The organism is Burkholderia semiarida (assembly GCF_029268935.1).
Classification (GTDB): domain Bacteria; phylum Pseudomonadota; class Gammaproteobacteria; order Burkholderiales; family Burkholderiaceae; genus Burkholderia; species Burkholderia semiarida.
Genome location: NZ_JAHLCL010000003.1, coordinates 484,884 through 599,288, shown reverse-complemented (window position 1 = coordinate 599,288; position 114,405 = coordinate 484,884). Strand labels below are relative to the sequence as shown.

At 67.5% G+C, this 114,405-nt stretch carries 98 protein-coding genes (2 of these 98 running past the window's edge); 50 read left to right on the top strand and 48 right to left on the bottom strand.

The genetic code is table 11. The features are described 5' to 3' along the window. The 3 genes from gatB to KPB06_RS06485 form a co-directional block, all read left to right on the top strand. On the top strand, positions 1-1,185 hold the 3' portion of the coding sequence (gene gatB / locus KPB06_RS06495; RefSeq protein WP_059573622.1) for an Asp-tRNA(Asn)/Glu-tRNA(Gln) amidotransferase subunit GatB. It extends 291 nt beyond the left edge of the window; 1,185 of the gene's 1,476 nt are visible here — the last part of the coding sequence; its start codon lies off the left edge, out of view; its stop codon occupies positions 1,183-1,185. 117 nt (positions 1,186-1,302) lie between these two features. Next, positions 1,303-2,142 carry a polyphosphate kinase 2 family protein gene (locus KPB06_RS06490; RefSeq protein ID WP_059573623.1) on the top strand — a complete coding sequence of 280 codons (840 nt, stop codon included), beginning with the start codon at positions 1,303-1,305 and terminating at the stop codon, positions 2,140-2,142. Positions 2,143-2,176: 34 nt separating this feature from the next. Continuing rightward, positions 2,177-2,950 (top strand): exodeoxyribonuclease III, encoded by a 774-nt coding sequence (locus KPB06_RS06485; RefSeq protein ID WP_059573624.1) that lies wholly within the window; start codon positions 2,177-2,179, stop codon positions 2,948-2,950. A 106-nt stretch (positions 2,951-3,056) separates the two neighbouring features. On the opposite strand, the gene KPB06_RS06480 is transcribed toward KPB06_RS06485, so the two are convergent. After that, positions 3,057-4,109 (bottom strand): NAD(P)-dependent alcohol dehydrogenase, encoded by a 1,053-nt coding sequence (locus KPB06_RS06480; protein WP_059573625.1) that lies wholly within the window; start codon positions 4,107-4,109, stop codon positions 3,057-3,059. Positions 4,110-4,336: 227 nt separating this feature from the next. Here KPB06_RS06480 and KPB06_RS06475 point away from each other — a divergent pair, with 227 nt between their 5' ends. Then, positions 4,337-5,281 carry an AraC family transcriptional regulator gene (locus tag KPB06_RS06475; RefSeq protein ID WP_059573626.1) on the top strand — a complete coding sequence of 315 codons (945 nt, stop codon included), beginning with the start codon at positions 4,337-4,339 and terminating at the stop codon, positions 5,279-5,281. A 21-nt stretch (positions 5,282-5,302) separates the two neighbouring features. Here KPB06_RS06475 and KPB06_RS06470 read toward each other — a convergent pair whose 3' ends face one another. From KPB06_RS06470 to KPB06_RS06450, 5 genes are all read right to left on the bottom strand, one after another. Then, positions 5,303-6,346, bottom strand: a complete 1,044-nt coding sequence (locus KPB06_RS06470) for a M48 family metallopeptidase (RefSeq protein WP_059573650.1) — start codon at positions 6,344-6,346, stop codon at positions 5,303-5,305. Continuing rightward, a complete protein-coding gene (locus tag KPB06_RS06465) occupies positions 6,336-7,757 on the bottom strand; it encodes an AmpG family muropeptide MFS transporter (RefSeq protein ID WP_275905536.1) in 1,422 nt (473 codons plus the stop codon). Before KPB06_RS06465 ends, KPB06_RS06470 begins: the two co-directional genes overlap by 11 nt. A 116-nt stretch (positions 7,758-7,873) precedes the next feature. Then, on the bottom strand, positions 7,874-8,482 hold the full coding sequence (gene metW, locus KPB06_RS06460) for a methionine biosynthesis protein MetW (protein WP_059573628.1): 609 nt from the start codon (positions 8,480-8,482) through the stop codon (positions 7,874-7,876). Next, on the bottom strand, positions 8,479-9,624 hold the full coding sequence (gene metX / locus KPB06_RS06455) for a homoserine O-succinyltransferase MetX (protein WP_059573629.1): 1,146 nt from the start codon (positions 9,622-9,624) through the stop codon (positions 8,479-8,481). Before metX ends, metW begins: the two co-directional genes overlap by 4 nt. 267 nt (positions 9,625-9,891) lie before the next feature. Next, positions 9,892-12,870 (bottom strand): autotransporter family protein, encoded by a 2,979-nt coding sequence (locus KPB06_RS06450; RefSeq protein ID WP_059573630.1) that lies wholly within the window; start codon positions 12,868-12,870, stop codon positions 9,892-9,894. Between the two features lie 502 nt (positions 12,871-13,372). Here KPB06_RS06450 and KPB06_RS06445 point away from each other — a divergent pair. From KPB06_RS06445 to KPB06_RS06355, 19 genes are all read left to right on the top strand, one after another. After that, a complete protein-coding gene (locus tag KPB06_RS06445) occupies positions 13,373-15,262 on the top strand; it encodes a hypothetical protein (protein WP_146075161.1) in 1,890 nt (629 codons plus the stop codon). Between the two features lie 444 nt (positions 15,263-15,706). Further along, on the top strand, positions 15,707-16,255 hold the full coding sequence (locus tag KPB06_RS06440) for a fimbrial protein (protein ID WP_059573633.1): 549 nt from the start codon (positions 15,707-15,709) through the stop codon (positions 16,253-16,255). 91 nt (positions 16,256-16,346) lie between these two features. Continuing rightward, positions 16,347-17,078 carry a fimbria/pilus periplasmic chaperone gene (locus KPB06_RS06435; protein ID WP_104011816.1) on the top strand — a complete coding sequence of 244 codons (732 nt, stop codon included), beginning with the start codon at positions 16,347-16,349 and terminating at the stop codon, positions 17,076-17,078. Positions 17,079-17,372: 294 nt separating this feature from the next. After that, positions 17,373-19,940 carry a fimbria/pilus outer membrane usher protein gene (locus KPB06_RS06430; protein WP_456151263.1) on the top strand — a complete coding sequence of 856 codons (2,568 nt, stop codon included), beginning with the start codon at positions 17,373-17,375 and terminating at the stop codon, positions 19,938-19,940. Positions 19,941-19,989: 49 nt separating this feature from the next. Then, the gene (locus tag KPB06_RS06425; protein WP_230951113.1) at positions 19,990-20,553 is read left to right on the top strand and encodes a fimbrial protein; all 564 of its coding nucleotides are present in this window, start codon (positions 19,990-19,992) and stop codon (positions 20,551-20,553) included. Positions 20,554-20,587: 34 nt separating this feature from the next. Beyond that, positions 20,588-21,289: a DotU family type IV/VI secretion system protein gene (locus tag KPB06_RS06420; RefSeq protein WP_059573635.1), complete on the top strand. Its 702-nt coding sequence runs from the start codon at positions 20,588-20,590 to the stop codon at positions 21,287-21,289. Further along, complete coding sequence (locus KPB06_RS06415; RefSeq protein ID WP_060010907.1) at positions 21,286-22,953, top strand: OmpA family protein; 1,668 nt, start codon at positions 21,286-21,288, stop codon at positions 22,951-22,953. Before KPB06_RS06420 ends, KPB06_RS06415 begins: the two co-directional genes overlap by 4 nt. 356 nt (positions 22,954-23,309) lie before the next feature. After that, the gene (gene tssB, locus KPB06_RS06410) at positions 23,310-23,846 is read left to right on the top strand and encodes a type VI secretion system contractile sheath small subunit (RefSeq protein ID WP_059573636.1); all 537 of its coding nucleotides are present in this window, start codon (positions 23,310-23,312) and stop codon (positions 23,844-23,846) included. A 48-nt stretch (positions 23,847-23,894) separates the two neighbouring features. Next, entirely contained in the window at positions 23,895-25,394 is a 1,500-nt protein-coding gene (tssC, locus tag KPB06_RS06405) for a type VI secretion system contractile sheath large subunit (protein ID WP_059573637.1), read from the top strand. Positions 25,395-25,599: 205 nt separating this feature from the next. Beyond that, complete coding sequence (locus KPB06_RS06400) at positions 25,600-26,082, top strand: Hcp family type VI secretion system effector (protein ID WP_059573638.1); 483 nt, start codon at positions 25,600-25,602, stop codon at positions 26,080-26,082. 134 nt (positions 26,083-26,216) lie between these two features. Then, the gene (gene tssJ / locus KPB06_RS06395) at positions 26,217-26,759 is read left to right on the top strand and encodes a type VI secretion system lipoprotein TssJ (RefSeq protein WP_081066617.1); all 543 of its coding nucleotides are present in this window, start codon (positions 26,217-26,219) and stop codon (positions 26,757-26,759) included. Between the two features lies 1 nt (position 26,760). After that, positions 26,761-28,110 (top strand): type VI secretion system baseplate subunit TssK, encoded by a 1,350-nt coding sequence (gene tssK, locus KPB06_RS06390; protein WP_059573640.1) that lies wholly within the window; start codon positions 26,761-26,763, stop codon positions 28,108-28,110. Further along, entirely contained in the window at positions 28,107-29,411 is a 1,305-nt protein-coding gene (tssL, locus tag KPB06_RS06385) for a type VI secretion system protein TssL, long form (RefSeq protein ID WP_059573641.1), read from the top strand. The genes tssK and tssL overlap by 4 nt, the downstream gene beginning before the upstream one ends. A 14-nt stretch (positions 29,412-29,425) precedes the next feature. Continuing rightward, positions 29,426-33,334, top strand: coding sequence for a type VI secretion system membrane subunit TssM (gene tssM, locus KPB06_RS06380; RefSeq protein WP_059573642.1), 3,909 nt, complete (start codon positions 29,426-29,428; stop codon positions 33,332-33,334). Continuing rightward, positions 33,313-34,116, top strand: a complete 804-nt coding sequence (locus tag KPB06_RS06375; RefSeq protein WP_226094364.1) for a TagF domain-containing protein — start codon at positions 33,313-33,315, stop codon at positions 34,114-34,116. The genes tssM and KPB06_RS06375 overlap by 22 nt, the downstream gene beginning before the upstream one ends. Continuing rightward, positions 34,097-34,660 (top strand): hypothetical protein, encoded by a 564-nt coding sequence (locus KPB06_RS06370; protein WP_059573644.1) that lies wholly within the window; start codon positions 34,097-34,099, stop codon positions 34,658-34,660. The genes KPB06_RS06375 and KPB06_RS06370 overlap by 20 nt, the downstream gene beginning before the upstream one ends. A gap of 103 nt (positions 34,661-34,763) precedes the next feature. Beyond that, on the top strand, positions 34,764-37,961 hold the full coding sequence (locus KPB06_RS06365; protein WP_338083645.1) for a type VI secretion system Vgr family protein: 3,198 nt from the start codon (positions 34,764-34,766) through the stop codon (positions 37,959-37,961). Positions 37,962-38,045: 84 nt separating this feature from the next. Then, positions 38,046-38,312 carry a PAAR domain-containing protein gene (locus tag KPB06_RS06360; protein ID WP_081066436.1) on the top strand — a complete coding sequence of 89 codons (267 nt, stop codon included), beginning with the start codon at positions 38,046-38,048 and terminating at the stop codon, positions 38,310-38,312. 20 nt (positions 38,313-38,332) lie between these two features. Next, a complete protein-coding gene (locus KPB06_RS06355; RefSeq protein WP_059584021.1) occupies positions 38,333-41,782 on the top strand; it encodes an RHS repeat-associated core domain-containing protein in 3,450 nt (1,149 codons plus the stop codon). A 114-nt stretch (positions 41,783-41,896) separates the two neighbouring features. On the opposite strand, the gene KPB06_RS06350 is transcribed toward KPB06_RS06355, so the two are convergent. The 8 genes from KPB06_RS06350 to KPB06_RS06315 are packed head-to-tail and all read right to left on the bottom strand — an operon-like array spanning position 41,897 to position 50,740. Beyond that, positions 41,897-43,252, bottom strand: coding sequence for a GlcNAc-transferase family protein (locus KPB06_RS06350; protein ID WP_059584020.1), 1,356 nt, complete (start codon positions 43,250-43,252; stop codon positions 41,897-41,899). 38 nt (positions 43,253-43,290) lie between these two features. Continuing rightward, positions 43,291-44,325: a fimbrial protein gene (locus KPB06_RS06345; protein ID WP_059584019.1), complete on the bottom strand. Its 1,035-nt coding sequence runs from the start codon at positions 44,323-44,325 to the stop codon at positions 43,291-43,293. A 35-nt stretch (positions 44,326-44,360) separates the two neighbouring features. Further along, positions 44,361-45,419: a type VI secretion system protein TssA gene (locus KPB06_RS06340; RefSeq protein ID WP_059584017.1), complete on the bottom strand. Its 1,059-nt coding sequence runs from the start codon at positions 45,417-45,419 to the stop codon at positions 44,361-44,363. Then, positions 45,416-46,477 (bottom strand): type VI secretion system baseplate subunit TssG, encoded by a 1,062-nt coding sequence (tssG, locus tag KPB06_RS06335; RefSeq protein WP_059584015.1) that lies wholly within the window; start codon positions 46,475-46,477, stop codon positions 45,416-45,418. The genes KPB06_RS06340 and tssG overlap by 4 nt, the downstream gene beginning before the upstream one ends. A 3-nt stretch (positions 46,478-46,480) precedes the next feature. Next, entirely contained in the window at positions 46,481-48,361 is a 1,881-nt protein-coding gene (gene tssF, locus KPB06_RS06330; protein WP_059584013.1) for a type VI secretion system baseplate subunit TssF, read from the bottom strand. Position 48,362: 1 nt separating this feature from the next. After that, complete coding sequence (gene tssE / locus KPB06_RS06325) at positions 48,363-48,884, bottom strand: type VI secretion system baseplate subunit TssE (RefSeq protein ID WP_059584011.1); 522 nt, start codon at positions 48,882-48,884, stop codon at positions 48,363-48,365. Then, positions 48,868-49,722, bottom strand: coding sequence for a type VI secretion system accessory protein TagJ (locus tag KPB06_RS06320; protein ID WP_373453011.1), 855 nt, complete (start codon positions 49,720-49,722; stop codon positions 48,868-48,870). Before KPB06_RS06320 ends, tssE begins: the two co-directional genes overlap by 17 nt. Further along, positions 49,709-50,740, bottom strand: coding sequence for a TagK domain-containing protein (locus tag KPB06_RS06315; protein WP_081066427.1), 1,032 nt, complete (start codon positions 50,738-50,740; stop codon positions 49,709-49,711). The genes KPB06_RS06320 and KPB06_RS06315 overlap by 14 nt, the downstream gene beginning before the upstream one ends. A 520-nt stretch (positions 50,741-51,260) precedes the next feature. On the opposite strand from KPB06_RS06315, the gene tssH reads away from it, so the two are divergent. After that, entirely contained in the window at positions 51,261-53,930 is a 2,670-nt protein-coding gene (gene tssH, locus KPB06_RS06310) for a type VI secretion system ATPase TssH (RefSeq protein WP_059584008.1), read from the top strand. 103 nt (positions 53,931-54,033) lie between these two features. Here tssH and slmA read toward each other — a convergent pair whose 3' ends face one another. Genes slmA through argB form a run of 3 tightly spaced genes read right to left on the bottom strand, consistent with a single transcriptional unit; the run spans position 54,034 to position 56,353 of the window. After that, complete coding sequence (gene slmA / locus KPB06_RS06305) at positions 54,034-54,699, bottom strand: nucleoid occlusion factor SlmA (RefSeq protein ID WP_059584006.1); 666 nt, start codon at positions 54,697-54,699, stop codon at positions 54,034-54,036. Then, positions 54,666-55,457 (bottom strand): pyrimidine 5'-nucleotidase, encoded by a 792-nt coding sequence (locus KPB06_RS06300; protein ID WP_059584005.1) that lies wholly within the window; start codon positions 55,455-55,457, stop codon positions 54,666-54,668. Before KPB06_RS06300 ends, slmA begins: the two co-directional genes overlap by 34 nt. After that, positions 55,454-56,353, bottom strand: a complete 900-nt coding sequence (gene argB / locus KPB06_RS06295) for an acetylglutamate kinase (RefSeq protein ID WP_006490510.1) — start codon at positions 56,351-56,353, stop codon at positions 55,454-55,456. Before argB ends, KPB06_RS06300 begins: the two co-directional genes overlap by 4 nt. Before the next feature lie 293 nt (positions 56,354-56,646). Between argB and KPB06_RS06290 the strand changes: the two genes are divergently transcribed. From KPB06_RS06290 to KPB06_RS06280, 3 genes are all read left to right on the top strand, one after another. Then, complete coding sequence (locus tag KPB06_RS06290) at positions 56,647-56,871, top strand: cysteine-rich CWC family protein (protein WP_059584003.1); 225 nt, start codon at positions 56,647-56,649, stop codon at positions 56,869-56,871. Between the two features lie 110 nt (positions 56,872-56,981). Then, positions 56,982-58,400 (top strand): ATP-binding protein, encoded by a 1,419-nt coding sequence (locus KPB06_RS06285; RefSeq protein ID WP_059584001.1) that lies wholly within the window; start codon positions 56,982-56,984, stop codon positions 58,398-58,400. 13 nt (positions 58,401-58,413) lie between these two features. Beyond that, the gene (locus tag KPB06_RS06280) at positions 58,414-58,956 is read left to right on the top strand and encodes a response regulator transcription factor (protein ID WP_021156278.1); all 543 of its coding nucleotides are present in this window, start codon (positions 58,414-58,416) and stop codon (positions 58,954-58,956) included. A gap of 68 nt (positions 58,957-59,024) precedes the next feature. On the opposite strand, the gene hslU is transcribed toward KPB06_RS06280, so the two are convergent. The 8 genes from hslU to dapF all read right to left on the bottom strand — a co-directional run bounded on the left by hslU (position 59,025) and on the right by dapF (position 67,219). Further along, complete coding sequence (hslU, locus tag KPB06_RS06275; protein ID WP_059584000.1) at positions 59,025-60,368, bottom strand: ATP-dependent protease ATPase subunit HslU; 1,344 nt, start codon at positions 60,366-60,368, stop codon at positions 59,025-59,027. Positions 60,369-60,378: 10 nt separating this feature from the next. Then, the gene (gene hslV, locus KPB06_RS06270; RefSeq protein WP_059583998.1) at positions 60,379-60,915 is read right to left on the bottom strand and encodes an ATP-dependent protease subunit HslV; all 537 of its coding nucleotides are present in this window, start codon (positions 60,913-60,915) and stop codon (positions 60,379-60,381) included. 261 nt (positions 60,916-61,176) lie between these two features. Then, a complete protein-coding gene (dksA, locus tag KPB06_RS06265; protein ID WP_006477498.1) occupies positions 61,177-61,593 on the bottom strand; it encodes an RNA polymerase-binding protein DksA in 417 nt (138 codons plus the stop codon). A 495-nt stretch (positions 61,594-62,088) separates the two neighbouring features. Next, positions 62,089-63,174 (bottom strand): CobW family GTP-binding protein, encoded by a 1,086-nt coding sequence (locus KPB06_RS06260; RefSeq protein ID WP_275906056.1) that lies wholly within the window; start codon positions 63,172-63,174, stop codon positions 62,089-62,091. A gap of 193 nt (positions 63,175-63,367) precedes the next feature. Continuing rightward, entirely contained in the window at positions 63,368-64,582 is a 1,215-nt protein-coding gene (locus KPB06_RS06255) for a class I SAM-dependent rRNA methyltransferase (protein ID WP_089465233.1), read from the bottom strand. A gap of 76 nt (positions 64,583-64,658) precedes the next feature. Then, the gene (gene xerC / locus KPB06_RS06250) at positions 64,659-65,579 is read right to left on the bottom strand and encodes a tyrosine recombinase XerC (protein ID WP_059642549.1); all 921 of its coding nucleotides are present in this window, start codon (positions 65,577-65,579) and stop codon (positions 64,659-64,661) included. Positions 65,580-65,592: 13 nt separating this feature from the next. Beyond that, positions 65,593-66,312, bottom strand: coding sequence for a DUF484 family protein (locus KPB06_RS06245; protein ID WP_059642547.1), 720 nt, complete (start codon positions 66,310-66,312; stop codon positions 65,593-65,595). 37 nt (positions 66,313-66,349) lie between these two features. Beyond that, on the bottom strand, positions 66,350-67,219 hold the full coding sequence (gene dapF / locus KPB06_RS06240; protein WP_060312248.1) for a diaminopimelate epimerase: 870 nt from the start codon (positions 67,217-67,219) through the stop codon (positions 66,350-66,352). A 387-nt stretch (positions 67,220-67,606) separates the two neighbouring features. On the opposite strand from dapF, the gene KPB06_RS06235 reads away from it, so the two are divergent. After that, the gene (locus KPB06_RS06235) at positions 67,607-67,909 is read left to right on the top strand and encodes a HigA family addiction module antitoxin (protein WP_059583991.1); all 303 of its coding nucleotides are present in this window, start codon (positions 67,607-67,609) and stop codon (positions 67,907-67,909) included. Positions 67,910-67,939: 30 nt separating this feature from the next. Here the strand turns inward: KPB06_RS06235 and lpxL are convergent, their stop codons facing one another. Then, on the bottom strand, positions 67,940-68,824 hold the full coding sequence (gene lpxL / locus KPB06_RS06230) for a lauroyl acyltransferase LpxL (RefSeq protein WP_059583990.1): 885 nt from the start codon (positions 68,822-68,824) through the stop codon (positions 67,940-67,942). 265 nt (positions 68,825-69,089) lie between these two features. On the opposite strand from lpxL, the gene metK reads away from it, so the two are divergent. Then, entirely contained in the window at positions 69,090-70,277 is a 1,188-nt protein-coding gene (gene metK, locus KPB06_RS06225) for a methionine adenosyltransferase (RefSeq protein WP_011546455.1), read from the top strand. 111 nt (positions 70,278-70,388) lie between these two features. Here the strand turns inward: metK and KPB06_RS06220 are convergent, their stop codons facing one another. Then, complete coding sequence (locus tag KPB06_RS06220) at positions 70,389-70,730, bottom strand: hypothetical protein (RefSeq protein WP_275906057.1); 342 nt, start codon at positions 70,728-70,730, stop codon at positions 70,389-70,391. A 352-nt stretch (positions 70,731-71,082) separates the two neighbouring features. Between KPB06_RS06220 and KPB06_RS06215 the strand changes: the two genes are divergently transcribed. Beyond that, on the top strand, positions 71,083-71,856 hold the full coding sequence (locus KPB06_RS06215) for a phytanoyl-CoA dioxygenase family protein (protein ID WP_060966530.1): 774 nt from the start codon (positions 71,083-71,085) through the stop codon (positions 71,854-71,856). Positions 71,857-71,995: 139 nt separating this feature from the next. On the opposite strand, the gene KPB06_RS06210 is transcribed toward KPB06_RS06215, so the two are convergent. Further along, positions 71,996-72,202, bottom strand: coding sequence for a DUF3185 family protein (locus tag KPB06_RS06210; RefSeq protein WP_059583985.1), 207 nt, complete (start codon positions 72,200-72,202; stop codon positions 71,996-71,998). Between the two features lie 193 nt (positions 72,203-72,395). On the opposite strand from KPB06_RS06210, the gene mgrA reads away from it, so the two are divergent. Beyond that, positions 72,396-73,439: an L-glyceraldehyde 3-phosphate reductase gene (mgrA, locus tag KPB06_RS06205; protein WP_060312242.1), complete on the top strand. Its 1,044-nt coding sequence runs from the start codon at positions 72,396-72,398 to the stop codon at positions 73,437-73,439. Positions 73,440-73,546: 107 nt separating this feature from the next. Here mgrA and KPB06_RS06200 read toward each other — a convergent pair whose 3' ends face one another. Both KPB06_RS06200 and KPB06_RS06195 read right to left on the bottom strand, forming a co-directional pair. Further along, a complete protein-coding gene (locus KPB06_RS06200; protein WP_006482800.1) occupies positions 73,547-73,732 on the bottom strand; it encodes a hypothetical protein in 186 nt (61 codons plus the stop codon). Between the two features lie 354 nt (positions 73,733-74,086). Beyond that, positions 74,087-74,974: a DMT family transporter gene (locus KPB06_RS06195; protein WP_060966957.1), complete on the bottom strand. Its 888-nt coding sequence runs from the start codon at positions 74,972-74,974 to the stop codon at positions 74,087-74,089. An 806-nt stretch (positions 74,975-75,780) separates the two neighbouring features. Between KPB06_RS06195 and KPB06_RS06190 the strand changes: the two genes are divergently transcribed. Then, positions 75,781-75,993, top strand: a complete 213-nt coding sequence (locus KPB06_RS06190) for a hypothetical protein (RefSeq protein WP_006477514.1) — start codon at positions 75,781-75,783, stop codon at positions 75,991-75,993. Between the two features lie 46 nt (positions 75,994-76,039). After that, the gene (locus KPB06_RS06185) at positions 76,040-77,071 is read left to right on the top strand and encodes a serine/threonine protein kinase (RefSeq protein WP_275906058.1); all 1,032 of its coding nucleotides are present in this window, start codon (positions 76,040-76,042) and stop codon (positions 77,069-77,071) included. Positions 77,072-77,146: 75 nt separating this feature from the next. Here the strand turns inward: KPB06_RS06185 and KPB06_RS06180 are convergent, their stop codons facing one another. Next, the gene (locus KPB06_RS06180) at positions 77,147-78,589 is read right to left on the bottom strand and encodes a coniferyl aldehyde dehydrogenase (protein ID WP_059642526.1); all 1,443 of its coding nucleotides are present in this window, start codon (positions 78,587-78,589) and stop codon (positions 77,147-77,149) included. Beyond that, entirely contained in the window at positions 78,586-79,086 is a 501-nt protein-coding gene (locus KPB06_RS06175) for a hypothetical protein (protein WP_275906059.1), read from the bottom strand. Before KPB06_RS06175 ends, KPB06_RS06180 begins: the two co-directional genes overlap by 4 nt. 502 nt (positions 79,087-79,588) lie before the next feature. Between KPB06_RS06175 and KPB06_RS06170 the strand changes: the two genes are divergently transcribed. Then, the gene (locus KPB06_RS06170; protein ID WP_124863635.1) at positions 79,589-81,229 is read left to right on the top strand and encodes a GMC family oxidoreductase; all 1,641 of its coding nucleotides are present in this window, start codon (positions 79,589-79,591) and stop codon (positions 81,227-81,229) included. Positions 81,230-81,256: 27 nt separating this feature from the next. On the opposite strand, the gene KPB06_RS06165 is transcribed toward KPB06_RS06170, so the two are convergent. The 6 genes from KPB06_RS06165 to fliF are packed head-to-tail and all read right to left on the bottom strand — an operon-like array spanning position 81,257 to position 88,100. Then, the gene (locus tag KPB06_RS06165) at positions 81,257-82,636 is read right to left on the bottom strand and encodes a flagellar hook-length control protein FliK (protein ID WP_124863637.1); all 1,380 of its coding nucleotides are present in this window, start codon (positions 82,634-82,636) and stop codon (positions 81,257-81,259) included. 31 nt (positions 82,637-82,667) lie between these two features. Continuing rightward, positions 82,668-83,126, bottom strand: coding sequence for a flagellar export protein FliJ (fliJ, locus tag KPB06_RS06160; protein WP_059583972.1), 459 nt, complete (start codon positions 83,124-83,126; stop codon positions 82,668-82,670). A 5-nt stretch (positions 83,127-83,131) separates the two neighbouring features. After that, positions 83,132-84,637 carry a flagellar protein export ATPase FliI gene (gene fliI / locus KPB06_RS06155; protein WP_264160265.1) on the bottom strand — a complete coding sequence of 502 codons (1,506 nt, stop codon included), beginning with the start codon at positions 84,635-84,637 and terminating at the stop codon, positions 83,132-83,134. A gap of 32 nt (positions 84,638-84,669) precedes the next feature. Next, positions 84,670-85,353: a flagellar assembly protein FliH gene (gene fliH / locus KPB06_RS06150; protein ID WP_059583968.1), complete on the bottom strand. Its 684-nt coding sequence runs from the start codon at positions 85,351-85,353 to the stop codon at positions 84,670-84,672. Next, on the bottom strand, positions 85,346-86,341 hold the full coding sequence (fliG, locus tag KPB06_RS06145) for a flagellar motor switch protein FliG (RefSeq protein WP_050014223.1): 996 nt from the start codon (positions 86,339-86,341) through the stop codon (positions 85,346-85,348). The genes fliH and fliG overlap by 8 nt, the downstream gene beginning before the upstream one ends. After that, positions 86,331-88,100, bottom strand: coding sequence for a flagellar basal-body MS-ring/collar protein FliF (gene fliF / locus KPB06_RS06140; protein WP_059583966.1), 1,770 nt, complete (start codon positions 88,098-88,100; stop codon positions 86,331-86,333). The genes fliG and fliF overlap by 11 nt, the downstream gene beginning before the upstream one ends. A 248-nt stretch (positions 88,101-88,348) precedes the next feature. Between fliF and fliE the strand changes: the two genes are divergently transcribed. The 6 genes from fliE to KPB06_RS06110 all read left to right on the top strand — a co-directional run bounded on the left by fliE (position 88,349) and on the right by KPB06_RS06110 (position 92,457). Next, on the top strand, positions 88,349-88,693 hold the full coding sequence (gene fliE, locus KPB06_RS06135; protein WP_059583964.1) for a flagellar hook-basal body complex protein FliE: 345 nt from the start codon (positions 88,349-88,351) through the stop codon (positions 88,691-88,693). Between the two features lie 197 nt (positions 88,694-88,890). Beyond that, on the top strand, positions 88,891-89,325 hold the full coding sequence (gene fliS / locus KPB06_RS06130) for a flagellar export chaperone FliS (RefSeq protein ID WP_059583963.1): 435 nt from the start codon (positions 88,891-88,893) through the stop codon (positions 89,323-89,325). Continuing rightward, a complete protein-coding gene (locus KPB06_RS06125; RefSeq protein ID WP_059583960.1) occupies positions 89,322-89,654 on the top strand; it encodes a flagellar protein FliT in 333 nt (110 codons plus the stop codon). Before fliS ends, KPB06_RS06125 begins: the two co-directional genes overlap by 4 nt. Before the next feature lie 132 nt (positions 89,655-89,786). After that, positions 89,787-91,136 carry a flagellar hook-length control protein FliK gene (fliK, locus tag KPB06_RS06120; protein ID WP_059583958.1) on the top strand — a complete coding sequence of 450 codons (1,350 nt, stop codon included), beginning with the start codon at positions 89,787-89,789 and terminating at the stop codon, positions 91,134-91,136. Further along, entirely contained in the window at positions 91,136-91,453 is a 318-nt protein-coding gene (locus KPB06_RS06115; protein WP_059583955.1) for an EscU/YscU/HrcU family type III secretion system export apparatus switch protein, read from the top strand. Before fliK ends, KPB06_RS06115 begins: the two co-directional genes overlap by 1 nt. 269 nt (positions 91,454-91,722) lie before the next feature. After that, entirely contained in the window at positions 91,723-92,457 is a 735-nt protein-coding gene (locus tag KPB06_RS06110; RefSeq protein WP_059583953.1) for a PepSY-associated TM helix domain-containing protein, read from the top strand. Positions 92,458-92,518: 61 nt separating this feature from the next. Here the strand turns inward: KPB06_RS06110 and KPB06_RS06105 are convergent, their stop codons facing one another. From KPB06_RS06105 to KPB06_RS06070, 8 genes are all read right to left on the bottom strand, one after another. Further along, positions 92,519-93,544, bottom strand: coding sequence for an XdhC family protein (locus KPB06_RS06105; protein WP_059583951.1), 1,026 nt, complete (start codon positions 93,542-93,544; stop codon positions 92,519-92,521). Positions 93,545-93,783: 239 nt separating this feature from the next. Beyond that, complete coding sequence (locus tag KPB06_RS06100) at positions 93,784-95,190, bottom strand: branched-chain amino acid transporter BcaP (protein WP_059583949.1); 1,407 nt, start codon at positions 95,188-95,190, stop codon at positions 93,784-93,786. Between the two features lie 214 nt (positions 95,191-95,404). Further along, a complete protein-coding gene (rqpR, locus tag KPB06_RS06095; protein WP_059583947.1) occupies positions 95,405-96,061 on the bottom strand; it encodes a response regulator transcription factor RqpR in 657 nt (218 codons plus the stop codon). Between the two features lie 7 nt (positions 96,062-96,068). Beyond that, entirely contained in the window at positions 96,069-96,884 is an 816-nt protein-coding gene (gene rqpS, locus KPB06_RS06090) for a quorum system sensor histidine kinase RqpS (RefSeq protein ID WP_059583946.1), read from the bottom strand. Positions 96,885-97,331: 447 nt separating this feature from the next. Then, the gene (locus KPB06_RS06085) at positions 97,332-98,102 is read right to left on the bottom strand and encodes a ferredoxin--NADP reductase (RefSeq protein ID WP_059583944.1); all 771 of its coding nucleotides are present in this window, start codon (positions 98,100-98,102) and stop codon (positions 97,332-97,334) included. Between the two features lie 317 nt (positions 98,103-98,419). Continuing rightward, positions 98,420-99,235 (bottom strand): endonuclease/exonuclease/phosphatase family protein, encoded by an 816-nt coding sequence (locus KPB06_RS06080; protein ID WP_059583943.1) that lies wholly within the window; start codon positions 99,233-99,235, stop codon positions 98,420-98,422. A gap of 5 nt (positions 99,236-99,240) precedes the next feature. Beyond that, positions 99,241-99,729: a hypothetical protein gene (locus KPB06_RS06075; RefSeq protein ID WP_059583941.1), complete on the bottom strand. Its 489-nt coding sequence runs from the start codon at positions 99,727-99,729 to the stop codon at positions 99,241-99,243. A gap of 146 nt (positions 99,730-99,875) precedes the next feature. Then, a complete protein-coding gene (locus tag KPB06_RS06070; protein ID WP_059584035.1) occupies positions 99,876-100,610 on the bottom strand; it encodes a nitroreductase in 735 nt (244 codons plus the stop codon). 242 nt (positions 100,611-100,852) lie between these two features. Between KPB06_RS06070 and KPB06_RS06065 the strand changes: the two genes are divergently transcribed. From KPB06_RS06065 to KPB06_RS06020, 10 genes are all read left to right on the top strand, one after another. Then, a complete protein-coding gene (locus KPB06_RS06065; RefSeq protein ID WP_059584034.1) occupies positions 100,853-101,833 on the top strand; it encodes an AAA family ATPase in 981 nt (326 codons plus the stop codon). Positions 101,834-101,993: 160 nt separating this feature from the next. Next, positions 101,994-103,103, top strand: coding sequence for an NAD(P)/FAD-dependent oxidoreductase (locus KPB06_RS06060; protein ID WP_275906060.1), 1,110 nt, complete (start codon positions 101,994-101,996; stop codon positions 103,101-103,103). 167 nt (positions 103,104-103,270) lie between these two features. Further along, positions 103,271-103,582, top strand: coding sequence for a high-potential iron-sulfur protein (locus KPB06_RS06055; RefSeq protein WP_275906061.1), 312 nt, complete (start codon positions 103,271-103,273; stop codon positions 103,580-103,582). A 190-nt stretch (positions 103,583-103,772) separates the two neighbouring features. Continuing rightward, positions 103,773-105,080: an MFS transporter gene (locus KPB06_RS06050; protein ID WP_059583938.1), complete on the top strand. Its 1,308-nt coding sequence runs from the start codon at positions 103,773-103,775 to the stop codon at positions 105,078-105,080. A 318-nt stretch (positions 105,081-105,398) separates the two neighbouring features. Then, positions 105,399-107,027, top strand: coding sequence for an ABC transporter substrate-binding protein (locus tag KPB06_RS06045; protein ID WP_059583936.1), 1,629 nt, complete (start codon positions 105,399-105,401; stop codon positions 107,025-107,027). 118 nt (positions 107,028-107,145) lie between these two features. Further along, the gene (locus tag KPB06_RS06040; protein ID WP_059583935.1) at positions 107,146-108,156 is read left to right on the top strand and encodes an ABC transporter permease subunit; all 1,011 of its coding nucleotides are present in this window, start codon (positions 107,146-107,148) and stop codon (positions 108,154-108,156) included. A gap of 4 nt (positions 108,157-108,160) precedes the next feature. After that, complete coding sequence (locus tag KPB06_RS06035) at positions 108,161-109,078, top strand: ABC transporter permease subunit (RefSeq protein ID WP_006489141.1); 918 nt, start codon at positions 108,161-108,163, stop codon at positions 109,076-109,078. Positions 109,079-109,080: 2 nt separating this feature from the next. Then, complete coding sequence (locus KPB06_RS06030; protein ID WP_059583933.1) at positions 109,081-110,082, top strand: ABC transporter ATP-binding protein; 1,002 nt, start codon at positions 109,081-109,083, stop codon at positions 110,080-110,082. Then, on the top strand, positions 110,079-111,095 hold the full coding sequence (locus KPB06_RS06025; protein WP_059583932.1) for a peptide ABC transporter ATP-binding protein: 1,017 nt from the start codon (positions 110,079-110,081) through the stop codon (positions 111,093-111,095). Before KPB06_RS06030 ends, KPB06_RS06025 begins: the two co-directional genes overlap by 4 nt. Further along, positions 111,088-112,233 (top strand): TraB/GumN family protein, encoded by a 1,146-nt coding sequence (locus tag KPB06_RS06020; RefSeq protein WP_059583930.1) that lies wholly within the window; start codon positions 111,088-111,090, stop codon positions 112,231-112,233. Before KPB06_RS06025 ends, KPB06_RS06020 begins: the two co-directional genes overlap by 8 nt. 564 nt (positions 112,234-112,797) lie before the next feature. On the opposite strand, the gene pxpA is transcribed toward KPB06_RS06020, so the two are convergent. Together pxpA and KPB06_RS06010 are read right to left on the bottom strand one after the other, a co-directional pair. Then, positions 112,798-113,562 (bottom strand): 5-oxoprolinase subunit PxpA, encoded by a 765-nt coding sequence (gene pxpA, locus KPB06_RS06015; RefSeq protein ID WP_059583929.1) that lies wholly within the window; start codon positions 113,560-113,562, stop codon positions 112,798-112,800. Positions 113,563-113,617: 55 nt separating this feature from the next. Beyond that, on the bottom strand, positions 113,618-114,405 hold the 3' portion of the coding sequence (locus KPB06_RS06010) for a 5-oxoprolinase subunit C family protein (protein WP_275906062.1). Its footprint extends 280 nt past the window's final position; 788 of the gene's 1,068 nt are visible here — the last part of the coding sequence; its start codon lies off the right edge, out of view; the stop codon is at positions 113,618-113,620.

Sequence of the window (114,405 nt, the reverse complement as noted above, 5' to 3'; positions counted from 1 at the left end):
GAGATTCCGGTCGTGCAGGGCGGCCGGATCACGATCCAGGTGCCCGCCAACGAAAAGGCCGGCAAGCCCGCGTACGAGAAGACGGTCAACCTGACCCGCGCGCACCTCGAGGAAGACGCGGGCAAGTCGCTGCATGAAGACTTCGCCGGGATGACCGGGATCGACCTGAACCGCGCGGGCACGCCGCTGCTCGAGATCGTCACCGAGCCGGAAATGCGCAGCGCGGCCGAGGCCGTCGCGTACGCGAAGGCGCTGCACGCGCTCGTCGTGTGGCTCGGCATCTGCGACGGCAACATGCAGGAAGGCTCGTTCCGCTGCGATGCGAACGTGTCGGTGCGCCCGGTCGGCCAGGAGAAGTTCGGCACGCGCGCGGAAATCAAGAACCTGAACTCGTTCCGTTTCCTCGAGGAAGCGATCAATTACGAAGTGCGCCGTCAGATCGAGCTGATCGAGGACGGCGGCGAAGTCGTGCAGGAAACGCGCCTGTACGATCCGGACAAGCGCGAGACGCGTTCGATGCGCAGCAAGGAAGACGCGCACGATTACCGCTACTTCCCCGATCCCGACCTGATGCCGCTCGTGATCGGCCAGGACTGGATCGAGCGCGTGCAGTCCGGCATGCCCGAGCTGCCGGCCGCGATGCAGCAGCGCTTCGTCGACGAATACGGCGTGTCCGCGTACGACGCGGGCGTGCTGACGTCGAGCAAGGCGATGGCCGCGTACTTCGAGGCGGTGGTCGCGAAGGCCGGCGCGGCGAACGCGAAGATCGCCGCGAACTGGCTGATGGGCGACGTGTCGTCGCAGCTGAATCGCGACGGCATCGAGATCGACGCGATTCCGGTGTCGGCCGCGCAGCTCGCGCTGTTGCTGCAGCGCATCGCCGACGGCACGATCTCGAACAAGATCGCGAAGGAAATCTTCGCGACGATCTGGGACGAGAAGGCGACCGACGAAGGCGCGGCCGATCGCATCATCGACGCGAAGGGGCTGAAGCAGATCTCCGACACCGGCGCGCTGGAAGCGATCATCGACGAAGTGCTCGCGGCGAACGCGAAGTCGGTCGAGGAATTCCGCGCGGGCAAGGAAAAGGCGTTCAACGCGCTGATCGGCCAGGCGATGAAGGCGACGAAGGGCAAGGCCAATCCGCAGCAGGTCAACGAACTGCTGAAGAAGAAGCTCGGCTGAGCATGCGCGCGCGCCTGACCCGCGCTTGACGACGGGCCGCACCGGACGCGTTCGGGCGGCCCGTCGCATTTGGTGGATGCGTTATCGTATGCATCGCACCGCCCAACGGAGGAACGAATGGCGAAACAACCGTCGCTCGACGATTTCCGCGTGCCGTACAGCACGCGCGAGAAGGAAGCCGCCGCATTCACGCTCGACGCGTTCGACCCGGCCGCGAAGCCGTTTTCGTCCGGCTCGAAGGAGGCCGACCGCGAACGGCTGTCGGCCGTGTCGACCGAGCTCGACGTGCAGCAGGAGCGCCTGCACACGCAGCAGAAGAAGCGCGTGCTGCTCGTGCTGCAGGGCATGGATACGAGCGGCAAGGACGGCACCGTGCGCGCGGTGTTTCGCGACGTCGATCCGCTTGGCCTGCGCATCGTGCCGTTCAAGGCGCCGACGCCGATCGAGGCCGCGCACGACTTCCTGTGGCGCGTGCATGCGCAGGTGCCGGCCGCGGGCGAGCTCACGATCTTCAACCGCAGCCACTACGAGGACGTCCTCGTGCCGCGCGTGCTCGGCGCGATCGGCGACAAGGAGTGCGAGCGCCGCTACCGGCAGATCCGCGATTTCGAGACGATGCTGTTCGAGAACGGCACGACCATCGTCAAGTGCTTCCTGCACATCTCGAAGGACGAGCAGCGCGAGCGGCTCCAGGCGCGCATCGACGATCCGACCAAGCACTGGAAATTCGACATCGCCGACCTCGACGCGCGCAAGCACTGGGACGCCTACCAGTCCGCGTACCGCGACGCGCTCGCCGCGACCTCGGCCGAGCATGCGCCGTGGTACGTGATCCCGGCGAACTCGAAGACGCACCGCAACGTGATGATCGCCGAGCTGCTGCTGCGCACGATGACCGACATGAAGCTGGAATTCCCGCCGCCGAAGCCCGAGCTCGAAGGCGTGAAGATCCGATAACCCTGTAAAAACATCGAACTGAACGGAACCCGACATGATGCGAGTGATTACCGCCAACCTGAACGGCATCCGCTCCGCCGCGAAGAAGGGCTTCTTCGACTGGCTCGGCGAACAGAACGCCGATTGCGTGTGCGTGCAGGAAATCAAGGTATCGGCCGACGACCTGCCGGCCGAGTTCGTCGAGCCGCACGGCTTCAAGAGCTATTTCCACCACGCGGAGAAGAAGGGCTACAGCGGCGCGGGCGTGTACAGCCGACGCGAGCCCGACGACGTGATCATCGGCTTCGGCAGCAGCGAATTCGATCCGGAAGGGCGCTACGTCGAGGCGCGCTACGGCAAGCTGTCGGTCGTGTCGGTGTACGTGCCGTCCGGCTCGAGCGGCGAGGAGCGCCAGCAGGCGAAGTACCGCTTCATGGCCGAATTCATGCCGCACCTCGCCGCGCTGAAGAAGAAGCGCGAGGTGATCCTGTGCGGCGACGTGAACATCGTCCACAAGGAAATCGACATCAAGAACTGGAAGAGCAACCAGAAGAACTCGGGCTGCCTGCCGGAAGAGCGCGCGTGGCTCACGAAGCTGTTCGACGACGTCGGCTACGTCGACGTGTTCCGCACGCTCGACCCGCGTCCCGAGCAGTACACGTGGTGGAGCAACCGCGGCCAGGCGTACGCGAAGAACGTCGGGTGGCGGATCGATTACCAGATCGCGACGCCGGGCGTGGCCGGCACCGCGAAACGCACGTCGATCTTCAAGGACATCAAGTTCAGCGACCATGCGCCGCTGACGATCGACTACGACTATACGAAGTGATGGCCGGCGCCGCGCCTGGCGCGCAGCCGCCGAGCCATTCGTCCGGTCGCCGGACGCAAGACGGGCCGCCTGTCCGACAGGCGGCCCGTTTCGTTTGCCGCGGCGCTTACTGCTTGAGCGACGCCATGTCGATCACGAACCGGTACTTCACGTCGCTCTTCAGCATCCGCTCGTAAGCGGCGTTGATCTGCTGCATCGGAATCGTCTCGATGTCGGACGTGATCCCGTGCTCCGCGCAGAAATCGAGCATTTCCTGCGTTTCCGCGATCCCGCCGATCAGCGAACCCGCGAGGCGGCGGCGCTTGAAGATCAGGTTGAACACCTGCGGCGACGGATGGTCGTGCTCCGGCGCGCCGACGAGCGTCATCGTGCCGTCGCGCTTCAGCAGGTTCAGGAACGGATTCAGGTCGTGCTGCGCGGCGACCGTGTTCAGGATGAAGTCGAAGCTGTTCAGGTGCGCGTTCATCTGCGCTTCGTCCTTCGAGATCACTACTTCGTGCGCGCCGAGCCGCTTGCCGTCGTCGATCTTCGACGGCGACGTCGTGAACAGCACGACGTGCGCGCCCATCGCGCGCGCCAGCTTCACGCCCATGTGGCCGAGGCCGCCGAGGCCGACGATGCCGACCTTCTTGCCGGGGCCGACGTTCCACTGCCGCAGCGGCGAGTAGGTCGTGATCCCCGCGCACAAGAGCGGCGCGGCGCCGGCCGGGTCGAGCGTGTCCGGCACGCGCAGCACGAACGCCTCGTCGACGACGAGCTGCGTCGAATAGCCGCCGTACGTGATGTCGCCCGTCACGCGGTCCTGACCGTTGTAGGTGCCGACGAAGCCGTTCTCGCAATACTGCTCGAGGCCTTCTTCGCAGCTCGCGCAGGTGCGGCACGAATCGACGAGGCAGCCGACGCCGACCAGCTCGCCGACCTTGAAGCGCGACACCTGCGGGCCGGTCGCGGTCACGCGTCCGACGATTTCATGGCCCGGTACGACCGGGTAGATCGTGTTGCGCCATTCGTTGCGCGCCTGGTGAAGATCCGAGTGGCAGACGCCGCAGTAGAGGACGTCGATCTGGACGTCGAGGTCGCGCAGCGCGCGACGCTGGAATTCGAACGGGGCGAGCGGCGATTGCGAATCGGTCGCCGCGTAGGCATAGGTCGTGCTCATGCAATGGGCTCCTTGTCCGGAAAACATCCGGCGAAACAGACTGCCGCCGCACCCTGTGGCGATGCGGCGAGACAGGCCCTCATCGTAAGGAGCGCGGCGCCGCGGCGAAATACACGAAGGTCTGGAAGATTTGCCTATTCCTCTCGAATTGGCCGCGAACGGCCGTCAAAATACGTTCCAGGTGCTACATTGCGAGCCAGATTCTCTTGCCGGACAGGACCACGCCGATGAGCTTCCAGCCCCTTTTGGCCGACGCGGGCGAACGCCTGCAGCGCCGCATGATCGAGCTGCACACGCGCCTCGCGCCGAACGAGGGCGACACGCTCGCGGCGCTCGACGGCGTGCGCTTCATCCGTGTGACGCATCCCGTGCCGCGCATGCCGGTGCTGTACGAGCCGAGCATCATCGTCGTGTGCCAGGGGCGCAAGCTCGGCTATCTCGGCGACCGTTCGTTCGTGTACGACGCGCAGCAATACCTGGTGCTGTCGGTGCCGCTGCCGTTCGAATGCGAGACGTTCGCGAGCACGGACGAGCCGTTTCTCGCGATCTCGATCCGCGTCGATCTCGCGGTGATCGCCGAGCTCGCGATCCTGCTCGACGAGACGCTCGGCGCGGCGGTCAGCGAGCCGCTCGGCGTGTACTCGACGCCGCTCGATGCGCCGCTGGCCGATGCCGTCGTGCGGCTGCTCGAAGCGCTCGCGTCGCCGCACGACACGCGCGTGCTCGGGCCGGCGATCATGCGCGAGATCGCGTATCGCGTGCTGACGGGCGAGCAGGGCGACGCGATGCGCGCGGCGCTCGTGCAGCAGCATCATTTCGGCCGCATCGCGAAGGCGCTGCGGCGCATTCACGCGGAGCTGAAGGCCGATCTCGACGTCGAGACGCTCGCACGCGAAGCCGGGATGAGCCTCGCGGTGTTCCACGCGCAGTTCAAGCACGTGACGGCGACGTCGCCGATGCAGTACGTGAAGACCGCGCGGTTGCACCAGGCGCGGCTGATGATGGTGCGCGACGGGCTCGGCGCCGGCGCGGCGGCCGCGCGGGTCGGCTACGCGAGCGCATCGCAGTTCAGCCGGGAGTTCAAGCGGCTGTTCGGCCGCAGCCCCGGCGACGAGGTGCGCTGGATGCGTGACAGCGGCGTGCGCCCGGCGATGGCCGACGCGCACGCGTAGCGCGCGGCGCCGTGCGGCCGCTCAGCGCCGCACGACCTTGCGCCGCTGCGCGCTGATGCCCGCGTAGTCGGGCAGCGATTCGACGCGCTTGCCCGTTGCTTTCGCGTACAGCGGCATCAGGTCCGGCAGCCGGTTCAGCAGATCCTGGCGGCGCGCGGCGCCGTACGGATGCGTGTAGATGAAACCCGTCGCCTTGTTCGCGCGCGTCGCGGCCGCGAGCTTGTCCCACAGCGTGATCGCCGCGCGCGGATCGAAGCCCGCGCGGGCGGCGATGTCGCCGCCGATCACGTCGGCTTCGGTCTCGTCGGTCGGATCGTAGTGGAGCGACTGCAGGCGCTCGCCGAGGTTCAGCGCCTGCGGCAGCGGATCGCCGACGCCGAACAGCGGCGGCAGCGCGGCCGCGCGCAGTGACGTCTGCGAGGTCGCGCCGAAGTTGCTGCGCGCGTGTTCGCGCAGCGCATGCGCGATGCCGTGCGCGAGCAGCACGCCGAGCTCGTCGTCGTTCAGGCGCACACGCTCGAGCATGCCGCCGTACACGAGCACCTTGCCGCCCGGCAGGCAGGTCAGGCGAATGTCGCGCGAACGGATCGCATTGACGTCCCATGCCCAGCTTTTCACGCGGTCGTTCCACTTCACCGAATACGGCGCGAGCTTCGCGACGATCGCACGCAGGCGCTTCACGCGCGGCTGGTTCGCGGGCAGCAGGCGGTTGCTGTCGGCGGCCGTCTGCACGATCTGCGCGTATTCGTTCGCGGTGAGCTGTTCGAGCAGCGGCGACGGAATCAGCGTGCGGAACGCGATCGCGTTGCCGTAGCGGACCTGCTGCGGCGTCGGCGTATAGGCCTTCGCCGGCACCGCGGCGCCGGTCGGCTGCGCGCCTTCGGCGGCGGACGGCGCGGCGGGCGCGGCAGACGTGGCGGCGGCGGGCGGCGTGGCTTGCGCCGCGGCCGGCGCGGAGCCCGCGGCCGTCGCGCCGGTGTCGGTCGCGTGCGCGGCGAGCGCCGCGGCGCCGACGCCCAACGCGGCCGCCACGCGTGCGAGACGGCGCAGGCGGTTACCGCGCACGGCTCGCCTCGCCGTTGCGTGCGGCACCGTTCCACGGCGCGATCCGAAACAGTAGCAGCATGCCGGGAATCGCGAGCGCGGTGCACACGATGAAATAGTCGAACCAGCCGATCTTCGCGACGATGAAGCCGCTCGCCGCCGACGCGAGCGTGCGCGGCACGGAGGCCAGGCTCGTGAACAGCGCGAACTGCGTGGCCGTGTAGCGCGGATCGGTCGTGCTCGCGATGTACGCGACGAACGCGGCCATCGTCAGCCCGGTCGTGAAGGTTTCGAAGCCGTAGACGATCGCGAGCGCGACCGTCATCGGGCTGAATTGCGGCGTGACGGCGATGCCGAACACCGACAGCGCGGCCGCGATCGCGTGGCTGGTCGACACGGTGAAGTCGTACAGCATCGCGAGCACGGGCGAGCCGGGGCCGAGCTGCGCGAGCCATGCGAAGCCGAGCGTCGACACCATCTGCAGCGCGCCGAAGATCCACAGCCCGCGGCCGATGCCGATCTTCACGAGCCAGATGCCGCCGATGATGCCGCCGGCGACGCTCGCGACGAGCGCGGTGGTCTTCGCGACGATGCCGATTTCGGTGCGCGTGAAGCCGATGTCGAGGAAGAACGACGTCGACAGCGTGGTGGCCATCGTGTCGCCGATCTTGAACAGGAAGATGAACGCGACGACGAGCAGCGCGCCGGCCCAGCCGTCGCGCTGGATGAATTCGCGAAACGGCAGCACGATCGCGTCGCGCAGGTTGCGCGGCGGCGCGCCGGCCACTTCCGGCTCGCACACGACGAGCGTCATCAGGATGCCCGGCAGCATGAATGCGCCGGTGATCGCGAACACGGCGTCCCACGGCATGTGGTCGGACAGGATCAGCGCCAGCGAGCCGGGAATCAGCGCGGCGAGCTTGTACGCGTTCACGTGCACCGCGTTGCCGAGGCCCTGCTCGGTGTCGCGCAGCAGTTCGCGGCGGTACGCGTCGATCACGATGTCGGCGCTCGCGCCGAAGAACGCGACGAGCGTCGTGAGCGCGGCGACCGTCCAGATCGAGTCGCGCGGCGACACGAAGCCGAGCGCGGCGATCGCGCCGGCGACCAGCACCTGCGTGAGCAGCAGCCAGCCGCGCCGGCGGCCCGGCCGCCAGCCGGGCAGCCGCGGGATGTAGCGGTCCATCAGCGGCGCCCACAGGAACTTCCACGTATACGGGAACTGGATCAGCGCGAACAGGCCGATCTCCTTCAGGTTCACGCCCTCGGAGCGCAGCCATGCCTGCACGAGGTAGACGAGCGTGAACAGAGGCAGACCCGACGTGAACCCCAGGAACACGCAGATCAGCATGTGCTTGTTCAGATAGGCGCGCCAGCCGGGGTGATCCTCGTGAGCGGTGAGTGCGGGCGCCTCGTGTGGCGTTTTCGACATGGACTGGAACTGGGTAGCGTTGACTGAAGGCGGCGGCAGCGCGGGCGGCGCGGCCGGCGAAGGTGGGGCGGCCGCGCGCGTGGGCGGGCCGGATCTTCCGTCAACGGCTCCCCGGCTCAGCTGCGCTTGACGCGATAGACAGCAAGACTACCACGCCAGTTCGCTCCCCATCGAATCGGCTGGCCTTCGTGCAGCACGACGCGGTCGAGGATCGTGACGCCGACTTCGGGCGCGAGCGCCTCGAAATCCTTGATCGTCAGCACCCGCACGTTCGGCGTGTTGTGCCACTGATAAGGCAGCGACTTCGACACCGGCATCCGGCCGCGCAGCACCGACAGCCGGTGCGCCCAGTAGCCGAAGTTCGGGAACGACACGATGCATTCGCGCCCGACGCGCGCGGTTTCGCGCAGGATCGCGGCGGTCTGGTGGATCGTCTGAAGCGTCTGCGACAGGATCGCGATGTCGAAGCTGTGATCCTCGAACAGGCGCAGGCCGTCCTCGAGGTTCTGCTGGATCACGTTGATGCCGTTTTTCGCGCTCGCGAGCACGCCCGCGTCGTTCAGCTCGATCCCGTAGCCGGTCACGTCCAGTTCTTCCATCAGCAGCGCGAGCAGCGAGCCGTCGCCGCAGCCGAGGTCGAGCACGCTCGAGCGCGGCTCGACCCAGCGGGCGATCGTGCGGAAGTCCGCGCGCGCGGACAGGGAATTCAGCGCTTGCTGGTTCATGCTCCCACCTCGATGGCGATTCGTTCGTAATACGCGCGGATCAGGTTGTGATAGCGCGCGTCGTCCAGCAGGAACGCATCATGGCCGTGCGGCGCATCGATTTCCGCGTAGCTGACCGTGCGCTTGTTGTCGAGCAGCGCCTTCACGATCTCGCGCGAGCGCGCGGGCGCGAAGCGCCAGTCGGTCGAGAAGCTCGCGATCAGGTACTTCGCCTGCGTATGCGCGAGCGCGGCCGTCAGGTTGCCGTCGAACGCCTTGGCCGGATCGAAGTAGTCGAGCGCGCGCGTGATCAGCAGGTAGGTGTTCGCGTCGAAGTAGTCGGCGAACTTGTCGCCCTGGTAGCGCAGGTACGACTCGACCTCGAACTCGACGTCGAAGCTGAAGTTGTACGCGTCGAGCGCGCCGTCCGCGCGGCGCAGCGCCCGGCCGAATTTCTCGGCCATGTCGTCGTCGGACAGGTACGTGATGTGACCGATCATCCGCGCGACGCGCAGGCCGCGCTTCGGCTTGACGTTGTGCGCGTAATAGTCGCCGCCGTGGAAATCGGGATCGGACAGGATCGCCGAGCGCGCGACCTCGTTGAACGCGATGTTCTGCGCGGACAGCTTCGGCGTCGACGCGATGTCGATGCAGTGCGCGACGCGCTCGGGATACATCAGGCTCCATGCAAGCGCCTGCATCCCGCCGAGGCTGCCGCCCATCACGGCCGCGAAGCGCTCGATGCCGAACGCGTCGGCGACGCGCGCCTGGGCGTGCACCCAGTCCTCGACGGTGACCACCGGGAACTTGGCGCCGTACGGCTTGCCGGTCGACGGATCGACGCTCATCGGGCCCGTCGAGCCGAAGCACGACCCGAGGTTGTTCACGCCGATCACGAAGAAGCGGTTGGTGTCGAGCGGCTTGCCCGGGCCGACCATGTTGTCCCACCAGCCGGTGCTGCGCGGATCGTCCGCGTAGACGCCGGCGACGTGGTGCGACGCGTTCAGCGCGTGGCAGACGAGCACCGCGTTCGAGCGCGCGGCGTTGAGCTCGCCGTACGTCTCGACGACGAGCTGATAGTTGCCGAGCACGCTGCCGCTTTGCAAGCGCAGCGGTTCGGCGAAGTGCATGGTCTGTGGAGCGACGATGCCGATCGATTCCATTCGTTCCGCCTTATGACTGGGCGGCTAAACGGTGTCGGCGATGCGCGGAGGCGAAGGTGCGCGGCTGACGACCTCTTTAGCCGCATTTGTAGTGAACCCACCGGGGGAGCGACGCATCGACGCATCAAACCCCGGCCGGTTCGCGCGCCCGCAATCGAGTCAGCAAATCGGCGCGCTTCCGACCTGCCGCCAGGGGCGGCAAGTCGGCAAAGTATAGCGGAATTCGGCGGGCGCGCGAATTCCGCCGCTCGTCGGCCGCCGCGGCCGTCACCAGCGATATTTCGCCGAAAGCTGCCCGGTTACCACCGAGTAGTCGGACAGATTGCCTTCGACGCCAAGGCTCGCCGATATCGAGAATTGGCGGCTCACCTGCCCGGTGGCGCCGAACCTGACCGCGACGCGGTCGCGCGGCACGTCGAACGAGAAGGCGTTGCGGTCGAGCGTCAGCGTACGTGAGCCGGGACCGTGCCACCAGTTCGCTTCGACGAACGGCCGAAGTTCACGCCCGTTCGGCATCGCGGTCACGCCGTGTACGCGCACGCCGAGCCGGGTCAGCACGTCGGTTGCACCCTGCCCGTCGAGACGGCCGCCGGCCGTGCCGTGCGCCTCCGCGCGGTAGTCCGACACGACGAGCTGCGCTTCGGGCTCGACGAAGAACCGCGTGTCGCCGCGCTCGTAGAATCCGAACGAATAGCCGGTCTCGATCGAACCCGTCACGGTGCGTGAGCGATACGAATCGGCCGCGAGGCTGCCCCCGACGCTGTTCGCGTAGGCGCCGTACATGAACCACGCATCGACGTAAGGGCCGGTCAGGATGTCGCGGCTGCCGTACCACGTGCCGTACACGCCCGCGTTGTAGCCCGACACGCTGCCGCGCGCGGTGGCGTTCATCACGCGATGCTCGATCGCATTCCACAGCGGGCGCGTCGACCAGCTGGTCTGACTACCGTACATGCCCATCGCGCCGATTCGGAAGCTGCCGCCGCGACCATCGTCGAAGCGGAGCAGATCGGCGCCCGCGTGAATCAGGCGACCGTTACCCGACACGCTGCGGCCATTGCCCGACATCGACGTCGTATTGCCCTCGGCGCGCAGCCACACGGCTCCGTCGAGCGGGCCGGCGGCCTCCGTGCGCAATGAGCGATCGTTGCGCTGATGCAGCGTATGGACTGCCATCGTCGATGCCGCATCCGCGTTCGCCAGATAGGCGTCCGGCTCCGGGGCGGTCGTGCGCGCAGGCGGCGTGGTTTCGGGTTCGATCGGCGGATCCGGGTTCACCGGGCCGGGCGGCAGCGGTGGTACGGGCCGTACGGGCGGTTCGGGCTTTGCCGCGGACACGAGATACCAGTCGTTGTCCCGCCCGCCGTCGCCGCCGCCGCCGCGCTTCAGCATGTAGTCATAGCCACCCGCGGACAACGTGCCGAATCCTTGCCGGTAGCCGTCGGAACTCGCGTCGAGCGTGAATGCCGACACGTCCGTCGTACCGCCGTTGCGCGTTTCGACGATCGGGATGCCGACGGTCGTCGGCGCACCGTTGCCGCCGGCGCGCTTGACGACGACCCCGGTGTCGCCCGACGCATGGCCGCCGTCGATCACGAGCCGGTCTGTCGGCGATGCATCGTCCTGCAGCGTCGTATGGAGAACCAGCTTGCCGTTGCGCGCGGCGTAGTCGCCGGATACGACGAGCGTGCGCGGCGTCGCCGGCGCGCCGGCAGCCGGATCGGCGAACGCGATCGTCGAGTCGTTCAGCGCGACGGAGCCGACCGACGAGTTCGCGGTGACGGTCCAGCGGCTGTCCGTGTCGAGCGCCAGCGTGCGCACCGCGTTCGTCGCGCCGGTCCAGGCCGACGCATTGGACAGCGTGACGTCTGTTGTCGCATGCGTCGGGCTGCCGTCGGCGGCGGGGTGATTCACGATGTCGCCGTTGGCATGCGAGCCGGTGTCGAGCGTCAGCCGCACCGGCGCGTCGGGTTGCGCATGCACGGACAGCAACGTGCCGTTGCCGCCACCGGCGCGCGTGCCGTTGCGCAGCACGATGGTCGCGCCGGATGCATCGATTGCGCCGTGCCGCTCGCTGACGAGCGAACCGTCGTCGATGGTCAGTGCGCCGTCGTACACGCTTGCGGCATAGGCATCGTCGCCGCTCGCGCGCGCGGCGGTGCGCACGAGGTCGATCCGGCCGCCGGCGCTCGCATGAAGTGCGCTCGCGCCGGGCCCGCGCGTGTCGACGGTCATGTCGGTGAGGGCGACGACGGAGTCCGTGCCGCTCGACATCGCGCCGCGTGCACGCTCGCCGTCGGTTGCGATGCTGCCGCGCGTCATCGCGATCTTGCCGCCGAGCCGCGCGATCGCGCCGATCGAGCGGTCGCCGGTGGTCGTCACGTGCGTATCGGTTGCGTCGACGACCGGCGTGTCGGCGTACTCCTTCGACGCATACAGCCCGTGCGCGCTGGTGCCGTGCGTGACGACGCGCGTGCGTGCGAGTGCGACGTCGCCCGCGCGGGTATCGACGCCGACGGCGGCGTCGCCGCCCGTTTCCAGGTACGAGTCGTTGAATGCGACCGTCGACGCGCTCGGCAGGTACAACACGGACGCGTAGTCGCCGTCCGTCCGGATATCGGTGCGATCCAGCGTGGCGTGCGCGCCGTCGTAACTGATGGACAGGCCGGTCGCGATCAGGCCGCTGGTTCTGATCAACGTATCGGCGACGTTGACGGTGCCGCCCGGCGCGCCATTCACCGCGATGCCGGAGCCTTCCTTGCCGCGCGTGACGATCACGCTGTCCGAGATGCGGAGCTGGCCGTTCGCGCCGTTGACGTACGCACCGTGCGCGAAATCGCCGTCGGTGTCGATCGACGAGCGTTGCGCGGACGCGCTGGCGCCCTGACGGACGTCGATGCCGATGCTGTTGCGGCCGCGCGTACGGATTTCGGTATCGCGCAGTTCCACGCTCGAACCGGCGCCCGATGCGGCGGCACCGGCCGCGACGTGGCCCGTCGAGAACGCGCGGGTTTTGCCGGCGGTCGTCAGGCGGCCGCCGTTGATCGCGGACAGGACGGACTGGCCGATTTGGGATGTCGAATAGTCGCCCGGCGCGACTTCGAGCTCGATGCCGTTGGCCTGTTGCGGGCCGCCGGTGACTTGCGCGGCGGACGGCCACGGTATCACGGCGCCGGCGATCAGTGCGGAATGCGCGAGATGGCGGCCGGTGCGTGCTCGGGAAAATGGAAAACGACGGTGGTTCACCCGTGTACCTCCTTGTTGCGACGGGCGAAAAGTAACTTTCCAGCGCGAGTTTGGAAATTGGACGAGTTCGAATCTTGCGGAATCCATGAGCAACGGCCCGGCAGTTGCATGAAGACGGTCAGGAACGGGCGACGGCCGGCGGCGGCATTTGCGTCGAATTGGTTCAAGCAGACGAGTCGCACGATCGCAATGGCCGGATGCGGCACGTTCGATCGGAACCCGACGCGCATTGCACCGAATGCCCGGGCGCCCAATCGCCGACTGCACCCGGCCCGCGTTGGCTTGCAGGCATGAGCGGCAGCGCCTTTCGACGGTTGATCCAACGCATGCGATCAGGGTGGGGCGGGGCGCTTTGTGTCGATAAATCAGACGTGTCTGCGTGTCTCGGTGTTGATTTCAAATATCTGTCCCATTGTTGATGCCGGTGCCCTTGGCTAGATTTGCGGCTTACCTCGAATGGACAAGGGCGCACACCGGCGGGCATGGGGCGGCCGATACGAGCATGACGAACGGAACGAGCAGGAAAGGCCGGCGCGCGCGAGCCGCAGCGGTGGAATGGGCGAAGCGAAGCGCGGGCGGCACCGGTGTCATGACGGCTGCGCTGATGGCCACCGCGCCGTATCTCGGTTCGTGCGCACCGGACGACTCCGGAGCGGCACGGGCGCCGGCGTCCGAGGTGCCGCGCAGCGTGCCGGCGCCCGCGTCGTCGGTGGCACCGCCGGCGGGCGTGCGCGATGTCGACGAGCGGACCGATCCGCCTGTGCAGCCTCGCGTCGACGAAGAGAAGGCCCCCCATCCCGTCCCGCCGCCATCCGCGTTTCCAGCGACCCCGTTCGCGCCGGTGCGGCGGCCGGCCATCGCCGCCGGACTCGACGATCGTCCGCTCGGCGGCCCGCTCGCGGCCGACAGCCTGGCCGACCGGCCGCCGCTGCCGAATGGTCCGCTGCCGGACGAACGTTTCGATCTGTTCCGGCCACATCGCGGCGGGCCCGTGCTCAGTTATACAGGCGCGGCCGAGCCGTTGCGCGCGCGGATGCTCGACGGTGAGCGTCTGGCCCGCGTCGCGTCCCCGGACCTGCCCCCATTGCCCGGCGTCGCCGTCGAACTGGCCGGCGCGACGGATTCCCCGTTCTATGCCGATCAGGTGGCCGACGCGCTCGCGCGCTACGCCGCGGCGGGCGGTGCGGCGGTGCACGACGAAGCCGGGGCGGTCCGCACGGCGAGTGCGGACCGCGGCGACGCATCGGGGCGCGGCCTGGCCGGAGAACCGTTTTACGCGGATCAGATCGCGTATGCGCGGACACACCCGTCGCCCGGCGGCGCGCCAGCGCTCACGGCCGACGCGAGCGAAGGCGTCGCGTCACTCGTTTCGCGATTCCCGTTCGATCTGTCGGGTCCGACGCGTGCCGCGCCGCCCAGTATCGCGTTGTCCACGCTGGGCGGCGAGGTGGCCTATCACGCGTTGTCCGAGCGACGTGCGGCGTCCGTCGAGCCGCGGTCGCTGACCGGCTTGCTCGATACGTTGAAGCCGGTTTTGGCTGCGTTGCCCAAGCCGGCGACGGGAGCGGTCTCGACGGTCGCGCACGGCGGCGCCGAGCCTGCCGAAGCACGGATCAGTGACGCAGCCTTCGCGTCGCCCTTATCGCCTGCGGTGCGCGTGGCCGGATCGGCGCGGCCGCTCGACGGCCAACGGGCCGCGATGCTGGCGACGTCGGCGAGTCTTCCCGAGCTTGCGGCCCGGGTCGCAAGCATCGCCGGGCAGCGTCAGACACTGCCGGAGCTTGGCGCGCGCCCGCAGGGCGGCACCGCGTTCGCTTCTCAAGCGTGGCGCGTGACGACGCGCGTCTCCACGAGGGCGGTGCTCGGCGCGGGTGCCGGAGAACGAAGCCAGCCCGGTCGCGGCGCGCGCGGCGCGAAAAACGGACATGCTTCCGAAGGGCTTCCGACGATCGTTGCCGATACACGGAACGTGTTGGCGTACGAGTCGCGCGCACCCGAGCGGCCGGCCGTCATCGACGGTTTGCCGAGCGCGGTGGAGATGGCCGCGGCGCTGGTCCGGCCCGAAACGAGCGGGCGCGTGTCCAAGGGGGCGCGAGCGTCTTCGCGGATCGCGCGCGGCACGGCGCATGCCGATGCGGCGCAGGACACCGGCTGGCGCACGGCGGCCATGAAGACCGACGGCGACCAGCGGTACGGGCGTTTTCGCCGAGGCGATCCGCTCTACGACAACGTCATGGCGTCCGTGGCCACCGCGCGGCATCGCAGCGTCGCGATCGAGATGCCGCCGCAGCGCCCATACCGCGACGTCGCGACGAGCGTGATCCTGGCGTCGAGCGGGCCGTCCGTCGATGCCGAACAACAGCGCGCGGTGACGATCGGCCACGTGTATTGACGCGGGCCGCGCCATCGGGGGCACGCATATCGGATGCGGGTGTGTCGGTCGAACGCGGACGATCGACTGGCGGCACCGCGGCAATGGCACAGGAATTCGCAGCGTCGCTTCCGGCTGCGGATCGAGCACGCCTCGTTCGCCGCACGACCGGATTTGCGTTTCGGCAGCGCCCAAATGCGTGCGCCGCCGATCGCGATCGCGCTCGGCCATCGAGAGGCGGTCATCGATTTCCTGACAAATTAAACAATTCACTCGGTCTTTTACGAGAGTCCGGCTCGGATTCCGTTGAGGTTTGAACTCGTCCTATATCCCCGATATTGAGGGATTGATAATATTTTTTGCGGGTTCGATTGCGCGAGATAACCGTGGTGCAGATTGGCGGCATGACGCCTCGTGAACCCGGTCGACCTGTTTGACGTATTTCTCTTTAAGTAGGAGTGTTAAATGAAGAAAAAGGTATTGGGTGCTTCCGCTGCGATGCTGATGGGTGTGCTGGCTGGATCGCCGGCATTCGCGCAGGCCGTGACGCAAGGCAAGGTGACGTTCGACGGCGAACTGACCGCGAGCACGTGCTCGATCAAGGGCGGGGACCAAGACAAGAAGGTGCTGCTGCCGAAGATTTCGACGGTTGATCTGGCGAAGAAGGGCGACACGGCCGGCTCGACATCGTTCGAGCTCACCGCGGAGAAGTGCGCCGCTGACGTGAAACAGGTCGCCGCTCACTTCGAGATGACCAACATGGATCCGGCTACCGGCTTCCTGAAGAACCTGCTGACGGATCCACAGGTCGCGGCGACGAATGTCGTCGTCCAGTTGGTGAACTCCGACGGTGCGGGGATTCGGGCCGGCACGACGGGCGCGTACTTCGACGTGACGGGCACGGGCGACACGCGCGGCGCGACGATGCTCTACGGCGGTCAGTACTACGCGACCGGCGCCACCACGGCGGGTAAGGTGAACACCTTCGCTCGCTTCACGCTCGCCTATCAGTGATCTTGAGTCGCAAGTAGCCCGCAAGCGGGCTCCGGAGATTTTGTCGTTCGGCCTCCGGAACTCGCTGCGGCGATGGATCAAGGAGGTATGCGTGCGGTTATGGAAATGGAAGGGCGTCGCGGCGGCTTTTGCGTTGGGCGCGATGGCGCTGTCGGCCCAGGCGGCGATCGTGATTACGGGTACGCGGGTCATCTACCCGGAGCAAAGTCGCGAAGTCAATGTGCGATTGACCAACGTCGAGACGGCGCCCGTGCTGGTGCAGACATGGATCGACGACGGGAATGCGGATGCCAATCCCGATCAGATCAAGGTGCCGTTCGTGTTGACGCCGCCGGTGTTCCGCGTCGAGCCGAAAAAGGGGCAGACGTTGCGCATCATGTATACGGGTGCGAATCTGCCGGCGGATCGCGAGTCGGTGTTCTGGCTCAACGTGCAGGAAATTCCGCCGCAGCCCACGAACGCGGAAGAAACGAATCTGCTGCAACTGGCATTTCGCACGCGCATCAAGCTGTTTTTTCGGCCGACCGCGCTTCAGGACGGGCCTTCGGGGCAATCACTGACGTGGAAGGTCATGCATGGCGACAAAGGGCGGAGCATCCTGCGCGTCGACAATCCGTCGCCCTATTACGTGTCGTTCAGCCGTGTGGCGCTGAAGGCCGGCGACAAGGAAATCGAGTTTGACCCGGCTATGGTTCCCCCGTTCGACCATGTGTCGCTCACCCAACCGCAAGGGGCGCATCGTGCGTTCGAGCGGGGCACGGTGTCGTACAAACTGCTCAACGATTACGGTGCGGAGGTGGCGGGTTCGGCCACCGTCGAATAACCACCCGGCTGTTCCGGAAACGATGAGGATCGAAGAGTGGTTCAAGCAGCAAGAAATATCGCGCTTGGCGGTAGCCATGATGTCGATCTGAGCGTCTTCCGCCGCCGGCGGGTCGCTTTGGCAGTCGGTTTGGCGTTCGGCATCGGTTTTCCCGGTGATGACGCTGGCGCGGCGGAACCCGGTGGGTCTGACATCGGGCCGCAAGCGGGGGGCGAGCCGGTAATGATCGTGGCGGCTCGCGCCATGTCCGATCCGGTGATGCAGATGGCGTCCCGCGCGACGACGGAGCCGGTGATGCAGATGGCGTCCCGCGCGACGACGGAGCCGGTGATGCAGATGGCGTCTCGCGCGCCGACGGAGCTGGCGGCGGTGGCATTCAACCCGCGACTGTTCGCCGGCGGTGGCGTCGATCTGTCTCGTTTCGCGAAGGGCAATCCGGTCGAGCCGGGCAATTATGCTGTCGACGTGACGGTCAACGGCAAAGGGCGTGGACGTCACGACGTACCGTTCCTCGCGGTGCCCGGCAGCGACGTTGCCGCGCCGTGCTTCACGCCTGCGATGCTGGAGCAATTCGGTGTCGACGGCGACAAGCTCGCGAACCGGCTTCGGCGATTGAAGCAGGACGACGATGGCGCTCCCGCCACGCCCGAATCGGCGCCCGACGCCTGCCTGGCACTTCGCGACACGATACCCGATGCGACCTATACCTTCGACAGCGCGGATCTGAAGCTCGATCTGACGATCCCGCAAACCGCGATGAGCAGGACGGCCCAAGGCTACGTCGATCCTTCGCGCTGGGACGAAGGGATCAACGTCGGGCTGCTGCAGTACAACGTCAACGGATACACGAGCGAGAGCAATTTTTTCGGGCACAACTTCAGCAGCTTGTATACGGGCCTGCAATCGGGCGTGAATATCGGGCCGTGGCGCCTTCGTCATCGCTCGACGCTGAACTGGGCCAGCCGCAGTGCCGGCGTATCGTGGCGCAGCCTCGAAACCTTCGTTCAGCGTGACATCACGCCATTGCGCAGCCAGATCGTGCTCGGCGACAGTTTCACGAGCGGCGAGGTTTTCGATTCGTTCGGCGTGCGCGGCGTCCAGTTGTCGAGCGACGACCGAATGCTGCCGAATTCGCTGCAGGCTTATGCGCCGACCGTCCGCGGTGTGGCGGACACCAACGCGCGCGTGGTCGTGCGGCAGGGCGGCAACACGGTGTATGAAGAGACCGTGTCGCCGGGGCCATTCGAGTTCAACGATCTGCCGGCCACCGGCTACGGCGGGGATCTCGACGTGACGGTCACCGAAGCCGACGGGCGCGTGCGGCGCTTCTCGGTACCGTTTGCCGCCGTTCCGCAACTGTTGCGGCCAGGTCGGCACCGTTTCAACGTGACGGTCGGCCAGTATCGGGACAACGCGGTCGATACGAAGCCGTGGGTTGCCCAACTGGTTTATCAGCGAGGCATCACGAATCTCGTGACGGGCTATGCCGGCGTACTGTCGTCGGCCGGCTATGGTTCGGGCCTGCTCGGCATGGCGCTCAATACGTCGGTCGGTGCGTTCGCGTTCGACGTCACCTCCGCACACGCGAGCGTGCCGGGCCGGCGCACGTACCACGGTCTCAGCTCGCGCGTCACGTACAGCAAGATGCTGGTGCCGACCGGAACCAATTTCTCGGTGGCCGCGTACCGCTATTCGACGTCGAACTTCTTCAGTCTGCAGGACGCGGTGAACGCACGAAAAGATTGGAACGGATCGATTGATCAGTACAACTACCGGGCCAGGACGCGGCTGCAACTGAACGTCAACCAGCGCCTGGGGGATCGCAGTGCAATCTACGTCACCGGCAGTTCGCAAGACTATTGGGGCGGCGAGAGGGGGCGCGATCTGCAGTATCAGGTTGGCTTCAACAGCACGTTCCGGCAAGTGTCATATGCGGTGTATGCGCAGCGTGCCCGCAACGGCGACAACCGGACGGTCACCCAGGTCGGGATCAACCTGACTATCCCACTCGGCAAGCAGTCGTACACGAAGAGCAGTCTCTTCAATTCGTTGACCACCTCGGCCTCGCGAGATTCGAGCGGCAACAGCGCCATTCAGATGGATATGTCCGGCAGCAAGGGAACCGTTGCACCGTTCAGCTACGGGGTTACCGCATCGCGCGTTGCCGGCGGCGATACCAATGCGCTGTCGTCGTTCGGCGGATACGGTACCTATCGGTCGCCTGTCGGCACCTACAGCGCGAACGCATCGCTCAGCAATCGGATGCGTCAGGCGTCGATCGGCGCAAACGGCGCGATGATCGTCCATCGAGGCGGCGTCACGCTCAGTCCGCCGCTCGGTCAGGCAGCTGCGCTGATCGAGGCGAAGGGTGCAACCGGCGGGCAGATCGTCAACGGGCAAGGCGCGTCGATCGATCGTTTCGGCTACGCGGTGATTCCATCGCTGACGCCGTATCGCGTCAACACGGTCGAGATCGACCCGTCCAGATTGCCCGACGACGTCGAACTCGGGAACACGAGCGAGGAGGTGGTGCCGCGCTACAACTCGGTCGTCTTCGTGAAGATGAGTACGGTGCGGGGCCGCCCGGTGTTCGCGACGGTGGAGCGGCAGGACGGCTCGCCGCTGCCGATGGGCACTCAATTGTTCGATGCGTCCGGCAAATCGATCGGCGGCGTCGGTCAGGGCGGCATGGCATTCCTGCGCGGGCTGGAAGGCTCTGGCGAGCTGACCGCGAAGTGGGGAATCAGCGCTGCCGATCGGTGCAGCTTGCCTTATGCGGTACCGGCCGCAACGGCGAATGCGGGGAAGGTTAGGATGGCGACGCGTGTGCGTTTGCGTTGCGAGCCGGCGACGATGCAATGACGCGCCCGTATCACGGTGAGGCACAGGAGTCATGGACAAAATGATACGCATGCATGCTTCGAAATGGATCCGTCGCGTTGCATCGGGCGCCACGGTCGCGATGGTCGCGCTGGTCGCGGGGGCCGCGAGCACGGCCTGGGGGGGCGGTAATCCGACCGTCACGGTCAAGTTTCAGGGTTCGTACAACTCGGTGACGTGCACGATCGTAGGCGGTCAGGAAAATCAGACGATCAAGCTGCCGCGGATCTCGACGTCGTCGCTGACGTCGCCGGGACAGACAGCGGGCTCCACGGCCTTCACCATTCCGTTGCGCTGCGACGGCAGCATCGATTCGGTCCGCATTTATTTTCAACGGGGCGCCACGACGAACGCGAACGGAAATCTCGACGTCGAGACGCCGAACGATCCTGCAAGCGCCAGAAATGTCCAGGTCCAGTTGATGAACGGCGACGGTTCGCCGATCCAGATCGGCAACGCGGCGACGATGCAGACGGTGAACGTCGATGAGTCGACTACGACGCTGGTGCCGTTCGGGGCGCAGTATTACGCGACCGGCGCGGCACGCGCCGGCACGGTTCGTACGTACGCGACTTTCGTGATTCAGATGCCGTGATGGTGTTCCATCGGCAGTTTTTCTTGATATTCGCATGACATTCGACAGTTCAGGCGCCGCGTTGCGCGCGTCGCTTCAAGAGACCCTACTGCACGTCGCGCTGCTTGCGCAGGGTGCGTCGATACCGGAGGTCCATGCGTGGCGAGCACGGTGCATCGGGCTCGTCGAGCGGCTCGAGCAGGCGATGCGCGACGACGGGCGAGCAGCCGACGTCATACGGGACGTCGGCATCGCGCAATGCATGCTGCTGGACGAGGCGACGCTGCGTCATCTGCCCGCTGGCACGCGCGACGAATGGCTGCGCGAGACGCTGCTGTTCCGATTTCATCGTGCGCACGGCGTTGCGCGGTCTTCGGCGCAAGTCGGCGCGTTGCTGGACGCCCCCTGTCCGGAAGCGTCGCTGATGAGTATGTATACGACGTTGCTTGGGCTTGGACCATCGCGCCAGGGAGACGCTGCTCGGGCGCTCCGGGATGCGGGGTGTTCCGTGACATTGCAGGCAGGCCCGCGCGCGGCCGACGTGGGGGATGAGCCGGCGCAGCGGTTGCCGTGGCCCGCGCGCGCCGTTGCGACTGTCGCGACACGCGCAGGTAAGCCGCTTCGGCCGGTCTTGTTCGCGACGGTGGTACTGGCTGCCGTGTGGATCTTCTGCGACGTCTCGTTGCGTCGTGCGGTGGAGCGCTTGCCCGACTCGGGGCCGCGCGTGACGCAGAACAGCGACGGAGGGCGCCAATGAGCATGCGGTCAATCAAGGCGATCGGACTCGTCTGGATCGCAATGCCGATCGTGGTGTTCGGCGGTGCATGGGCACTCGCGGGGCTGCCGGATTGGCTGAGCGCGCTATGCATTGGATCGGCTGTCGCGCTCGCGCTGTGGTTTGTTACATGGTACGAGCGCCGGCGTCCGGCAGCGGCTCCCGCCGAATCCGCCGTGGAGGATATCGGCGGCACCGCGCGCGAACTCGACGTGATCGTCGTCGTCGGGCCCTACGCCGCCGCGCTGTTCCCGCGTGAGGGCGGGCGCGCCACGATCAGGCGCGACGATCGGGCGGTGTGGCTGCTGGCCGATACGCCAGCGCGGCTCACCGATGTGATGACGCAAGTCAAGGCGGCGCGAGGGCGTTTCCCGGACGCCGCGCTGCTGCCCGTGGTACCGGAGGGCGACGACGAAAGCGTGTTGCGCAGGGAGTTTGCGCAATGGCGCATTGCGCTGCAGGCAGCGTACTGCCATCCCGAATGCGTGCTGCCGTGTCATGTCGCGGTATACGCATGTCTGGGGCCGGGCGAGGGCGGCGCGCCGCAAACGCGATGGTTTGGCGATTCGCTCGAGTTCGACGCGCCGCGCCTCAAGAACGCGATCGGCGTTTCAGACCGGTTGCCGGCGATCCGTGGCCAACTTGCCGAGTCGCGGCATGCCGATGCGGCGGGCCGGGGCGCTCTGGGGCTCGCGGTATTCGAATGGCTCGACGAGGCGGCGTTGCTGTCGTCGATTTCCGCGCTGTCGAATACCGTTCCGTTTGCGTTGCAGGGTGCGTCGCTGGCGGACATCGACCACACGCCCGTTCGGCCGGGCGCGTGGACGCGCTGGCTGATCGCGAAAACCGGCCTGCAGCCACGCGTGACGAAGCCGGTCGCGGGCCCGCTTCCGTTGCCGCGCATTCAGGCATCGGCGTCCGTATCGGCGGATACGGCCGGGCGGCCGCCTGCGCCATCGCCGGTCGACCGGCGAGCATGGCCGCTTGCATCCCACGTGGCGCTGTCAAGCGCGACGGCCGTGACGCTGGCCGTGGTGATATCGGGTGCAGTGAATTATCGGCTCGTCGAGCGGATCGCGGGCGACCTGTCTACCTATTGGAGCACGCCGTCCGTTCGCATCACCGCATCGATCGACTCGTTCGAGCGGCTGCGCGCGGCGCGCGACGAGGTGGCGCGCAATTTGCGCGACGGCGCGCCGTTCGGCGCGGGATGGGGGCTATATCCGGGGCGTGCGCTGCTGCCTCGCGTCGACGTGGCGCTGGCGGCCTATCGGCCGCCGCTCACGACCGTGGAGATCGATAGCCTTTCGCTGTTTCCAAGCGGCAAGGCGACGTTTTCCCCCGCGCACGCGCATCGTGAACTCGCACATGTACTTCGGTTGATCCGGGAGAATCCGGACCAGCGCGTGCTGATCGAAGGGCATGCGGACAGCGAGGGCTCATCCGACGCGAATCTTCGGCTATCCGAGGCGCGGGCGCGCGCGATTCGCGATTGGCTGGTCGTCGAAGGCGGATTGCCGGTCACGCGTTTCGCGATTCAGGGAATGGGCGACATCCGCCCGATCGCGGACAACGGGAGTGAAGCGGGCCGGGCACTGAACCGGCGCGTCGACATTTCGCTGATTCCGGACGGCCTGCGCCGCTGAGCGCGCGATGATGCGCTCGACACGGTAGCGCATCGCATCATTGCTGTGACGATTCATGCGGCCGGGGCGGTGCTCGCTCCGCCGCGTGGCAACGACTCGTCCACGCGCGCCCCATCGCCATTCCAGATAGGGATTCATCTCAGCCGAATGCGGCGTTTTAAATTCGCCGCTTTATTGAGATTAGAGATTTCTTGGATATTTCGTATATCTCCAATTATCGGCAATTAAGTTAGTACTGGTCCTATATAACGGCGCCGACGAGTGTCTTAAGATGCCCGGAGTTTACGCTGAAAGGGCGAAACGGACGAGCATTCGCTCATTGATTTTTTCCCAATCTGAATTCATCTGGAAAGTTTATGGCCATATCCAGCAGTGCACAGAAATTCATTGCGCGAAATCGTGCTCCGCGCGTCCAGATCGAGTACGACGTCGAGATCTACGGCTCCGAAAAGAAGGTCGAGCTGCCGTTCGTGATGGGCGTGCTCGCCGATCTGTCCGGCAAGCCCCTGGAGTCGTTGCCGGCCGTGGGCGATCGGAAGTTCTACAACATCGACATCGACAACTTCGACGAGCGGATGAAGGCGATGAAGCCCCGCGTCGCGTTCTCGGTCCCGAATACGCTGTCCGGCGACGGCCAACTGATGGTCGACATCACGTTCGAAAGCATGGACGACTTTTCTCCGGCGGCGATTGCGAGAAATGTCGACGCGCTGTCGCAGTTGCTCGACGCGCGCACGCAACTCGCCAATCTGCAGACCTACATGGACGGCAAGTCGGGCGCGGAAAATCTTGTCAGCAAGGTGCTGAAGGATCCGGCGCTGCTGAGCGCGCTCGCCAAGGCACCCAAGCCCGAAGCACGGAAGCCGGACGCTCGGGAACCGCAAGAGCAGTGATGCGGCCCTGGATGCTCAACCACGATCTAACACAGGTAAAGGTAAAAAATGGCTGTACGTGAATCGCAGGCGCGAGCTGCCGAGGCGCAGCTCGGCGCCCAATCGGATTTCAATGCACTGTTGTCGCGCGAGTTCAAGCCCAAGACGGAGCAGGCGCGCGAGGCGGTGGAATCCGCCGTCAAGACGCTCGCCGAGCAGGCGCTGGCCAATTCGGTGACGATGTCCGACGATGCCTACAAGAGCATCGAGGCGATCATCGGCGAGATCGATCGCAAGTTGTCGGAACAGATCAACCTGATCCTGCACCACGACGATTTCCAGAAGCTGGAAAGCGCGTGGCGCGGGCTGCATCATCTCGTGACGAACACGGAAACCGACGAGAAGCTGAAAATCCGCTTCATGGACGTGTCGAAGGAAGATCTGCGTCGCACGATGAAACGCTACAAGGGCGTGGCCTGGGATCAAAGCCCGTTCTTCAAGCAAATCTACGAAGAGGAGTACGGTCAGCTGGGCGGCGAGCCGTATGGCTGTCTCGTCGCCGACTATTACTTCGACCACACGCCTCCGGACGTCGATCTGCTGGCGTCGATCGGCAAGGTCGCCGCGGCCGCGCACGCGCCGTTCATCACCGGCGCGTCGCCATCCGTGCTGCAGATGGATTCGTGGCAGGAACTCGCGAACCCGCGCGATCTGACCAAGATCTTCACGCAGAACCTCGAGTACGCACCGTGGAACTCGCTGCGCAACTCCGAAGACTCGCGCTACATCGGTCTGGCCATGCCGCGCTTCCTCGCGCGCCTGCCGTACGGTATCCGCACCAATCCCGTCGACGAGTTCGATTTCGAGGAATCGACCGACGGATCGGACCACCGCAAATACGCGTGGGCCAACGCCGCGTATGCGATGGCCGTGAACATCAATCGCTCGTTCAAGCACTACGGCTGGTGCACGCTGATTCGCGGCGTCGAGAGCGGTGGCGTGGTCGAGAATCTGCCGTGCCATACGTTCCCGACCGACGATGGCGGCATCGACATGAAGTGCCCGACCGAGATCGCGATTTCCGATCGCCGTGAGGCGGAGCTTTCGAAGAACGGCTTCATTCCGCTGATTCATCGCAAGAATACCGATTACGCGGCGTTCATCGGCGCGCAGTCGCTGCAGAAGCCTGCCGAGTACTACGATCCGGACGCGACGGCCAACGCGAACCTGTCCGCGCGTCTGCCGTATCTGTTTGCCTGCTCGCGTTTCGCGCACTACCTGAAGTGCATCGTGCGCGACAAGATCGGCTCGTTCAAGGAGCGCGACGAAATGCAGCAATGGCTCAACGAATGGATCATGTACTACGTCGACGCCGATCCCGCGAACTCGTCGCAGGAAACCAAGGCGCGTCGTCCCTTGGCTGCTGCCGAGGTGGTCGTGGAAGAAGTCGAGGGCAACCCCGGCTACTACCAGGCGAAGTTCTTCCTGCGCCCGCACTTCCAGCTGGAAGGTCTGACGGTGTCGCTGCGGCTCGTCGCAAAGCTTCCGTCGGTCAAGGCGGCCGCCTGATCCCAGCGAGCGATTGCCGCGGGGACGGTTGCTGATCGGCAAGCCCCAGCACGCGCGCTGACCGTCGCGTCGGCGACGTTCCTCGTCCCGCGTATTCCGATGTGATGTTCGACCCCGGGGGAGTGGTGATCAGGCGCTCCGTAAATAAACCTGATCGCAAAGTTAGTTGTACAAAAAATTCAACCAAGACGTAAGGAGTGATGCCATGGCACACGACATTTTCCTCAAGATCAACGGAATCGACGGCGAATCCAAGGATGCTACTCACCATGACGAAATCGAGGTCTTGAGCTGGTCGTGGAACGTATCGCAGCAATCGAACATGCACCTGGGCTCCGGCGGCGGGGCGGGCCGCGCGACCGTCGACGATCTGCAGTTCGAACACTACATCGACCGTGCGAGCCCGAACCTGATTCAGTACTGTCTGCTGGGCAAGCACATCGATCAGGCGAAGCTCACGGTGCGCAAGGCCGGCGGCAATCCGCTCGAATACATCATGTTGACGATGAATGACGTGCTGGTGACGCAGGTGAGCCCGGCTGGCGTCGCGGCTGACGAATCGCGTCCGCGCGAGATCGTTCGCCTGTCGTTCTCGCGCCTGAAGCAGGAATACGTCGTGCAGAACGCGCAAGGCGGCAGCGGCGGTGCGATCACGGCGACGTTCGACATCAAGCGGAACGCGGCGTAAGCGTCGACGCCCGTAGTTCAGGGCGATGCCGCCTGTGCTCGCGCGGGCGGCATCGCAAGCCGTTGACCAAGGCGTCTTCGCGATGCGTGGGGGCCTCGGTCAACGGCTGCCCCGGGTACGACAGGATCTTCCCTATGTTTTCTCGATTTCCGCCAGGTATGGCGACGCGCCGCAATGCACTGAAACGTATCGCGGCCGGACTGACATTTCTGTCGCTTGCTGCGTGCGGAGGGGTGCCGTCGCGGAAGGATCTGGCCGCGTCGCTGAATCTGAAGATCAAGGTGAGCGATGGCGTCAATCCCGACGAGCTCGGGCGGCCGGCGCCGATCATGGTGCGGATCTATGAATTGAAGTCGGCCTATACGTTCGACAACGCCGACTTCTTCTCGCTGCAGAACGACAGCAAGAAGGTGCTCGGCGAAGACGCGATCGTGATCGACGAGTTCGTGCTGCGCCCCGGCGACGTCCGGGATATTCGGCGGCGTATCAATAGCGCGACGACCGCGATCGGCGTGCTGGCCGGATACCGCGAGCTGGGCAAATCGGTGTGGCGCGGCACGTATCGCTTGCCGCCGCCGCCGGAGGAAGCATGGCTTCGGGTGCTGACGGCGCGTACAAAAATCAAATTGAACGTGGATATCGGCCAGCGGGCCGTTCTGGTAACTGAATTGGATTGACATGAGTTGGCATAACAAGGTCGTGTGGAGCGAGGGTCTTTTCCTGCTGCCCCAGCTGTTCCAGCAACAAGAGCGCTATTTCGAACATTTCGCGCACAAGCGTTCCGCGCCGCTCAGCCCGTTCTTCTGGGGCTTCAGTCAGTTCGAGACCGATCAGGAATCGCTTGCGTTCGGCAAGCTGGTGTTGAAGAGCGGTGCAGGCGTGTTTCCCGACGGGACGCCGTTCGACGTGCCGGCGCATGCGCCGCCGCCGCCGCCGTTGACGATCGTGCCCGAGCATCAGAACCAGGTCATCTATCTGGCTGTCCCGTTGCGGCAGCCCAATACCGAAGAGACGGTGTTCCGCGACGAGACGGCGTCGCTGGCCCGCTATCTGGCGTTCGAAAACGAACTGCGGGACAGCAACACGATCGGGCAGGGGCCGAAGCCCGTGCAACTGGCGAACCTGCGCCTGCGGCTGCTGCCCGAAAAAGAACTGACGCAGTCGTGGATCGGCATCGCGCTGACGCGCATCAAGACCTTGCATGCGGACGGATCGGTGTCGCTGCACGTGACCGATCACATTCCGCCGGTCAGCCGGTACGGCGCCGATCCGCTGCTGCGCGAATGGGCGACGCAACTGCATGGCCTCACGAAGCTGCGAGCCGATGCGCTGGCCACCCGTCTGTCCGGTAGCGACGGGCGGGCGGGCGCGGCGGCGGAAGTCGCCGATTACCTGCTCCTGCAGGTACTGAATCGCTATGAACCGCTGCTCGAACATATCTGCCGGATTCGCGAGACGCCGCCGATGGTGTTCTATCGTGAACTCGCGATCATGGCGGGCGAGCTGTCGACGTTCGTGCGCCCGCAGACGCGCCGCCCGCTCCCGACTCCCGGCTACGATCACGCACAACTGTACGCAAGCATCCGGCCGCTCGTGGAGGAGGTCCACTATCTGCTCAACCAGGTGCTGATCCGCGGTGCGCAGCCGATTCCGCTTACCGAGCAGCCGCACGGCATCCGCGTCGCGGCCGTGATGCCCGCGGAACTCTCCGGCTATTCGAGCCTCGTGCTGGCCGTCGGCGCGCAGATGTCGCCGGACGTGCTTCAGCAGCAATTCGCCGCGCAGACGAAGATCAGCCAGCCGCAGCGTTTGCCCGAGTTGATTCGTTCGCACCTTCCCGGGCTCACGATGGTGCCGCTGCCGGTGCCGCCGCGACAGATTCCGTTCAATTCGAGCTACATCTACTACGAGTTGTCGCGCAGCGGGCCGTTCTGGGAGCAGATCGCGCAGCAAGGCGGGCTCGCGATGCATATCGCCGGCCACTTCCCCGAACTGAAACTCGAACTGTGGGGAGTGCGCCATAAATGAACTCCGGTACGTTCGATAAGGACGCGTTCGACTTTCTCGCGGGGGATTCCGGGACGGTGCTCGATCCGCAGAAGGAACGCGCCGGAGACGAAAGGCGTGCCGCGAGCGCACCCGTCGATCCTGGCGAGTTCGATGCGGTCGTGGATATTCAGCAGCGTGTCGACGAGGTGCGCGCAGCCGCGAATCCGCTGCTCGAGGCGGCGCGCCCGTTGCTCAGAATGCTCGCCGACATGCCGGCGACGCTCGATACGTCCGAAGCGGTGGAGGGGCTGAGGACGCTGCTCGTGCGCGAGGTCAACCTGTTTCAAAAGGTATGCGACAAGGTCGATCTGCCGTGGAAGCACATGGCGGTCGTCCGCTACTGTCTGTGCACCGCGCTCGACGAGGCGGCCAACCGCACCAGCTGGGGCGGGAGCGGCGTATGGGCAGCACGGAGCCTGCTGATCACGTTCGAGGGCGAAGTCGACGGCGGCGAGAAGTTCTTCCTGTTGATCGGCCGGATGGCGACCGATCCGCAGGAGTACGTCGATATCCTCGAAATCCTGTATCGCGTGCTCGGTCTCGGCTTCGAGGGCCGCTACAGCGTGATGGCCGATGGGCGCCGCTATCTGGAGCAGATTCGCCAGCGTCTGTGGACGCTCATCACCGGCGCGCGAGACGCGCTGCAGCCGGAGCTGTCGCCGCACTGGCGGGGGGCGCCGCCCGGCAAACTGCCGTTGCTGCGCAGCGTGCCGGCATGGGCGTCCGTCGCGCTCGCGGCGCTCCTTCTGTTCGCACTGTTCGTGTTCTACCAGTACCACCTGCTGACCGAGCGGCATTTGCTGGAGGCGCGCATTCTCGAGATCGGCAAGGAGCGGCTGGCGTCCGCGCCGCAGCGTCTGCGCCTGTCGCAGCTGCTGACGAACGAGATCGCGCGCGGCCTGCTGACCGTTGACGAAGACGACCGGCGCAGCGTCGTCGTGTTCAGGGGCGATTCGATGTTCGCGTCGGGCCAGAGCGTGGTGTTGCCTGAGATCGAGCCGATCCTGAACAAGGTCGCGAGCGAAGTGGCGCGCGTCGGCGGCAACGTGCTCGTGAGCGGGCATACCGACAACCAGCCCATTCGTAGCGCGGCTTTCGCGAACAACCAGGTTCTGTCGGAAAAGCGCGCGGCGTTTGTCGCGCAAATCCTGCAACGGGACGGTACGCCCGCGGAGCGGATTCGCGCGGTCGGCAAGGGTGACACGCAGCCGATCGGCGATAACGCGACGGCGGCCGGCAGAGCACTCAACCGTCGCGTCGAAATCATGGTCACCCCGTAGTACCGGAATTCAGCATGTCTTATTTGAAACGTCTTTTCAGATGGTTGGTCTCGTGGCGGATGCTGGCGTGCGTGGCGATTCTGCTGGCATGCGTGGCGGTCTGGTTTCTGGGGCCGCTGTTCGTGTTCGGCGAGCTGCATCCGTTCGCCGGCGCCGTGATCCGCTCGATCGTGATCGCGCTGTTGGCGGGCCTGCTCGTCCTGTGGCTGAGAAGGTGGCCGCTGAGTCCGGTCTGGGTGATCGCGCTTTGCGTCGCGCTCTGGCACGTCGGCCCGCTGTTCGGGTTCGCGGAGCATCATCCGCTCCAGCCGATCTGGGTGCGCGTGTTGATCGTCGCGGCGATCGTGTTCTGCTATGCGCTCTACGGTCTGTACAAGTTGTGGCAGGCGTTGCGGTCGAACGATGCGCTGCTGAAGCGCTTTCTCGAGCCGAAGGGGGACGAGCCGGCCGAAATCGGCCGCGACGAAGTGCGTGCGGTTGCGATGGTGGTGTCCAAGGCCATCGCGCAGTTGAAGCGCTTGCGCGGCGGCACGCTCGGATGGCGTCGCCTGCTCGAGGTGGACCGTCATCTGTACGGGCTGCCGTGGTACATGATGCTCGGTACGCCGGGGGCCGGGAAGACGACCGCGATCCTCGGGTCGGGCCTGCAGTTTCCGTTGACCGACCAGATGGCGGCGGTGTCCGCGCACGGGATCGAGCACACCGCGAACTGCGAATGGTGGTTCGCGAACGAGGCGGTGCTGATCGACACCGCAGGTCGCTATGTCGAGCAGGACGACGCGCGGGAAGAAACGGCTACGACGGTCAACGCCGCGGAATGGAAGGCGTTGCTCGGCCAGTTGCGCAAGCATCGGCCGCGCGCGCCGCTCAATGGCGCGATCCTGACCGTGAGCGTGGCGGACCTGGTCAACCGGTCGGAAGTCGAGCGCACCGCGCTCGCGGCGAGCTTGCGGGCCCGGCTCGGCGAACTGCGCCAGCAACTCGGGATTCGGTTCCCCGTCTACGTATTCGTCACGAAGCTGGATCTGTTGCCGGGCTTTACCGAGTATTTCCAGTCGTTGACGGCCGACGGGCGCACGCAGATCTGGGGTTTCACGCTGCCGTGCGACGAGTCGGGCGCGGCGAGCGTCGACGGGCTGCGACGTCACTGCATGCGTGAACTGACGCTGCTGGAAGCGCGGGTCGACGCCGGCTTGAACAACCGCTTGCTCGAAGAATACGAGGGAGAGCGTCGCAAGCGGCTGTACCCGCTGGCACAGGAGTTCCGCAGCCTGTCGGCGTTGCTCGCGGATCTGGTGGAACTGGTGTTCCTCGATTCCCGCTACGACGACGCGCAGTTGCAGAACATGCTGCGCGGCGTCTATTTCACGAGCGCCGAGCAGACGGATCAGGTGATGACCGTCGACCGCGACACGGTGCTGCAGCGCCTGAGGCGCAAGCTGGCACGCCTGCGTACGACCAGCGACACGGCAGCGCACGTGCGTGGCGACGATGCGATCGCCGGGCATCGCAGCTATTTCCTGCGCAACGTGTTCCAGCACGTGATCGTGCCGGAGGCGCATCTGGTCCGCGCAGATCTGAAGTGGGAGATTCGCTTCAGAACGATGCGCTGGGCTGGCCATCTGCTGACCGTGGCCCTGTTCGTCTGGCTCGCGTTTTCGCTCACGGTGAGCTACGAAAACAACCGGAACTATCTGTCCGCGATTTCCGGCAAGACGTCGGCGCTGGCCGCGCGGGCTGCGGCATACAACAAGGCACCGAAAGCGGCGGCGATCGGCGGCCTGCTGGACAGGTCGAGGGATCTCCCGCGCCACGGCGATTTCGATCTCGATGCACCGGGCCTTGCGTACCGCTACGGCCTTTATGTGGTCCCGGCCATCGTCTCGGCGTCGGATACGACCTATCTGAGCCTGTTGCAGCAGACGTTGATGCCGCAGATCGTGGCGCGCGTCGAAGGCGATCTGAACACGCAGATCGCCGCGCAAAACCCGGACGATGTATATCGCACGCTGACCATCTACCTGATGTTGTACGAAGCCGGGCGTTACGACGCGAAGGCAGTCCGGGCCTGGGTGCTGCGGGACTGGGAGCGCGCCGACAGCGCGGCGGCGATGGGCGGCCGCAATGCGATGACGCGGCACCTGGAGGCGCTGTTCGTCGACGGCCGTCCGGTCAAACCTTCCATGAAGCAGGATGCCGCGCTCGTGCAGCGCGCACGCCTCTTCCTGAGCCAGAACCCCGCGCCGAGGCGGCTGTACGAGCGGGCGATCGGCGCGATGCAGAAGGAGGCGCCCGAAAACTTCACGCTCGCGCAGGCGCTTGGGCTGCAGGGCGCGTCGCTTTTCAAGCTGGTGGACGGGTCGCGCTTCGAGCAAGGCGTGCCGGGGCTTTACACGTATGACGGTTATCACGCGTTGTTCAGTCAGCGTCTGCCCGAATTTCTCACGCGCGCGCAAGACGACGACGATTGGGTCATGGGACGCGCGTCGAAGCGCAACGATCTCGTGGCATCGATACAGGGCACCCGGATCGTGGCGGCCAGATCGTCGCTCGCCGACGAGATTCGCCGCCAGTATTTGATCGATTACGGAAACTACTGGCAGCAGTTTCTCGCCGACATTCGGCCGGCCACGAGCGGCGAGAACGGCCGGGACGGCACGCTGGCGCTCGACCAGGCGACGCTGCGCGCACTCGCCGCCCCTGATTCGCCGCTGGTGAGGCTGGCGCGCGCGGTGGTCCGGGAAACGTCGCTGTCGGTCATCGATGCACCGGAGCCGTCGTCGCTGAACGACCTCGCGCTGGCAGCGGTCGGCCGGCGATCCTCGGCGGCGCGAACGGCGGCGGTCGAAGCCGGGAAGATCGCCGCGCAGCGGCCGGAAACGCGACTCGAGAAGGAGTTCGTCGACAACCGCTTTGCGGCGTTGCGCGAAGTCACCACCGGGCAGGCCGACACCGGCAGCGGTCCGGCGATGACGGACAAGCCGATTTCGGTGGGCGGCAAGGCCTTGCAGCTCGACGCGATCCTGACGTTGATCAACGAGCAATACACGCGTCTCGTCGTCGCGAGCAACGCACTGTCGGCCAACAGCATGCCGCCGGCGCTGGATATCGGCACGACGCTGCAGACCGAAGCCGAAAAGCTGCCGGCGCCATTGCGGCTCGTCCTGGGCGGTATCGCGACGCAGGTGGCGGACAAGGTCGGGCAGGAGGTCGGCGGGCTGCTCGCGATGCAGGTCGATACGAGCGTCGGGCAAACCTGCCGGCGCACCATCGACGGCAAATACCCGTTCGTGCGCAGCAGCCAGGAAGTCGACGTGGAGGACTTCAACCGGATGTTCGCAAGCGGCGGCGTATTCGACGAGTTCTTTCAGAAATCGCTGGCGAGCTATGTCGATACGAACGCGAAGCCGTGGCGCTACAAGTCACTGAGCCCCGGCATGCCGCCGATCAAGGGGCCGAGCCTCGCACCGTTCGAACGTGCGGCGGCGATCCGCGAAGTGTTCTTCCGCGATCAGGGTGCAAAACGGATGGCGTGGAAGATGGATGCGAAGGTGGCCGCGATCGACCCGGAGATCACCGAATTGCTGATTGACGTCGACGGTCAGACGCAGCGCTACGTGCACGGCCCGGTCACGCCGTTCGCGCTGAGCTGGCCCGGACCGCGCGGCGGCGCGGTAGCGGAGATCGCGGCAAGACCGGCGATCCGGCCGGATACGTCGACGATCGTCGCGACGGGGCCCTGGGCGCTGTTCCGGTTGATCGAGCGCGGCCAGTTGACCGGCACGGCATCGGCCAGCCGCCTGACGCTGGCGTTCGATTTCGATGGTCGGCATGCGGCGCTCGAGCTGATGACGAGCGGGCAGTCGAATCCGCTGACGAGCAATCTGCTGACGAGCTTTCATTGCCCTGGGGGGCTCGCGTGACGGTCGGCATGCCGGCGCTGTGGGGGCGTCTCCCCGCGTCGGTCGAGCAGATCCGGCACCGCACGACCGTCATGCAGGCTCTTCAATGGCAACACTGGCTGACGCGTCATCCCGAATGGGCGGCGCATCTGTCCGGCGAAGGCGGCACACATGCGTTGCCGTGGAGTTTCGTGCTGACGCCCGCCTGTTCGCCGTTCGCCGATGGGCGATATGTCGTCGGCGTGATGGCCGCTTCGTGCGATCGGGCCGGACGGCGGCATCCATGCATCGTCTGCTGCACCGTGTCGCGCCGCTGGCTGGAACGCCGGCTGCGCGAGCCGCGCGGCGTGTTGTTCCAGATGGCGCGCCTGCTGGCGAGGTACGTGCCGCCGCGTGCGCAACCGGCCGATCCGGATCGCTTCGTGTCGTCGTTGTACACGCAACTTGATGCGCTGTGGGACGCGGCGCACGCATTCGTATGGCCGCGCATGGGCAGGCGCGGCCGAAAGGCGGTCGTGCCGTCGGCGGATTCGGAAATTCAAGGGGCGGGCTGCGGCGACGATCCCGCGCGCGTGCTGACCGGCGTACCCGAGGTGCCGTGGGCGGCGTGGCCGCGGTGTACGACGCAGGGCGAAGGCGGGTGGTTCTGGCAACAGGACGATCGCGGCGGTTTCGTCGATCAGAGGTGGATCGCCGGTTTGCCGGCGGGCGCGGCGGCGATCGCGCGCGACGCCGACGAACCGGATTCGGATTGCACCGTCGATGTCGAGCAAGAGCGGACTCATGAACATACGGAACGCTGATACATACACGTTCGATCAACTGCCGTGCGAGCACGAGCAGGGCACGCGTGCGCTGGAGCGGGCGATTGCTTCGAATTGCACGACCTTGCGCAGCCGACACCGCGAATATCGCGAGATTGTCGCGTTTCGTCGCACGCCGCACATCAAGAAGCTCGAGCGCACGTTGTGGTTGGCTGCGTGGCAACTGCACGACGTGGACGACGCGAAGGTGGCCGCGCTATGCGCGAACGGCAACCTGGCGACGATCGCCAGCATGCTGGCCGAATGGTTAGGCGTACATGCCGCGCCGGTCGAGTGGGTGGCGGGAATCGATCCCGGCGGTGGCGCGCCGTTGGTTCCGGGCGTGCGCGCGGTCTACTGCATGCGCCGCGTCGTTGCATTCGGACGGAAGGTGATCGATGCGCGCGACGCGAGCGATCTCGACCTGGCCGCAAGCTATCTGGTCGATGCCGCGACGAGTATCGGCGCCGATTTGCTGATCGACGTGCTGCTGAAGCTCGCGGCGGTGCGTGTCCGGTATCCGGCGCGCGCATCCGGCACATGACGCAGGCAACCGCAGGGCGGCGCCATACGGCTGCTGCATGCGGATATAGGGCAATGCGCGTGGGCGCATCTTTGTTTTGGGTGAGTGGGAGCGAATAGATCGCATGTCAATCAATTCTTCGGAAGGACTGATCAATCAGGAGCGCACGGTGGTGATTCGCAGCGATGCGATGCCACGGCTGCTTGGCAAGCCCGCGCTCCGATTCCTGTCGCTTCGCGGTGGAGAGCATCTCGGGAAACTTTACACGTACGAGTTGCTGCTGCGCACGCCGGACGATTTTCACGTGCCGTTGTCGACCAGTGCGAATCTCGATCTGAAGGCGATGATCGGCACCGAGATGACCGTCAGTGTGCAATTGGAGGGCATCGGGACGGGCGTGGAAGGCGGTGTCGGCGCCGGCGGGCGGGAAATCAGCGGCCTCGTCGTGAAAGCGGGTTTCCTGCGCACGGAAGGGCGCTACAACGTTTACCGCATCGTGTTGCGGCCGTGGCTCTGGCTCGCCACGCTGACGAGCGACTACAAGATCTTTCAGGACAAGACGGTGGTCGAGATCATCGACACCGTGCTGAGCGATTATCCGTATCCGGTCGACAAGCGGCTCGACGTCGACAAGTACACGGTGCAGGGCGAGAGTACGCGCAATGAGCCGCGGGCATTCCAGGTGCAATACGGCGAGACGGATTTCGATTTTATCCAGCGCCTGATGGAGGAGTGGGGGATCTACTGGTTCTTCGAGCACTCGGACGGCAAGCACCGGCTCGTGCTGTGCGATCACATCGGCGCGCACCGCCGCTCGCCGAGTGCCGCCTATCACGAAATCAGGCACCACCCGGAAGGCGGCAAGATCGACATCGAGTATCTGAATTATTTCTCGACGGACGAATCGCTGCGGCCGGGGCGCGTGGTGGTCGACGATTTCGATTTCACGCGGCCGAGGGCGCAGCTCGTGACGTCGAACCATCAGCCGCGCGAAACGAACTGGGGCGAAGGCGAACTGTTCGAGTGGCCCGGCGACTATACCGACAGCAAGCATGGCGATCTCATCAGCCGCGTCCGGATGGAAGAGCGCCGTGCGCCCGGCACGCGCGCGTTCGGCAAGGGCAACGTGCGCGGCCTCGCGTGCGGCCAAACCTTCACGCTGACGAAACACAAGCACGAGGAAGCCAACCGCGAGTATCTGATCATCGAAGCGGCGTTGATGCTGACCGAAATCGCCGACGAATCCGGCAGCGGTTACCGGTACGAATGCAATAACGAGCTGATCGTACAACCGACGAGCGAAGTGTTCCGGATGCCGCGCGAGACGCCGAAGCCGACCACGAGTGGCCCGCAGTCGGCGATCGTCGTGGGTCCGCCGGGACACGAAGTGTGGACGGACGAGTTCGGCCGCGTGAAGGTGCGCTTCCTGTGGGACCGGTATGCGCGCAACGACGCGACGGATTCGTGCTGGGTGCGTGTCAGCCAGGCATGGGCGGGCGTGAATTTCGGTGGCATCTATATCCCGCGCATCGGGCAGGAGGTGATCGTCGGCTTCATGAACGGCGATCCCGATCGTCCGTTGATTCTCGGCAGCCTGTACAACACCGTGACGCCGCCTCCGTGGGATCTGCCCGGAGAAGCGACGAAGAGCGGCTTCAAGAGCAAGACGATCACCGGCGGCCGCGAAAACTACAGCGGGATTCGCTTCGAAGACAAGAAGGGCGCCGAGGAATTCCACATGCAGGCGGAGCGGGACATGAACCGCCTGACGAAGCGCAACGAGTCGCTCACGGTCGGTGCGAGTCTGTCGGTCGGCGTCGCGCTGACACACACGCGCGCGGTGGGCGGCATGTTCACCAGCATCGTGGGCGGCGCCGCCAGCTACGCGGTGGGCGGCGCCGAGTCGACGATGATCGGCGGTGCTTGTGCGCTGAACGTCGGCGGCGCGTATGCGATTGCGGTGGGCGGTGCGATGTCGACGTCGGTGGGCGGTGCCTATGCGCTGAACGTCGGTGGTGCGCTTTCCATCGTATGCGGTGCGTCGGCCATCAACATGACGGCCGACGGCACGATCAAGCTGGTCGGCACGAAGATCCGGATCGTCGGCAGCAACGAGGTCGTGGTTCAGGGTTCGCCGCTGCAGTTGAATCCTGGATGTGGCGACGGCTGTGCGGGCGGCGGCGGTGGGGGCGGGGCGATTCCGCCGATTCCATTCCCGACTTTCATGTTCAAGATCACCAAGCCGCTTCTGCCGCCGCCGCCGCCGCCGCCGACGGTTGTTCCGCCGCCGCCGAGCGTTGCACCACCGCCGCCGACCGAGCCGCCGCCACCGAGCATCGAGCCGCCGCCGCCGAGTGTCGAGCCGCCGCCGCCGAGTATCGAGCCGCCGCCGCCGAGTGAGACGCCGCCGCCGAGCGAGCTGCCGCCGCCGAGCGAGCTGCCGCCGCCGAGCGAGCTGCCGCCGCCGAGCGAGCTGCCGCCGCCGAGCGAGCTGCCGCCGCCGAGCGAAACGCCGCCGCCAAGCGAAACGCCGCCGCCGAGCGAGCTGCCTCCGCCGAGCGAGACGCCGCCGCCGAGCGAAACGCCGCCGCCGAGCGAGCTGCCTCCGCCGAGCGAGACGCCGCCGCCGAGCGAAACGCCGCCGCCGAGCGAAACGCCGCCGCCGAGCGAAACGCCTCCGCCGAGCGAAACGCCGCCGCCAAGCGAAACGCCGCCGCCGAGCGAAACGCCGCCGCCGAGCGAAACGCCGCCGCCGAGCGAAACGCCTCCGCCAAGCGAGACGCCGCCGCCGAGCGAGACGCCGCCGCCGAGCGAAACGCCGCCGCCGAGCGAGACGCCTCCGCCGAGCGAGACGCCTCCGCCAAGCGAAACGCCTCCGCCAAGCGAAACGCCTCCGCCAAGCGAGACGCCGCCGCCAAGCGAGACGCCGCCGCCAAGCGAGACGCCGCCGCCAAGCGAGACGCCGCCGCCAAGCGAGACGCCGCCAAGCGAGACGCCGCCGCCAAGCGAGACGCCGCCGCCAAGCGAGACGCCGCCGCCAAGCGAGACGCCGCCGCCAAGCGAGACGCCGCCGCCAAGCGAGACGCCGCCGCCGAGCGAAACGCCGCCGCCGAGCGAGACGCCGCCGCCGAGCGAAACGCCGCCGCCGAGCGAAACGCCGCCGCCGAGCGAAACGCCGCCGCCAAGCGAGACGCCTCCGCCAAGCGAAACGCCGCCGCCAAGCGAAACGCCGCCGCCGAGCGAAACGCCGCCGCCGAGCGAGACGCCACCGCCGAGCGAAGAGCCACCGCCGAGCGAAGAGCCACCGGAATCGGAATTTTGATTGCGTGGCTAAACCGTGTGTCGCCGCACCCTGCACGGGTGCGGCGACACCAAAGTGATGGGTTTTACGGGGAGAGAAATCACCATGAGCAATCCAGCAGCCAGAGTCGGTGACGCGATCGGCCATGGCGGAGCGATCGTGACCGGTTCGGGCGACGTGTTCACCAACGGAATATCGGCCGCCTATGTCGGCAGCGCCGCGGTTTGCGGCCTTCATTGTTCGGCCCAGGCGGTTGTAACCGGTTCGGGGTCTGTCTTCATCAACGGCTCGCCGGCGGCTTTCGTTGCATGCTCGACGTCCTGCGGCGCCCCGGTCGCGTCGGGGTCGGGCGACGTGTTCATCGGCGGGTAACGGCAGGTCAGGGAGTTCAAATGAGTGGAATTGGAGGGTTGGGCGGCGTGCTTGCCGGGTTGCAGGGCACGGTGCTGGAGTCGCTCGACGTCGCGCCGCGTCTCGATCGTCATCGCGGGCAGCCGAGTGATTTGGCCGGCCGCCACGGGGTGGAGCGGGCGTTGTCCGGCCTCCTTTGCGAGTCGGTCGACATGGTTTCGGGCAACAAGATTTGCCTGCCGCGAAACGAAGTCGACTTCAGGCTGCCCGGCCGCTTGCCGATCGAATGGTCAAGGTTCTATTCGAGTGCGCTGTCCGCGAACGGCATGCTCGGGGTCGGCTGGCGCACTGCATGGGACGTCACGCTGCGACGCCGGAACGACGACCGGCTCGACTACATCGACGAACAAGGCCGGATCGTATCGCTGCCGATGCCTGAACGCGGCGACCAGATCATCGTTTCATCCGAGCAGCTTCATGTGGCCCGCCTGTCGGACGACCGGATCGTAGTCGCCGATCTGACGCCGCGTTACACCGTCTTCGGGGAATTCGACGAACACGGCATCGCACGTGTCAAGTATGTCGAGGATCTGGGGCGCCGCCGGGTGGGATGCATCTGGGACGGCGGGCGCCTGCTGCGCGTGCGCGGCACGTGCGGGCATGAATTGCGGATGCACTACGAGCGTGACGGATCGCACTTGACCGGCATCGAATGTGTCGACGGCGGACCGACCGGTTTTCTTGTTCGTTATGCGTACGACGAGCACGGCCGGCTAGCCGAGGTGCGTAATCGGCTCGGCGACGTCGTCCGCGGCTTCGCCTACGACGACAGCGGCCGCATGGTCGAGGAAATCGGTCCGCTTCGGCAGACCATGCGTTACACGTGGCAGACGATCGGCGGTGCGTCGCGCGTCGTCGAGCGCTCGACCTGCCGCGGCGCGCGCGAGCACTGCACGTACGAACTGGCCGAACGCAGTACGCAGGCAACCGACGTGTTCGGCCATACGGCACACTGGCAATACGATGCGCGGGGCCGCGTGCTCGCTTATGTCGATTTCGACGGGCGGCGGTACGCGTTCGAGTACGACAACGCAGGCTGGCCGAGCGCACTGACGTTGCCGGGCGAGCGCGAGGTGCGCGTCGTCAACGACAACCTGGGCCGGCCGATCCGTGAGGAGGCGCCATTGAGCGGCGAACGCTCGACGGTCTACGCGTTCGCGAGCCGCGAGCCGCTGAGCATTCGCCTGCAGGACGGCCGGACGTGGCTCTGGCAGCGCGACGACGAATTGCGGCCGACCCAGTTCCAGTCGCCGTCCGACGGCGTGACGCAGACGACGTATTCGGAACAGGACGGCGTCCAGATTCGGACCGACACGCACGAGCAGCGCGGCGCCGTCGTGCTCGAATACGACGGGCGCGGGCTCGTGTCGAAGCGGACCGATGCGGCGGGGCGCACGGTGAGCTATCTGCGCGACGGCAACGGACATGTCGTGGCCGTCACGGACCCGTTCGGGGCCGTGACGAAGATCGAGCCCGATCTGCTCGGGCGGCCGTTGATCGTGACGCTGCCGGACGGCCGGCAGGAGCGGCGGATCTGGAACGCCGCGGGGCAGTTGACCACGTCGACCGGCGTTGACGGGCAGGCGCGGCACTGGCATCGCGACCAGTACGGATGCGTGGTGAGCGCGGTGGACGAGGAAGGAAACGTCACGGCGCACGAGTTCGATGCGCACGGCCGCAGGATTCGCACCGTCGCCGGCAACGGCGGGATTCAGCGCCTGACCTGGGACCCGGTCAAGCGGTTGACGTCGATCGTCGACGCGGACGGCGTGACCCGGTCGTTCAGCTATGCCGCATCGGGCGCGCTGCAGCAGATCACATCGACGTCGGATGGACAGACGCGCACCGAAACCTTCGCCAACGATGTGCTCGGGCGGATGGTTGGCCGCGACACCGAACACGCGCGCTATCGTTACACGTACGTGCGCGACGGCCAGCTCGGGATGGTGCACTGCCTGCCGACCGAAGCCGGGGCGGCGATCGGCGTCGAACCCGACACGCTGCGCTTCGAATACGATGCGGCCGGGCGTCTGACGGCGGAACACGACATGCATGGCGCGCTGCGCTACGTGTACGACGACGCAGGACGGCTCGCCGCCGTGACGCTGCCGGACGGGCACATCTTGAAATCGGAGCGCGACGAGGCTGGCGTAGTCACGCTGATGGGACTGGGCCATGGCGACGAAATGCATGGTATCGCCGCATTGAGTTACGAAGCGGCCACGCGCCAGTTGTTGCGCTCTCAAGGGGAACTGTACCTGCGCTCGGTTTACGCGGGCGCATTGATCGAGCGCTGGTTCGCGATGACGGTGATCCGGACGGCCGACAACGAGATGTTGCCGGGCAGCGCGGAATTCTGGCGCGAGTTTCATTACAGCCCGGCCGACAATCTCGTGCAGGTCGACGATCGTTTCAACGGCCGGACCTATTACGACTACGATCGTCGGGGCTGTCTGCTGCGCGTCGTCTCGGACGAACTCGGCATCGAATATTTCACGTGGGATGCGGCGGGCAACCTGCTCGAGACGCCGCGCACCGGATGGCAGCCTGCCGTGTATCCCGATCATCGGCTACGTGAGTGTCGAGGCTATCGCTACGAATACGATGCGTGGGGGCAGGTGGCCGCCAAGCGCGGCGCGGCGGACGAACAGACGTTCACGTGGGACGCGGACGGCCGGTTGATGAGCGTACGGAGCCGGCGCGGCGAGGTGCGTTATCGCTACGATGCGTTGGGGCGCCGCGTCAGTAAATCGTTCGGACAATCGCAAGCGGGCGGCGCGCGACGCCTGGATGACAACGCGGAGGTCACGCGCTTCGTCTGGCATGGCGAGCGCCTTGTCCAGGAAACGACGGGCGAGAACGTGCGGATTTATCTGTATCAGCCGGCACGGGACGGGGCCGTCGGTTATGCGCCGCTTGCCTGCGTGGACCGGCGACGCAAGGACGACGGCACGTTTTCCGGAATGCACGTGTATTACTACCAGACCGATCTCGCCGGCACGGCGGTCGCGCTGACCGACGCGGCGGGCAAGCTCGTGTGGAGCGGCCGCTACAAGGCATGGGGGCAGGTGATACCGTGGACCCAACTGGCCACGCCGGTGCGGCAGCCGTTGCGGTTCGCGGGGCAGTATCTGGACGACGAGACCGGGCTGCATTTGAATGGCCGTCGCTACTACGACCCCGATGCGGGCCGCTATCTCAGCCCGGATCGTGCCGCGCCGGCGGGCGTGAGCCCGTATCGCTACGTGTCGAGTCCGTTGAGCGTCGCGAACCCGAACGGTCGCGCCGTTTCGCTGAGGCGGCCGAAGGGGGACGTTGACGGCGCATCATGCGCGGACGGCCCGATTGATCTGTCGACGCGGCTGACGGGCGGCATCGACGAGTGCGATGTCATGTCGGGCGGCGAATGGCTGGCGTGGCTGGACCGTTGAGGCGGGGCGGCGTATCAGGTGGGGGGCGGTCGGCCCCCCGTTTCATTTCGGTGAAGCAGACGGCGTTTTCCCTGCACCGGCCGGTATTGCGGCCATGCTTCACGCCGCAGCGGATCAGATCGAGCGCTGGAGTGCGCGCAGCAGGGTGCCGTCGCGGTCGAATAATTCGATCGTGTAGTGGTCGGGGACTTGTTCGAATCCGGTGGCGAAGTACAGATGCATGTCGAACCATTCACGCTTGATGTGCTTGTGAAACTTGCCGGCATCGAGCATTTCGCCGCGGTGAATCACCGTCCCGTCCTGCGCATGGGCGTTCATGCGGAAATGATCGAGCTGCGGCAGGATATCCGTGAACCGGGCCCGATGCGCCCAGACGCGGAAGTCGTGGGCGCGCAGCAGCGTGGCCTTGTATTCCTCATCGGATGTGCAAACCGGCGTATCGGAATTCGGCGGTAAGCCATCGAGCGTTTCCCGGCGCACGCCGCGGTGCGCGAAGCTGATGCCTGCGTAGGCTTCGTATTGTGCGAGCGTGCGCTCGACCCCGAGGCCGTACGGCCCGAAATCGATGCCGTCGGACGACGCGCCATCCACGCCGAGCAGCGCCCGGTTTCGCTCCAGGGAACGGTCGTTGCGGACATGCCAGTTCTCCGCGACGAGGCCGCTGGCTTGCGCCTCGGGCGTGTGGTCGTCCCATATCTTGACTCGGCTGGCGCGCGTGTATTCGTGCCACGCCAACACGCGATGCGGGATGTAGATATCGTAGCCGTGCGTGAACGCACGAGCGGCGATCGAGATTTCCTCGCCCAGAAAGAAGTAGTTCGGATCATGCCGCACATCGACGGCGAAATGCCCGTCCGCAAAAGCGAAGTGAGCGCTGTAGAACGCGCCCGGGACAGGCGCCTCCAACGCTTGCCAGTTATCGAGCCAGCCGGAACGAAGCGACAGCACGCCTTCCGGCATGAAGCGCTGGAAATACAGGCCGGTCGGCGTATGCGCGAGCGTGTCGCGCTGCGCGCCGGGCTGGAAGCCGGGCAGGTAGGTGGTAAGGAGCGGCTTCGCGCTGCGCGGGCGCAGCGACTCGAGCATCGCGATGGCCTGATCGTCCCACGCGTCGACGAAGTAGTGGTGAGAGTCGAGCTGCAACGTGTAGCGTTCGTCGCGGTACTGTTGCTGGATCAGATTGCGTGCCCAGCACGCGCCCTGGGATTGCCGATGGGGCACGTCGATCAGCTCGACGGTGGCGTCTCGATAGGAGAGCGTATGAGTCGGGAACGCGCCATCGTGGCACGCATGCCAACGCGAGAAGCCGTGCGCGAAGAAGGCGCCGATGGTCTCGTCCAGTGCGTGCTGCCAGCACACGACGACGCGGAGCTGGTCGGGTCGGGTGGCGCGCTCGATCAGGTCGAGCAGCGTCGGGATCAACTGCGGATCGCGATAGCTGGCGATCTGGACGAAAATGGTGCGTTCCATGGTCGATGAGTCGGGTTTCGTGAATCCCGTTGGAAAAGTTAGAGAATGTTCAGCGTGATGACCGAAGTCGCGTCGATCTTGCCCGTGGTGGGCGGCTGGTTGCCGACGCGCAGCACGGTGGCTTCGAGATCGAAACCTGACTCCATCGCGCCGCCCGGCTTCTGAACGAGCATGCTGCTCGCGTCGCCGGGCTTGAGCAGGGTGCCGGTCGTTTTGTCGCGCAGACGGATCGCGAGGTGCTGGGCGCCGGTATTCTGGATCAGCGCGGGGTTGTCCGAGTCCCGAGGCGCGCTGAGCGTGGCGGTGATCGACGCCGGGGGCGTCGGGCCCGAGCAGAGCACCCGGAAGTTCACGGGGCGCGTCGGGCCGGTTGTCTGCGAAACGTCATAGGGGCCGAACTGCCCGAAGTCGATGTTCAGCGTGCTGCTGTCGACGCGGCAGCTCGGCAACACCCGGAGCGACACGTTGCCGGAGTAGATGTTGGTGACGGCCACACCGGGATTGCCGTCGCCATAGGTTCGGGCGACATGGCCGAAGCTCGTCGTCGAAAAGCTCGGGATGTCGTTGCTGGTCTTGACCAGATCGATCCTGTATTTTGCGCCGTTGCCGTAGTTGACCGGCTGCGTGCCCGGGGTGGACGGATTTTCCTTCCAGTTGTTCGTGTAAGGCACGACGCTGGTGCTGCCGCTGGCGCGAACGTAGTTGAGCCGAAACCCGACTCCTGGCACGTTGGTATCGTAAATCTTGCCGCCGAGCGACGAAAGCTTGGGAGGCGTGATGAACTCCACATTGATCGTGCCGGTCGGCGGATCGCAGGCGATGAAAATCATCTCGGGCGTCGGAGCGGACTCACCGCTGACGAGCGGGCTGCCGATCGGCAGATCGGGGTCGACGTCGACGACCCCGGCCGGAAAGCTGATATTGAACGTCGTCAATATCTGGTTCGGCATGGGCCGTGTTTCGGTCCACCGCTCCGACTCCGCTTGAGTAACGGGCCGACACGCCGCCAGCACGGCCGGCGACGCGGACAGCAGGCACGCGGCAGCAAGGATAAATCGGGCTTTTTTCATCATTTGAATGCGCTGAAGACGATGAGAGGGCGAGGCGCTCAGATGTCGACGGCGTCCCATTGCGCGAGAAGCTCGGCAGGGATCACGTTCGCCAGCTCCGAGAAGCGCTTGCCGACCATGCGTTCGGATTGCCGGAGCAGCACGACGACGGGGCTGCTCGGCTCGTTTTGCTCGAACCACAGGCGCGTTTCCTGAATCGTCGCGAGCGCGCTCCAGCGATCCATCGGCCGCGCGTCTTGCGTGGTCCGGGCCGCGGCGCCGGCTTCGTGCGGCGCCGCTTCGGTCGGCGGGCTCGCCGTCGCCTCCGGTGCCGAAGCCGGCTCCACCGGCGCATCGGACGGACCGGCGGCAACCGGTGCGCGGCCCGCGTCGAGGGCCGTCCGCGCGAACGGCTGCAGCAGTTTCACGATACCGTCGAGATCGGGCGCATCGGCCTGCAACGTGTCGCGTGTCAGCGCGACGATCTCGGCGACGGCGCGTTGCGCATCCGCCAGTGCGACGATCGCGGCGTCGCGCCGGTTCCACAGTTCACCGAGCAGCCGGCTCGCCGATTCCGGCGCGAGCGCGTCCTTCGCGCGCGGGACCGCGAACGCCTTCTCGATGTCGCGCAACTGCAGTTGCAGACCGGCGGTTTTCGGCAGCCGGATGTCGCGGGCGTCAGCCAGTGCCGCGTCGGCGTCGGCGAGCGCGGCGATCGCGTTCGAGTAGACGATCGGATCGCGCTCGCCGTCGAGCACCGGCATCGGATGCAACGCCTCGCCGTAGCGCTCGAGCATCTGCAGCAGTACCGCGATGCCGTCGCGCAGCCCTTCGGCGCCGCTTTGGCGGATCCGGCAGCGGGTCAGGATCGTGAGCAGCCGCAGGTCCTTCGTGCGTAGCAGCAGCGCGCGGCAGTCGCGCTCGGCTTCGGCCCAGTTCGCCTGCTGCGGCGCATCGACGAAATCGCCGTATTGCGCATCCGTGCGTGGTGCGACGGCCGCTTGCAGCATCACGAAGGCCGGGTCGTATTCGAGATCGGGGCCGCATGGATCGTCGGCCGATACGGGTTCGAGCAGGTCGATGTAGCGCGCGAGCGGGTCGTGTGCGGGAGCATTCATGCCGGATTCTCCAGTTGATCGCAGTATTTCTCGGGCTCGAACACCATGCCGACCACCGGTTTGTCGTCCAGCGATTGGCCGAGCCAGGTCGAATAGCCGAGCCGGTGCGAGCTGTCGGCGCGCGCCGGCGGCGCGGCACGCGGCTTGACCAGCAGCTTGATTTCCCAGTCGTATTCGAGACCGACGAACGCGCGGACCCAGTCGACCAGCGTCGGGAGATCGTCGCCATGCGGCGTGAGACGCAGGTACTGGTCGAGATCGAGCGGCCCGATCACGAGACGGAACTTGTGCTGGCAGTCGGGGATCATGTCGCCCAGCAGCGCACCCTCGCCCATGATCGTCGACGGTGCGGGCGCGCCGAGCAGGCAGCGCTCGGGGCCGGTGATCTGAATCCAGTGCGGCACGAACTCGTCGACGGCCACCGGTACGCCGAAGTAATGGGACAGCGTTGCCGCCAGGCCGTCCGGATTGCGCGCCTCGCGTACCAGGTGCGCCGAGGCCGCATAGCGCGCATGCGGCGGCGGGTGCGTACGCGCGGCTTCGTCCGGATCGGTGCCCATCAGGCTGCCGATATAGAACGAGAAGGTTTCCTGCGACGGCCGGTCGAGCGAGACGGTCGCCTGTGCCGACGCCCACGCCCGGTAGAACAGCGTGAGCGCCCGATGATGGAACAGGTTGGCGAATGCAATGAGCGTCTTGTCCTGATGGCTCTCCGCACGGCTGTACGCCAGTTCCGTCATGTGGAGCGGCAGCGGGCCCTGCGGACCCCACAGTCCAAGCCCGAAGAGCCGGACGTCGAGCCGTCCGCCCTGCACGCCGAGCGCCGCGATTTCGCGCGGCGCGAACGCCATCGACGGTTGCTGGCCGACGCGGAAGGGTTCCTGCCGCGGCAAACGCGCCGTGCCGGGCAGCGGCTGGACGGTGTCGCGCGCGCTGATCGCGCGCAGCAGGCTGAGGAAGCCGGCCTGCCACGGCGTGTGCTCGTCGAACCACGCGCGCAGTGAATCGGGATGCAGCGGCGAGCCGTCGTTGACCGGCACCGAGTCGAATGCGTCCATCGCTTACACGGCCCCCCGCCCGCCCATGCGCGGTTTCCAGCGTGTCACGAGGCCGCGCTGCATCGAGCGCAGCTCCGTCTCGGTGAAGACATTGATCGATACGTGTCGGGCCAGGTATTGCTCGAGCACGAGGCCGAACAGATAGGGGCTCACTCCGGAAAAGCCGGTCTCGTCGACCGTCAGTTCGCAGCGCACGCCACGCCCGTAGACGAGCAGCCCGTGATCCGGAAGGCGCCGGACGACCGGCTCGGTGCGCGCCCCGACGAGGCTCTCGATCTGCGTGCGCTGTTCGTGCTCGCTCGTCCCGACGAACAGCCGCAGCATGTTGCGCAGCGCCTGGCCGCCGTCGCGATGGTCGAGCTCCGCGAGCGGCATGTAGTTGAAGCTCAACTGGCGGATCAGCCGCCATGCCGTCTCGCCCGTCGCATAGGGTTCGCGCGGCGTGCTCGGCGGATGCACGAGACTCACGCCCTCGATCGGCACCGAGTCCTGCATCGTGAGGTCGCTGAATCCGTTGCGCGGAATCAGGCGCGGCAGGTCGCGATTGGTCAGCCACGCGTCGACGGACAGATAGCGGATCGCGTCGTCGTAGGGTGCTTCGGCCTGATCGACGAGCGACACGAATACTTCGGTGCCGACGTACTCGCTGCGGGTGCCGTATTTGCGCGCGTTGGCCGACATCGCGCGCGGCTCCCGCAGAATCGAAAAGTAGCGCCCGTAATTGCCGATGTCGCTGTGTAGCGTCTGGTACAGCGGATTGAACGTCACCTCGGTCGACGTTTCGGCTTTCTGGCCGAATACGCGCGACACCGAGAAGACTTCGTAATCGAGCGGGCGGCTGCGGTCCGGAATCAGGTGGAACGCGGTCAGCGCGCGGTTGATCTCGATCCGGTCGGTACGCCGCGGAAACAGGTTGACGATCGGCGTGCAGAACAACTGAAAGCTCGACGCATCGACGTGTGTCGTCAGTTCGTCGGGCAGTCGGTCGAGCAGCAGCACGACTTCCGCTTCCTGGCCGTCGATCCTGGACAAGCCGGCCTGCAACTGCGTCAGCACGAAGAAATAGAAGCGTTGCCGGCAGGTGAAGTACTCGTGCAGCAGGTTGTGCCCGTGGAACGTATTCCACATTTGCGGCAACAGGCTCTGGTCGGGGCGAAGGCCTTCGAAATCGACCGGATGCTTGGCGACGACCGTGCAATCGTCGCGGGTGGCGCCGTGTGCGCGCACGACCGATGCGATGCCGCCGGCATGGATCAGTTCGAACAGATGCGACGCGATCCGTTCGTCGCCGCCGATATAGAGCGACAGCCTGTCGAGCCCGGTGATTTGCGAGAACTTGATCTCGCCCACCGTGCGCAGCCGCAACCGGAGCGCGCCGCGCAGCCGCATGTGCGGCATCAGTGTGCGCTGCAGGTCCGGAAGGTCCGGCGGGACGGCCGTCAGCTTCGCGTCGACGATCTCGATCGGCCAAAGCGTGATTTCATGGCCGCTGCGGAACTCGCACGCGGTCCGCTCGCCCGGCGGGATCGACGAGCGCAATACGCTGTGGCGCGGCACCGTGAAACCCTTGCTGAAGTTGCCTTCGCGCAGGCTCGGGCGCAGCTTCGCCACGGCCATGGACGGCGTCGGCGCAACGTAGTTCGGATACACGACTTCGAGCAGGCGCTGCGTGAAGCGCGGGAATTCCGCGTCGAGCTTGAGCTGCGTACGGGCCGACATGAAGCAGAACGCCTCGATCATCCGCTCCACGTAAGGATCGGCTGTCTCGATGCCGTGCATGCCGAGGCGGCGGGCGATCTTCGGATGCTGCGCGGCGAACTCCGCGGACAGCTCGCGCATGTAAGTCAGTTCGCGGTTGTAGTGGTCGAGAAATCTGGGATCCATATCAATGTTCGATGCGAGCGCCAGGATCGAGCGTCACCTTGTTCGATTCGATGTCGAAGGTGCTCTGGATCAGGAATTCGAGGGGGTACGGCGACCATTGCATCAGCCCGCGAATCTCGAACGCGAGCTTGTTGTAGCTGGCGGCTTCGCGCCCCGCGATGGGGCGAATCGCGATCGAATCCGCGAGCAGGCGCGGCTCGAAGCGGACGATCGCGGTCTTGACGAGCGTCTCGATCGTTTCCCAGTTGCGGTCGCTCAGGTAGCTTCCCGACAACGGCGGCACGCCATAGTTGACGACGGACGCGGCGGCCTGCGGATAGCGCGCGGCGTCCAGCTCGCCATCGAGATTGGTCGAGTTCAGCAGCAGCGCGAGATCGCGTTGAATGATCCGGCGCATGCCTTCGCCGTTCGGCGCATACGCGCGGGCGGTTTCGTGGCGCGCGTGCGGCGCGTCGTCCTGCAGCCGGTCAAGCAGGGACGGCAGGTACGCGGGCCGGTGCGGGTCTTCAGGATGACGTGCCATCGGTGTCTTCGTCCGTGAAGCGGCAGCCGCCGATATCGAGCAGACCCCAGTCGCCGCGGTTGGTCGTCCAGGTTTTTTGGCCGAGCGCGATCACGTTCGTGTCGCCGAGATCCTGCCAGCGGGTTTCGCGCGCGAGCCGAATGGTGGCCGGGCCGTGCTCGGAGCCGGGGTAGCGGGTCGGTACGTAGCCGCGGAGAACCGTCGCGTCGCGCAGGATCAGCGTGGCAGGGCGCCATACGAGATCGGTCAACGTGCCGATCGGGGTGAGCGTGAGCGACTTGATATGGGCGAACGGAATCCACCGGTAACCACCTGCCACGGCCATTTCGCAGATCGGACCGAGGCGCGTGTCGCTGTCGGTCAGCCAGTCGAAGTCGCCCATTTCGGCGCTTTCGCCCCGGCTCGCGGGCGCCGCGTCGAGCGCGAACTCGCGCAGTGCGTCGGCGCCCGCCACGTCGCCGGCGCCCAGACGCGCATTCGCCTGCAGCAACCGCTCGACCCACGCGGGCGCCGCTTCATCGACGAAGCCGGGCGTGCGCGTGCCGGCGAATACCTCGGCGCGAAACATCTCGCTTTCGATGAGCCCGCGATGCAGTTGCGCGCGCGCGGTGCCCTCGGGCTCGAGCGTCGCCCAGGTCTGCAACTGCTTGAGCGCGCGTTCCCAGTCGCCGTAGACGCACAGCAACTGGAAAAGCAGCCAGCGTTCCGCCGGATCGGACGGTCGCCGCCGCACCGCTTCGATGGTTTGCTCTTTCAGCGCGTCGAGCGACTGGGTCTGCTGCAGGTTCTGTACCGTTGGGCGGCCGGTGGCTGGCGTGGCGGTATCAGGGGCGTTCATCGTCATGTTGTTCGGTCGTTGAAGTGTCGGTGAAGGTGGTCAGCATCGGGAAATGGCTATCGACGCTGATCAGGTGATGCTCGCGACGCGCGAGCAGCGCCGCCGTCGGAAAGTGCGGACGCCGCCGTTGCGCAGGCGCGAGCAGGTGGAGGACGTCGTGGCGTGCGTCGTCGACGAACAACTCGTCGGACAGGAACGGGTTCATGCCGTCGAGCACCCGATCGATTTGCTGGCGCGCGTCCAGCAGATCGCTCAGCAGCGAGCCGGTCCGATAGCGCTCGGTATCGAGGAACGGGTCGGGCGGCAACGGGACCGCGATCTGCGGCTGCTCTATTTCCTTCATCGCGTGCACGGCGGACCGCTCGCGGTGAATCAGCGCCCGCCGGTATTCTGCGAGCAGCGCGTCGAGCGGATCGCCGTTGTCGAGATCGGGCGAGACCGGTGCGACCACGCCGAGCGGTTCCTCGTCCAGCACGGTGCGCGGCGCGTCGCCGTGCGCGCCGTTCGATTTCGCGTCCGCCAGCGCCGTCAGATCGACGAACCCGGCCGGCTCGCTGCGCGGCAGCGCATTGCCCAGCGCGATCAGGTCGACGGGCGCCGGCGCGTCGTCCTGCGCGATGGCGGAGGACGGCAGGCCGATGGTCAACTCGTCGACGCCGACCGTGACCGTCTCGCCGAGCCGAACCTCACATGCGCGATGTCGCGGCACCAGGGTGGCGCCGACGCGGCAGGCGAGTGTTTCGCAGTGGTTTTCGAACTGGATGCGGCCATCGGCGTCGATGAGGAAGACCACGTGGTCGGTGAGCGGATTCGCATCGCCCGACACCGCGGCGAATTCGCCGGACGACGCCGAATACGCGCAGCGGTCCCGGCCGAGCGCGTGCTGCACCGGCGCGCGCGGCGCGCGGCCGCCCCGCCGGACGAGCTTCGCGAACGGCGGCGGCGCGGGATCGGCCGGCTGATGGTCGGGCGTCGTGCAATCGGGCTCGCGGGCCGCGTTCCTGCTCATTTTCGGCATAACGGTTGATCAGTAAAAAGCGAGGGTTTTATCGGTGCAGCGGCATGGCGCACGTGCCTCATTAATTCGAGATAAAGGGGCGCTTCGTTGCGGATTAATTCGAGATAAATCCGGCGTACAAGCGAGAATGAAGGTGCGATCGACGATTCGAGCGGGAATATTATCGTGCGCCGGTTTCGAGGTATATCGGAATTGTTCTAAATGTACGGGGCGTATTTCGTGCAACGACTTCGAAAGTCGGGCCGGCGTGGCAGTCGCGACGGATGTCGGGACGCCCGTGGCGGCGGCGATGTGAGCCGCCAGGGCGCCTTGCGAGGCAATTTGGGACGAACGCGCGGGGATGGAGGCGCGCGGTCCTTTTCGTGAAAAAGCGGATGAAAAAATAATACTTGTCCGATTGATCGATGAATGATGTGGGAGGTAATGTTGGCGGTTTTGATTTAGCATCCGCGGCGACGGATGACGTGACTGTATTCACGTTGGTCTTGCTTGCGGCGCGACTTATTTCCAGATCGATCTCATGACAATTTCAAGGCAGGCCTTATTCGGCAAACTCGGGCATTCGCTGTTCCGAAGCGTCGAATCCGCCACGACTTTCTGCAAGCTGCGCGGCAATCCTTACGTCGAACTGGTGCATTGGCTGCATCAACTGCTGCAGGCGCCCGACGGCGACCTCCAGCGGATCATCCGGCACTGCGACGTCGACTCAGAAGCACTCGATCGGGACGTGCTGCGCGCGCTGGCCGCGCTGCCGGCCGGCGCGAGTTCGATCAGCGATTTCTCCCATCACGTCGAAACCGCCGTCGAGCGCGCATGGGTGCTGGCATCCCTGGATTTCGGCGACCGCCGGATCCGCGGCGCATGGCTCGTCGCCGCGCTGGTCAGGACGCCCGAACTGCGCCGGGTGCTGCTGTCGATCTCTCCGGCGTTCGGCAAGATCCCGGTCGAGAACCTCGGCGAGATGCTGCCCGCGTGGATCGACGGCTCGCCGGAGGCAGCGGATGCGCCGTATGACGGGACCGACTTCGGCGGCGCGGTGCCCGGCGAGGCCGCCGGCGCGCTTGCGCCCGCGGGGGCCGGCGGCTCGCCGCTCGAGCAGTACTGCAGCGATTTGACGGCGCGCGCGCGCGCCGGCGAGATCGATCCGGTCGTCGGCCGCGAACTCGAGATCCGCACGGTGATCGATGTCCTGTTGCGGCGGCGTCAAAACAATCCTTTGCTGACAGGCGAGGCGGGCGTCGGCAAGACGGCCGTGGTCGAGGGGCTCGCGCGCGCGATCGTCGACGGCGACGTGCCGCCGAAGCTGGCCGACGTGCGTCTGCTGAGTCTCGACGTCGGCGCGCTGCTCGCCGGCGCGAGCATGAAAGGTGAATTCGAGGCACGCCTGAAGGGCGTGCTCGAGGCGGCAACGAAGTCGGCGGTACCCGTCATCCTGTTCGTCGACGAGATTCATACGCTGATCGGTGCGGGCGGCCAGGCCGGCACGGGCGACGCGGCAAACCTGCTGAAGCCGGCGCTCGCGCGCGGCACGCTGCGCACGGTCGGCGCGACGACCTGGGCCGAGTACAAGCGCCATATCGAAAAGGATCCGGCGCTGACGCGGCGCTTCCAGGTGCTCCAGGTGCCGGAGCCCGAGGAGGCGGCGGCGATCGACATGGTGCGCGGGCTCGCGCGCACATTCTCGCGGCATCACGGCGTCGTGGTGCTTGACGAGGCGATTCGCGCTGCGGTCACGCTGTCGCATCGGTACATCCCGTCGCGGCAACTGCCGGACAAGGCGATCAGCCTGCTCGACACCGCTTGCGCGCGCGTGGCGCTGTCGCAGCACGCGCCGCCGCGCGAGCTGCAGAACGTGCGCCAGCGCCTGCAGGCGGCGCAAGTCGAATGCGACCTGCTCGACCAGGAGCGATGCATCGGCCTGGGCGACGCGGACGCGCTGGCCCGCACGCAGGCGCGCATCGCCGAGCTGGAGCGCGAGGCGGCGAACGTCGATGCACGCTGGCGCGCGCAGGCCGAGGCCGCGCAGGCGCTGTTGAGCGCGCGAGAGGCGGTGCGCGAGGCCGCCGACAGCGTGTCGGCCGACCGGCTGCAGGCGCTCGAGCGTGCGCTCGTGGATCGGCAGGGCGAGGCCGCGTTCGTTTTCCCGGAAGTGAACGAGGCGATCGTCGCGGCGATCGTGTCGGACTGGACCGGTATTCCGGTGCGCCGGATGGTCACCGACGAGGTTGCCGCGGTGCGCACGCTGCCCGACACGCTCGCGGCGCGCGTGATCGGTCAGCCGGACGCGCTGCAGCAGATCGGCGAGCGCGTGCAGACCGCGCGCGCAGGGCTGACGGATCCGAAAAAACCGCTGGGCGTGTTCATGCTGGCCGGCCCGTCCGGTGTGGGCAAGACCGAGACGGCGCTGGCGCTGGCCGAAGCGCTGTACGGCGGTGAGCAGAACCTGATCACGATCAACATGAGCGAGTATCAGGAAGCCCACACGGTGTCCGGGCTGAAGGGCGCGCCGCCCGGCTACGTCGGTTACGGCGAGGGCGGCGTCCTGACCGAGGCGGTGCGGCGCCGGCCGTACTCGGTGGTGTTGCTCGACGAGATCGAGAAGGCGCATCCCGACGTGCACGAAATGTTCTTCCAGGTGTTCGACAAGGGCTACATGGAGGACGGCGACGGGCGCTACATCGATTTCCGCAACACCACGATCCTGCTGACGAGCAACACGGGCTCCGAGCTGATCGCGAGCCTGTGTTCCGACGAGACGCTCGCGCCTCGCGCGGATGCGCTGTGCGCGGCGCTCGGGCCGGTATTGCTGAAAACGTTCCCGGCCGCGTTCCTTGGCCGCGTGACCGTGGTGCCGTACAGGCCGCTCGCACAGGCGGCGCTGGCGCAAATCGTGCGGCTGCATCTGGATCGTGTAGTGACGCGCATGGCGGACGGGCACGCGGTGGCGTTCGGCTATGCGCCAGCGGTGCTCGACTACATCGTCGAGCGCTGTCTCGTCCAGGAAACCGGTGCGCGCCTGCTGATCGGCTTCATCGAGCAGCACGTGCTGCCGCGGCTCGCCTCGCACTGGCTCGATGCGCTGGCGTCGCAGCGCACACTCGCACGTGTCGACCTCGAGGTGATCGACGCGAACGCGGTACCCGCGGAGGCCTTCGTGTTCCGCGCATCCTACGCGCACGCGGGCGATTGACGCACATCGGTACCACCCGATACGAGGCGCTCGCTCCGTGCGGCGTATCGAGCCGCGTATCGAGCCGCGTATCGGGCGGGCATCGGGCGCGCATCGTCGTCGCCTATTGCAGGATCAGCCTCAGATGGGCATCCGCCTGCTCGCCCGGCGGCTTCTGAAACCCGCCTTTCGCGAATCGATGCCACCGGCCGATCACGTAGCTGACGAGCAGGCTCGCGCGGGCGCCGGGATCGTAGTCGGCCGGCAGCACGAACGGCGCCGCGCCCTCGTGCGGCGCATTCGCCTCGGTGCGCGCAACCCGCAGGCATTGCTTGACCGTCGCCTCGATGCGGTCGAGCAACTGGTTCACGCGCTCGGTCAGCCGCTCGTCCTCGCCGACCAGCGCCTCGCCGGTCAGCACGCGCGTCATGCCCGGGTTCTTCGCGGCGAAATTGAGCATCGTCAGCGCGATCGTGCGCGCCTGCAGCACGCCGTTCGGCTCCTTCGCGACGATCTGGTTGACGAGCCCGAAGAGCGCCTGCTCGATGAACTCGATCAGCCCTTCGTACATCTTCGCCTTGCTGGTGAAGTGCCGGTACAGCGCGGCTTCGGACACGTCGAGCCGGGCCGCGAGCGCGGCGGTCGTGATTTTCTCGGGTTTCGGGGCCTCGAGCATCGCGGCGAGCGTCTGCAGGATCATCACGCGGCGCTCGCCCGGCTTCGGGCGCGGGCGAGAGGGTGTGGCCTGGCCTTCCGTTACGGCTTGGTCCTGCGGGTAAGTCGGCTGCATTTCTGTCGCCCCGATCGTGTGCCCAGTCGCAGCGATTTTAACGAACGAATGCGCTGGTCGACATAATGCGGGCGTCCGGTTGCCGGCAGATGACCGGGCAGGTGGCCGGTGATCCATACGGTACCGATGCCCAGACGCTTGTAGCGCTTCAGGTGGCCGCGCGTATCCTCGACGAGGATCGCGTCGGCGAGCCGCGCATGCGCGGCGCGCAGCGTCCGGCGCAGCATCGCAGGGTCGGGCTTCGCGCGCCACGTGCGGCGGTCGCGCATGTGCTCGATCGCGATCACGCGCTCGAACAGCCGCTCGATGCCCAGCTCGCGCAGCACCGCGCGCGCATAGTTTTCCGGCGCGTTGGTCAGGATCAGCTTGCGGCCCGGCAGCGCGGCGACGATGCGCGCAAGGCCGCGCTCGGCGCGCACCATCGCGGGCAGGTCGGAAAACGTGTGGACCACGCGCAGGAAATCGTGAGGATCGATCGGATGATGGCGCGTGAGGCCGAGCAGCGCGGCGCCGTAGCGCTCGGTGTAGCCGATGCGCAGGCGGTCGGCTTCGGCGCGCTCGACCTGCAGCGCGTCGATGATGTATTGCGTCATCGCACGATTGATCTCGGGAAAGATCGCGTGCGACGCGTGGTGCAGCGTATTGTCGAGATCGAACAGCCACACGGGCGTGCCGGCGCGCGGCCGGCTGCGGGAGATGCGCCGGCGCCGCAGCGACGCCGGCAGGCCGGGGCTGGCAGGCGGGCGGCGCGCGCTCAATGCGAGCGGATCATCGTGCCGAACGGCTGCTCGGTCAGGATTTCCAGCAGCACCGAGTGCTCGATGCGGCCGTCGACGATGTGTACCGACTTCACGCCGCTCTTCGCGGCGTCGAGCGCCGACGAAATCTTCGGCAGCATGCCGCCCGAGATCGTGCCGTCCTCGAACAGCGCGTCGATCTCGCGTGCGGAGAGGTCGGTCAGCAGGTTGCCGTCCTTGTCCATCACGCCGGGGATGTTGGTCATCATCAGCAGCTTCTCGGCGTTCAGCACCGTGGCCAGCTTGCCCGCGACGAGGTCTGCGTTGATGTTGTACGACAGGCCGTCCTCGCCGAAGCCGATCGGCGAGATCACCGGGATGAACGCGTCGTCCTGCAGCGCCTTCACGACTGCCGGGTTGATCGCCTCGACTTCGCCGACCTGGCCGATGTCGATGTACTGGCCCGGGTTGTCGCGATCCGGCATCAGCAGCTTGCGCGCATGGATCAGGCCCCCGTCCTTGCCCGTGAGGCCCACCGCGTGACCGCCGAAGTGGTTGATCAGCATCACGATGTCCTGCTGCACTTCGCCGCCCAGCACCCATTCGACGACTTCCATCGTCTCTTCGTCGGTGACGCGCATGCCCTGGATGAAGGTGCCGGCCTTGCCGATCTTCTTCAGCGCGTGATCGATCTGCGGACCGCCGCCGTGGACGATCACCGGGTTGATGCCGACCAGTTTCAGCAGGATCACGTCGCGCGCGAAGCCCTGCTTGAGCCGCTCTTCCGTCATCGCGTTGCCGCCGTATTTGATGACCACGGTCTTGCCGTGGTAGCGGCGGATGTACGGCAGCGCCTCCGCGAGGATTTCTGCTTTCAGCGTGGGGGCGATCTGCGAGAGGTCGATGGGCTCTGACATGGCGGCGGCTCTGGCTGGGAACGGTTGAAACAGGCCGAATTGTACAGGAGTGGCGCAGCGCAGCATCGGTTTTTGGGCTGGCCGGACGGTGGGTCGCGCAGGTCGGACGGCACGCGCGGCGGCCCGCCGGCCAAGGCTCCCGCTGCCGCGGCGGCGCGCGGGACGGGGCCGCGCCCGGCGCATCAGGCGGGGTCGGCGGCAGCCGTCGGCCAGACGGCCGACGTGCAAAATCCGTCGGCCGCGCTATGCTAGTCGCGTAGGGCGACGTTCGTGCCCGCTTCCGCACCTCGACCATGACCGATTCCGCCGCCGACGCCCGTTCGGCCCCGCGCCGTGCGCGTTGTCCGCACTGCGGGCGCGGTTTCGACTGCGGCGCGCACACGCAGCCGTTCGACTGCTGGTGCGCTGCGATGCCGGTCTTGCCGGGCGACACGGCCCCGGCAGCCCGCGCGCGCTGCCTCTGCCCGGAATGCCTCGCCGACGAGATCGCGCGGCGCATGGCGGCGGCGCCCGGCTGACGTCGCTCGCTCGCGCCCCCGGACGCCGCGCCGGGGCGTCCGACCGTCCATTCGTCCTTCCCGATCCGGCCCCGTGGAGGCGCCGCCCGCTAAACGGGTAAACTGCTCGGATGCAACGAATCACCACCACCGGGCGCGTCAACCTCAGCCACCTGTTCTGGCTGCGCAATCTCGCGATCATCGGCCAGCTCGTGACGATCGGCGTCGTGCAGGCCTATTTCGGCGTGCACCTGCCGTTGCCGGCGATGCTGATGGTCATCGCGCTCGAAATCGTTTTCAACGCGCTGACCTGGGTGCGCGTGCTGCGCGCGCGGCCCGAGACCAATTTCGAGTTGCTCGGCCAGCTGTGGGTCGACCTCGGCGCGCTGTCCGCGCTGCTGTTCCTGTCGGGCGGCACGACCAATCCGTTCGTGTCGCTGTACCTGCCGTCGCTCGCGATCGCCGCGGCCGTGCTGCCGTGGCACCTGATGATCTGGCTCGCGGCGTTCGCGGTGGCCTGCTACGCGGCGCTCGGCTTCGATTCGGTGCCGCTCAACATGGACAATCCGGCGAACCTGTTCGACTACTACCGTACCGGCATGTGGGCGAACTTCATGGTCAGCGTCGGGCTGATCGCGTGGTTCGTCGCGCGCATGTCGAATGCGCTGCGCCAGCGCGACGCGGCGCTCGGCGAGGCGCAGCAGCACCTGCTGCGCGACGAGCGGGCGGTTGCGCTCGGCGTGCAGGCCGCCACCGTCGCACATGAAATGGGCACGCCGCTGTCGACGATCGCGATGCTCGCCGAGGAGTTGCGCGATGCGGCGCGCGCCGATCCGGGGCTCGCGCGCTACGAGGCCGACCTGAAGGTGCTCGAGGAACAGATGACGCTCTGCACGTCGGCGCTCGCGCGCCTGCGCAGCCGCGCGAGCGCGCCGGCGAGCCGCCAGCCGGTGGACGACTGGCTCGACACGTTCGTCGAGCACTGGCGCCTGCGGCATCCGCACGTGCAGTTCGAGCTGCTCGGTGCGCGCCCGGCCGGCGTCGCGCTCGACGATACCGTCGCGGCCGGCCAGATCCTGACGATCCTGCTCGACAACGCCGCGCGCGCGAGCCCGCAGCGCGTGACGCTCGCCGCGAAGGTCGCGCATGGCGGCACGGCCGACGAAATCGAATTCGAAGTATGCGACGACGGGCCCGGCATTCCGGCCGCGCTGCGCGAATCGCTCGGCGCGATGCCGGTCGACAGCACGCAGGGCGGGCACGGCGTCGGCCTGTACCTCGCGTTCAGCGCGGCCGCGCGGCTCGGCGGCGAGATCGAGCTGTCCGATGTCGCGCCGCGCGCCGCGAGCGGCAACGGGCGGGCCGGCGGCGCGGCAAACGGCCACGCGGCGGCCGCATCGGGACAACGCACGGGCGCACGTACGGTCGACCGGCCAGCCGGCACGCCGGAGAGCCGCCCGGCCGGCGCGGCGGCCGGGCGCGGCACGCGGGCCGTGCTGCGCCTGCCGGTCGTGCGCGTCGCGATGCCGGCGGCCTCAACCAACACGTAGACGGAGAAACCACATGAGCGAGAACAATTTCCTGGTGATCGACGACAACGAGGTGTTCGCGGGCACGCTCGCGCGCGGCCTCGAGCGCCGCGGTTACGCGGTCCAGCAGGCGCACGACAAGGAGGCGGCGCTCAGGCTCGCCGCGGGCGGCAAGTTCCAGTTCATCACCGTCGACCTGCATCTCGGCGAGGATTCGGGGCTGAGCCTGATCGCGCCGCTGTGCGACCTGCAGCCCGATGCGCGGATCCTGGTGCTGACCGGCTACGCAAGCATCGCGACCGCCGTGCAGGCCGTGAAGGAAGGCGCCGACAACTACCTCGCGAAGCCGGCGAACGTCGAGTCGATCCTGGCCGCGCTGCAGACCAACGCGACCGAAGTGCAGGCCGACGAGGCGCTCGAGAATCCGGTCGTGCTGTCGGTGGACCGGCTCGAATGGGAACACATCCAGCGCGTGCTGGCCGAGAACAACAACAACATTTCGGCGACCGCGCGCGCGCTGAACATGCACCGCCGCACGCTGCAGCGCAAGCTCGCGAAGAAGCCGGTGCGGCAGTAAGCGGGCGCACCAATGAAAACGGGCGACCCCCGAAGGGGCCGCCCGTCTCTCGTCCCGCACTGCGCGCGTTACAGCACGTAGCGCGACAGGTCTTCGTCCTGCGACACTTCGCCGAGCGCGCGATCGACATACTTCGCGTCGATCGTCACGCGCTCGCCCGCATGGTTGCCGGCCGAGAACGACACTTCCTCGAGCAGCTTCTCGATCACCGTGTACAGCCGGCGCGCGCCGATGTTCTCGGTTTTCTCGTTGACCGCGAACGCGATCTCGGCGAGGCGCCGGATGCCGTCGTCGGCGAATTCGAGCTGCACGTCCTCGGTCGCGAGCAGCGCCTGGTACTGTTTGACGAGGCTTGCGTCGGTCGCGACGAGGATCGCTTCGAAATCGTTCACCGACAGCGAATCGAGCTCGACGCGGATCGGGAAGCGGCCTTGCAGTTCGGGAATCAGATCGCTCGGCTTCGCCAGGTGGAACGCGCCGCTCGCGATGAACAGGATGTGATCGGTCTTCACCATCCCGTACTTCGTGTTGACCGTCGTGCCTTCGACGAGCGGCAGCAGGTCGCGCTGCACGCCCTGGCGCGACACTTCGCCGCCGCTGCCTTCGTTGTTGCGCGACGTGATCTTGTCGATCTCGTCGAGGAACACGATGCCGTTCTGCTCGACGTTCTGCACGGCCTTCGTCTTCACTTCCTCTTCGTTCAGCATCTTCGCCGCTTCCTCGTCGGTCAGCAGCTTCAGCGCTTCCTTGATCTTCACCTTGCGGCGCTGCTTCTTGCCGCTGCCGAGGTTCGAGAACATCGAGCGGATCTGCTCGGTCATCTCTTCCATGCCCGGCGGCGCCATGATGTCCATGCCGACCGACGGCTGCTCGAGGTCGAGCTCGACTTCCTTGTCGTCGAGCTGGCCTTCGCGCAGGCGCTTGCGGAAGGTCTGGCGCGTCGCGTTGTTGTCGTCGTTGGCGTGATCGGCATTGCCGCCGAAACCCACCGCGCGCGGTTGCGGCAGCAGGATGTCGAGGATGCGGTCTTCCGCCTGGTCGGTGGCCTTGCTGCGCACCTTGCGCATTTCGGTCTCGCGCGTCTGCTTGACCGAGGTCTCCATGAGGTCGCGCACGATGCTGTCGACGTCGCGGCCGACGTAGCCGACTTCGGTGAACTTGGTGGCCTCGATCTTGATGAACGGCGCATCGGCGAGCTTCGCGAGGCGGCGCGCGATTTCGGTCTTGCCGACGCCCGTCGGCCCGATCATCAGGATGTTCTTCGGCGTGATTTCCGTGCGCAGCGGATCGGCGACCTGCTGGCGGCGCCAGCGGTTGCGCAGCGCGACGGCGACGGCCTTCTTCGCCTTGTTCTGGCCGATGATGTGCTTGTCGAGTTCCGAGACGATCTCGGCAGGGGTCATGGTGCTCATGGGGCGGTCCTTACTCGATCGTTTCGATGATGCGGTTGTGGTTCGTGTAGATGCACATGTCGCCGGCGATCCCGAGCGACTTCTCGACGATCTCGCGCGGCGACAGTTCGGTGTTCTCGACGAGCGCGCGGGCCGCTGCCTGCGCGTACGCGCCGCCCGAGCCGATCGCGCAGATGCCGCCTTCCGGATCGAGCACATCGCCGTTGCCGGTGATGACGAGCGTGGTGTTCGCATCGGCCGTGATCAGCATCGCCTCGAGGCGGCGCAGCATCCGGTCGGTGCGCCAGTCCTTCGCGAGCTCGACGGCCGCGCGGGTCAGGTTGCCCTGGTGCTTCTCGAGCTTCGCCTCGAAGCGGTCGAGCAGCGAGAACGCATCGGCGGTGCCGCCCGCGAATCCGACCAGTACCTGGTTGTTGTAGATCCGCCGCACTTTCCGCGCGCCACCCTTCATGACGATGTTGCCGAGGGTTACCTGGCCGTCGCCGCCGAGCGCGACCTTGTCGCCGCGCCGGACCGAAACGATGGTCGTGCCGTGAAATTGCTCCATCTGCGTTCCTTGAGAAAAACGGGGAAGAGTCGGGCGGCGCGACGCGCCGCCGCGTGAATCCGCAGTGCGCCAGGGAGCGGCCCGGCGCGCGTCCGTTTCATTTTAGGGCGGGCGCCGGGATATCAAGAGGGGGAGGCAAATCGGCCGGCGCAAGCCCGTTATCAGGGGCACAGGCCCTGAACCGGTGCCGGAAAACAAAAAGCGCGCGGCAGGCCGCGCGCTTTCGGGAAGCAGCGTGTGTCGGAGCGGAATGCCGCTCGATCAGTCGCCGAACAGCTTCTGGCGCAGCTCGCGGCGCTCCTGCGCCTCGAGCGACAGCGTGGCGGTCGGACGCGCGAGCAGGCGCGGAATGCCGATCGGCTCGCCCGTTTCCTCACACCAGCCGTAATCGCCGGAATCGATGCGGGCGAGCGACTGCTGAACCTTCTTGAGGAGCTTGCGTTCGCGATCGCGCGTGCGCAGCTCGAGCGCGTGCTCTTCCTCGATCGTCGCGCGGTCGGCGGGATCGGGGACGATCACCGTCTCGCGCAGGTTCTCGGTCGTCTGGCCTGCATTCTTGAGGATGTCCGCCTGCAACTGTTCGAGCCGATTTTTGAAGAAGGCGAGCTGATCCTCATTCATGTAATCCTTGTCGCTCATCTTCAGGATTTCGGCTTCGGTCAAGAGTTTCTTCGTCATCTGCTTGCTTCTTCAATGTGCGGCAAATCAACAGATATTGCCTGCACTTTGGGATTACCCGCAACCGCGCTTGCAATCATTTGCGATTTGCCGCCGCGGGGCCGAAAGCCTCTGGAAAACCGGTTCTCAAATACCAGGATAGGCCTGGCGCAGATTTGCGCGCGCTGCGAACCGGTGTGCTGCGCGGCACATCGCATCGGCCGCGGCCGGGAGGCGGATTGGCGATCCGGCGCGGTTGCGATGCCCGGAAAACTGGTTCAGCAAGAACCGGGCCTGTTTGTTGCCGTACTCCAGCGGGCACGTATTGTAACTGAATCGCAAGCGGGCGCCGTATCGGGTCGATCCCCGTCGGCTGCGCCAATATCTAGAAAATATAACGCGCAAATCGCGAAAAAGCGATGACGGCGAAACCCTGCCCGGCAAAGGCGTCGCGCGGCGGCCCCCGCCGCCTCGCAGGCGGCCGGGCAGCAAGGGCGCGGCGGGCGCCTGCGCGGGTCAGGCGAGGCAGGCGTCGAGGCCGTCGGTAATCAGGTCCTGCGGCAGATCGACGCCGATGAACACCATCTTGTTGGTCTTCTTCTCGACCGGCAGCCACTTCGCCGCGAGGTCGCTGCCCATCATCTGGTGCACGCCCTGGAACACGACCTTGCGGTCGACGCCCTTCATGTACAGCACGCCCTTGTAGCGCAGCATCCGCTCGCCGTAGATCTGCAGAATGCCGCCGAGGAAGTCTTCCAGCTTGTTCGGATCGAACGGGCGGTCGTTGCGGTACACGAACGACTTGATCTTGTCGTCGTGGTGCGCGTGGTGGTGATGGTGGTGGCCGTGGTCGTGGTCGTGATCGTGCGCGCATTGGCCGTGATCGTGGTCGCAATTCGCGTGATCGTGATCGTGGCCGTGATCGTGGTGGTCGTGCGCGTGATCGTCCTCGGCGAGGAAATCGGGATCGATCTCGAGCTTCGCATTCAGGTTGAAGCCGCGCAGGTCGAAGATTTCCTTGATGTCCGCCTCGCCGAAATTCACGACCTTGATCGCGGCCTTCGGGTTCATGTGCATCAGGCGGTGCTTGAGGCCGGCGACGGTCTGGTCGTCGACGAGATCCGACTTCGTGATGAACAGGCGGTCGGCGAAGCCGACCTGGCGCTGCACCACTTCGTGTTCGTCGAGCTGCGCGTTCGCGTGCTTCGCGTCGACCAGCGTAATGACCGCGTCGAGCAGGAAATCGTCGGCGATCTCGCTGTCGATGAAGAAGGTCTGCGCGACGGGGCCCGGGTTCGCGAGGCCGGTCGTCTCGATCACGATGCGGTCGAAGTCGAGCTTGCCTTCGCGCTTCTTCGCGGCCAGGTCGCCGAGCGCGCGGGCGAGGTCGCCGCGGATCGTGCAGCAGATGCAGCCGTTGCTCATCTGGATGATCTGCTCGTTCGAATCCTGCACGAGGATTTCGTTGTCGATGTTCTCTTCGCCGAACTCGTTCTCGATCACGGCGATCTTCATGCCGTGCTGTTCGTTCAGGATGCGCTTGAGCAGCGTCGTCTTGCCGCTGCCGAGGAAGCCGGTAAGGATGGTGACGGGAGTGGCCATGTCGGTCGCCTGTGGTTCGTGAATCGGGGTCAAAACCAGGATGTGCGTCGCGCCCTCGCGCTGCGAGCCGGGGCGCACAACCATCCATTGAAACATACCTGTCAAGCCCCCGCCCGTCGTCCGGACGACAGGGGCAAGCGTCGGCCCGACAGGCGGGGCCGGCGGACCGGGGTGTCCGCCAAGATCGGGGCGATCAGACGATTTGCAACAGCAGGCCCTTCAGATATTCGCCTTCCGGGAACGCGGCGAGCAGCGGGTGATCGACGCCCGCGCCGAGCCGCTTCAGGATCCGCGCGTCGACCTTCGCGTCGGCCGCGGCGCCCGCGACGATCTTCTGGAACAGGTCCATGTCGATCGCGCCCGAGCACGAGTACGTGAACAACAGGCCGCCCGGACGCAGCAGCCTGAAGCCGCTCAGGTTGATGTCCTTGTACGCGCGCGCCGCGCGATCGACGCTGTCGCGCGTCGGCGCGAACTTCGGCGGATCGAGCACGATCAGGTCGAAACGCTCGCCTTCGTCGACGAGGCGGCGCAGCGTCTTGAACGCATCGGCGTCGAGCCAGGTCGCGCGTTCGGCGTCGAAGCCGTTGGCCACGACGTTCTGCTGCGCGAGCGCGAGCGCGTCGCCCGACGAGTCGATCGACACGACGCGTTTCGCACCGCCCTTGAGCGCCGCGAGCGAGAAGCCGCCCGTGTAGCAGAAGCAGTTCAGCACGTCGCGGCCCTCGGCGTACTGCGCGACGAGCGCGCGGTTGTCGCGCTGGTCGACGTAGAAGCCCGTCTTGTGGCCGTTCGGCACGTCGACGTGGTAGCGCACGCCGTTTTCGTTCGCGATCAGCGTCGCGGGCGGCGCGTCGCCGGCCAGTACGCCCGTCGTCTGTTCGAGCCCTTCCTTGTCGCGGATCGACACGTCCGAGCGCTCGTACACGTTCGGGCAGCCGGTCGCGCCGGTGAGCGCCGCGACGATCGCGTCCTTCCACGCTTCGACGCCCGCGGCCATGAACTGGCACACGAGCTGGCCGCGCGGCGCGGCGCCGGCTTCGGCGGTGTCCGCGACGTAGTAGTCGACGATCAGCCCGGGCAGCCCGTCGGCTTCGCCGAACACGAGCCGCACCGCGCCCGTGCCCGACACCATCGTCGTGCGGTGCGCGACCGCGCGCTGCACGCGGCGCTTGAAGAACGCGTGATCGATCGGTTCGTGCTCGTCGAAGCTCCACACCCGCACGCGGATCTGCGACTGCGGGCTGTACGCGCCGCGCGCGAGGAAGCGGCCGTCGTGCGCGCGCACGAGCACGGTCGCGCCGGGCGCGGGCTTGCCGTCGACGCGGTCGATCGCATTGGCGTAGATCCACGGATGGCGGCGCAGCAGCGATTTTTCCTTGGACGGCTTGAGGGTGACGGTTTGCATGGTGAGATCGAAAGGGGCCGGGCGCGACGCCGGCCGGTGCCGGCCGCCGCGCGCGGCGGGTAACACGGGACGCGCGTCAGTCGCGCTTCTTCGCGCGCGGATGCGCGCTGTCGTAAATCTTCGCGAGATGCTGGAAGTCGAGCGACGTATAGACCTGCGTCGCGGCGACGCTCGCGTGGCCGAGCAGTTCCTGCACCGCGCGCAGGTCGCCGCTCGACTGCAGCACGTGCGTCGCGAACGAATGGCGCAGCACGTGCGGGTGGACGTTGGCGGGGATGCCGGCGGCGAGCGCCGCGCGCTTCACGCGCTCGCGCACCACGCCCGGCGACATCCGGTTGCCGCGCACCGACACGAACAGCGGATGCGGATCGTGCTTCACGAACTCGCCGCGCACCGCGAGCCACGCGTTCAGCGCGTCGATCGCCTTGCGGCCGACCGGCACCTTGCGCTCCTTGTTGCCCTTGCCGCGCACGGTTACTTCGGCCTCGGCGAGATCGAGCCAGCCGGCCGAGCGGTAGCCGTCGGCCTGCGTGTACCGGACGTCGAGCCCGATCAATTCGGCGAGGCGCAGCCCCGACGAATAGAACAGCTCGAGGATCGCGTGATCGCGGATGCCTTCGGTCGTGCCGGCGAGCGGCGCGTCCATCAGCGCGGATGCGTCGTCGACCGACAGCGCCTTCGGCAGGGTTTTCGGGCGCTTCGGCGCGCGTACCGCGGCGACCGGGTTCGCGGGCATCTCGATGCGTTGGGCGAGCCAGCGGTAGAACGCGCGCCAGGCGGACAGCCGGTGCGAGATCGAGCGCGCGGACAGCCCGCCCGCGTGCGCGCGCGCGACCGCGCCGCGCATGTCGGCGGCGGTCAATGCTTCGAGCGGCCGGCCGGCGGCAAGCTTCCTCAGTTCGTCGAGCTCGTGCGTGTATGCGCGCAGCGTGTGTTCCGACAGTTGCCTGACGTGCTTCAGGTTCGACAGGTAGGCGGCGATCGGATCGTCGGTCATCGCGTGCGGCGGATCAGTGCGGCAGCAGGCGCGTGAGCGCGGCGCTCGCGAGCGTCGCGATCTGCGCGAGGAAGTCGGTGGCCATCCCGTCGTGGAAGCGGCGCGGATCGGGCGAACCGAGGACCAGCAGGCCGAACGCGGGTGCATCGTTGCCGGCGAGCGGCGCACGCAGCGCGAGCAGCGCGACCGACGCGGCCGAGCCGTCGCCGGCCGGCGCGGCTTCGGTGCCTTCCGCCGCGCTCGCGGCGGCGCGCGCGGGCGCGAGCCACTGGGCGGCCTCGAAGCCCGTGTTCGCGCCGCAGTACGGCGTCGACAGCCCGTTCGTGAACAGGCGCACTTCCTCGCCGACCTGGCGGGCGAAATCGGCTTGCGCGTAGGTGTCGGCCACGTCCCAGACGCGCAGCGCCGTTTGCGGCACGTCGAACACGTCGGCGATGCCGTCGGCGATCGTGCGCGGCAGCGCATACGGATCGCGTTCCGCGATCACGCGCGCGGTCCAGCGGCTGAACTTCGCGGACAGGCTGTCGTTCTCGTGGCCGTAGCGCACGAGCTCGGCGAGCCGGCGTTCGAGATGCTTGTTCTTGTCGCGCAGCATTTCCATCTGCCGCTCCTGCAGCGAGATCGCGGCCTTGCCGTGCGGGTTCGCGAGACGGATCGTCGCGAGCAGTTCGGCGTGCTGCGCGAAGAATTCGGGATTGGCGAGCAGGTAGTCGGCGACTTCGCGATCGTTCATGTGGCTGGAGCGTTCAGTTATCAGGGACGTTGCAGGGTCAGGCGTTCAGGTCGATCTCGCCTTCGAACACGGTCGTGGCGGGGCCGGCCATCATCAGCGCGGCGGTTTCGTCGCGCGCGCCGTCCCAGCCGATCGTCAGCGTGCCGCCGTGCGTGTGCACGGTCACGGGCGAATCGAGCAGGCCGCGCCGGATACCGGCCGCGACCGCCGCGCACGCGCCGGTGCCGCACGCGAGCGTCTCGCCCGCGCCGCGTTCGTACACGCGCAGCTTCACCTCGTGGCGCGACACGATCTGCATGAAACCGGCGTTCACGCGCTGCGGGAAGCGCGCATGGCGCTCGATCAGCGGGCCTTCTTCCAGCACCGGATACGCTTCGACGTCGTCGACGACCTGCACCGCGTGCGGATTGCCCATCGACACCGTCGAGATCCAGCGCGTCGCGCCGCCGACGTCGAGCGGCCACAGCGTGTCGTTGCCTTCCTTGCGGCCGTCGAGGCCCGACGCCTCGAACGGCACTTGCGCGGGCGCGAACACGGGCGCGCCCATGTCGACGACGACTTCGCCGTTCTCCTGCAGCGTCAGCGTGATCAGGCCCTTCATGACCTGCACGCGCACGCTGCGCTTGTCGGTCAGGCCGCGGTCGCTGACGAACTTCACGAAGCAGCGTGCGCCGTTGCCGCAGTGCTCGACCTCGCCGCCGTCGCAATTGAAGATCCGGTACTTGAAATCCGCGCCGTCGACGGTCGGTTTCTCGACGAGCAGCAACTGATCGGCGCCGATACCGAAGTGGCGGTTGGCGAGCGCGCGCACCTGCGCTTCGGTGAGCGGCGGCAGCGCGCGCGAATAGCCGTCGAGCACGACGAAGTCGTTGCCCGCGCCGTGCATCTTGGTGAACGAGAGTTTCACTGGGTCCGGAATTCCATGGCGAACAAGGCGGTCGGCACGACACGGACGGCCGGCTGCCATGCCGGGCGGCCTCGTTCGTCGTGCCGATCTCAACCGCAAATGATACATGCAGCCGACAGGGGCGTCCTGCGCGGGGCGGGCCGGCGTCCGTTGTGCGGGGGGCGGGGGCCTTGTCTGCCGATCGCGCCGACTGGGCGCGCGGATGATGAGCGGGCGGATTGACAGGGGGCGGCGTGGCGGGCTCGGCTGTGGCCGGTACGCGGAACGGTACGCGATGTGTATTTCGTACCCGTCAAATTGATGTCCCAATCCGGTGATTCGTATAGTGCGGCTATGCGCTGCCGGCGTTTCCGGCATCGCGCCTCGTCACTGAATTGATCCAACACCATGACCCGCATCTTCAATCCGCCCCATCCGGGCGAAACGCTGCGCGACGACGTGCTGCCGGCGCTCGGCCTGACCGTCACCGAGGCCGCGTCGCAACTCGGCGTGACGCGTGCCGCACTGTCGCGGATCCTGCACGGCCATGCCGGCATCTCGCCGGAAATGGCGTTGCGCCTCGAAGCGTGGCTCGGCGAGGAAAACGGGGGAAGGGCCGATCTGTGGCTCGCGCAGCAGTCGGCCTACGATCTCTGGCGCGCGCGCGCCAAGGGCGCGCCGAAGGTGGCGAGGGCGCGGGCACGCGCATGACGGCGCGCCCGCGAACGTCTCGCGGCAGGGTCAGTACAGGCTCGGCTCGCCGGGCGGGCGCGTCTTGAAGCGTTTGTGCACCCAGTAGTACTGCTCGGGCATCAGCGGAATCTGTTCCTCGAGGAATGCGTTCATCCGCCGCGCGTCGAGATCGTCGTCGCCGGTCGGGTAGTGATCCCACGGCTTGAATACCTTCAGACGGTAGCCCTTGTAGTTCGGCAACACCTCGCCGATGAACGGCACGACCTGCGCACGGCCCGTCTTCGCGAGCCGGCCGACGGCCGTCAGCGTGCACGCCGGCACGCCGAAGAACGGGACGAACGTCGAGTTGCGCAGCCCGTAGTCCATGTCGGCGCCGAGCATCACCGGCTTGCGGTCGCGCAGCCAGCGCAGCACGACGCGCGCGCTGTCCGCGCGGCCGACCATCTCGGCGTCGAAGCGCCCGCGCGCCTTCTTCGCCTCCTCCTCGAGCACCGCGTTCGAGAACGGCTGGTACAGCGATCCGCAGCGGCGGTGCAGCGACCGGTTCAGCCAGATCGAACCGGCTTCGATGCCGACGAAGTGCAGACCGAGGAACAGCGTCGGCGGCAGGTCCGGATCGGTGAGATCGACCGCGCTGTCGACCTGGATCAGCTTCGCGAGCTTCTTCTCCGAGCCGAACCACTGCACGCTGCGCTCGACGTAGCTGCGGATCGCATGACGGAAATGCCGGCCCGCCACGTCCTCGCGCCGCTCGTCGCTCCAGTCGGGGAAGCAGAGTTTCAGATTCGTATGTACGATGCGCTTTCGCCGGCTGGGGATCTGATACAGCAGCCAGCCGAGGCCATCGCCGAACCGTGCGGTCAGACCGTACGGCAGTAGCGCGAGCAGCTTCAGCAAGCCGATGGCGAGGTGCGTGCCGAGGCGGCCTAGCATGCGGAATCTCCGTGGGGCCGGCTGGCCGGCACGTTGCGAACAGGGTGGTAAGACAGCGGAAGATGCAGCACGGGCGGCGCTCTGTGACAATTCAGGAAAGCCGCTATAATACGGGCTTCGCCGAGTTAACTGACAACTTGCGGGGCGAAGCCGGCTGGCGCGACACACGCTGCCCGGTCCTGGTAATCCGCTAAAGCGTCGCCGCTTCAGGCCCAACGAAGCTGGCTACGTGAAACCAACCGTAACCACACAGGAGCCTGAAAAAGTGGCAAACGATTATCTCTTCACGTCCGAATCCGTCTCCGAAGGCCATCCGGACAAAGTCGCGGACCAAATCTCGGACGCGATTCTCGACGCCATCCTCGAGCAGGACAAATACTCCCGCGTCGCGGCGGAAACGCTGTGCAACACCGGTCTCGTCGTGCTGGCCGGTGAAATCACCACGACGGCGAACATCGATTACATCCAGATCGCGCGCGATACGATCAAGCGCATCGGCTACGACAACACCGACTACGGTATCGACTACAAGGGTTGCGCGGTGCTCGTCGCATACGACAAGCAATCGCCGGACATCGCGCAGGGCGTCGATCGTGCACACGACGACAACCTCGATCAAGGCGCGGGCGACCAGGGCCTGATGTTCGGCTATGCGTGCGACGAAACGCCGGAACTGATGCCGCTGCCGATCTACCTGTCGCACCGCCTCGTCGAGCGCCAGGCCAGCCTGCGCCGCGACGGCCGCCTGCAATGGCTGCGTCCGGACGCGAAGTCGCAGGTCACCGTCCGCTACGTCGACGGCAAGCCCGATTCGATCGACACCGTCGTGCTGTCCACGCAGCACGCACCGGACATCGAACTGCCCGCGCTGCGCGAAGCGGTGATCGAGGAAATCATCAAGCCGACGCTGCCGGCCGAACTGATCAAGGGCGACATCAAGTTCCTCGTGAACCCGACCGGCCGGTTCGTGATCGGCGGCCCGCAGGGCGATTGCGGGCTGACGGGCCGCAAGATCATCGTCGACACCTACGGCGGTGCCGCACCGCACGGCGGCGGCGCGTTCTCGGGCAAGGATCCGTCGAAGGTCGACCGTTCGGCCGCGTATGCGGGCCGCTACGTCGCGAAGAACATCGTCGCCGCGGGCCTCGCGTCGCGCGCGCTGATCCAGGTGTCGTACGCGATCGGCGTGGCCGAGCCGACCTCGGTGATGGTCAACACGTTCGGCACGGGCCGCGTGTCGGATGCGGTGATCACGAAGCTCGTGCGCGAGCATTTCGACCTGCGTCCGAAGGGCATCATCAAGATGCTCGACCTGCTGCGCCCGATCTACGAGAAGACCGCGGCTTACGGTCACTTCGGCCGCGAAGAGCCGGAGTTCTCGTGGGAAGCGACCGACAAGGCGCTCGCGCTGGCCGAAGCGGCCGGCGTGGAGCCGACCGCACGCGTCGCGTGAACGTCGTTCGCCTGAAATGAAAAACCCCGGCCAAGCCGGGGTTTTTTTATGGGTTCGATCGCCGAAGCAGTGGCGGCCGATCGGGGCGGACGACACCCGCCGGGTACATTCTCAGCGCGCGCCGAACCCGAACCAGCCGTTGCTGGCCGCGAGGCGACGCGGGCGGTTGATGCGGCGCTGCGGGCCGAGCTTGCGGCGCAGCGCGAGCGCGCGCAGCGACGACGGCTTCTGCAGCAGCGAGCGCAGGCCGGCGCGGCGCGCGAACGCCTGCGTGCTCATCATCGAGAAAAATGCGTGAAACCACGCACGGATGCCGTCCAGCCGGCTGCGCGGGTGCGTACGTTCGGCCAGCGCCTGCGTGCGTGCGCGGTGGTGGCGCAGCGGGCGGGCGGGAGCGGACGGCACGACGCGCTTCGCGGCGCGGTTGAAACGGGAAGTCAGACGGAATGGCATGTGAACGATGCTTCGCTTGTATGGATGGCGCCCTGCAGAGCGCACTGGTATGAACGGCCTCGGATAACGCAACGGATCTTACCGAAACCCGTTGCGCGCCGCGCCCGCCAGAATTGACAGGCCGCGTCAGGCTACAGGGGATTCGTGACGGGCAAAAGTCGCGATAAACCCTTGTGCCGCAACGCGTGTGCCGCATACCGCCTGTCGCTCAGGCAGGTGCCGCGCCGCACAGTTCCCTTGCGCTGGATCAAATCCGCGATTGGCATGCCCCTGCGCACGACAATGGCGCTGTTCGCGGTATCCGGCGCCGATTTACAATCGTCACATTCACACAATAAACGTCTGGCATCCCATGTCGTCTCCATTGCAGTCGGAATCGATCCGCGCGCAAGTCGCGGAATTGCGCGAGCGCGGCTTCGTCGTCGCGCGCGGCCTCGTCGGCGAAGCGCAGTGCGCGACGCTCAGGCAGATCGCGGAGCGCCAGTTGCGGGAGGCCGCCGAGCCGATCGAATTCGAGGCCGACCTGCGCTACCCGGGCGCGCCCGAATCGAAGCATGCGCCCGGCGGGCATACGGTGCGGCGCCTGCTCGATGCGTACTCGCGCGATCCGGCATTCGCCGAGCGTGCGATCGCGCCCGAAATCGGCGCGTGGATGCGCGAGTATTTCGGTGAGCAACCCGTGCTGTCGCGCGCGCATCACAACTGCATGATGACGAAGCACCCGGCGTACGGGAGCCTGACCGGCTGGCATCGCGATTTCCGCTACTGGGCGTTCGAGCGCCCGGACATGGTGTCGGTGTGGCTCGCGCTCGGGCCGGAAACCAACGAGAACGGCGCGTTGTGGCTGGTGCCCGGCTCACATACGGCCGAATTCGGGCCGGAAGCGTTCGATGACGCGAAGTTCTTCCGCGGCGATTTGCCGGAAAATCGCAGGATGATCGACGCGGCCACGTGCCCGTCGCTGCAGACGGGCGACGTCGTGTTCTTCCACTGCAACACGCTGCATTCGGCCGGGCAGAACCGTTCCGACCAGGTGAAGTTCTCGCTCGTGTACACGTACCACGGTGCAAGCAACCGGCCGGTGCCCGGCACGCGCTCGGCGTCGAAGCCGGAAGTGCAGTTCTAGGCGCGGATCTGGCGGCCGGTGAAGCCGCCGCGGCCACGCGATGCGGCGCATCGCGAGCGGATGAAACGACGGGCGGCCTGGCCGCCCGTTTCGTTTGGCGCGGCCCCCGCGCGTGACGCGAGCCGCGGATGCGTCGCGATCAGCGCTTGCCGCCCGGCATCGCGAGGCCGATCAGGCCGATGAACGACGCGACGGCGCCGCCGACGATCAGCAGGATCGTCTTCGTCGCGGGCGAGCCGGTGAAGAAGCGCGACACGTTGTCGTTGATCGAATGGAACGACTGGCCGCCGAAATACAGCAGCACGATGCCGCCGACGAGCAGTGCAACCGAGATGACCCGGGACATACCAACCTCGCTGAAACGGTGATTCGAGACGCCGCAGTGTAGGCGAGCGCCGCGGTCGCGTCCATCGCCGTGCCGCCGTGCGCGATTCGGCCGCTTTCGCTACCATAGTCGTCGTATGACTCCTTCGCCGCCGTCGCGCCATCGGCGCGGCCGGCGCGCGTCCCTTCCCCCGATGTCCTGACGGAACAGACTCATGGCCTACGAAGCAGCTTCCGAACGTTATGCCGACATGCAATACCGTACCTGCGGCAAATCCGGGCTCAAACTGCCCGCCCTGTCGCTCGGCCTGTGGCACAACTTCGGCGATTCGACGCCGATCTCGACGCAGCGCGAGATCCTGCGCACCGCGTTCGATCTCGGCATCAACCATTTCGACCTCGCGAACAACTACGGGCCGCCGTACGGCAGCGCCGAAACCAACTTCGGCCGGCTGCTGAAGGAGGATTTCCGGCCGTATCGCGACGAGCTGCTGATCTCGACGAAAGCCGGCTGGGACATGTGGCCGGGCCCGTACGGCAGCGGCGGCGGCTCGCGCAAGTACGTGCTCGCGAGCCTCGATCAGAGCCTGCAGCGGATGGGGCTCGACTACGTCGACATCTTCTATTCGCACCGTTTCGACGCGCATACGCCGCTCGAGGAAACGGCGGGCGCGCTGGCGTCGGCCGTGCAGCAGGGCAAGGCGCTCTACATCGGCATCTCGTCGTATTCGGCCGCGAAGACGCGCGAGATGGCCGACCTGCTCGCGCAGTACAAGGTGCCGCTGCTGATTCACCAGCCGTCGTACAACCTGCTGAACCGCTGGATCGAGCGCGACCTGCTCGGCACGCTCGACGACGTCGGCGCGGGCAGCATCGCGTTCACGCCGCTCGCGCAGGGCTTGCTCACGTCGAAGTACCTGAACGGCGTGCCGGCCGACGCGCGCGTGAACAAGCCGGGCGGCGGCTCGCTGAAGCAGGAGCACCTGAGCGCGGACAACCTCGAGCATGTACGCAAGCTCAACGCGATCGCCGAACGGCGCGGGCAGAGCCTCGCGCAGATGGCGCTGGCGTGGGTGCTGCGTGACGGCCGCGTGACGTCCGCGCTGATCGGCGCGAGCCGGGCGGAGCAGGTGCGCGAGAACGTCGGTGCGTTGAAGAACCTCGAATTCTCGGCGGAGGAGCTCGCGGAGATCGATCGCTACGCGACGGAAGGCGGCATCAATCTGTGGGAAAAGCCGTCCACCGATCAGGCGATCTGACCGGAACTCGATACGGCATGCGAAACATCGCGCGCCGTATCGTCGACGCGCAGGCAGTGCGTCACCTCGCTGCCGTGCAGCGAGGTGTGTCGCGCACGGCGGTGGCGCTAGATCAGCGCGGGCAGGCCTTCAACGAGCAATACCGCGACGCCGACGCCGAGAATGACGCCGAGTACGCGCAGCAGGTTGTGACGGAACTGGGTGGCGCACGGCACCGCGCCGAGAAATAGCGCTCCGGCCAGCGCCATCGGAATCAACAGGATGAAGTCGCCGATCGTGAAGTAGGTCGTCATGCGTGTCTCCAGTGTCGGCCGAAGTGAGCGCTTCAGTGCGTGCCTTGGCGGCTCCATCCCCGCGGGATATCGGCCGAAGCCGGCACGCGTGCGCTCACCCCGGCCCCATGCCGGGTGTTTCTAGTTGGTCCGGCCCGTTACGAGCAGGCCGGTCCATTCGAGTATAGGCAACCGGCGGCGTTTTTCGCTATCCGAACCATTAAAAATCAGCGGAAAGCCCCGGGAATCCCGCATTTTTCGTGCGAACAAGACGAACGCCTTGCACGCATCTTTCCCGTTCCTTTCGATTTTCGCGGAATCGTCGTATGTGTCCGATACGGGCCGCCGCACCCGCGGGCGCGGCGGCCGGCCCGCTCACGCGCGGTCGGATTGCGGGCGGCCGGCCGGCGCGCGGAACACGAGCGCGAGCCCGGCGATGATCGCGCCCATGCCGGCGAGCGCGAGCGGCTCGGGCCGGTTGCCGAGCCACGCGGCATCCATCAGCGTGGTGACGACCGGCACGAGATAGAACAGACTCGTCACGTTCACGAGATCGCCGCGCTGCATCAATCGGTAGAACAGCAGTTGCGCGATCACCGAAATCACGATGCCGAGCCACAGCAGCGGCACGACGAACGCCCAGTTCAGCTCGAACGACACCGGCCGGAACGGCACGATCGCGACGCACAGCGCGAGGCCGATCGCGTTCTGCATCGGCAGCACGTCGGCGGGCGCCGCGCGCACGCGCTTTTGCAGCAGCGAGCCGACGGTCAGCGCGACGAGCGCCGTGAGCGCGCACGCGATGCCGGCCGCCGACAGGCCGCCCGTCCCGCCGCTCACGCCGCGACCGACGACGAGCGCGAGGCCCGCGAGCGACAGCGCGAGCCCCGCGATGCGCGCCGGCTGCCAGCGCCGCTCGACGATCGCGAGCGTGAGGATCGGCTGCACGCCGAGGATCGTCGCGAGCACGCCGGGCGCGATGCCGCGCTCGAGCGCGAGCAGATAGAAGATCGAATAGCCGCCCATCATCAGCAATCCGGTCAGCGCGGCCATGCGCCGCTCGCCGCGCGGCGGCAGCCAGCGTTTGCGCATGAAGGCCAGCACGAGCAGCACGAATGAGGCGAGCGCGAAACGGGCAGTGAGAAAGGCGAACGCGGAGGCGTGCCGCAAACCGAGTTCAGCGAAGATCGCGCCGCTGCTCCACAGCAGCACGAAGAGCGACGTCGCGCCATGCGCGGCAAGCGCGCGTTTGAACGAAACCATGTGAATCCACCTGTCGAACGGATCGAAACGTTCCATCCGCGCGCGGCAACGTGCCGTGCGTCATGACGCACGCACGTGCAGACAACGGGGCGAATGGAAGACGAAGAAGCCGGCGAGTCAGCCGGCGCGTGCCGCCGGCGGGGGCGGCGCGGCGCAGACGCGCGGCGGTGCGACAGGAGGGGGAAGGACCGACGGATGCACGCCCGCCCGCAGCCGCGAGTCGAACTGCGGCCGGGATGTTGTGCGGGCGGACGTGAGCGGATGCATCGTGTCGGAATGCGATTGAACGCGAATGAAAGCCAAAGGTACCGCAAGGCAGCCGTCGAACGCAACTGCTGTCGGCGGCGGCGCATCGCGGGCGGGGCGATGCAAGACGGCGCCGGCTCGCTGGCCGATGCGCATGCAAGCTTTCGACGACCGGAAGAAGGCGATCGGCAAGCGACGCGCGCGAGGTGATGTCAGCGCCGATCGCGGGCGTGTTCCGACGATCCCGCGCGGCGCAAGCGAAACGGGACGCGCGTTGCGTCGATCGCGCGTGCGCGGCGGCGCCGGACGGTTTCGGTAGGCAGCCGCATTCGACAGGGTATGATGGGGGTAACCGGGCGGGCAAGTGCGTGCCCGGCGCAGTGGTTGATTGGAGACATTCGACGAATTCGCGGCACTTCGCCCGCTTCTTCTTCTTTTCGCGCTTCGATAAACCGTGAACAATGGGATCACGCGCAACGCTCCGCCGAGAGCGGCGCGGATCGTGCATTTGCCGGCTCGCCAGCGGGCCGGGTTTCAAGATTCAAGAGTGGGGAACCATCATGCATATCGGGTCGATCGTCTGCACTACCCATATCGCGGTGCCGAAGGGCGCGCGCGGCATCGTCCAGCGCATCCTGGGCGACATGGCCATGGTGACCTGGTACGCGGGCGTGCCGGGTGAGTCGAAAGAACTCAACACCGAGCCGTTCTTTCTCGAGGACCTGATCGACACCGGCGAATCCGTCTTGCCGGCCGGCGCGGCGCTTCACTAAGGACGCTCGTACCGGACGCTCGTCTTTCGGTCCGGCTGGCGGCACAATGCGGGGCATGACCGACACCACTTCCGCTCCCGCTTCTCCCGCCAGCCCGCCGTTCGCCGGCCTCACGCCCGAGTGCGTGCTCGACGCGCTCGACAGCGTGCTGATGCCGGCCGGCCTGCGCACCGACGGGCGCCTGCTCGCCCTCAACAGCTACGAAAACCGGGTCTACCAGGTCGGTATCGAAGACGGCCCGCCGGTCGTCGCGAAGTTCTATCGCCCGGCGCGCTGGTCGGACGACGCGATTCTCGAAGAGCATGCGTTCGTCGCCGAACTCGCCGCGCGCGAGATACCGGCGGTGCCCGCGCGAGCCTTCGACGGCCGCACGCTGCACGCGTTCGACGGCTTCCGCTTCTCGATCTTCGAGCGGCGCGGCGGCCGCGCACCCGATCTCGACCGCAGCGACACGCTCGAATGGCTCGGCCGCTTCATCGGCCGCATTCATGCGGTCGGCGCGACGCAGCCGTATGTCGCGCGTCCCGTGCTCGACATCGGTACGTTCGGCTACGAGCCGCGCGACTACCTGCTCGCGCACGATTTCATTCCGGATGACGTAAGGCCGGCGTACGAGACCGCGGTCGCACTCGCGCTCGAAGGCGTCGAGGCCGCGTTCGAGCGTGCGGGCGAGATCCGCCTGCTGCGCACGCACGGCGACTGTCATCCGAGCAACGTGCTGTGGACCGATGCCGGCCCGCATTTCGTCGACTTCGACGACAGCCGGATGGCGCCGGCCGTTCAGGATCTGTGGCTGCTGCTGCCGGGCGATCGCGAAGGCGCGTCGCGCGCGCTGGCGGACCTGCTCGCCGGCTACGAGGATTTCTGCGAATTCGAGCCGCGCGAGCTGCATCTGGTCGAAGCGCTGCGGACGCTGCGGCTGATCCACTATGCGGCGTGGCTCGCGCGGCGCTGGGACGACCCGGCGTTTCCGGCCGCGTTCCCGTGGTTCAACACGCATCGTTACTGGGAAGCGCGCGTGCTCGAATTGCGCGAGCAGATCGGCGCGATGCAGGAAGGGCCGCTCTGGCCCGTGTGATGGACGACGGCTGCGTGCGCGGCATCCCATGCCGTGCGGCAAGGGCCGCGGCGCGACGCGCGCGGCCCGTCTACCTCAGAACTTCAGCATCAGCTTGATCAGCGCGGCGAAGCGCTTGCCGTACGGCGGCGCGAGCAGGTTGCGCGCGTTCAGCCGCGCCTGCGTGAGCACGGGCTTCATCTTCGAGAACGTGACGAAGCCGTCGTAGCCGTGATACGCGCCCATGCCGCTCGCGCCGACGCCGCCGAACGGCAAGCTGCCGCACGCGATGTGCATCAGCGTTTCGTTGACCGTTACGCCGCCGGAGATCGTTTCGTGCATCACGCGGTCGACCGTGCCGCCATCCTCGTCGAACAGGTACAGCGCGAGCGGACGCGGGCGCGCATTGACGTATGCGATCGCTTCGTCGAGCCGTTCGTACGGCACGAGCGGCAGCAGCGGCCCGAAGATTTCCTCCTGCATCAGTTGCGACGCGGCCGGCACCCGCGTGAGCGCGCACGGCACGAAGCGGCGCGACACGGGATCGGACTGCGCGTCGGACAGCGGATGCAACTGCGCGCCGCCCGCCTGCGCGTCGCTCGCGAGTTGCTGCAGGCGTGCGTAGTGGCGCGGCGACACGATCGTCGTGTAGTCGCCGTTGGCCGACAGGTCCGGATACAGCTTCGCGAAGCGGGTTCGCGCGCGTTCGATGAACGCGCCTTCCATCCCGCGCGGCAGCAGCACGTAGTCGGGCGCGATGCAGGTCTGGCCGGCGTTCAGCGTCTTGCCGGCGACGATCGCGTCGACGGCCGCGTCGAAGCGCGCATTCGGGCCGATGATCGCCGGCGACTTGCCGCCGAGCTCGAGCGTGACGGGCGTGAGGTTGTCGGCGGCCGCGCGCATCACGTGGCGGCCGACCTGCGTGGAGCCGGTAAACAGCAGATGGTCGAACGGCAGCGCGCTGAATGCGGCGCCGACCTCCGCGTCGCCGTTGACGACCGCGACGTGGTCGCGCGTGAAGGTCTTGCCGATGAGCTGCTCGAACAGCGCCGACGTGCGCGGCGTCAGTTCGGACATCTTGATGATCGCGCGGTTGCCGGCGGCGAGCGCGCAGATCAGCGGGCCGGCCGCGAGCAGCACCGGGTAGTTCCACGGCACGACGATGCCGACCACGCCGAGCGGCTGCGGCACGACCTTCGCGCGCGCCGGGCGCAGCCATTTGTTCATCGGCTTGCGGATCGGCTTCATCCAGCGCTTGCCGTGCTTCAGCGCGTCGTCGATCTCTTCCTTCGCCATCCAGATTTCCGACAGCAGCACTTCCTGCTTCGCGCGATGGCCGAAATCGGCGCTGATCGCGTCGGCGAGCGCATCCGCATGGTCGATCAGCATCGTGCGCAGCGCGCGCAGGTGCTGCGCACGCGTGTCCCACGCCGGGTACGGTGCGCGCAGGTACGCCGCGCGCTGGTCGTGCAGCAGCGACGTCAGCGCATCGACCGACGGGCGTGCTTGCGGAGCCAGTTCGGGCAGGTCGTTCTTCATGTCGTCTCCTCCAGTTGGGCCTGGCTGGTCGGCCGGCCGTCACGCCGCACGCTCGGCGAGCGCGGCGACGCGGATCGGGTGATGCGGGTCGCGCGGCACGGGGCCGGATGCGACGGGTGCTCGAAAACCGGTTGATGCATGCGGCCGGCGTCGTATCCGCGCGACGGTGTCCGTGTCCGAAAGTCGTGCCGCACGGCACGCGCGCACGGCCCGATGCGGTGACGCGCGGGCACGCGACGCCGTCTTGCGAGCGTGTGCCCGTGTACCGCGGCAGCGTCGCGCGACGGGTCCGTGACGGCGTGTCGCCGCGCATCGTGCGACGGCGCCGAGACACCGTCCAAACGGTCGGCGGCGACACGCACCGTTCGATTTCGACCGAGGGCGCGCATCACGCCGCGCAGCGTCGCGCGGGCCGCCGTTTGAAATGAAATACGGGCCGCGCGCTTGACCTCTGGATCACCCGGTCGGCACGCGGCCTGCAGGATCTGGCGCTGCATCGTCATTCCTCCCGTTTCGCGACGAATCGGCTTCTCGTGGCCGGTGCATCGCGCGAAGCGCATCGACACATCTTAAATTTAGTTCACGCGGGCGTTTAGAGGAATCGCTCTTGAATCGGCGCGCCGCTCACGGGACGGCCATTCCTACAATGCCCCGAGGGTCTGTTTGCAGATGGAACACGCATGCGTTGCCGCGAGAACGGCCGCTCACGAGGCGCGCGACGCCGCGAATACCGACGTATCGCCAAGGAGCACAACGCGGCGAGCGGCCGTTCTCGTGGCAACTCCAGATTAAAAAAATCATGTCACGGGAATGCCCGAAATCGCCCGTCCCCCAAGGGGACTTCCTTCGGGACGTATGGCGGCGTCCCTCGTCGCTCCTTGCCCTACGAGCGATTTCGGGCATTCGCATGCGTGTTCCATCTGCAAACAGACCCTCCAAAGAGGAGACACGGTCGCGCGGCAGTGCCGGGCGACCTCCATGACACGACGGAGACGTGACATGCAATACGACTACATCATCGTGGGCGGTGGTTCGGGCGGAGCGAGCCTTGCCGGCCGTCTCGCCGACGCCTGCCCGGATGCGACGATCGCGCTGATCGAGGCCGGCTCGCATACGGAGCGCAATCTGCTCGTCAACATGCCGGTCGGCATCGCGGCGCTGGTGCCGTTCAAGCTCGGCACGAACTACGGCTACGAGACGGTACCGCAGCCGGGCCTCGGCGGGCGGCGCGGTTACCAGCCGCGCGGGCGCGGGATGGGCGGCTCGAGCGCGATCAACGCGATGATCTATACGCGCGGCCACCCGGGCGACTACGACGAGTGGGCGCAACTGGGCGCGACGGGCTGGGGCTGGCAGGACGTGCTGCCGTATTTCCGCCGCGCGGAAGGCAACGAGCGCGGCGCGGATGCATGGCACGGCGCGGACGGCCCGCTCACGGTGTCGGATCTGCGCTTTCGCAATCCGTTCTCCGAACGATTCATCCAGGCCGCGCATGCGGCCGGCTATCCGCTGAACGACGACTTCAACGGCGCGACGCAGGAAGGCGTCGGCTTCTACCAGGTCACGCATCGCGACGGCGCGCGCTGCAGCGTGGCGCGCGCGTATATCTACGGCCGCAACCGGCCGAACCTGCACGTGATCACCGATGCGACGGTGCTGCGCGTCGGCTTCGACGGCAAGCGCGCGGTCGGCGTCGTCGTGTCGCGCGACGGGCGGGTCGAGACGCTCGGCGCGCGCGCGGAAGTGATCCTGTCGGCCGGCGCGTTCAATTCGCCGCAACTGCTGATGTGTTCGGGGATCGGCCCAGCCGAGCAGTTGCGCCGGCACGGGATCGCGGTCGTGCACGATGCGCCGGACGTCGGCGCGAACCTGATCGACCACATCGATTTCATCATCAACACGCGCGTGAATTCGTCGGAGCTGGTCGGCGTGTGCCTGCGCGGCATCGCGAAGATGACGCCGGCGCTCGTGCGCTATTTCTCGCGCCGCACGGGGATGATGACGAGCAACGTCGCGGAGGCCGGCGGCTTCATCAAGAGCGACCCGTCGCTCGAGCGTCCCGATCTGCAACTGCATTTCTGCACGGCACTCGTCGACGATCACAACCGCAAGATGCACTGGGGCTTCGGCTATTCGCTGCACGTGTGCGCACTGCGGCCGTTCAGCCGCGGCACGGTCGCGCTCGCGAGCGGCGATGCGCGCGATGCGCCGCTGATCGATCCGCGCTTCTTCAGCGATTCACGCGACCTCGACCTGCTGGTGCGCGGCACGCAGGCGATGCGCCGCATCCTGTCGCAGGCGCCGCTGGCGTCGCAGGGCGGGCGCGAGCTGTACACGCGGCCGGACCAGAGCGAAGCGGAGCTGCGCGCGACGATCGTCGCGCATGCGGACACGATCTATCACCCGGTCGGCACCTGCCGGATGGGCTCGGATGCGCGCGCGGTCGTCGATCCGCAACTGCGCGTGCGCGGCGTCGACGGATTGCGCGTGGTGGATGCGTCGGTGATGCCGACGCTGGTCGGCGGGAACACGAATGCGCCGTCGGTGATGATCGGCGAACGCGCGGCGGACTTCATCGTGGCCGCGCGCAAGGGCGGCGTGCCGCGCGGCGAGGCGGCTGCCGCGGTGCACGGCCGCTAGACGCGGCGCGCACGGCAGCGACCATGCTCAGGCAAACGTATCGACGAGGCCGGCGCGGCTCACGGGTGCGGCGACCGGTGCGGATCGCGCGGCGTCGACGGGTGCATCGACGGCTGACGGTCCGCCGTTCCCGCGTCGCGACGGCTGGCCGCCGGCGAAAGTCTGCTGCGGGTTTTGCTGCTGTTGCTGCGACGCGAGGCCGCCGTCGCTGACGGTCGCGCTGCCGAGCCCGAGCCCGCCCGCTTCCATCGCCTCGCGCAGCTTCGGCAGCGCGGCTTCGACCGCGTCGCGCACCTGCGCGTGCTGCGACACGAACAGCGCGTGCGCGTGATTGTCCGCGACGCGCAGTACGACCTGCAGCGGCCCGAGATCGGGCGGGTTGAGCGTCAGCTCGGCGCTCTGCTGGTGCGCATTCGACAGGAACACGACCTTCTGGCTCAGCGCATCCGTCCAGTCGGCCGTGCCGACGTGCGGCGCGAGCGCGTGCGCGTTGGCGGCGGCGATCGCACCGGCGGCCGGCGACAGTTGCAGGTTCGCCTGCGCGGCGGCGGTGGCCGCCGCGCCTGCCGCGAGCGTCGCGCTGGCGGCCGGGTCGGTTGCGTTGCCGGCTGCCGCGAGCGCGTGCTGTGCGCCGGATTGCGCGTTCGCGTCGGCCTGCAGCGTCTGCGGCGTGACCTGGGCCGGCGTCTGCTGGGTGGCGAGCGCGCCTTTCGCGTCGGCGAGCGTACGGTCGAAGGTCGGGACTTTCGGCGTGAGCGGCGCGGCGGCGTTCGACGTGGTCGCGGCCGGCGCCGTCGGCGTGGCGGCGGCGCTCGTGCCGGTCGCAGGCATCGCAATCGCGTTCGCTCCACCCGTCAGCTTGGCGAGCGCCGCTTGCAGCGCGTCGCGGCTCGATGCCGGGTCGGTTGGCAGGGCGGCTGCGTCCTGGGTCGCATGGTCGGCGAGCGTGGCCGCGGCGTCCGGCTGGCCCGGCACGGCCGTCTTTTGCGCGGCGGCAGCGGCAGCCGCCGCGGCCGTGGTCGTCGCGTCGGCCGGCGTCGCGGTGTCCGGGCGCGCCTGCAGTTGCGCCTGCACGGCCGCGGCAGCCGCGAGCGCGGCGGCATCGGGGTTGGCGGTGGCGGTGGCGTTCGCGGCCGTGGCGTCGGTTGCGTCGTCGTCGTCCGTGCCGGACGGCTTCGCATCGGCGGCCGGCTTCGACGCAGCCTGTTTGGCCGGCACGTCCGGCGTACCGGTGCTGGCCGTGTCGCCGCGCGTGGTGACGCTTTGCTTCAGCGTCTGCGCGAACGGCACGGCGCTCGCGGCAGCCGACGCATCGTTGGCAGTGGCGGACGCGCCCGGGCCGCGGGTGGCCTTGAGTGCGGCGCCGGCGGTGTCGAGCAGCGCGCCGAGCAGGGGCAGGGGAGGCATGACGGTTCTCTCGTTCGAAGGCGGTGTTCGGTTACGACGAGCGGGCCGCGTCGGCCCGCATGCGCAGGATCTTCGCGGCATGTTCGTCGGCGTCGCGCTGTTCGCGCCGGGCGTCGCGCTTCGCTTCCTGCGCGACGCCGCGCGCCTGCAGGATTTCATACGAGCCGACGGTCCGTTTCTTCTGCTGCCAGTTCGGGCGCGCCTCGTCGATGCGGACGTCGGCCGCGGCGAGCACGGTGCGCTGCTGCGCGATCGCCGCATCGAGCGTGTCGATGAACGCCTGGAAATTGCGCCAGTTGCCGGCCGGCATCCCGCTCTGCGCGGATTGCGCGAAGCGCGCGTGATATTCGTCGCGGTAGCGCAGCAGCGCGTCGAGCTGTTCGGCCGCCGCGGTGCGGTCGCGCTGCGCGGTGCCGAGCTGCTTCGCGGCCGAGTCGAGGTCTTCCTGCGCACGGTCGAGCAGCAACTGAAGGGGAAAGCCGTGGGCCATCGGGATCAGCCTCCGTAAGCGTCGAACAGCGCATCGAGCGCGGTGAGGCTCGATGCGAACGGCGCGCATTCGCGAAAGCCCTGCTGCAGGAAGGCCTCGATGCGCGGGTAAAGCGCGATCGCGCGGTCGAGCTGCGCGTCGCGGCCGGGTGCGTAGGCGCCGACCGCGATCAGGTCGCGATTGCGCTGGTAGCGCGACAGCATCTGCTTGAACTGCCGCACGTGGTCGAGATGCGTTTCGTCGATCAGCGCGGTCATCGCGCGGCTGATCGACGCCTCGATGTCGATCGCGGGATAGTGGCCGGCCTCGGCGAGCGCGCGCGACAGCACGATGTGGCCGTCGAGGATCGCGCGCGCCGAATCGGCGATCGGGTCCTGCTGGTCGTCGCCTTCGGTCAGCACCGTGTAGAACGCGGTGATCGAGCCGCCGCCTTCGGGCCCGTTGCCGGTGCGCTCGACGAGCGCGGGCAGTTTCGCGAACACCGACGGCGGATAGCCCTTCGTCGCGGGCGGCTCGCCGATCGCCAGCGCGATCTCGCGCTGCGCCATCGCATAGCGCGTCAGCGAATCCATCAGCAGCAGCACGTGCTTGCCCTGGTCGCGGAAGTACTCGGCGAGCGACGTCGCGTACGCGGCGCCCTGCATCCGCAGCAGCGGCGACACGTCGGCCGGCGCGGCGACGACGACCGAGCGCGCGAGCCCGTCCTCGCCGAGGATCTGCTCGATGAATTCCTTCACTTCGCGGCCGCGTTCGCCGATCAGCCCGATCACGATCACTTCCGCGCTCGTGTAGCGCGCCATCGTGCCGAGCAGCACCGACTTGCCGACGCCGGAGCCGGCGAACAGGCCCATCCGCTGGCCGCGGCCGACGGTGAGCAGCGCGTTGATCGCGCGCACGCCGACGTCGAGCACATGGTGGATCGGCTCGCGATCGAGCGGGTTGATCGACGGCGCCGACAGCGGCGCGTCGACTTTCGACGCGAGCGGGCCGAGGCCGTCGAGCGGGCGGCCCGATGCGTCGACGACGCGCCCGAGCATTTCCCAGCCGACCGGCAGCCGCTTCGCGCCCGCGAGCGGATCGGCGACGGGCGCGGCCTCGAGCGGCCACACGCGTGCGCCGGGCAGCACGCCGGCGACGTCGGTGGTCGGCATCAGGAACAGGCGGTCGCCGGCGAAGCCGACGACTTCGGCTTGCGCGTGCGGCAGCGTGCTGCCGGGCGGCAGTTCGATCGTGCATTCGGCGCCGACCGACAGGCGCAGCCCGATCGCCTCGAGCACGAGGCCGGCCGCGCGCGTGAGGCGGCCGCACGGCCGCAGCGGCAGCGCGCGGTGGCTGCGTGCGGCGAGCCCGTTCAGGTGCGTGCGCCAGTGCGCGAGGTGCGGATTGTGCGGCGCGCGCGGGGCGGCGCCGGCGGCCTCGGATGCCGCGTGCGGCGAGGCGTCGAATGCGGGATCGTGCGGGGCAGCCGGCCCGAACGACGCAAGCGCGAGCTCGCGTTCGAGCGGCGTCATGCCGTCGTGCGCGAGCGCGTCGGGCGAGCGCGTCACCACGTGCTCACCTTGCCGATCGCGGCGGCGACGCGCTGCCAGCGCGTGGGCAGCGTCGCGTCGACCTCGCCGGTCGCGGCGTGCGCGCGGCAGCCGCCGCGCTCGATCGACGCGTCGGTGCGCACGTTCCAGCCGAGCGTGTCGAGGTCGTCCTGCAGATACGCCTCGACGACGGGCAGGTCGGCCGGATTCACCGCGAGATGCGGCGCGCCGGCGAGCGCCGGTTCGGCCGCGAGCACGTCGCGCACGGCGGCGACCAGCGCGGCCGGGTCGTGCTTCACGTGCTGGCGCACGACCTGCTGCGCGATGTCGAGGGCGAGCTGCGCGAGGTCGGACGCGAGATCGTGTTCGACGGCCGAGACGGCTTCGCGAAACGACGCGGCGAGCGCCGCCAGTTGCGCGGCCTGTTCGCGCGCTTCGGCCTGGCCGGCCTCGAAACCCTGTTCGCGGCCCTGTTCGAAACCGGCCTGGTAGCCGCGCGCCTGGCCTTCGACGTGGCCGGCCGCATGGCCTTCGGCGTGCGCGGCGTCGCGCACGCGCTGCAACTCCTCGGCGAGCGCGGCCGCAGCGGCCGCCGCGTCGTCGGGCGGCGGCGGGGGCGGCGGCGGGTCGAACGACGCCATCTCCCACCGCTGGTACGCGGTGAGGGTGCCCACGCGATCGCTCGCCGAATCAGACATAGGCGTCTTCCGCCTTGCCGCCGATCGCGATCGCGCCGCTCTCGGCGAGGTTGCGCACGATCTGCAGGATGCGGCGCTGCTGCGTCTCGACGTCGGACACGCGTACCGGGCCGCGCGCGTCGAGATCCTCGGCGAGCAGTTCGGCCGCGCGCTGCGACATGTTCGCGAGGAACTTCTGGCGCAGCGCGGGCGGCGCGCCCTTGAGCGCGATGATCAGCGTTTCGGACTCGACTTCCTTGAGGATCATCTGGATTGCGCGATCCTCGAGGTCGAGCAGGTTCTCGAACACGAACATCTGGTCGATGATCTTCTGCGCGAGATCGGCGTCGTACTGGCGCACGCTTTCGAGCACGCCTTCCTCGTGCACGCTCGTCATGAAGTTCAGGATCTCGGCCGCGGTGCGGATGCCGCCCATCGGGCTGCGCTTCAGGTTGTCGCTGCCGGACAGCAGGCCGGTGAGCACGTCGTCGAGCTCGCGCAGCGCGGCCGGCTGGATGCCGTCGAGCGTCGCGATCCGCAGCAGCACGTCGTTACGCAGCCGTTCGGTGAAGCACGACGCGATTTCCGACGCCTGGTCGCGGTCGAGGTGCACGAGGATCGTCGCGATGATCTGCGGATGCTCGTTCTTGATCAGTTCGGCCACCGCGGCCGAATCCATCCATTTGAGGCCCTCGATGCCGCTCGTGTCGCTACCCTGCAGGATGCGGTCGATCAGCACGCCGGCCTTGTCCTCGCCGAGCGCCTTCGTCAGCACCGAGCGGATGTACTCGTTCGAATCGAGCGACAGCGCGGTGTGCTGCTCGGCTTCCTTCACGAACTCCTGCAGCACGTCCTCGACCTGCTCGCGCGTGACGTTCTTCAGCGCGGCCATCGCCACGCCGATCTTCTGAACCTCGCGCGGCGCGAGGAACTTGAATACCTGCGCGGCCTCTTCCTCGCCGATCGACATCAGCAGCAGCGCGCTCTTGGTCAAGCCTTCAGCGTTCATCGGACACCCAGTTCTTCACGACGGTGGCGACGATCTTCGGATCCTGGCGGGCGATCGTGCGCGCGTAGTCGAGGTTGCGTTCGTAGCGGTTCTTCTCGTTTTCGAAGCCGAGCAGCAGCGGATCGGCTTCCTCCGCCGCCTTCTCTGGCGCGGGCAGGCCGTCGAGCGCGACCGTGTCCTCCGGCGCCGCGAGCGCCGGCGCGGCCGGCTCGGGCGGCGGGAACGCGCGGCGCATCGCCGGGCGCACGAACATGAAGTAGAGCGCCGCCGCGGCCGCCGCGATGCCGAGCCACTTCGCGGCTTCCTTCGCCATCGCGATCACGTCGGGCTGGCGCCACCACGGCAGGTCGGCGTACGGGTCGCTCACGGTCGAGAACGCGCTGTTCACGACGTTCACCGAGTCGCCGCGCTTCGCGTCGTAACCCATCGCGTCCTTCACGAGTTGTTCGACCTGCGCGAGCTTCGCGGGCGGCAGCGGCTGCATCGTCACGTGGCCCTTCGCGTCGGCCACCGGCTGGTAGTTGACGACGACCGCCACCGACAGCCGCTTCACGCTGCCCATCGGCTGTTCGGTATGGCGGATCGTCTTGTCGAGCTCGTAGTTGGTCGTCTGGTCCTTGCGGTCGCTGACCGGCGTGGTCTGCGGCGCGTTCTGGCCGTTGCCGGCGACGATCGGCGCGGAGGCCGGCTGCGGCGGCGTGTTCGACAGCGCGCCCGGCACGCCGGACGCGCCGCCCTGCGCGAGTTCGGTCGCGCTGCTGGTCTGCTGGCTGCGGATCGCGGCCTGCTGCGGCGTGCCGTTCGGGCCGTAGCTTTCCGAGGTCTGCTCGATCTTCGAGAAATCGAGATCCGCGCTGACCTGCGAGCGCGCGTTGCCGGCGCCGAAGATCGGCGCGAGGATCGCGTCGATGCGCTTCTGCGTGTTGTGCTCGACCTGCTGCACGTACTTGAGCTGGCTCGCGTCGAGGCCGGAAGCGGATGCGGTCTGGGTCAGCAGGTTGCCGTCCTGGTCGACGATCGTCACGTTCTTGGCCGGCATGTCCGGCACGCCGGACGACACCATCCGCGTGATCGCCTGGACCTGGCCCTCGTCGAGCACGCGGCCCGGGTAGAGGTCGACGAACACCGACGCGCTCGGCGCTTCCTTGTCGCGCACGAACACCGACGGCTTCGGAATCGCGAGATGCACGCGCGCGCCGCGCACGGCATTGATCGATTCGATGGTGCGCTGCAGCTCGCCTTCGAGCGCGCGCTGGTAGTTGATCTGCTCGGCGAACTGGCTGATGCCGAATTTCTGGTTGTCCATCAGCTCGAAGCCGACCGAGCCGCCCTTGGGCAGCCCCATCGCGGCGAGTTTCAGGCGCGTCTCGTGCACCTGGCTCGACGGCACGAGGATCGCGCCGCCGGCATCGGCGAACTTGTAGGGAACGTTTGCCTGCTGGAGCGCGGCGATGATCGCGCCGCCGTCGCGGTCCGACAGGTTGCTGTACAGCACGCGGTAGTCGGGCGCCCGGCTCCACAGCACGAGCGCGGTGATCGCGGCGATGGCGAACGCGACGGCGATCACGAACGGCAGCTTCGGGTTGCCCTTCATCCGCGAGATGCCGGGAATGCGTTCCGCGAAGCCGCCAAGCCCGAAGTCCGCGCCTGCGCCTGCGCCGCCCGCGCCCGGCAACGCGGCGGCCGCGGCGGCGCCGGGCACCGGGCTGAGGCCCGCGCGGGCGTCTGGGTTGATCAGCGAGTTGGCCTGCGAATCCATGCGTCGAGTTTCTCCGGAGCGGGACGACTGAGCTCGCTCGGACGAGCGGGCGGACAATGACACGATGCGATTATCGGGACCCGCGGCGCACTCCGATCGACCGAAAAGAGCGGGGTTTCCCCCGTACTTTCGCGGCTTTGACGCGCACCGCGCTGCTATCCTTTGTCGCGATCCGGCATGGTGCGCGTGGTGCGGCGCCGGCGGGTCGCCCGGTGTGTCCGGGTCTCTTCTCTATGTCTGGGGACAGCATGACTGCGAACGTCAGCGGAATCGGTTCGGTGTTGCAACAGATGCAGTCGATGGCCGCGCAGGCGTCCGGCGGCGTCGCGAGCCCGACGGCGGCGCTGGCCGGCGCGGGCGCGGCGACGGCCGGCACGTTCGCGAGCGCGATGAAGGCATCGCTCGACAAGATCAGCGGCGACCAGCAGCACGCGCTCGGCGAGGCGAAGGCGTTCGAGGTCGGCGCGCCGAACATCTCGCTGAACGACGTGATGGTCGACATGCAGAAAGCCAATATCGGCTTCCAGTTCGGGCTCCAGGTCCGCAACAAGTTGGTGAGCGCTTACAACGACATCATGCAGATGGCGGTGTGACGGCCATCCGGGGACGGCCGTCCGGCGACGGCTCGGGGCTTGCCGGGTGAGGCGGGCGGCCGGCATCGCTTGCCCGACGGCAGCCTCCGCGCACCTAAAGCTTTTCAAATCCCTTCCGATAACTCCGGTGAAGGCCGTCCCGTGCAACGCACGGCCGCGGCTCCTGACTAGCCAACGCAAATAACAAGGAGAAGCGCATGTTTTCCCCAGGACACGCTGGAGCCAATGCGTACGCGCGTGTCGGCGTCGAGACGGGGGTGATGGGCGCCTCCCCGCACCGGCTGATCGCGATGCTGTACCAGGGCGCACGGCAGGCGATCGCACTGGCGCGCATGCATTTGCAGCAGGACAACGTGTCCGGGCGCGGCGAGGCGATCGGCAAGGCGATCCGGATCGTCGAGAGCGGCCTGCAGGCGTCGCTGAACCGCGACGCGGGCGGCCAGATCGCCGACCGGCTCGATGCGCTGTATGCGTATATCGGCCGGCGCCTGCTCGAAGCGAACACGCAGGCGAGCGACGCGATGCTGGTCGAGGTCGACCGCCTGCTCGCGACGCTCGAGGAAGCATGGACGGGCATCGCCCCGGAAGTCGCGCGGATGGCCGCGCAACAGGTAGCGGAAGCATCACGATGAATCACAAGGCCGAATACTTCGCGCGTTACGAGGCGCTCGCCGCCGTGTCGGGCCGGATGCTGTGCGCCGCGCGCGACGCCGACTGGAGCGCGTTGCCGGAGTTGCAGGCCGAATTCATGCAACTCGTCGACGGGTTGAAGGAGGCCGATCCGGGCGTCGCGCTCGACGAGTCGGATCTCGGCCGCAAGCTCGACCTGATCCGTCGCATCCTGGCCGACGACGCCGCGATCCGCGATCTCGCGAGTCCCGACGTCGCGCGGCTGTCCGCGCTGTTCGAGGCGCGGCGCTCGACCCAGGTATTGACCGATCTGTACCGCGCGCGCGGGTAGGGCCGTGGTCCGGAGGCGGGTGCGGGGCGCCCGGGCCCGGCGCCGCACGCGGCGCGTGCCGGTCCCGCGGGCGGCACCGGCGTGCCGCGCCCCGATTCGCAACGATGTGGCTGATATAGGCAGGCTTCGATCATGACCGGTATCGACTCCGTTGCGGCCGCGCTGCTGGCGAGCCGCCTCGACAGCCTGCTGACCGGCACCGTATCGGCGCCGGCGGGCGGCGGCGCGGCCTCGCAGGTCGGCACGCCCGGCGCCGGCGCGTCGTCCTCGCCGCCGGCCGGCAGCCCGAGCGCCGCGCCGCCCGCTTCCACGCAGACCGCGCTGTCCGACGTCGGGCGCGTGCTCGACGCGATCTCGCGCTCGGGCGGCGACGCGACGCCGGCGATCGTCGGCCGGCTGCCGCTGCTCGCCGATCCCACCGTGCTGCTCACCGAGACGCCCGTGCCGGCGCGCGCGCCGGCTGCGTCCGGTCCCGCTGCGTCTTCCACGCCGGCTTCCGCTGAAGCGTCGTCCACGGCAGCGGCGCGCGATGCGGCCGCGCCGCCGCCGGTCGCTGCGTTGCGGGCGGCGTTGGCGCAGGCCGTGAGCGAAAGCGGCCTCTTCTACGAATCCCATCTCGCGCAATGGCTGGCCGGCCAGCGGCCGCTCGCGGCACTGATGCGCGAGCCGCAGGCGCGCCTCGCGACCGCGCTCGCGCCCGTGCCGGCCGACCCGGAAGCCGTCCCGCGCGAGCCGACCGACGTGCTCGACGAATTGCTCGCACCGCGCCCGCCGCTGCCCGCCGCCGCGCGGGCCACCGCGCAACCGCCGGCCCAGGGCGGCGCGCCTGCACGCGACCCCGCCCAGGCCGCGCCGGCGGCCGCCCGGCCGGGCGCACCGTCGCCGCCCGACGCCGCCGATCCGCTGGCCGCGCACGCCGATACCCACTGGACGCCCGCGCGTGCCGGGCTGGCCGCCGCATCGTCCGACCCGCAGGCGCAACCGCTCGCGCCCGTGCACCCGGCCGCCGTGCCGCTCGTTCGGCAGCAGCTCGATGCGCTCGCGACCGACCAGTTTCGCTGGACCGGCGAGGCGTGGCCCGGCGCGCGGCTCGACTGGACGATCGAACCCGACGAGCCGGGCCACCGTGCACCGCGCGGCGGCGGTGACGACGACACGGGCGACGGCATCGCGTGGCGCACGCGCCTGACGCTGACGCTGCCCTCGCTCGGCACGGTGGACGCCGAGCTGGTGCTGAACGGCGCACAGCTCGTCGCGCGGCTACGCGCGAACCAGACGGGCGCCGACCGCCTCACGCGCAACGAAGCCGCGCTGCGGCAGCGGCTCGAGGGTTCGGGGCTCAAGGTGGGCGGGCTGTCGATTCGCGCGGTCGACGACGGGCCGGACGGCTTCGACCTCTTTGCCGCCCAGGCCGCCGCCGCCGCGTACGCGCGCGGCGCGGCCGACGTGCGGGTGCCGGGCGACGACGACGAGGCGCTGTGATGAGCATGACGTCCCGCAAGCGCGCGGCCGCGCTCGTCTACGACCCGAAGGGCGGCGACGCGGCGCCTCGGGTGGTCGCGAAGGGCTACGGCGTGCTCGCCGAGATGATCGTCGCGCGCGCACACGACGCGGGGCTGTACGTGCATACGGCACCGGAGATGGTGTCGCTGCTGATGCAGGTCGATCTCGACGACCGGATCCCGCCGCAGCTCTATCAGGCGGTCGCCGATCTGCTCGCATGGCTGTACGCGCTCGATCGCACCGAGCCCGCGCCGGACGCGGCCGCGCCGCGCTTCCCGCTGCCGCCGTTGCGCTGAACGGCCTGCCGTCGCGCGGCTTCTTGCGACATGCGGCTCGTGGTCGGCGGGATCATTCCGCCGGCATCGTGCGCCGATCGATTGGCTTCGTGCTGCAACGGACACCTTTCTTTCGCGTTCCGGCGCGCAGGGAACCCGCCGTTCCGCACGCGCACGGATTGAGCCGGCTTTTGATTTATGTAATGATATCCATTCTCATTTTCATGCTGCCCGGGCGGTGCGCACTTCCTGCGCGCCGCCCGTTGTTTTGAACGAATGGAACCTTTCGCGTGAACGCGCCCGAAACGATCGACCCGCCGAAGACGGGCATGCCGCGCGCCGGCGTCACCATGCTGCACCCGGCGGGCCGCCCGCTGAGCGACGACGAACTGGCCGCGCGCCGCCAGCGCTCGCGCCGCGCGACCTTCATCAAGTGGCTGCGCAAGGTGCACGGCTGGGTCGGGCTGTGGGGCGCGGTGCTCGGGCTGCTGTTCGGGGTGACCGGCGTGGTGCTGAATCACCGCGCGCCGCCGCTGAAGATTCCGACCGGCGAGCCGCAGGTCGAGGAGATGCAGATCGCGCTGCCGGATCCGGTGCCGAAGACGCCCGCCGCGATGACGAAGTGGCTGCAGCAGGAGCTGCATTTCGACGGCAAGCCCGGCCGCATGCGCAAGGAGCCGGCGCAGGCCGTCGCGTGGGGCGACAAGCGCGTGATGCAGCCCGAGCACTGGCAATTCGGCGTGTTCGGGCCGCACCAGAACCTGCAGGCCGAGTACTGGGTCGGCAACGGCTACGTGTCGGTGAAACGCACGGGCAACACGTTCCTGACGACGCTGAACAACCTGCATCGCGGCGTCGGGATGAACCTCGGCTGGGTGCTGCTGATGGATACGATCGCAGGTTCGTTGATCCTGCTGTCGCTGACGGGCGTGCTGCTGTGGACCGAGCTGAACAAGCGCCGCACGGTCGGCGTCGTGCTGGTGGTCGGTTCGGTTGCCGCCGCGCTGGCTGCCGGCCTCACCTGATCGGCGGTGGCGCCGGCCTGCGCCGGCGCCCGGCGCGAGCACGGCCGCCCGCCGCCGCGGGTCAGAGGCCGCAGGCCGCGCCGCCGTTCGCCGCGATTTCGCGCGCGGCCTTCGCGCCTTCGACCTGCAGGATCGTCGGCAGCGACACGTTGTTCTTCGCGGCGGTGATCTCGGCCAGGATCGAGATCGCGATTTCCGGCGGCGTCCGGCTGCCGATGTAGATGCCGGCCGGCCCATGCAGCCGGGCCAGTTCCGCTTCGCTCAGGTCGAATTCGCGCAGCCGCTCGCGCCGCGCCGCGTTGTTGCGCCGCGAGCCGAGCGCGCCCACGTAGAACGCGGGCGTCTTCAGCGCCTCCATCAGTGCGAGATCGTCGAGCTTCGGGTCGTGCGTGAGCGCGATCACGGCCGAACGCGCATCGAGCTTCATGTCGAGCACCGTGTCGTCGGGCATCGAGTGCACGACGCGCGTGCCCGGCACGTCCCACGCATCCGTGTATTCGTCGCGCGGATCGCACACCGTCACCTGGTAGTCGAGCCCGACCGCGATCTGGCACAGATAGCGTGACAACTGGCCGGCGCCGATCACGAGCATCCGGTAGCGCGGCCCGTGGATCGTCACGAGCCGTTCGCCGTCGAACGCGAGCCCGTCGGTCGCCTGCGCGGGCGACAGCGACGCGCGGCCGGTCGCGAGCGTCATCGTGCGCGTGACGAGGTGGCCGGCCTCGACCTGCGCGCACAGCGCGGCGATCCCGCTGTCGCGCGTGAGCGGTTCGAGCACCAGCTGGATCGTGCCGCCGCACGGCAGCCCGAAGCGGTGCGCTTCCTCGGCGGTCACGCCGTACTTGAGCGCTTCCGGGCGCGCATCGGCCGCGATGCCGCTCGCATGCACGCGGGCGATCAGGTCGTCCTCGATGCATCCGCCGGACACGGAGCCGACCACGAGGCCGTCCTCGCGCACCGCGAGCATCGCGCCTTCGGGGCGCGGCGACGAGCCCCACGTTTTCACGACTGTCACGAGCAGCACGCGCCGCCCTTCTTCGAGCCAGCGCGCGCTGGATTTCAGTACATCGAGATCGACGCTTTCCATCGTTTTTCCTGTTGCCGGACGGCCCGCCGCGCGGCGCCGTCGTTCGATGGCGGGATTATGAACCGCCCGGCGCGCGCGTGCAGGCGGCGCGCGGCTCGCGCGGGCAAATCCGGAGGATCGGGCAAGATTTCGCGACGATCGGACAGTGATCGCGCGGGCGCCGAGGGGGCGGGAGAGAAGGGGGCGTGCGGGGCCGGCAGCGGCCCCGCGCGGGAGGCGTCATCGCGCCATGACGGCGCTCAGTGCGCGTCGGGGTGGCCGTGCGCGAGCTTCGAGTGGTGCCGCGAGTACAGGAAGTAGATCACGAGGCCGATCACGAGCCAGATGGCGAACGCGGCCCACGTGACGGCCTGCAGATTCAGCATCAGGAACAGGCACGACGCGACCGCGAGGATCGGCACCACGGGCACGCCCGGGCAGCGGAACGCGCGCGGCAGCTCGGGGTGCGTGCGGCGCAGCACGAGCACGGCGATCGACACCATCGAGAACGCCGCGAGCGTGCCGATGTTGATCAGCTCGGCGAGCACGTTGAGCGGCACGAGCGCGGCGATCAGCCCGAAGAACAGGCCGACCAGCCAGGTGGTCAGGAACGGCGTCGCAAAGCGCGGATGCACGCGCGACAGCGTGGCCGGCAGCAGCCCGTCGCGCGACATCGCGAAGATCACGCGCGTCTGGCCGTAGCTCATCACGAGGATCACGGTCAGCATGCCGAGCACCGCGCCGAGATCGATGAAACCCGCGACCCACTTCTCGCCGGCGACCTGCAGCGCATACGAGATCGGGTGCGAGATGTTCGCGTACTCGGCCGACGGCACGATGCCGGTCGCGACCGCGGCGACCGTCACGTACAGCACCGCGCACACCGCGAGCGACGCGATGATGCCGATCGGCAGGTCGCGCTTCGGGTTCTTCACTTCCTCGGCCGCCGACGACACCGCGTCGAAGCCGATGAACGCGAAGAACATCACGGCCGCCGCGCCGAACACGCCGTTCCAGCCGTGCGGCATGAACGGCTGCCAGTTCGCGGGCGTCACGTGGAACAGGCCGACCGCGATCACGAGCAGCACGACCGACACCTTGATGAACACCATGATGTTGTTGATGCGGGTCGATTCGCGGATGCCGATCGACAACAGCGTCGTGATCACGATCATCACGAGGAACGCGGGCAGGTTGAACCACGTGGTGACGCCCGGCACCGCGCCCGGCGCGGCCGTCAGCACGGCCGGCAGCGTGAGCCCGAAGCCCTGCAGCAGCGACTGCAGATAGCCCGACCAGCCGACCGACACGGCCGACGACGCGAGGCCGTACTCGAGCATCAGGTCCCAGCCGATGATCCACGCCACCAGCTCGCCGAGCGTCGCGTACGAATACGTGTAGATCGAGCCGGCGACGGGGATCGTCGACGCGAACTCCGCGTACGACAGTGCGGCGAGGCCGCACGCGATCGCGGCGATCACGAACGACAGCATCAGCGCGGGGCCGGCCTGGACGGCGCCGGTGCCCGTCAGCACGAAGATGCCGGTGCCGATGATCGCGCCGATGCCGAGGAAGGTGAGGTCGATCGCGCCGAGCGCTTTCTTGAGCCCGGCGGCTTGCGCGCCGGCGATCATGCGATCGACGTTTTTCTTGCGGAAGAGAGACATTGCGGAGGAATCGCCGGCACGCGCGGGCACGGCGCGCCGATTGAGTGAAAACCCGTAATTTTAGCCGATTTGGCGTGCAAGCCCTGCTGCGGTGCAGCGGCGCGCCGCGGAATCGGCCGAGAAAACAAGCGCCTGCGTGCGCAACGGGCGCGCCTGGGCGCGGCGCGGCATGCACCGCGCCGCCGGATCGGACGAATTCGAACTGGCCGGGGGATCAGGCGCCGGCCGTGGGCGCCATGTCGACGAGCTGGTTGCTCATCACGTAGAACGTGAGTTCCGCGTTGTTCGACAGCCGCATCTTCTCGAGCAGCCGCGACCGGTACACGCTCACCGTCTTCACCGACAGCGACAGCGTGTTCGCGATATCGGTGAGCCGCTTGCCCGACGCGAGCATGCAGAGCGTCTGGTATTCGCGGTCGGACAGCTTCTCGTGCGGCAGCGGCTCGTTCTCGAACGACACGTATTCGGCGAGCGCCTCGGCCATCGCGGGGCTCACGTACTTGCGGCCGGCCGCGACCTGCTGGATCGCGCCGATCATCTGCGCGGCGTTCACCGTCTTCGACAGGTAGCCGGACGCGCCTGCCTTCAGCGCGCGCACCGCGTACTGGTCCTCGCGGTACATCGAGAACATCAGCACCGGCGTGCGCGACAGCTTGCGCTTCAGGCGCTTGAGCAGCTCGATGCCGTTCGTGTCGGGCAGCGAGATGTCGAGCAGGATCACGTCGAATTCCTGCTTGTCGACGGCGGCCATCGCATCGCCGCCGTTCTCGGCCTCGGTCACGTCGCGCGCGACGCCGCGATCGATCAGCAACTGGCGGATCCCTTGCCGGACAATCGCGTGATCGTCCACGAGCAGGATGTTCAGGCTCATCGCGGCCTCACGAAAGCGACGTGCGACGTGCCGCGACGGGCACCGCGAGCAGCGAATTCCACGCGAAGCGCGCGATGACGCGCGTGCCGCGGCCGGTTGCCGGCGTGACCGTCTCGAAGCTGCCGCCGAACGCCTCGCAGCGCGCGCGCATGCCGGCGAGGCCGTAGCCGTTGCGGCGGCGCCGGGCGAAACCGGTCCCATCGTCGGTGACACTCAGCGACAGATGGGTGCCGTCGGTGACGATCCGGACGTCGACCGACGTCGCGCGGGCGTGCTTCGCGACGTTCGACAGCGCTTCCTGCGCGACGCGGAACACCGCGAGCGCACCGGCGCCGGCGATCTGCGTCAGGCGCGCGTCGGCCGCGCACACGAAGCTCGTGCGCAGGCCCGTGCGCGCCGCATGGGTGTCGATCCACGACGACAGCGCGCCGACCACGCCTGCGTCCAGCGCCGGCGTATCGCGTTCGTCGATGAGCCGGCGATTCGCGTCGGTCGCGGCATCGAGCGCCTGCTGCGCCAGCGCCAGCGCGCGCAGGCAGCCTTCCGGCGCGTCGGCCGGCAGCCACGTTTGAACGTTTGCGAGTGCGAAGCGGGCGGCGGTCAGTTCGGCGCCGAGCCCGTCGTGCAGCTCGCCGGCCAGATGGCGGCGGGCCGCTTCGTCGGCGGCCAGAAGCTCGGCGGAAAGGGCGGCGATCCGTGCGGCGGACGCGTCGCGTTTCGACGCGGCGTCGGCCATGGGCGGAGTAGCAGCGCAGCCAGGCATGCGCTGCCGTGACGGGAACGGGGCGTGGGCGCCCGAGGGCGCGTTAAGCGACGTATCCATGACTCTCCTGCTCTCAGAAAGCGGTTCAGACACCGGCTGGCTGCGTGCGCTGGCTGCCGTTTCGATGACGGTCGCCGCCAGAGAATCGCTCCATGCCGAGGTAACAAAAGTTACATCTTGTAACACATGCATCCGACCCTTCCATGCTCTTCCGAACGGCAACCACGCGCGCCGAATAATATCTCAAAACTACTGAAAACGTCATGTCGGGCGGACATTTAAGGGTAAATGTGAATAATCGGAATGAAGGTGTTGTAGGAAAAACACTGACATCCGACCACCGGGCGATGACGTATCCAAATGTAACTATTTGAGATGGAATGGTCCCAGTTTGTTACGAATTCGCCAAGTGGGGACGAAAAAAAACCGGAGCTTTTGCTCCGGTTCTTGATGACGCGCAATGAGGGCCTGTTCCCGTTATTGGCGGGAACGGCCCTGAGGGATCGGTCAATCCACGAACGCGCGCTCGATCACGTAGTGGCCCGGCGCGCTGTTCTTGCCTTCGACGAGGCCGGCCTGCTTCAGCAGCTCGGTCGTGTCCTTCAGCATCGCGGTGCTGCCGCACAGCATCACGCGGTCGTTTTCCGGCGAGAACGCGGGCACGCCGAGATCCGTGAACAGCTTGCCCGTCGCGATGAGGTCGGTGATCCGGCCTTCGTTGTCGAACGCTTCGCGCGTGACCGTCGGGTAGTAGACGAGCTTTTCCTTGATGATGTCGCCCAGGTACTCGTGGCCCGGCAGGTCGTGCTTGATGTAGTCCATGTACGCGAGCTCGCCCTTCAGGCGGCACGTGTGGGTCAGGATCACCTTGTCGAAGCGGTCGTAGATGTCCGGATCCCGGATGATCGACATGAACGGCGCGAGGCCCGTGCCCGTCGACAGCATCCACAGCGTCTTGCCCGGCAGCAGGTTGTCGGCGACCAGCGTGCCCGTCGGCTTCTTGCCGATCAGCACCGTGTCGCCCACCTTCAGGTGCTGCAGGCGCGACGTCAGCGGGCCGTTCTGCACCTTGATGCTGAAGAATTCGAGATGCTCTTCGTAGTTCGGGCTGACGATCGAGTAGGCGCGCGCGAGCGGCTTGCCGTCGACTTCGAGGCCGACCATCGTGAATTCGCCGTTGTTGAAGCGCAGGCTCGGCTCGCGGGTGCAGGTGAAGCTGAAAAGCGTGTCGGTCCAGTGATGGACGGATTGGACGGTGGCGGTGTCGTATTTGCTCATGGCTTTGAAAACGGACGCGCGTAGCGGACGCGTGTAACGGGCCCAAAAACGGGCAAAAAAACCGAGTGCGTCGGCCCGATCGCGGACCGGCCGGCCGGCGCGTCGGACACGCGCCTTCTCGATGACAGACGTTTGAGGAACTCGTTATTTTACCCTGCTTGGGGCAGATGCGGGCTTGACCCGCGCGGCCGCGCGGATTTGGCGCAACGCATCCTTTCAACGGGCTTTCGTCGATCGGCCGCGCTCGACCATGCGTTTCGCGCCGAGGCCGACACGTTCGGGCGGCGCCTTGACGGGAGCGCGCGGCCGCCGGCGCGTTACTGCGGATCGAGGCGCAGCCGCGCGATGTACGGCAGGTGGTCCGACAGCCAGGCGGCTTCGCCGGACGGCGCGCGCCATTCGAGCGGCGTCAGGCCGCGCACGAACATCTTGTCGAGCGCGAGCGCCGGCGAGAACGCGGGGAACGTGCGGCCCGATTCACCGAGCAGCGTCGCGACCTCGGACAGCCCGATCTCGCCGAACAGCGCGACCGAGTCGTTGCGCCAGTCGTTGAAGTCGCCGGCGAGCATCAACGGGCCGTCGCCCGCGTTGCGCACGATCCAGTGCGCGATCCAGTGCATCTGGCGCAGCCGCGCGGCGCGCGTGAGCGCGAGGTGCGCGCACAGCAGCGTGACCGGGCGCGCGCCCGCGAGCGTCGCGCGCGCGACCAGCAGCCCGCGCCGCTCGAAGCGGTGCGCGGAGATGTCCCAGCGGCCGCCGAGGTCGAGCGGATGCGGCGACAGGATCGCGTTGCCGTGCCGCCACGACGGCTTGAACACGTTCGGCCCGAGCGCGATCTGCCAGTCGAGCGCCTGCGCGATCTCGGTGGCCTGGCAATGCCACACGTCGTCGACCGCGTCGTCCATCGGCGAGCCGAAGCCCGGTGCGAGCATCGGGCGCGGCATGCGGCGCGCCATCGCTTCCTGCAGGAAATACACGTCGGCATGCATCGACTGCATCCAGTCGCGCATCGCGTTCCACGCGGTGAAGCCGAGCGGCGAGCGGCCCTTGTGCAAGTTCCAGCTCACGGCGGTGATTTCATCGGGCGTGGCGTGCGGCTCGGCGAACGGCAGGGACAGGGCGTCGGCGGACATGACGCTCAATCCTTCGCGACGTGCGCACGCACGCGGTACACGAGATGCGGATGCTGCTCGACGAGCGTCCAGTCGGTCCATGCATCGCCCCCGACCGCCAGGCCGGGGTGGCTCGCGACGATCTGCCGCGGCGCCGCGGGCACGCACGCATCGCCATGCGTCGCATTGTCGTCGTCGAGCGTTTCCTGCACGTCGAGCCCGAGCGACACGGTGTGCGCGTTGGCGTCGACGGCGAGCGGGGCGACCGTCACCGAGCGCGAGCGCTCGGTCGGCACGACGCGCGCGGCATTGCCGCAGCCCACCGGCACGGAGGACGGATAGCGATGGGTATCGGTGCGGGACTGACCCACGGTGGTGTTCTGCTGGAACGTGTCGATCGTCTGACCGTCGCGCACCACCTGGATTTCCCATGCGACGACGGCCGGCGCGGGGCTCTGCGCATGGGCGGCGAGCACGATGCTCGCAAGCAGGACGGCCAGGCCGTGTTTCAGCATGAAACGTCTCCGGAAACGCGCGATAGCAGGGAACGGACGCACATCTTACGCCCGATCGATTTCGGCCGTGATGTGACAGGACGTGCCGCGGCAGGTTCGCAGCACGATGCGGTCCTGCCCGACAAGTGAGGCCGCGTCATGCGTTTTCAAGCGAAAAAGCGCGTGAACTCGGCGACGCTCGCGCGCTCGGTGACGAGGCGGTTCTCGATCGCGTCGGGGTCCGCATGGCCGAGCGCCATGCCGCAGACGAACTGCTCGTTGGCGGGAATGCCGAGGTGTTCGGCGACGATCCGGTGAAACGGCACGAACGCGGCCTGCGGGCAGGTGTCGAGGCCGCGGGCGCGCGCCGCCGTCATCACGCCCTGCAGGAACATCCCGCAGTCGAGCCACGCGCCCTGCGCCATGATGCGCTCGAGCGTGAAGAACAGCGCGACCGGCGCATCGAAGAAACGGAAATTGCGCGCGTGCTGCGCGTGCATGCGCGCCTTCTCGTCGCGGCGGATGTTCAACAGCCCGTACAGGTCCCAGCCGACCTTGCGGCGCCGGTCGAGATACGGCGACACCCATTCGCGCGGATAGTAGTCGTATTCGGCGACGTATTTCTCGTCGCGCGCGGGATCGTCGTAGGCCGCGGTGAGCGCGGCCGCGAGCGCGTCGCGCGTCGCGCCCGTGGCGACGTACACGCGCCACGGCTGGATGTTGGTGCCCGACGGCGCGCGGCTCGCGGCTTCGAGGATCGCCTCGATCGTGTCGCGCGGCACGGGCGTCGGCAGGAACGCGCGGACCGCGCGGCGCGACTTGAGCGCGGCGTCGACGGCATCGACCGCATCGACGCAACGGAGCGCGTCGGCGTCGACGCGCGGGGAAGCGGGGACGGACATCGGCAACCCTTCGGGCGAGGTGTCTGGCGAGGTGCGGAGCGGCATGCGCGCGGCCGCGATCGGCGAACCCCGCGCGAGCGTCGTGAATTTTCGATGATACGCCGCGGCGCGCGGCCGTGCAGCGTGCGCGCGCTGTTAGCAGCAGACGCGCCCGGCTGCTTGCTTGCGCGGCGATGCGGGATCGCTACACTGAAATCGTAAGGGTCTGATGCATGTATGACGGCAAGTGCAGCGAGGTGAGTATGACGACGGCGATGGTGAAACATGAACTGGCGGTGGCGTCCTTCAGCACGGTGTACGACCTCGAGCAGGTCGAGACGGCGCTGGGCGACCTGAACGAGAGCGCGAGCGACGCACTGCGCTCGACCTACGAGAAGATGCTCAAGACCGGGAATCTGCGTTTCTGCGTGAAGCCGAACCGGATGCCGTCGTTCGACGCGCTCGGCGAGGCGTTGCCGAATTTCGGCGAGCCGCTCGACGACGTGCGCAAGCAGATCGCGCTGTGCCTCGAAACGGACGACCGGCTCGAACTGATGCCGATCCTGCTGCTCGGGCCGCCCGGGATCGGCAAGACGCATTTCGCGAAGGCGCTCGCGCAGCTGCTCGGCACCGCGTATCACTACGTGCCGATGAGTTCGCTGACGGCCGGCTGGATCCTGTCGGGCGCGTCGTCGCAATGGAAGAACGCGAAGCCCGGCAAGGTGTTCGATGCGCTCGTGAACGGCAGCTACGCGAACCCGGTGATCGCCGTCGACGAGATCGACAAGGCCGGCAGCGATGCGCAATACGATCCGCTCGGCGCGCTGTACGCGTTGCTCGAGCACGACACCGCGCGCGCGTTCGTCGACGAATTCGCGGAAGTGCCGATCAACGCGGGCAACGTGATCTGGATCGCGACCGCGAACGACGCGCAGGCGATTCCCGAGCCGCTGCTCAACCGGATGAACGTGTACGAGATCGCGCCGCCCGATGCGGCCGGCGCACGCCGGATCGCGCAGACGATCTACGACGAGATCCGCACGTCGCATGCGTGGGGGCGGCGCTTCCCCGAGACGCTCGGCGACGATGCGCTCGACGTGCTGGCTGCGACGCCGCCGCGCACGATGCGCCGCGCGCTGCTGCACGCGTTCGGCGCGGCGCGGCTCGACGGCCGCGATGCGATCGGGCCGGCCGACATCCGCGCCGACGAAGGCGCGGCGAAGCGCCGGCCGATCGGCTTCTGACGCGGCCGGGCGCGCACGGCCGCGGCGCGCGCGCGTGGCGTTCGTGGCGCGCGCGCCCGCATCGTCGGCCTCGTCGCGATGCGCGGGCGTTCGGCAAGCGGGCGAACCGGGACGTACAATCGTCCTCTCTCCCTTCGACGCGCGAGCAGCGCGAAAAGCCATGGAGCAGACGGATTGTGTCGTGATCGGCGCGGGTGTCGTCGGTCTGGCGATTGCACGCGAACTGGCCGCGCGCGGGCGTGAAACGATCGTGCTCGAGGCGGCCGACGCGATCGGCACGGGCACGAGTTCGCGCAACAGCGAGGTGATTCACGCGGGGCTCTACTATCCGCGCGGGTCGCTGAAGGCGACGTCGTGCGTGCATGGGCGCGACCTGCTGTACGAGTTCTGCGACACGCATCACGTGCCGCACCGGCGCACCGGCAAGCTGCTCGTCGCGACGAGCGCCGCGCAGGTGAAGCAGTTGAAGGCGATCGCCGCGCGCGCGGCCGAAAACGGCGTGCTCGACCTGTTGCCGCTCACGCGCGCCGAGGCGCAGACGCTCGAGCCCGCGCTCGAATGCGTCGAGGCGCTGTTCTCGCCGTCGACCGGCATCGTCGACAGCCATCAGCTGATGCTCGCGCTGCTGGGCGACGCGGAACGCGACGGCGCCGTATGCGCGCTGCACGCGCCGGTCGAATCGATCGACGTGCTGCGCGGCGGGCGCTTCGTCGTGCGCACCGGCGGCGCCGTGCCGGCCGAGATCGACGCCGCGTGCGTGATCAACAGCGCGGGGCTCGGCGCGCAGGCGCTCGCGCGCCGTACGCGCGGCCTCGATCCGCGCTGGGTGCCGCCGCTCTATCTCGCGCGCGGCAATTATTTCAGCCTGTCCGGCCGTGCGCCGTTCTCGCACCTGATCTACCCGATGCCCGAGCGCGCGGGGCTCGGCGTGCACCTGACGTTCGATCTCGGCGGGCAGGCGCGCTTCGGCCCGGACGTCGAGTGGTGCGATTCGCTGCGCTACGAAGTCGATCCGGCGCGCGCGGGGGCGTTCTATGCGTCGATCCGCGCGTTCTGGCCGGGCCTGCCCGACGATGCGCTGCAGCCCGCGTACGCGGGCATCCGGCCGAAGCTCGCGGGGCCCGGCGAGCCGCCGGCCGACTTCATCGTGCAGGGCGCCGCGCAGCACGGCGTGCGCGGGCTCGTGAACCTGTTCGGCATCGAGTCGCCGGGGCTGACCGCGTCGCTCGCGCTCGCGCAGCGCGTGGGCGACATGGTGTCGCGCGCGTGACGCATGGCCCGCCGCCGCGCGGGCCGGCCGCGTGAAGCGCGTGTGAAGCCCGTGTGAAATCCCTTATCTCCGGCATTTCGGCGCGCACATTTATTCGCTTGAGCGTTATTCTGTTGGACGCCGTCGCCAGAACGGCTTTCAAACCGATAACGTTGGAGCGAGTCCCCATGAAAACATCCCGTCGGAGTTTCCTGATCACGAGCATTGGTGCCGTGTCCGCGCTGGCGCTGTCGCGCGAAGCACTGGCCGATGCGCCGATGCTGTCGGAAACCGATCCGACCGCGGTGGCGCTCGGCTACAAGGCCGATGCCACGAAGGTCGACAAGACGAAGTACCCGAAATACGCCGCGGGCCAGGATTGCGCGACCTGCATGCTGTACCAGGGCAAGAAGGGCTCGGCTTCGGGCCCGTGCGGCGCATTCCCCGGCAAGCAGGTGTCGGCGAAGGGCTGGTGCAGCGCCTTCTCGAAGATGGGTTGAGGCCCGTGCGGCATCGTGCGATGCCGCAATGCGGCGAAAACCGCAAACGCCCGCCGTCGTTCGATGGCGGGCGTTTTTTTAATGCTTGAAAACGGTTCCGTCGCTTTCTACACTCGCTGCACACCAGCGCGCCGCGGCACCCCGCGCGCCGAACCGCCCGATACGGCGAATCCACGAGGACGAGGCACGCATGGCGACGATTGCGAATTCAACGAAAACGACCCGGCCCGAGCGCGCGCTGAACCGGCGTGCCGTCGTGGCGGCCGTGATCGGCAATGCGCTCGAGTGGTACGACTTCACGGTGTTCGGCTTCATGACGGTCGTGATCGCCGAGCTGTTCTTCCCCACCTCCAGCGAATACTCGTCGCTGCTGCTCACCACCGCGACGTTCGGCGTCGCATTCTTCATGCGCCCGATCGGCGGCATCGTGTTCGGCCTGTACGCGGACCGCGCGGGCCGCAAGGCCGCGCTGTCGCTCGTGATCCTGTTGATGACGGCCGGCATCTTCCTGCTCGCGATCGCGCCGCCCTATGCGGCGATCGGCATCGGCGGCCCGCTCCTGATCGTGCTCGGCCGCCTGCTGCAGGGCTTCTCCGCGGGCGGCGAATTCGGCAGCGCGACGGCGCTGCTGATCGAGGCCGCGCCGTTCTCGAAACGCGGCTTTTACGGCAGCTGGCAGATGGCGAGCCAGGCGGCCGCGCTGCTGATCGGCGCGCTCGTCGGCGCGGCCGTCACGCGCGGGCTGTCGCCCGACGCGCTGCGCAGCTGGGGCTGGCGCGTGCCGTTCGTCCTCGGGCTCGTGATCGGCCCGATCGGCTTCTACATCCGCCGCCATCTCGCGGATTCCGAAGCATTCCTGCATGCGCAGCAAAGCGCGCGCCGCGCGACGCTCGGCGAAGTGTTCACGCGCCACCCGCGCGAGGTGCTGTGCGGGCTCGGCTCGGTGATCGCGCTCACCGTGACGATCTACGTACTGATCAGCTATCTGCCGACGTTCGCGGTGAAGCAGCTGAAGCTGCCCTATGCGGAATCGTTCTACGCGGTGATCGCGGGCAACCTGCTGCTGATGGTGCTGTCGCCGGTCGCGGGCGCATGGTCGGACCGCATCGGCCGTAAGGGGCTGTCGCTGTGGTCGCTCGTGCTGACGCTCGCGCTGATGTATCCGCTGTTCGCGTGGCTCGACGCGGCGCCGAGCATCGGGCGGCTGATCGCGGTGCAGGCCGTGCTGTCGGTGACGCTCGCGGGCTACTACGGGCCGTTCGGCGCGATGATCGCCGAGCTGTTCCCGGCCAACGTGCGCTCGACCGGGCTGTCGATCGCGTACAACGTCGCGGTGATGCTGTTCGGCGGCTTCGGGCAGTTCATCGTCACGTGGCTGATCAAGGTCACGGGCACGCCGCTCGCGCCCACCTACTACGTGATGGCGGGCATCGCGCTGTCGATCGTCGCGGTCGCGTTCGTGCCCGCGCGCAGCGCCGACCTCGATGCGCCGGCGTGAGCGCGTGACGGATCGAATGCCGTCATTACATCGTTTCGCAAAACGCAACGATCGGCGGCCGAACGACGAGGACGCGTGTCGCACCTTCGTGTCCGCGTCCGGATTGTTTAGTCGCCGAACGAAACACGCGCGAAATGAACGGAATCGCCGCTCACGCGCGCTGTCGCATTTTTTACCCACACTAAACATCGGCAAAAACCCGGCGGGCGTCTGGAAGAGTTTTTTCTCCAGCTTGTTGCAGAATCGCTAGCTCAAGTAATATCCGCGTACGCCGGCTCCCTGGCGGGACCGGTTCCGATCTGGAGACCTGGAGGAAACATGGAATACAACCGTCTGTTGCACACCCTGCGTGTTACCGCCATGGCAGGCGTGGCAGCGGCATCGCTCGGCGTCGCGGGTTCTGCATTCGCACAGATCCCGAACAAAACGCTCGTCTACTGCTCAGAAGGCAGCCCGGCGGGTTTCGATTCCGCGCAATTCACGACCGGCGTCGATTTCACCGCCGCCACGTTCACCGTCTACAACCGCCTCGTCGAATTCGAGCGCGGCGGCACGAAGGTCGAGCCCGGCCTCGCCGAGAAGTGGGACGTCTCGTCCGACGGCAAGGTGTACACGTTCCACCTGCGCCATGGCGTGAAGTTCCACACGACCGACTTCTTCAAGCCGACGCGCGAATTCAATGCGGACGACGTGCTGTTCACGTTCCAGCGCATGCTCGACCCGAACAACGCGTTCCGCAAGGCGTACCCGGTGTCGTTCCCGTACTTCACCGACATGGGCCTCGACAAGCTGATCACGAAGATCGAGAAGGTCGATCCGTACACCGTGAAGTTCACGCTGGCCGAGCCGAACGCGCCGTTCATCCAGAACATGGCGATGGAATTCGCGTCGATCCTGTCGGCCGAATACGGCGACCAGCTGATGAAGGCCGGCAAGGCCGCCGACATCAACCAGAAGCCGGTCGGCACGGGTCCGTTCATCTTCCGCAGCTATACGAAGGACGCGACGATCCGCTTCGACGGGAATCCTGATTACTGGAAGAAGGGCGAAGTGAAGCTGTCGAAGCTGATCTTCTCGATCACGCCGGACCCGGGCGTGCGCGTGCAGAAGATCAAGCGCAACGAATGCCAGGTGATGAGCTATCCGCGCCCGGCCGACATCGCGACGCTGAAGGCCGACTCGGGCATCGACATGCCGTCGCAGCCGGGCTTCAACCTCGGCTACCTCGCGTACAACGTCGAGCACAAGCCGGTCGACAAGCTCGAAGTGCGTCAGGCGCTCGACATGGCGATCAACAAGAAGGCGATCCTCGATTCGGTCTACCAGGGCGCCGGTCAGGCCGCGACCGCGCCGATGCCGCCGACCCAATGGTCGTACGACAAGAACCTGAAGATGGCTGCCTACGACACCGCGAAGGCGAAGGCGCTGCTCGCGAAGGCCGGCTTCCCGAACGGTTTCGAGATCACGCTGTGGGCGATGCCGGTGCAGCGCGCGTACAACCCGAACGCCCGCCTGATGGCCGAGATGATCCAGGCCGACTGGGCGAAGATCGGCGTGAAGGCGAAGATCGTCACGTACGAATGGGGCGAGTACATCAAGCGCGCGCACGCGGGCGAGCAGGACACGATGCTGATCGGCTGGACGGGCGACAACGGCGATCCGGACAACTGGCTCGGCACGCTGCTCGGCTGCGAGGCGATCAAGGGCAACAACTTCTCGCACTGGTGCTACAAGCCGTTCGACGAGCTGATCCAGAAGGGCCGCACGACGACGGGCCAGGATGCGCGCACGAAGCTCTACACGCAGGCGCAGCAGATCTTCGCGCAACAGCTGCCGTTCTCGCCGATCGCGAACTCGACGGTCTACCAGCCGGTGCGCAAGAACGTGGTCGACATGCGTATCGAGCCGCTCGGCTATGCGCGTTTCGACGGTGTCAGCGTGAAGTAACGGGGCTGGCGTAAGCTGTCGTCATTGAGAAAACCGGCTTGAAATCATCCGGCGGCGAGGGGCCAGAAGCCCCTCGTCGCCGGTCGCACATTTCCCACAAGAAAATACGAGACGCATCATGTTCAGATTCGTGTTGCGCCGCGTGGGGATGGTGATCCCGACCTTCATCGGCATCACCATCCTGGCGTTTGCGCTGATTCACCTGATACCGGGCGACCCCATCGAAGTGATGATGGGCGAGCGCGGCGTCGATCCCGCGATGCATGCGGAGGCGATGAAACGCCTCGGGCTCGACCAGCCGCTGCCGCTGCAGTATCTGCACTACATCGGCCGGGCGCTGCACGGCGACCTCGGCATGTCGATCATCACCAACACGAGCGTCGCGGGCGAATTCTTCGCGCGCTTTCCGGCGACCGTCGAACTGTCGCTGTGCGCGCTCGTGTTCGCCCTCGCGGTCGGGCTGCCGGCCGGCGTGATCGCCGCGCTGCGGCGCGGCTCGGTCATCGATCACGGCGTGATGGGCACCGCGCTCACCGGCTATTCGATGCCGATCTTCTGGTGGGGGCTGATCCTCATCATGGTGTTTTCGTCGACTCTCGGCTGGACGCCCGTGTCGGGGCGCATCGCGGTCGAATACGATTTCCCGCACCCGACCGGCTTCATGCTGATCGACGCGCTGCTCGCGCCGGACGAAGGCGCGTTCAAGTCGGCGGTGAGCCACCTGATCCTGCCCGCGATCGTGCTCGGCACGATCCCGCTCGCGGTGATCGCGCGGATGACGCGCTCGTCGATGCTCGAAGTGCTGCGCGAGGACTACATCCGCACGGCTCGCGCGAAGGGGCTGTCGCCCGTGCGCGTGGTCGTCGTGCATGCGCTGCGCAATGCGCTGATCCCGGTCGTCACCGTGATCGGCCTGCAGATCGGCACGCTGCTTGCTGGCGCCGTGCTGACCGAGACGCTCTTTTCGTGGCCCGGCGTCGGCAAGTGGCTGATCGACGCGATCGGCCGCCGCGACTATCCGGTCGTCCAGGGCGGCATCCTGCTGATCGCGACGCTCGTGATCGTCGTGAACCTGGTCGTCGACCTGCTGTACGGCGTGCTGAATCCGCGCATCCGCCACACGAGGTAATTCCATGAGCAATCTGCAAAATACCCTGCCGACCGAATCCGCGCCGGCCGGCGGCCGTGCGCTCGCGCTGCGCGAGTTCTGGGCCAACTTCTCGCGCAACCGCGGCGCCGTCGGCGCGGGCATCGTCGTGATCGTGCTGATCGCAGTCGCGCTGCTCGCACCGCTGATCGCGCCGCACAGCCCGGTCGAGCAATATCGCGACTACGTGAAGATTCCGCCCGCGTGGCTCGCCGGCGGCAACTGGCAATTCATCCTCGGCACCGACGAAGCGGGCCGCGACATCCTTTCGCGGCTGATGTTCGGCGCGCGGATGTCGTTCTGGATCGGCTTCGTGTCGGTCGTGCTCGCGCTGATTCCCGGCATCGTGCTCGGGCTGGTCGCCGCGTTCTTCCAGAAATGGGCCGACACGCCGGTGATGCGCATCATGGACGTGCTGCTCGCGCTGCCGTCGCTGCTGCTCGCGGTCGCGGTCGTCGCGATCATCGGCCCGGGCCTCACCAACACGATGTTCGCGATCGCGATCGTCGCGCTGCCGGCCTACGTGCGCCTCACGCGCGCGTCGGCGCTCGGCGAGCTGCAGAAGGAATACGTGACCGCGTCGCGCGTGGCCGGCGCCGGCACGCTGCGCCTGATGTTCTCGCAGGTGCTGCCGAACTGCACGGCGCCGCTGATCGTGCAGGCGACGCTCGGCTTCTCGTCGGCGATTCTCGACGCGGCCGCGCTCGGCTTCCTCGGCCTCGGCGTGCAGCCGCCGACCGCCGAGTGGGGCGCGATGCTGGCCTCCGCGCGCGACTACATCGACAACGCATGGTGGATCGTGACGATGCCCGGCCTGTCGATCCTGATTTCGGTGCTCGCGATCAACCTGCTCGGCGACGGGCTGCGCGACGCGCTCGATCCCAAACTGAAACGGATGGCGTGAACATGAGCAGCCAGAATCTTCTGACCATCCGCAATCTCGCGGTGAATTTCAACGGCCTGCCCGCGGTCGACCGGATCAACCTGTCGGTCGCGCCGGGCGAGGTGGTGGGCGTCGTCGGCGAATCGGGTTCGGGCAAGAGCGTGACGATGATGGCGCTGATGGGCCTGATCGACGCGCCCGGCAAGGTGACGGCCGACGAGGTCACGTTCAACGGCGTGGATCTCCTGAAGGCGTCGCCGAAGGCGCGCCGCAGGATCGTCGGCAAGGACATCGCGATGGTGTTCCAGGACGCGCTGACGAGCCTGAACCCGAGCTACACGGTCGGCTACCAGATCAAGGAAGTGCTGAAGCTGCACGAAGGGCTGCGCGGCGACGCGCTGCACCGGCGCGCGCTCGAGCTGCTCGACCAGGTCGGCATTCCCGATGCGAAGAACCGCATCGCGTCGTTCCCGCACCAGATGTCGGGCGGGATGAACCAGCGCGTGATGATCGCGATGGCCGTCGCGTGCAACCCGAAGCTGCTGATCGCCGACGAGCCGACCACCGCGCTCGACGTGACGATCCAGGCGCAGATCATGGATCTGCTCGTGAAGCTGCAGAAGGAACGCGGGATGGCGCTCGTGCTGATCTCGCACGATCTGGCCGTGGTGTCGGAGGTCGCGCATCGCGTCGCGGTGATGTACGCGGGCGAGATCATCGAGACCAACCGCGTGCCCGACATCTTCCGCGCGCCGCATCATCCGTACACCGAAGCGCTGCTCGCGGCGATTCCCGAGCACAATCAGGGGGCGCGTCGCCTTGCCGCATTGCCCGGCATGGTGCCGGGCCGCGATGATCGCCCGTCCGGGTGCCTGTTCGCGCCGCGCTGCAAGTACGTCGTCGACGATTGCCGCAAGGCGCGGCCGGCGCTCGACACGCTGGTGCCGGCCAACGATGCGATGCGCGCGCGCTGCATCAAGCCGCTCAATGTTTCCAACCTCGACCTGACGGGAGGGGCACGATGAATGCAGTCAATCAAACGCCTCGCGCATCGCACGACGAGGAAGCGGTACTGGTGGCCGACGGCCTCGCGAAACACTACACGGTGAAGCGCGGGATGTTCGGCCAGGGCACGGTGAAGGCGCTGAACGGCGTGTCGTTCTCGCTGAAGCGCGGCAAGACGCTTGCCGTCGTCGGCGAGTCGGGCTGCGGGAAGTCGACGCTCGCGCGCCAGCTCACGATGATCGAGGCGCCCACCGCGGGCAGCCTCGTGATCGACGGCAAGAACGTGGCCGGCGCGAGCCGCGACACGGTCGCCGACCTGCGCCGCCGCGTGCAGATGGTGTTCCAGAATCCGTTCGCGTCGCTGAACCCGCGCAAGACCGTCGAGCAGACGCTCGCCGAGCCGCTCGAGATCAACGCGAACCTGACGGCCGCCGAGCGCGCCGCGCGCGTCGCGCAGATCATGCGCACGGTCGGCCTGCGGCCCGAGCACGCGAAGCGCTATCCGCACATGTTCTCCGGCGGCCAGCGCCAGCGGGTCGCGATCGCGCGCGCGATGATCCTCGATCCGCGCATCGTCGTCGCCGACGAGCCGGTGTCCGCGCTCGACGTGTCGATCCAGGCGCAGATCCTGAATCTGTTCATGGATCTGCAGGAGCAGTTCAAGACGAGCTACGTGTTCATCTCGCACAACCTGTCGGTGGTCGAGCACGTCGCGGACGACGTGATGGTCATGTACTTCGGCAGCGTCGCCGAGCTCGGCGACAAGGCGACGATCTACGCACGGCCGCGCCATCCGTACACGCAGGCGCTGATGTCGGCGACGCCAGCGATCTTCGAGGAAGACCGCCGCGTGCAGATCAAGCTGCAGGGCGAACTGCCGTCGCCGCTCAATCCGCCGTCGGGCTGCGCGTTCCATCAGCGCTGCCCGTACGCGATCGAGCGGTGCCGCGTCGAGGAGCCGCAACTGCGCGAAGTGGACGGCCGGCGCGTGGCCTGCCATCGCGCCGAGGAAGTCGGGGAGGCGAATGCCTGAAGCGTTGGCGGCGCGCGTGTCCGGCGCGCGCCGTGCGGGGGCAGGCGGCGCGCGCGCAATGCGCGCGTACCGCGACGCGCGGCGCTGGAGCGTGCGTACCGTCACGGGCGCGGCGCTGGCCGGCGCGTGCGTGGCGACCAGCGTCGTGGCCCCCGTCGAACCGGCGCGTGCCGAAGGGCGTGCGCCGGCGACCGCGCCGATTCGTCCGTCACAGGTTCCACCGCCCGGCATGAGCCTGCCGGGCTTCCATGCGCCGGCCGTGTCCGACGGCACGGTGTCGCGCGGCACCGTGCGCGTGCAGCCGGCGCGCATGCCGTTCTACGTCGCGACCCGGGGCAAGGTCACGCTCTACGTGCTCGGCACGCTGCACACGGGCGATCCGTCCGACTACCCGAGCGCGCAGCCGTTCCGGCCGCCCATCCTCGCGGCGCTCGCCGCGTCGCCGACGCTCGCGCTCGAGCTGTCGCCCGACGATCTGCTCGAATCGCAGGACGACGTGTCGAAGTACGGCGTGTGCCGCTATCCGTGCCTGCAGCGCCTGCTGCCCGAGCCGCTGTGGCAGCGGCTCGCGGCGCGCCTGCGCGGCAACCCGGCCGCGCTCGCCGAGATCCGCAAGATGCGGCCGTGGCTCGCGGCGCTCGTCGTCGAGACCTACGATTCGCTGTCGGCCGGCCTGCAGACCGAATACGGCACCGAGGCGCAGCTGCAGAACGTGTTCCTGAGGAAGAAGGGCGGCCGCGTGATCGGGCTCGAGACGCTCGCCGAGCAGATGCGCGCGTTCACCGGGCTGACGCTCGCCGAGCAGCGCGAGATGCTCGCGCAGGACATGGTGCAGACGCCCGCGCAGAACGCCGACGACATCAAGGCGCTGCACCGGCTGTGGCGAATTGGCGACGCCGATGCGATCTCGGCGTGGGCCGTCGCGAAGAGCGAACGGCTCGCGCGTTCGAAGGCGTTGTCGGCGTCGCTCGACAACAAGATCGTGTACGAGCGCAACCGGCGCTTCGTTGCACGGATGACGGCAATCGCCGCGCCGAACCGGCCGCTGTTCGTCGCGATCGGCGCGCTGCACCTGGGCGGCCCGCGCGGCGTGCTCGAATTGTTGCGCCAGCAAGGATACCGGGTCGACGCGAACTGATCGCGCCCGGCTGCCCGCCCTGATCATCCCCTGTTTGATCGACGACTCGCGCGCCGCGCGACGCGCCTGCGCGGTGGCGCCGGTCGATAAGGAAAACCCTTGAATCGTCGGAAAATAGCGTTTAAAACGATTGACATCCCGTTCGGCCGATCTCTATTCTTCATCCCACAAGTTGAAAAAATGAAAAGAATAGATAAGTTCTACGGGGTAGCAGAAATAAAGCGCGGGGTGAGCGTCGCCGGCACGTGAAGCACGTGCCGGCCGCGGAGAGTCTGCATGCACGGCGGGGCCAACGTCGTCTACAACACATGCATGCGGGCCGACTTGCACATAAGCGACGTTCCGTCGTTTGACCGGGGAAGGCAGTGATCGGGCGGCGGCGGACGTTTTTTAATCCGGAATATTTTTCCGGTCACCGTCGAAAGACGGTTTCGGGGGGTGAATCGACAGACGGCGAAGCCGCGGCGATTGCACCAACGGAAAAGCGCCGCGAGGGCGCTTTTTTCTTTGCCGCGACGAAAACGTGCGGCCCGCGGCAATGTGCCGAATACGCCGAATGCTTCGTTACGCGCGTTCGTCGGCCTGCAGCGCGCCGGGCGCCACGACGTCGACGCCGGCGGCCGCGAGCGCCGCGCGGATCCGCTTCGCGAACGCCAGCGCATGCGGCCCGTCGCCATGCAGGCAGACGGTCTGCGCATTGAGCGGCACCCACTCGCCGCTCAATGCGCGCACCTGCCGGTTGCGCACCATGTCGAGCGTGCGCGCGAGCACCGCGTCTTCGTCGTCGATCAACGCGCCGGGCTGACTGCGCGGCACCAGCGAACCGTCCGCGCGGTAGCCGCGATCGGCGAACACTTCTTCCACCGCCGCGAGCCCCGCATGCCGCGCGGCCGCGATGAACACGCTATTCGCGAGGCCGAACACCGCGAGCGACGGATCGAAATCGTGGATCGCGGACACCACGGCGTCGGCGATCATCGGGTCGCGCGCGGCCTGGTTGTACAGCGCGCCGTGCGGCTTCACGTGCGCGATGCGCCCGCCCTCGGCCTGCGCGATCGCCGACAGCGCGCCGAGCTGGTACAGCACGCCCGCATAGATGTCGCCGGCCGGCAGCTGCATTTCCTTGCGGCCGAAATTCTCCGGATCGTGAAAGCTCGGGTGCGCGCCGATCGACACGCCCTTGCGCACGGCCCAGCGCACGCAGTCGCGCATCGCGTTCGCGCCGCCTGCATGCCAGCCGCATGCGATGTTCGCCGACGTGACGAGGTCGAGCAGCGCCTCGTCCGATCCGCATCCTTCGCCGAGATCGGCATTCAGATCGATTTCCATATGTTCCTCGTCCACTGGTTGCGTGGCGCGTCTTTCGCTGCTGCTTCCGCCATTGTCACGCCGCGCGCGATCCGGCGCGGCGGCGCGCCTCCTCGCGCATCTCGATCGCGACGTCGATCTGCCGCAGGTACGCCCGTTCCGCGACGAGGGCGGCACGCGCGGCATCGGGCGTCGTGCGCACGAAGCGGATCGGCAGGTTGAGCCGCGCCTGCGCGAGCTTCCACAGATCGGCGCGGATCACCGTGCCGATCTTCGGGTAGCCGCCGGTGGTCTGCGCGTCGTGCATCAGCACGATCGGCTGGCCGTTCGGCGGCACCTGGACCGTGCCGGGCAGTACCGCGTGCGACAGCAGCTCGACCGGCCGCTCGCGCGCGAGCTCGGCGCCGGCGAGGCGATAGCCCATCCGGTTGCTGTTCGCGGTGACGAGCCATTCCTCGTCCCAGAACGCCTGCTGCGCATCGGCCGCGAACGACGCGTAGTCGGGGCCCGGCAGCACGCGCACGGGCATCGCCCACGGCGCATGCGCGGGGCGGTGACGGCGCGGCGGCTCGTCGACCCGCACGAACGCGCACCACGCGGGCGCCTTCACGCCGAATTCGGGCGCATCGGGCGCCAGGCAGCCCGCGCCGGCCGGCGGCACGCCGACCGGCAGGCGATCGCCGTCGCGCAGCGCGCGGCCGCCGAGGCCGCCGAAGCGCGACGCGAGATCGGTGCTGCGCGAGCCGAGCATCGGCAGCACGTCGATGCCGCCCGCGATGCACAGGTAGCCGCGCATCCCGCGTTTCGCGGCCGGCAGCACGAGCGTCTGCCCGGCGTCGACCGGCAGGCTCCACCACGCGTGCA

What these genes read in the sequence shown, in the direction of transcription:
- KPB06_RS06490 (WP_059573623.1), top strand. Translation starts at nt 1,303, where the DNA reads ATGGCGAAACAACCGTCGCTCGACGATTTCCGCGTGCCGTACAGCACG.
- KPB06_RS06485 (WP_059573624.1), top strand. Translation starts at nt 2,177, where the DNA reads ATGATGCGAGTGATTACCGCCAACCTGAACGGCATCCGCTCCGCCGCG.
- KPB06_RS06480 (WP_059573625.1), bottom strand. Translation starts at nt 4,109, where the DNA reads ATGAGCACGACCTATGCCTACGCGGCGACCGATTCGCAATCGCCGCTC.
- KPB06_RS06475 (WP_059573626.1), top strand. Translation starts at nt 4,337, where the DNA reads ATGAGCTTCCAGCCCCTTTTGGCCGACGCGGGCGAACGCCTGCAGCGC.
- KPB06_RS06465 (WP_275905536.1), bottom strand. Translation starts at nt 7,757, where the DNA reads ATGTCGAAAACGCCACACGAGGCGCCCGCACTCACCGCTCACGAGGAT.
- metW (WP_059573628.1), bottom strand. Translation starts at nt 8,482, where the DNA reads ATGAACCAGCAAGCGCTGAATTCCCTGTCCGCGCGCGCGGACTTCCGC.
- metX (WP_059573629.1), bottom strand. Translation starts at nt 9,624, where the DNA reads ATGGAATCGATCGGCATCGTCGCTCCACAGACCATGCACTTCGCCGAA.
- KPB06_RS06445 (WP_146075161.1), top strand. Translation starts at nt 13,373, where the DNA reads ATGACGAACGGAACGAGCAGGAAAGGCCGGCGCGCGCGAGCCGCAGCG.
- KPB06_RS06440 (WP_059573633.1), top strand. Translation starts at nt 15,707, where the DNA reads ATGAAGAAAAAGGTATTGGGTGCTTCCGCTGCGATGCTGATGGGTGTG.
- KPB06_RS06430 (WP_456151263.1), top strand. Translation starts at nt 17,373, where the DNA reads ATGCAGATGGCGTCCCGCGCGACGACGGAGCCGGTGATGCAGATGGCG.
- KPB06_RS06425 (WP_230951113.1), top strand. Translation starts at nt 19,990, where the DNA reads ATGCATGCTTCGAAATGGATCCGTCGCGTTGCATCGGGCGCCACGGTC.
- KPB06_RS06420 (WP_059573635.1), top strand. Translation starts at nt 20,588, where the DNA reads ATGACATTCGACAGTTCAGGCGCCGCGTTGCGCGCGTCGCTTCAAGAG.
- KPB06_RS06415 (WP_060010907.1), top strand. Translation starts at nt 21,286, where the DNA reads ATGAGCATGCGGTCAATCAAGGCGATCGGACTCGTCTGGATCGCAATG.
- tssB (WP_059573636.1), top strand. Translation starts at nt 23,310, where the DNA reads ATGGCCATATCCAGCAGTGCACAGAAATTCATTGCGCGAAATCGTGCT.
- tssC (WP_059573637.1), top strand. Translation starts at nt 23,895, where the DNA reads ATGGCTGTACGTGAATCGCAGGCGCGAGCTGCCGAGGCGCAGCTCGGC.
- KPB06_RS06400 (WP_059573638.1), top strand. Translation starts at nt 25,600, where the DNA reads ATGGCACACGACATTTTCCTCAAGATCAACGGAATCGACGGCGAATCC.
- tssJ (WP_081066617.1), top strand. Translation starts at nt 26,217, where the DNA reads ATGTTTTCTCGATTTCCGCCAGGTATGGCGACGCGCCGCAATGCACTG.
- tssK (WP_059573640.1), top strand. Translation starts at nt 26,761, where the DNA reads ATGAGTTGGCATAACAAGGTCGTGTGGAGCGAGGGTCTTTTCCTGCTG.
- tssL (WP_059573641.1), top strand. Translation starts at nt 28,107, where the DNA reads ATGAACTCCGGTACGTTCGATAAGGACGCGTTCGACTTTCTCGCGGGG.
- tssM (WP_059573642.1), top strand. Translation starts at nt 29,426, where the DNA reads ATGTCTTATTTGAAACGTCTTTTCAGATGGTTGGTCTCGTGGCGGATG.
- KPB06_RS06370 (WP_059573644.1), top strand. Translation starts at nt 34,097, where the DNA reads ATGAACATACGGAACGCTGATACATACACGTTCGATCAACTGCCGTGC.
- KPB06_RS06365 (WP_338083645.1), top strand. Translation starts at nt 34,764, where the DNA reads ATGTCAATCAATTCTTCGGAAGGACTGATCAATCAGGAGCGCACGGTG.
- KPB06_RS06360 (WP_081066436.1), top strand. Translation starts at nt 38,046, where the DNA reads ATGAGCAATCCAGCAGCCAGAGTCGGTGACGCGATCGGCCATGGCGGA.
- KPB06_RS06355 (WP_059584021.1), top strand. Translation starts at nt 38,333, where the DNA reads ATGAGTGGAATTGGAGGGTTGGGCGGCGTGCTTGCCGGGTTGCAGGGC.
- KPB06_RS06350 (WP_059584020.1), bottom strand. Translation starts at nt 43,252, where the DNA reads ATGGAACGCACCATTTTCGTCCAGATCGCCAGCTATCGCGATCCGCAG.
- KPB06_RS06345 (WP_059584019.1), bottom strand. Translation starts at nt 44,325, where the DNA reads ATGATGAAAAAAGCCCGATTTATCCTTGCTGCCGCGTGCCTGCTGTCC.
- KPB06_RS06340 (WP_059584017.1), bottom strand. Translation starts at nt 45,419, where the DNA reads ATGAATGCTCCCGCACACGACCCGCTCGCGCGCTACATCGACCTGCTC.
- tssG (WP_059584015.1), bottom strand. Translation starts at nt 46,477, where the DNA reads ATGGACGCATTCGACTCGGTGCCGGTCAACGACGGCTCGCCGCTGCAT.
- tssF (WP_059584013.1), bottom strand. Translation starts at nt 48,361, where the DNA reads ATGGATCCCAGATTTCTCGACCACTACAACCGCGAACTGACTTACATG.
- tssE (WP_059584011.1), bottom strand. Translation starts at nt 48,884, where the DNA reads ATGGCACGTCATCCTGAAGACCCGCACCGGCCCGCGTACCTGCCGTCC.
- KPB06_RS06320 (WP_373453011.1), bottom strand. Translation starts at nt 49,722, where the DNA reads ATGAACGCCCCTGATACCGCCACGCCAGCCACCGGCCGCCCAACGGTA.
- KPB06_RS06315 (WP_081066427.1), bottom strand. Translation starts at nt 50,740, where the DNA reads ATGCCGAAAATGAGCAGGAACGCGGCCCGCGAGCCCGATTGCACGACG.
- tssH (WP_059584008.1), top strand. Translation starts at nt 51,261, where the DNA reads ATGACAATTTCAAGGCAGGCCTTATTCGGCAAACTCGGGCATTCGCTG.
- slmA (WP_059584006.1), bottom strand. Translation starts at nt 54,699, where the DNA reads ATGCAGCCGACTTACCCGCAGGACCAAGCCGTAACGGAAGGCCAGGCC.
- argB (WP_006490510.1), bottom strand. Translation starts at nt 56,353, where the DNA reads ATGTCAGAGCCCATCGACCTCTCGCAGATCGCCCCCACGCTGAAAGCA.
- KPB06_RS06290 (WP_059584003.1), top strand. Translation starts at nt 56,647, where the DNA reads ATGACCGATTCCGCCGCCGACGCCCGTTCGGCCCCGCGCCGTGCGCGT.
- KPB06_RS06285 (WP_059584001.1), top strand. Translation starts at nt 56,982, where the DNA reads ATGCAACGAATCACCACCACCGGGCGCGTCAACCTCAGCCACCTGTTC.
- KPB06_RS06280 (WP_021156278.1), top strand. Translation starts at nt 58,414, where the DNA reads ATGAGCGAGAACAATTTCCTGGTGATCGACGACAACGAGGTGTTCGCG.
- hslU (WP_059584000.1), bottom strand. Translation starts at nt 60,368, where the DNA reads ATGAGCACCATGACCCCTGCCGAGATCGTCTCGGAACTCGACAAGCAC.
- hslV (WP_059583998.1), bottom strand. Translation starts at nt 60,915, where the DNA reads ATGGAGCAATTTCACGGCACGACCATCGTTTCGGTCCGGCGCGGCGAC.
- dksA (WP_006477498.1), bottom strand. Translation starts at nt 61,593, where the DNA reads ATGACGAAGAAACTCTTGACCGAAGCCGAAATCCTGAAGATGAGCGAC.
- KPB06_RS06260 (WP_275906056.1), bottom strand. Translation starts at nt 63,174, where the DNA reads ATGGCCACTCCCGTCACCATCCTTACCGGCTTCCTCGGCAGCGGCAAG.
- KPB06_RS06255 (WP_089465233.1), bottom strand. Translation starts at nt 64,582, where the DNA reads ATGCAAACCGTCACCCTCAAGCCGTCCAAGGAAAAATCGCTGCTGCGC.
- xerC (WP_059642549.1), bottom strand. Translation starts at nt 65,579, where the DNA reads ATGACCGACGATCCGATCGCCGCCTACCTGTCGAACCTGAAGCACGTC.
- KPB06_RS06245 (WP_059642547.1), bottom strand. Translation starts at nt 66,312, where the DNA reads ATGAACGATCGCGAAGTCGCCGACTACCTGCTCGCCAATCCCGAATTC.
- KPB06_RS06235 (WP_059583991.1), top strand. Translation starts at nt 67,607, where the DNA reads ATGACCCGCATCTTCAATCCGCCCCATCCGGGCGAAACGCTGCGCGAC.
- lpxL (WP_059583990.1), bottom strand. Translation starts at nt 68,824, where the DNA reads ATGCTAGGCCGCCTCGGCACGCACCTCGCCATCGGCTTGCTGAAGCTG.
- KPB06_RS06220 (WP_275906057.1), bottom strand. Translation starts at nt 70,730, where the DNA reads ATGCCATTCCGTCTGACTTCCCGTTTCAACCGCGCCGCGAAGCGCGTC.
- KPB06_RS06215 (WP_060966530.1), top strand. Translation starts at nt 71,083, where the DNA reads ATGTCGTCTCCATTGCAGTCGGAATCGATCCGCGCGCAAGTCGCGGAA.
- KPB06_RS06210 (WP_059583985.1), bottom strand. Translation starts at nt 72,202, where the DNA reads ATGTCCCGGGTCATCTCGGTTGCACTGCTCGTCGGCGGCATCGTGCTG.
- mgrA (WP_060312242.1), top strand. Translation starts at nt 72,396, where the DNA reads ATGGCCTACGAAGCAGCTTCCGAACGTTATGCCGACATGCAATACCGT.
- KPB06_RS06200 (WP_006482800.1), bottom strand. Translation starts at nt 73,732, where the DNA reads ATGACGACCTACTTCACGATCGGCGACTTCATCCTGTTGATTCCGATG.
- KPB06_RS06195 (WP_060966957.1), bottom strand. Translation starts at nt 74,974, where the DNA reads ATGGTTTCGTTCAAACGCGCGCTTGCCGCGCATGGCGCGACGTCGCTC.
- KPB06_RS06190 (WP_006477514.1), top strand. Translation starts at nt 75,781, where the DNA reads ATGCATATCGGGTCGATCGTCTGCACTACCCATATCGCGGTGCCGAAG.
- KPB06_RS06185 (WP_275906058.1), top strand. Translation starts at nt 76,040, where the DNA reads ATGCGGGGCATGACCGACACCACTTCCGCTCCCGCTTCTCCCGCCAGC.
- KPB06_RS06180 (WP_059642526.1), bottom strand. Translation starts at nt 78,589, where the DNA reads ATGAAGAACGACCTGCCCGAACTGGCTCCGCAAGCACGCCCGTCGGTC.
- KPB06_RS06175 (WP_275906059.1), bottom strand. Translation starts at nt 79,086, where the DNA reads ATGCAGCGCCAGATCCTGCAGGCCGCGTGCCGACCGGGTGATCCAGAG.
- KPB06_RS06170 (WP_124863635.1), top strand. Translation starts at nt 79,589, where the DNA reads ATGCAATACGACTACATCATCGTGGGCGGTGGTTCGGGCGGAGCGAGC.
- KPB06_RS06165 (WP_124863637.1), bottom strand. Translation starts at nt 82,636, where the DNA reads ATGCCTCCCCTGCCCCTGCTCGGCGCGCTGCTCGACACCGCCGGCGCC.
- fliJ (WP_059583972.1), bottom strand. Translation starts at nt 83,126, where the DNA reads ATGGCCCACGGCTTTCCCCTTCAGTTGCTGCTCGACCGTGCGCAGGAA.
- fliI (WP_264160265.1), bottom strand. Translation starts at nt 84,637, where the DNA reads ATGACGCCGCTCGAACGCGAGCTCGCGCTTGCGTCGTTCGGGCCGGCT.
- fliH (WP_059583968.1), bottom strand. Translation starts at nt 85,353, where the DNA reads ATGTCTGATTCGGCGAGCGATCGCGTGGGCACCCTCACCGCGTACCAG.
- fliG (WP_050014223.1), bottom strand. Translation starts at nt 86,341, where the DNA reads ATGAACGCTGAAGGCTTGACCAAGAGCGCGCTGCTGCTGATGTCGATC.
- fliF (WP_059583966.1), bottom strand. Translation starts at nt 88,100, where the DNA reads ATGGATTCGCAGGCCAACTCGCTGATCAACCCAGACGCCCGCGCGGGC.
- fliE (WP_059583964.1), top strand. Translation starts at nt 88,349, where the DNA reads ATGACTGCGAACGTCAGCGGAATCGGTTCGGTGTTGCAACAGATGCAG.
- fliS (WP_059583963.1), top strand. Translation starts at nt 88,891, where the DNA reads ATGTTTTCCCCAGGACACGCTGGAGCCAATGCGTACGCGCGTGTCGGC.
- KPB06_RS06125 (WP_059583960.1), top strand. Translation starts at nt 89,322, where the DNA reads ATGAATCACAAGGCCGAATACTTCGCGCGTTACGAGGCGCTCGCCGCC.
- fliK (WP_059583958.1), top strand. Translation starts at nt 89,787, where the DNA reads ATGACCGGTATCGACTCCGTTGCGGCCGCGCTGCTGGCGAGCCGCCTC.
- KPB06_RS06115 (WP_059583955.1), top strand. Translation starts at nt 91,136, where the DNA reads ATGAGCATGACGTCCCGCAAGCGCGCGGCCGCGCTCGTCTACGACCCG.
- KPB06_RS06105 (WP_059583951.1), bottom strand. Translation starts at nt 93,544, where the DNA reads ATGGAAAGCGTCGATCTCGATGTACTGAAATCCAGCGCGCGCTGGCTC.
- KPB06_RS06100 (WP_059583949.1), bottom strand. Translation starts at nt 95,190, where the DNA reads ATGTCTCTCTTCCGCAAGAAAAACGTCGATCGCATGATCGCCGGCGCG.
- rqpR (WP_059583947.1), bottom strand. Translation starts at nt 96,061, where the DNA reads ATGAGCCTGAACATCCTGCTCGTGGACGATCACGCGATTGTCCGGCAA.
- rqpS (WP_059583946.1), bottom strand. Translation starts at nt 96,884, where the DNA reads ATGGATACGTCGCTTAACGCGCCCTCGGGCGCCCACGCCCCGTTCCCG.
- KPB06_RS06085 (WP_059583944.1), bottom strand. Translation starts at nt 98,102, where the DNA reads ATGAGCAAATACGACACCGCCACCGTCCAATCCGTCCATCACTGGACC.
- KPB06_RS06080 (WP_059583943.1), bottom strand. Translation starts at nt 99,235, where the DNA reads ATGTCCGCCGACGCCCTGTCCCTGCCGTTCGCCGAGCCGCACGCCACG.
- KPB06_RS06075 (WP_059583941.1), bottom strand. Translation starts at nt 99,729, where the DNA reads ATGCTGAAACACGGCCTGGCCGTCCTGCTTGCGAGCATCGTGCTCGCC.
- KPB06_RS06070 (WP_059584035.1), bottom strand. Translation starts at nt 100,610, where the DNA reads ATGTCCGTCCCCGCTTCCCCGCGCGTCGACGCCGACGCGCTCCGTTGC.
- KPB06_RS06065 (WP_059584034.1), top strand. Translation starts at nt 100,853, where the DNA reads ATGACGACGGCGATGGTGAAACATGAACTGGCGGTGGCGTCCTTCAGC.
- KPB06_RS06060 (WP_275906060.1), top strand. Translation starts at nt 101,994, where the DNA reads ATGGAGCAGACGGATTGTGTCGTGATCGGCGCGGGTGTCGTCGGTCTG.
- KPB06_RS06055 (WP_275906061.1), top strand. Translation starts at nt 103,271, where the DNA reads ATGAAAACATCCCGTCGGAGTTTCCTGATCACGAGCATTGGTGCCGTG.
- KPB06_RS06050 (WP_059583938.1), top strand. Translation starts at nt 103,773, where the DNA reads ATGGCGACGATTGCGAATTCAACGAAAACGACCCGGCCCGAGCGCGCG.
- KPB06_RS06045 (WP_059583936.1), top strand. Translation starts at nt 105,399, where the DNA reads ATGGAATACAACCGTCTGTTGCACACCCTGCGTGTTACCGCCATGGCA.
- KPB06_RS06040 (WP_059583935.1), top strand. Translation starts at nt 107,146, where the DNA reads ATGTTCAGATTCGTGTTGCGCCGCGTGGGGATGGTGATCCCGACCTTC.
- KPB06_RS06035 (WP_006489141.1), top strand. Translation starts at nt 108,161, where the DNA reads ATGAGCAATCTGCAAAATACCCTGCCGACCGAATCCGCGCCGGCCGGC.
- KPB06_RS06030 (WP_059583933.1), top strand. Translation starts at nt 109,081, where the DNA reads ATGAGCAGCCAGAATCTTCTGACCATCCGCAATCTCGCGGTGAATTTC.
- KPB06_RS06025 (WP_059583932.1), top strand. Translation starts at nt 110,079, where the DNA reads ATGAATGCAGTCAATCAAACGCCTCGCGCATCGCACGACGAGGAAGCG.
- KPB06_RS06020 (WP_059583930.1), top strand. Translation starts at nt 111,088, where the DNA reads ATGCCTGAAGCGTTGGCGGCGCGCGTGTCCGGCGCGCGCCGTGCGGGG.
- pxpA (WP_059583929.1), bottom strand. Translation starts at nt 113,562, where the DNA reads ATGGAAATCGATCTGAATGCCGATCTCGGCGAAGGATGCGGATCGGAC.